Raw genomic sequence first — 105810 nt, 5'->3', positions numbered from 1 at the left:
GGCGCTGTGACGGCACCGGGGCGGGCCCGCGCGTTCTGCGCACGGGCCCGCCCCGGTGTTGTCCGTTCCCGCCCCGTCAGCCGCGCACCACGGTCACCGGGCACGGTGCGTGCTGGGTGACGTGGAGGCTGACCGAGCCGAGCAGGGTGGCCTTGAAGCCGCTGAACCCGCGCGCGCCCACGACCAGCAGGCTCGCGCCCTCGGCCCGGTCCAGCAGGGACTGCGCCGGGTTGCCGATCACCACGACCTTGGTGACCGCGGCGGCACCCGCCGCACCGAGGGCCTCCTCCAGCGCCTCGGTGAGCGAGACGGTGGCCAGGGCCTGCGGATCGAAGTCCTCCGGCAGCCCCGGCATCATGGACGCCCAGCTGGTGGCGGGGTACTCCCAGCTGTTGACGGCCTCGACCGTGTCACCGGTCAGCTCCCCCTGGCGTACGGCCCAGTGCAGTGCCTTGATCGACGACTCGGAGCCGTCGACGCCCACCACGATCCTGCCCATCTCTGCCTCCAGCTCGGTTCGGCTCGCTGCGCGGGTGCGCTGTGCGGGTCCCCGACGGCACACCCTCCCGCACAACTGTAGTTAAATCGGATGAAACCACAGCCCCGGGGTGGTCAGACGGACCGGAGTCCGGCCAGCTGCTGCTCGAACGGGATCACGTCGTCGTCGAGGCCGAGCGTCCTGGACGCTCCGGAGACGGCCCGGCCGCCGGTGACCGCGGTCGCCAGCTCGCCGCCCGCCCGCCGGATCCGGGCCGGCAGGCCGTCGGCGTACTCGTCGCCCGACGACCCCCAGTCCTCCGACGCCGCGTACACCGACGTCGGCAGCGTGACGGCCCGCAGATAGGCGAAGAGCGGACGCATCGCGTGCTCCAGCACCAGCGAGTGCCGGGCGGTGCCGCCGGTCGCGGCGACGACGACGGGCTTCCCGGTCAGCGCGGTGTTCTCGACCAGGTCGAAGAACGACTTGAAGAGCCCGCTGTAGGAGGCGGTGAAGACCGGGCTGACGGCGATCAGCCCGTCCGAGCCCGTCACCGCGCCGATCGCTTCCTCCAGCGTGGCCGAGGGGAATCCGGTGACCAGGTGGTTGGCGATGTCGACGGCCAGGTCGCGCAGCTCGATCAGCCGGACGTCGACCGGGCGGTCCTGCTCGGCCTCCAGCCGCTCCCGGGCGGCCCCGGCCAGCCGCTCGGCCAGCAGCCGGGTCGAGGACGGGCTGCTCAGCCCGGCCGAGACGGCGACGATCCTCAGCGGTTCGGTGGCGAACACGGTGTCAGCTCTCCTTCGCGGGCGGCGACGACGGCCGGGTGCAGGGGCGCGGACTCGGGGACCCCGGCCGGCCGCAGGGCGGCGAACTCCTTGCGCAGCACCGGTACGACCTCCTCGCCGAGGATGTCGAGCTGCTCCAGGACCGTCTTCAGCGGCAGTCCCGCGTGGTCCATCAGGAAGAGCTGGCGCTGGTAGTCGCCGACGGAGTCCCGGAACGACAGGGTCCGCTCGATGACCTCCTGCGGGGAGCCGACGGTCAGCGGCGTCTGCTGGGTGAAGTCCTCCATCGAGGGCCCGTGTCCGTAGACCGGCGCGTTGTCGAAGTACGGGCGGAACTCCCGTACGGCGTCCTGGGAGTTCTTCCGCATGAACACCTGGCCGCCGAGCCCGACGATGGCCTGTTCGGCGGTGCCGTGCCCGTAGTGGGCGTAGCGCTGCCGGTAGAGGCTCACCATCTTCTTCGTGTGCTCGATGGGCCAGAAGATGTTGTTGTGGAAGAAGCCGTCGCCGTAGTACGCGGCCTGCTCGGCGATCTCCGGGGAGCGGATGGATCCGTGCCAGACGAACGGCGGTACGCCGTCCAGCGGGCGTGGGGTCGCGGTGAAGGACTGCAGCGGCGTACGGAACTTCCCCTCCCAGTCGACGACCTCCTCGCGCCACAGCTTGTGCAGCAGGGCGTAGTTCTCGACGGCGAGCGGCATGCCCTGGCGGATGTCCTTGCCGAACCACGGGTAGACCGGTCCGGTGTTGCCGCGGCCCATCATCAGGTCGACGCGGCCGTCGGCGAGGTGCTGGAGCGTGGCGTAGTCCTCGGCGATCTTCACCGGGTCGTTGGTGGTGATCAGGGTGGTCGAGGTGGACAGGATGATGCGTTCGGTGCGGGCGGCGATGTAGCCGAGCGTGGTGGTCGGCGAGGACGGGACGAACGGCGGGTTGTGGTGCTCGCCGGTCGCGAAGACGTCGAGGCCGACCTCCTCGGCCTTCCGTGCGATGGCGACGGTGGCCTTGATCCGCTCGTGCTCGCTCGGTGTCGTACCGGTGGTCGGGTCGGTGGTGACGTCCCCGACGGTGAAGATCCCGAACTGCATGGCGCCCGCCTCCAGAGTATTGGTTGAACGTTGAACTATATGAACACACCCTACAACGGGGCACCCCCCTTCCCTATTCCGCCCGCGGTGCGGTCCCGGCGGCCGGGCCGGCCGGCACCTCGGGAGGTACCGGCCGGCCGCGGAGCGGTGCTGCCTACGGGGTGACGACGGGGAACGAGGTGTCGGCCTCGGCCAGCAGCGAGAACAGCGTGGTGAGCGCCGTCGGATCACCCTCGGTCCCGATGCCGTCGAGACCGCGCCCGGCGAACACGCCGAGCAGCTGGGGCTTGGTGAGGGTGAGGGTGAGGTCCGCCGGGGTGCGGGCCGGTGAGGCGTCGGTGGTGGAGCGCCGGGTCAGCGCCCCGTTGCGCAGGGTGAGGCGGTGGCGGGCGCGCAGATCCGTGACGTCCAGATCGATGACCAGCTCGTGGTCCCAGGCGCGCGGTCCGTCGACCCGTACCGCGATCGAGTCGACGAGCTGCTCGACGGTGAGCGCCATCGCCACCTCGGGGTTCGCGGCGTCCAGCAGAATGGTGCCCGCGCCCTCCTCCAGCTCCTTGGCGCCCATCAGGTAGAAGTTGCGCCAGGTGCCGTTCTCCGCACCGTGTCCGAGCCCGCGGTAGACGGCCGCCAGGTCGGAGCGGGCCCGCCGGTGGCCGTCGTCGGCGAAGACCACATGGTTCAGGAGCGTCGCCGCGAAGCGCGGATCGCCCTGTTCCGCGTACCGGGCCGCCTTGGCCACCACCTCGTCGGCACCGCCCATGCACGCCACGTACCGCTTCGCCGCCTCGACCGGCGGGTGCTCCCAGAGGTGTGCCGGATTGCCGTCGAACCAGCCGAGGTAGCGCTGGTAGATCGCCTTCACGTTGTGGCTGAGCGAACCGTAGTAGCCGCGCGCGTGCCAGGAGTTCTCCAGCGCGGGCGGCAGCTTGATCTCCTCCGCGATCTCGGGCCCCGTCAGCCCGGCGTTGAGCAGCCGAAGCGTCTGGTCGTGCATGTACGCGTACAGATCGCGCTGGGCCGCCAGGAACGACACCACGTTCTCGCCGCCCCAGGTCGGCCAGTGGTGCGAGGCGAAGGCGACGTCCATGGTGTCGCCGAACAGCTCGATCGCCTCGTCCAGGTAGTGCGACCAGATCCGCGCGTCGCGGACGACCGCGCCGCGCAGCGTCAGGATGTTGTGCATGTTGTGCGTGGCGTTCTCGGCCAGGCACAGCGCGCGGCGGTCGGGGAAGAGGAAGTTCATCTCGGCCGGGGCCTCGGTGCCCGGCGTGATCTGGAAGACGATCCGTACCCCGTCGACCGTCTCCTGCTGGCCCGTACGGGTGATGTCGACCGTCGGCGGGATCAGCGTGATCGTCCCGGTGGAGGTGGTCATGCCGAGACCGGCGCTCAGCTGTCCGTCGGGCGCCTTGTCGATCCGGTCGCCGTACATGTACATCGCGCGCCGGGTCATGGCGTTGCCCGCGTACACGTTCTCGCTGACCGCGTGCTCCAGGAAGCCGGCGGGGGCCAGGATCGGTACCCCCTCCTCCTCGCCCTTGGCCAGCACCCCGCGCGAGCCGCCGAAGTGGTCGCCGTGCGAGTGCGTGTAGATCAGCCCGGTGACGCCCCGGTCCCCGCGCTCGCGCCGGTACAGGGCGAGCGCGGCGGCGGCGGTCTCGGCGGAGAGCAGCGGATCGATGACGATGACGCCGGTGTCGCCCTCGACCAGCGTCATGTTCGACAGGTCGAGCCCGCGCACCTGGTAGATGCCCTCGGCCACCTCGTACAGCCCCTGCCGCGAACAGAGCTGTGCCTGCCGCCAGAGGCTGGGGTGCGCGGTGTCCGGGCAGTCGCCGTCCAGAAAGGCGTACGCGTCGTTGTCCCAGACGACGCGTCCGTCCCCGCCCTTCACCACGGCGGGTTCGAGTGCGGCGACGAAGCCGCGGTCGGCGTTCTCGAAGTCGGTCTTGTCATGGAACGGGAGATCGCTCATGACAACTCACTAGAACGCAGCCGGATCGAATGCGCATTTCGTTGTGGGCGACCACGCCCACAAGGCGGATCAGGACGGTCCGGCGGTGCCTTCGGCATGCGGCGCTTCCCCGCCGAGCAGATGCTCCCGGCCCCACGCCCCGAGCGGGGCCAGTGCCGCGTTCAGAGAGGTGCCGAGCGGGGTGAGGCCGTACGTGACGCGGCGTACCGCCCCCTCGAACGCCTCCTCGCGGAAGACGATGTCCGCCGTCTCCAGCTCCCGCAGGTGTGAGGCGAGGACCTTCTCGGTGACGCCGGGGATCGCGCGCCGCAGCTCACCGAACCGGCAGGGCTCGACGTCCAGCGCCCACAGGATGAGCACCTTCCACTTGCCACCCACCACGTCGATCGCCGCGTCGATGCCGCACACGTAGCCGTCTCGCCGGGTCACCCACTGAGTTTAAGGTAACCACCCACAAAATAGTGCGTACTTGATCGCGTTCCGGGCGGATACGAACCTGTTGGACATGGATCACCACAGCACGTCGAAGACCCCCGTCACCCTCCTCGGCCTCGGTGACATGGGCACCGCTCTCGCCCGTGCCTATCTGGCCGCCGGGCACCCGCTGACCGTCTGGAACCGCACACCGGGGAAGGCGGAAGCCCTGGTCCGCGAGGGCGCCCGCACGGCGGACACCGCAGCCGGTGCGGTTTCCGTGGCCACCGGCCCCGTCCTGCTCTGTCTGCTGGACGACGCCTCCGTCGACGAGGTCCTGGCCGGCGCCGAGCTGAACGGCAAGGACCTCGTCAACCTGACCACCGGCACCCCGGCCCGGGCCCGGGAACGGGCGCGCCGGTCCGGTGAGCGCGGGGCCCGCCTCCTGGACGGCGGGATCATGGCCGTTCCCCCGATGATCGGCCGGCCGGAGACCGGCGGATACGTCTTCTACAGCGGCGACCGCGAGCTGTTCGAACGCCACCGCGAGATGCTGGAGGTGCCCGCCGGGGCGATGTTCGTCGGCGGCGACCCCGGCCATGCGGCGCTGTACGACGTCGCGCTGCTCAGCGCGATGACCGGCATGTTCGCGGGCATCGCCCACGCCTTCGCCCTGGTGAACGAGGAGAAGGACCTGGACCGCCCCCGGTTCGCCCGCCTGCTCACCGACTGGCTCGGCGCCATGGCCGGATCCGGCCTGGGAATGGCCGCCCAGCTGGAGAGCGGCGACTACACGGAAGGCGTCGTCTCCAACCTCGCCATGATGACGGCGGGCAACCGCACCCTCCTGGACACGGCGGCGGACCAGTCGGTCGACCCCAGGCTGCTCACCCCCTACATGGAGCTGATGCGGCAGCGGGTGGCCCAGGGGCACGGCGACGAGGGCCTGGCGGGGACGGTCGGGCTGCTCGGGACCGGGTGAGGGGCGCGCCGGCGCTCTGTCGCATCAGCGGTTCCGTGTCCCCCGTGCGGGCGATAGTCAGATGAGGACTTTCGAAGTACTTTCAAAGTCATGAGCACCAAAAGCGCTGCCGTGAACTTCTCCGAGTTGGTGAACAAGAACAAGCAGACCCTCGCCAGACTCGATGAGTCACCACGGCTGCTGTTGCACCGCAGAGACGGCGAGGACCTGGTCCTCACCACCGCGGCTCGGTCCGAACAGGACCGGAGTGTGGTGTCGGCCGCCACGCGGATACTTGCCGCCATGGCCCGCAGAGAGCCCGGCAGTACGGAACTCCTCCTCGACATACTGCCGGACGCGTTCCCCTGGGTCCGGTTTCTTCCCGAGCCCGATGTCCATGCCTTCGCTGTGGAACTGGTCGACACCATGCGCGCCGCCGACTCGATCGGCAACAGTGCTTCCGTCGCCCAGATGCTCACCGCGTGGCAGCACACCGCCGAGGTCCATTCGGACCCGGAACTGCTGGCCGCGCTGACCAGGGACCACGACGCGGACTACGGACAGGTGCCTGATCCGCGGGAGCTGGCGTGACCACGGGGCGTGGTGACAGGGCTGCGCCTCCTGCGCCGGAAGGGCAGTGGGAAGTGCGCTTCGCCGACGCGGCTGCGGCCAAGGGCTGGGAGAGCCTCGGCCGGCAGGCCCGCGGGAACGCCTACCGTGCCTGGATCACCATGCGCACGGTGCGAGACCTGCCGTGGAAGTGCCCAGGCAGCACAGGTTGAAGGGCAGCCTGGCCCACGGAACCCACCGCGGTCAGACGTGCGAGCAGTGGCAGATCGAGGTGACCGGCGGCGGCCGTGTCTGGTACCTCATCGACACTGCCGCCGACACGTGCTGGATCACCTTTGCGAGCACAGGGCACCCGCGGGCCACCGACCGCTGATGAGCGCGGACCGCCGCCCGGCCGCTAAGCTCTCCCCATGACCTCCGTACCGTGCCGGAACTGGTGGCGCTCCTCCTAGGAGCGGCCACCTCTTCTGCGCGGGACCAGGGCCGTTCGACAGGACGGCCCTTTTTCTCTGCCCTTTTCCGGTACGGGTTCCCGGCCCGGCGGGCCGTCCTCCACGCACACACCGACGCGAGGAGAGACCACTCATGACCACGACCGCATACGCAGACGCCGGCCCGGCCGCCACCCTGGAGGACCGGATCCGGCAGGACCCCGCCCGGTTCCGGGTGCTGACCGGCGACCGGCCCACCGGCGCGCTCCATCTCGGGCACTACTTCGGCACGCTCCACAACCGGGTGCGGCTCCAGGACCTCGGGGTGGAGATGTTCGTCCTGATCGCCGACTACCAGGTGCTGACCGACCGGGACGTCGCCGAGCGGCTGACCGCGACGACGGAGGGGCTGCTGCTGGACTATCTGGCCGTCGGCATCGACCCGGAACGCGCGGTGATCTTCAACCACAGCGCCGTGCCCGCGCTCAACCAGCTGATGCTGCCCTTCCTCAGCCTGGTCACCGTCGCCGAGCTGGGGCGCAACCCCACGGTCAAGGACGAGATCGCGCACTCCCGGCAGGCCTCCGTCAGCGGTCTGATGTACACCTATCCGGTCCACCAGGCGGCCGACATCCTGTTCTGCAAGGGCAATCTGGTGCCCGTAGGCCAGGACCAGCTGCCCCACCTCGAAGTGACCCGGACCGTCGCACGGCGCTTCAACGAGCGGTACGGACCGGTCTTCCCGGAACCCGAGGCACTGCTCTCCGCCGCCCCGCTGCTGCTCGGCACGGACGGCACCAAGATGAGCAAGAGCCGCGCCAACTCCATCGCGCTGAGCGCCGGTGCCGACGAGACCGCGCGGCTGGTCAAGGGCGCGAGAACGGATGCCGACCGCCACATCACGTACGACCCCGAGGGGCGGCCCGGGGTGTCCGGTCTCCTGCTGCTGGCCGCCCTCTGTCTCGGCCGCGGCCCGCACGAGGTGGCCGAGGAGATCGGTGGCGGAGGCGCGGCGGCCCTGAAGCGGACCGTGACCGATGCGGTCAACACCCGGCTGGCCCCGATGCGGGCCCGCCGGGCCGAGTACGCCGAGGACCTGGGGTACGTACGGTCGGTGCTGCGGGCCGGCAACGAGCGCGCCAACGCCGTCGCCGACGCGACGCTGGCACAGGTGCGGGAGGTGATGGGGGCGATCGGCTAGCCGTGTCGGGGCTCAGCGGCGGGCCAACGAGCCCTGTCCGCGCAGCAGTTCGGCAAGTCCCCGCCGGGTGGCGGCGATGACCACCCGGTCGGTGGGCTGGAGTACGTAGCCGGGGTGCAGGTTCCAGACGAGGCCGCCGGGCTGGTCCGTGCCGGTGCCGGGTGTCTGCGGGGGAGGCGCCGGCGTGGTCAGGTCCGGGCGGCGGTCGGCGGGCGGGGCGACGTCCAGGGCGAGGACGCGCCAGGCGCCGGAGCGAAACGCCTGCTCCACCGTTTGGCCCTCCAGCTGCGGATGCCCGGCCACCTCGATCGCGGCGAACAGCATCACCTTCCGCTCGACCGGCACCGCGCCCAGGATCTGCCGGCCCATCATGGCGACCGCGAACGAGGGTGCGGCCAGATGGGAGACCGAGCGGGAGCGGGTCAGCGCCTGCGGGTGGGCGGTGCGCAGCGTGCGGTAGACGGCGGTGGCGAACTCGTCGTCGAACAGCCGCAGCGTCACCCGCAGGGTCGGCTTGACCGAGCGGGCGTACAGCGCGGCCTCCAGATTGGTGGTGTCGATGCTGGTCAGGGCGAGCAGCGCGCGGGAGCGCCGGATCTTCGCCGCCTCCAGCACGCCCTCCTGCGTGACGTCCCCGATGACCACCGGTACGTGCAGCCGCCGGGCCACCGGGATGCCGCGGGCGTCCGGGTCGTCCTCCACGCACACCACGGGGATGCCGAGTTCGCGCAGCCGCACGAGGACACGGGTGCCGATCTTGCCGAGGCCCAGCAGCACCACGTGTCCGGACAGGCCGCGCGGCGGGCGGCGCAGCGACGAGGCGGTGCGCAGTGAGCCGAAGGCTTCCAGGACCCCCGCCACCAGCAGGGGAAGCAGCATCAACCCGGCGACGCCCGAGAGGATTTGGATGATCTGACGGGCGGTCGGGTCGCCGATCGCGGGGTCGCCCATCGCGAACAGGTCGAGCAGGGTCAGATACGCGGCGTGCAGCGGCTTGTCCCCGGTGGTGAACGAGGACGCGACCGCCAGGGCGATGACGGCCAGGCCGACTCCCAGCGCGGACCAGCGCAGCCGGCGCGAGAAGAACTGGCTCAGCGGCGCGCTCCGGCCGCCCATCCGGGGCGTGTCGGAGGCCTGGACGCTCTGGCTGACGGCCTCCAGGACGACGGTTCCGCGCCCGGTCGCGGCGGCCACCTCGGCCTGGTCGGGCAGCAGCCGGGGGCCCTCGTCGCCGCTGCTGTCGGAGCCCTCGGTGCCCGCCGGGTCATGGGTGGTGGAGGAGAGCAGGGCCAGTGTGCACAGGCCGGGGTCGGCGAGCCGGCCGCCCTGGGGCGGGGTGCGTTCCGCGGCCCGCAGGAGCAGGCCCTCCGCCTGGATCACCTTGCTGGACCCGGAGAGCGCGGTCGCCGCGAGGGCGGGTGCGGCGGTGTCGGCGTCGGACAGGACCGTGGTGGAGGCGTCCAGCGCGGTCTGGTCGAGGCCCGGCGACGCGACGGCGGCCGCCTGGTCGAGCAGGGTCTCCAGGTGCTGGCCGAGCTTGCGGTTGTAGAGCCGGATCACCAGCCGGAGCCGGGGGTTGATGCGGCGGGCGGTCAGCGCGGCGCGGATGTTGCGCTCGTCGTCGTCGTAGACGAGGGCGAGGGCGGCCGCCGTGTCGACACCGGCTTCCTCGAACGCCTCGTCGGAGGGCTCCGAGGCCTGCAGGATGCGCACCGCCTCCACACCGGCGTTGGTGTCGCTGTCGCCGTTCCCGCCGCCGCCGTTGCGGTTCATCGCCGAGGACATCCGGCCGAACAGCGCGGCCGCCCTGCCGCGCCCGGTCAGCGGCAGCTCCGGCCGTCTCGCGTCAGGTCCGGGCGGCAGGACGAGAGTGACCCGTTCCCCGTAGACGTAGCGCAGTTCGACGGCGAGCCGCTGGGCGAGCGCGTCGTCGCCGCAGACGACCATATGGCCGGAGAACGGGGAGCGTTGGGGCTGCTGCGGAAGAGGAGACACATGTCCCAGCATGCCTTGCTCCCCCTCCGGTCGCTGCTCGCCGCCGCTGTCAGTGGTCCTCGGGTGTCCCGGACAACGGCCGGGCGAGGAGGTGGCGTGGGTCCGCCGCCCGGCTGATCGCCGATTCGACCGCCGCGATCCGGTCCGCGAGGAGGCCGAGCGCGGCCACCGCACGGGTCACCGGGTCGCCGTCCGGGCCGCCGAGCGACTGGGTGCGGACGTACGAGGCGGTGACGGCGGCCCAGCGGGCGGCCTGCTCCGGACCGAGCGTCCCGCGCAGTGCGCCGAGCTTCAGCAGCGCGGCCTCCGCACCCGTGGTGAGCGTCTGGGCCTCGCCCGCGTAGTGGTCATCGACGACGGCGGAGAGCTCGGCGTCGTTCATCACCGGCACGATCCGCTCGGCGATCCGGTTCATGTTGCGGTACGAGCCCTGGAGCCGGAACGGCGGTTCGGTACGCGTCGCGTCGGTCTGCCCGGCCGAGGTGATGTACGCGGCGTTGACCGCGAGTACGGTGTCGCGTGCCGTGAGCAGGTGCCGCAGCACGGCGACGATGCGGTCCACCTCGGCGGGCGCGTAGGGGTGTTCCAGCCGGTCCGTGCCGGAGGCGGGGGCCGTGCCCGCGGCGAGCCGCAGCAGCAGCGTGAGGTCCTCGCGCGAGCGCCCGGCGAGCGGGGCCAGCACCGGGTTGGCGGTCAGCGCGTTCTCCACGAAGCTCAGCGCGAAGACGTCCTCCCGGCCGCTCAGCACCTCGCCGAGATTCCACACGTCGGCCCGGTTGGCGAGCATGTCGGGGATCCGGAACTGCTCCCCGGACTCGGTGTACGGGTTGCCCGCCATGCACACCGCGAACCGCTTGCCCCGCAGGTCGTAGCTGCGCGGCTCGCCGTCCCGCACCCCTTCGACGCGGCGGGTGGCGTCGCAGAGCGGGATGAACTTCTGGAGCAGCTCGGGTGAGGTGTGCTGGATGTCGTCGAGGTAGAGCAGGGTGTTGTTGCCGGCCTCCAGCGCGAAGTTGATCTTCTCGATCTCCTGGCGGGCGGTCGCGCTGCGGGCCTGGGCCGGGTCCAGCGACGTCACGTCGTGGCCCAGGTTGGGCCCGCTGACCTTGACGAGGACCAGGCCGAGCCGGTCGGCGACGTACTCCATGAGCGTCGTCTTGCCGTAGCCGGGCGGCGACACGAGCAGCAGCAGGCCCTGCGAGTCGGTGCGGCGGTCGGCGTCGGCGGTGCCGAGCTGCTTGGCGAGGCTGTCGCCGATCAGCGGCAGGTACACCTCGTCGAGCAGCCGGTTGCGGACGAACGCGGACATCACGCGCGGCCGGTGGTCGTCCAGCCGCAGCCTGCCGCGCTCCGCGTCGGCCAGCGCGGTGCGCTGCCGCTGGTAGGCACGGAAGCCGGGCACGGTGGTCGTGCGGAACTCCTCGGTACGGGAGAGGAATTCATCGATTCGCAGCGTCATCCGGCCCCCGTCGATCCGCGGGTGCACGCCGAGGAGACCGTCCACGGTCGCGGTGAGCGGCGCGTCGCCCCCGTAGCGCGGGACGGCCGGTTCCGGGCAGAGCTCCACGGCGACGGCCTCCGCGAGATCACCCGCGTCCAGCTCCGCGCCGCTCGCGCGGGAGTACGAGGTGAGCCACCCCTCGACGAGCTGGCGGCGGGCCGGCAGGTCGTCCCGGAGGGCGGACAGATCCTCGTCGTACGCCGAAGTGCCCGCCGTACGACGGAACTTGTCCAGGAGGGCGCGAACCGCGGTGCTGGTGACGAACCCCTCGGGCCCGCTCGTCAGCTCCTCGAAGAGATACGAGGCGACGGCGCGTGAGTCCTCGCCGCCGATGGCGCCGGCCCACTCCTCCTGGAGCGCGGCGACGGCCGGGGCGAGCCCGAAGGTGTCGCGGGCGCGGGCCAGCGAGCGGGCCCGGCGCGTCCAGGAGGCCCGGCGGGCGTCGTCCGCCCCGTGCGCCCAGAAGAGCTGGGCGGCGGCCCGGACCGCGGGCGGGCAGCGCAGGAGACCGGCCCCGGCGTGCAGCCGGAGCAGAGCGGTCAGGATCACGGTGGCGTCCTCGTCGTGGACGCCGCGCTGATACCCCTCGTCGTACGCGGCGGCGGCCGACTCCCGTACGAGGGAGGCACGTTCAGCCGGTGCAAGAGCGGCCAGCCGGTCCGCTCCCTGCTCGGCCAGCAGGCGCGCGGCCAGGTGCTCGCCGCGGTAGACGGACGGGGACTCGGACGGCAGCTGCTGGTCCCAGTACGGGCGGGTCTCCCGGAAGGCCGGATCGGTGACCGGCATCCGGTAGTCGGTCCCGGTGACGGCGAACGCGAGCCCGTCCCCCTGCGGGACCAGCGTCAGGTCGAACGGCTGGGTGTTCACCGCGAACCGGTGCCGGCCCAGCCGGATGGTGGCGCCGCCGTCCGCGTACAGCTCGCTGCGGTCGCGCAGCGCACGTCCGGCCTCCTGGCGGGCGGCGAGCAGCCGGCCGTCCAGCTCCTCGGCCCTGACCGTGTCGCCGAGTTCACGCAGCTCATCGGCGGTGCTGCGGACCTTGGCGACCATCGGGTCGGAGGCGAAGTAGGTGTGGACCGCGTCCGTGTCGGGCAGTGCGGCGCTCCGGCGGGAGACCGTGTCCAGCACCCGGCCGGCGGACTGCGCGAGGCGTTCGGTCCGGCGGGCGAGAGCGTCCTGGAGGGTCTGCCTGCGGGCCGAGAAGGCCTCGTACACCTCCGTCCGCCGCTCACCTAGCGCGGTCAGGAAATCGTCGAACTCGGCGAACCGCGCCTCCAGGTTCTCCAGCTGGAGCAGCAGCCGCGCCAGCTGCTCGTCGCAGGCGTCCGGGGTGGAGGCGGCGGCCAGGGCCCCCGTCACCGCCTGGCCCAGCAGCGCGAACTCGGCGGCGAACTCGGCCCGGCCCTCGTGGTCGAGGAGTTCGCGGCGGCGGGCTTCGAGCGTCGCGCGGGCCCGGTTCACCCCGCCGAGCACCTCGGCGATCCGCTCCAGGATCGACGTACGGACCACGCTGTCACCGATGTCGAGCCCGGCGACGACGTCCGTGACGGTGCTCAGCCCGTCCGTCATCCCCGCCAGCCGGTCGCCGAGAGCGGCGGCGTCGGAGACGGTGGCGAGCGCGGCCGCCTCCTCGGTGAGGCGGGCGATGTCGTCGTGGTAGCCGGCGAACGCGTCCTCCCTGGCCAGGAACGCGACCGCGCGGCGGCCGGCCGATGCGAGGTCGTCGGCGGTGGCGGCGGCGAGTTCCGCGATCCGCTCGGTGTCCGCGTACCGCATCTCGCCGAGCGTGGCCAGATGACCGTGTGCGCCGCGGAGTTCGGTGAGCCGGGTGACCCAGTCGGCGGCGGACTGCGGCGCCTCGCCGCGGACCCGGCGCACCAGTGCGGTGATCCGGTCCGCGCTCTCGTCGAGCGCGTCGGCGGCCTGCCGGGTCAGCTCCTGGACGCCGTCGAACTCCGCCAGCACCTGTTGCGCGGTGTCCCGCAGTGCGGTCAACGGCTCGGCCAGGTCGTCGAGTTCACTGTCCACGAGCCAGTGGTAGCGGTCCGTGGCGCGGCCGCAGTCGGCCACCAGCTGCGCGTAGACGGCGCCGGTCGGGGTGGTCTCACCGGCGCTGTGGGCGAGCGCGAGGCAGTCGGAGATGCCCCGCACCAGGTCGGCGTTGCCGATCCGGGCGAGTGGGCCGGTGCCGGCGGGGCGGGAGGCGGCGTAGGTGTCGGAGACGTACGGCGTCTGCCAGCGCTGGAGGGGGTGCACCCGGGCCGGACCGGCGTCCGGTCCCTCCACCGGGTCCCGCAGGAGTACGAGCGTGCCGTCGTCGAGCAGCGCGTGGCCGCGGCCCTGGAGCGGGGTGGCGACCTCCTGGCGGATCACGTTGTACGGGAGCAGCAGGCTGCGGCCGTCGTCCCGGGAGCGGAAGGCGTAGAGCACGTCCTCGCCGTTGGGGGAGCGGACAGCGCCTTCGAAGGCGGGCTCGGTGAGCGGCTGCGCGATGTCGAAGGTCCTGGCGGCGCCGGTGGTCAGGTAGAAGCCGCCGGGGAAGATGATCCCCTGGTCCTCGGGGAGCCGGTGGCAGGCGGGACCGATGCCGTCCAGGCGTTGCACGGTGCCCAGGAGTGCGTTGTGGACGAGGTGCCGGGCGGCCTCCTCCTTGTACGGGCGGATGCGGAGCAGGGTCAGCGGGCCGAGCTCCGCGTACGCGACCTCGGCGTCGGCGAGCGACTGGAGCGGTTCGGTGACCGGCTCCTGGTAGATCCCGTCCGGGGTGTCCGTGTCGTTGACCGTCTTGACGGTGAGAGTGCCGCCGAGGGTGTCGACGAACAGCCGCGCGTCGGCGCGGCCGCCCGTGCCGCCGACGGCGATGTGCGGGTGCCGGCCGGGGATGTGGGACTCGCGTCCGGCGACGGTCCAGGTGAAGTCGTGCGAGGGCGGGAACACATGGTCGCGGTCGCCGCGTGCGTCGAGGAACGCGCCGGGTGATCCGTCCGCGTCGAGCGCCCAGCGCAGGACGCGGATGTCCTCGGCGCTCTCGCCCGTCCGGAAGACGGCCAGGAGCCGGCTGTCGGTACGGCGCAGCCGCAGCAGGCGGGCGTCGCGGTAGTAGCGGTGCAGGCCGTTGAACTCGCGTACGAAGGCGGCGTCGTCGAGGAGGTGCGGTTGCGGGTGTGGGTGCTGTTGCCGGGTGCCGGGGGTGAGGTCGGCGGTGTACAGCGCGAGTACGTCGTCGACGGCCGGTTCGCCGCTCCGGCCGGGGCCTCGCTCGAAGCCGAAGAGCAGGCTGCCGCCGACCGCGACGAGGTCGCGGGGGGTGGAGGGCTGCTCGGTATGGATCCGCTCGCTGCCGAGCAGCCGCAGGCCGGTGGAGCCGAACTCCTCGGTACGGCGGTCGTTGAGGGCCTCGGCCCGGCGGGTGAGCTCCGCGGCCTGGGCGGCGAGCCGCCGGCGCAGCACGTCGTAGGCGCCGGCCTCCACGGGGCCGCCCGGGGGCGGCGGGTTTTCGGTCTCCATGCGGGGCGGCTCCTTACGCTGAACGAACTGTGGCCCACGGCCGACGGGTTGTCCTCAATCGCCGGACGGGCTTGATTGGCCAGCCCGTTTGGCTCGGGTTGCGCGTGGTCCGGGCTGTCCTCAATCGCCGGACGGGCTTGAAGTGGCCGTGCCACCTTGAAGTGGCTGGACGGGAAGCGGAGTTGGTCCGGGCTAACTCCAGCCTGTCCGGCAACCCCCAGCCCGTCCGGCGATTGAGGACGGACCTGGCTCCGGGGACCCGGAGCCCGCGGGGCTACGCCACCGGCGTGCCGTTGCGGGCCGCAGGCGCCGCCCCGTTCAGCGGGGCGTCCGCGAGGCCCAGGGCGCGCGCGTGCTCCAGAAGCTCGCGGACCTGGTCCGCACCCGCACCGCCCCCCGCCGCCCCCATCATCCGCATCAGCAGCGCCGACACCGTCAGATTCTGCACATCACCCGTCGACACCGACCCCAGCACCCGGGTCAGATCGTCCGTGAACGACGACGTGCCGTTCAGCCACGGCCCGGCAAGGGCCTTCGCCGTGTCCGAGTTCTCGACGAAGCCGTCGACGCTCTTGCCCATCGAGATGGACGAGACCAGCCGGTCGAAGAAGACCGACTCCCCGCCGACGATGTCGATGTCGGCGTTCTCCAGCCCCGCGGCCACGATCGTCGCCTGCGCCTCGGCCACCTGCCGCTGCACGTCGAGACCGGCGAGCCGGACCTCCTTCTCCGCCTCAAGACGCAGCCGGTACTCCTCGTGCCCGCGCGACGCGTCGTCCAGCGCCGCCATCGCGGCCGCCTTGTCCGTGAGCCCGGCCGCCTCGGCCTTCAGCTTCTCGCCGATCATCGCAGCGTCGGCGCTCGCCTGGGCCTGCGTACCCTCCGCCGTCGCCAGCGCCTTGAGCCTGGAGCCCTCCGCCTCGGCCCGGAGCCGGGCGGACGTGGCCTCGGCCTCGGCCAGGCCGGTCTTCTCGATGACCTCCGCCGCCGCGTCCCGTACCTGGACGTCCGCCAGACCCGGTGCGGCCGACTCCGCCTGGACTCCCTCGGCCAGCCGCAGCTTCGCGCGGGCGTCCAGGTCCGCGCTCTTCAGCCGGGCCTCGGCGAGCGTCAGCTGCTCGGCCGCCCGGTGCGTGGCCGAGGCCTCGGCGGCCTCCGCGGCCTTGATGTCCTTGACCAGCTGCTCCTGGGCCTCCGCCTCGGCGGCGATGATCACGGACTTACGGGTGCGCTCGGACTCCTCGACCGACCGGAGCGTCTTGATGGACTCCTCCTGCTCGGCGACCGTACGGTCCACCGCGATCCGTTCGCGGATCACGTCGGCGACCTCCCGGCGCTCGGCCTCGACCTCCTTCGTCGCGGCGATCCGGTTCAGCTCGGTCTGCCGCTCGCGCCCGATGACCTCGATCATCCGGTCCTTCTCGATGCGCTCGTTCTCCACGGCGATGACGCGCTCGCGGTTCTTCTGCGCGACGGCGATCTCCCGCGCCTGGTTCTCCCGCTGGATGCCCAGCTGCTCCTCGGTCCTGATGAACGCGCCCTGTGCGCCCAGGCGTTCCTCCTCCTGGACCCGGGCGGTCGCCGCCTCCTCGCGGGCCCGCAGGCTCTCGACCTCGCGGCGCTGCTTGATCTCGGCCTCGGACTGCCGGCGCTCCAGCTCCAGGATGGTCTCCCGGGCGTCGACGTCCTGCCGGGTGATCTCCTTCTGCTCGGTGCGCTGGAACTCGTTGGTCCGCACGTGCTCGATCGCGGTCAGCTCGGTGATCTTCCGAATGCCCTGCGCGTCAAGGATGTTGGCGCCGTCGAGCTGCACCATCGGGGTCTGCTCGAGGAAGTCGATCGCGGCGTCGTCCAGGTGGTAGCCGTTGAGGTCGGTGCCGATGACGCGGATGATCCGGTCCCGGAACTCCTCGCGCTTGGTGTACAGATCGACGAAGTCGAGCTGCTTGCCGACGGTCTTCAGCGCCTCGGAGAACTTCGCGGCGAAGAACTCCTGGATCGCCGTCTTGTCGCTGGCGCGCTCCGTCCCGATGGCCTGGGCGACCTTGATGACGTCCTCGACGGTCTTGTTGACCCGGACGAAGAACGTGATGTGGATGTCGGCGCGGATGTTGTCCTGGCAGATCAGGCCCTCCCGTCCGGTGCGCCGGATCTCGATGGTCTTCACCGAGATGTCCATGGACTCGGCCTTGTGCAGCACCGGCAGGACGACGGCACCGGTGAAGGTCACATCGACCTTCTTGGTCTTGGAGATGATCAGGGCCTTGCCCTGTTCGACCTTGCGGAAGAGCCGGGTGACGATCAGCAGCAGGGCGACGGCGATGAGCAGGACCACGGCGATGAGCAGGCCGAGGCCCAAGGAGATGGCTTCCATGACAGTCCTTGGCGGCTGGTGGTGCGGAGCATGAGAGGTGGCGGGGCGTGCGCGGCTCAGCGCCCCGGCGGGCGGGACGGGCAGCGCGGACCGGCAGCACGGACGGGCCGGGCTGCGCGGTACAGGAGCCGGGTGGTGCTCAGACGGTGTGGCCGGGGGCCGTTCGCCGCTGCGTGGGCAGCGCCTGCGGCGGTCCCGGGTCGAGCGCCTTGTCGTACGGCGAGACCCAGAAGAACTCGCCCGCGTCGTCGTACGCGTACAGCAGGGCCGAACTCCCGGCGGTCAGCTCCGCGTCGTCCGGGCGCAACTGCCGTACCTGGACGATCGCGGTGGACCCGTCTGCGGCGGCGACCTCGGCCTGGCCGAAGTCCGGACCGACCGAGCCGGTACGGACCGTGCAGACCCGGCCCAGGAAGTCCTGGCGGGATGGCGGAGGCTGGTCCGGGAAGTAGCGGCGGAAGTGGTGCACGAGCACCCGCACCACGGCCCAGGAGATCAGCAGCGCGCCGGCGAGGATGCCGGCGGCGAGCGCGGCCCGTGGGATGCCGGTGACGGCGGTGCGGTGCAGCAGGACCGAACCGGTCAGCGAGATGAACCAGGCGACGGTCACCATCAGGGACACCGAGACGGTGACCGGCACACCGCCGACCCCGGCCATGTCGGCGTCGAGGTCCGCGTCGAAGGAGTGGTGGTCCGCCGCGCCGGCCAGGACGAGCAGCCAGAAGCCGATCACGACGACGAGTGCGGCGGCGAAGAGAACGGCCGGGAAGGACAACGTCGCTGTCAGGAACTCCCGCATCGGTCCCACCCCCTGGCGTCCCGCCGACAGCACTGCCGGCGCCTGCGCGCGGTCCGGTGGTGACCTGGGCGCGGGGGGGGCGCCGACCGCGCCCCCGCAGCAGCCGGGCCTTCCCCCGTCCCCCGTAGCACCCCCGTGTTTCCCCCGTGGTCCCCCGGTTGGTGCTGACAGGATCGTGTCATCCGGGGCCGGGACATCGCATTGCCGGATTACGGCAATCTTTCTCCACCCTTGATGCCGGGCACCGGCACCGGACCGTATGCGTTGGGTAAATGTCAGCAACGAAACAGAAGTGGGGGCGTACGCGTGCCGGAGCCGGAGATTCCCGACAGCTTTCTGGAGGGCTATGCCGAGATCCTGGGCGAGGTCGCCGTTACCGGCCGTCGGCTCACCCGGGAGGAGTTGGAGGTGCGCCGCGGCCTCGGCCGGCATGCAGCCGAGGCCGGCCACCAGCTGCGCGCCCTGGTCAGGATGCATCTGGCCGAGACGCGCACCGCTTGGCCGGGCACGGCCCCCGGCGCCACGGCGGCCGCCACCGCCGCGTCCACCGAGTCCGTGCTGTCCGCGGTGGAGCAGGCGGTCGACGCGTTCGCCGAGGGCTTCGAGCGGGCACAGCGGCTGACGGTGCGGCGGGAGGAGGCGGCCCGCCGGGAGTTCATCGACGATCTGCTCTACGGGCGCAGCGATCTGGGCCGGCTCGCCGAGCGCGCCACGCGTTTCGGGCTGCGGCTCTCCCGCGCCCACGCGGTGGCGGTGGCCTCGGGCCCGGAGGCGTACACCGAGACGGATGCCGTGCCGCGCCATGTGGAGTCGGCGCTGCTGGCCCGGTTCAGCGGCCGCAAGATCCTCATCACGACGAAGGACGGCCGGCTGATCTGCATCGCGCCGGGCAGCCAGCCCGACGTCCTGCGGTACTTCGCCAAGCAGGCGCACGCCGCGACGGACGGCGGCCGGGTCGCCGTCGGCCGCGCCCACCGGGGCCCCGGCGGTGTGGTCCAGTCGTACGACGAGGCGCTCGACGCGCTCGATCTGGCCGACCGGATGGATCTGGACGATCCGGTGCTGTACTCGGCCGATCTGCTGGTGTACCCCGTGCTGACCCGGGACCGGCAGGCGATGGCCGATCTGGTGCGCAGCGAGCTGGGCCCGCTCCAGCAGGCGCGGGGCGGGGCGGAGCCGTTGCTCAAGACGCTCTCCGTGTACTTCGACTCGGGATGTGTCGCGGCCGAGACGGCACGCCGGCTGACGCTGAGCGTGCGCGCCCTCACCTACCGGCTGGAGCGGATCCACCAGCTGACCGGCTCCGACCCCTCGGACCCGATGCACCGCTACACCCTCCAGACCGCGGTGATCGGGGCCCGGCTGCTGGACTGGCCGGCGAAAGAGGTCTGAGCCGCACGGACCGCCCGCCCTCCGGCGCACGCTGCGCGCCGCCCGCCCTCACCTCGCCCCCGGACCGCGGCTGCCGGTTCCCGGCAGGACCGGCAGGACCGGCACCGCGACGCTCCCCGCATGCGGCGATGCCGACCTCCGCTTAGCGTGATCACTCGGGGGATTCCGGCGGTGTGCGCAACGAGGGAGATCCGCACCATGGCCCGACATTCGCGTCAGCCACGGGAATCGGCCGGGGACGGGGAGGGGCGCGGCCCGTCCCACCGGTGGTGGGTGCTGGGGGTGATCGGGCTCGCCCAGCTGATGGTGGTGCTCGACGCGACCATCGTGAACATCGCACTGCCCTCCGCCCAGCAGGACCTCGGCTTCAGCGACGGAAACCGCCAGTGGATCGTGACGGCGTACGCCCTCGCCTTCGGTTCGCTGCTGCTGCTCGGCGGCCGGATCGCCGACCTGGTGGGCCGTCGGGTGGTGTTCCTGACCGGTCTGGTCGGCTTCGCGGTCGCCTCGGCGATCGGCGGCGCCGCCCCGAGCTTCGAGATCCTGGTGCTGGCCCGCGCCCTGCAGGGAATGTTCGGCGCGCTGCTGGCTCCGGCCGCGCTCTCCCTGCTCACCACGACGTTCACCGTCCCGAAGGAACGGGCGAAGGCCTTCGGCATCTACGGGGCCATCGCGGGCGCCGGCGGCGCGGTGGGACTGCTGCTGGGCGGGGTGCTCACCGAGTACCTGGACTGGCGCTGGTGCCTGTACGTGAACCTGATCTTCGCCTTCTTCGCCTTCGTCGGCGGCTGGCGGCTGCTCACCGCGGGCCGTCCGGCAGACCGCCCGAAGCTCGACATCCCGGGGACCCTGCTGGTCTCGGCCGGACTCTTCTGCATCGTGTACGGGTTCTCCACCGCCGAGACGCACGCGTGGAGTTCGCCGCAGACCTGGGGGTTCCTGGTGGCGGGCGCGGTGCTCGTGGCGGCGTTCGCCTGGTGGCAGACCAGGGCCGCGCATCCGCTGCTTCCGCTGCGGGTGGTGCTGGACCGGGACCGCGCGGCGTCGTTCCTCGCGATGTTCATCTCCGGCGGCGGCATGTTCGGCGTCTTCCTGTTCCTCACGTACTACCTGCAGAAGAGCCTGCTCTACTCACCGATCTCCACGGGGCTCGCCTTCCTGCCGATGGTCGTTCTCATGATCGTGACCTCCGTGATCACGACCAACGTGCTGGTGCCGCGGTTCGGTGCCAAACCGATCGTGCCGCTCGGCATGGGTATCGCGGCGGTCGCCATGATGTGGCTGACCAGGCTGGACATGGACAGCACCTACTTCGCCCATGTGCTGCCCCCGCTGATCTGCCTGGGGTTCGGGCTCGGCATGGTCTTCGCCACCGCGATGAACCTGGCCACCGCCGGGGTCGGGCCCCGGGACGCCGGAGTGGCCTCAGCGATGGTCAACACCAGCCAGCAGGTGGGCGGTTCCATCGGTACGGCGCTGCTGAACACCCTCGCCACCAGCGCGGCCACGAGCTATCTGGTCGGCCGCCGCCCGACCCCCGGGGTCGTCGCCCGGGCCCAGCTGGAGAGCTACTCGACCGCGTACTGGTGGTCCGCCGGCTTCTTCGCCGTCGGACTGCTGGTCACCGTGATCCTCTACCGGCCGGGCGCGCCGCACCCGCACCCGGTGGAGGAACCCGAACCGGTACGGGCCTGACGGCCGCGTTCAGCGGTCGGCCCCGGTGGCCGGGGCGCCCTCCGTCAGGCGTACGAAGGGGATGGACTCGCCCACCGTCCGGTAGCCGTCCGCGCTGCCGTCCACCGCGAACCCCATGTACGCGCAGAGCCGGCGCGCGACCCTCGGATGGCGGGGCGCGTACCGCATCATCAGCTCGCCGCCCTCCTCGGCGGGCAGCTCGGACGCCGTCACCGCGTGGAAGCGGCGGCCCACCTGCACGGTGGCCTGCGGCGTACGTTTCAGATTGCGGTACCAGTCGGCGGCCGGCCCGAATCCGGACGCCACCGTCCAGCTCCGCCGGCCGTCGACCGTCGCCGACTCGACCACCTCGACGGCGGTCAGGCGCGACTGCCCCGAGGAGCGTCCGGTGTGGACGAGGAGCAGCAGGCGTCCCCGGAACAGCGGGCCGAGCCCGGCCCGGAACATGTGGACGGGCAGCCGGAGAGCGGTACGCCGCCAGCCGGCCGGCGAGGCAGGCCGTCGGGGCCCGGGCGAAGCTGCGGATCGATGTGTCACTGTGCAAATTTTGCACAATCCAAACATCTCCGCCACCATGTGCGCCCCTTTGATCCGCATCCCGGGCCGAGACCTGTGAGATTTCGTCCGGGATTCGAGTAAGGCCGTCAGGCACGGTACAAAGGGGCATGGCCGCGCACGAACAGGCATCTGAGGAACGACCGTCCGCGGAACGACCGTCCGCCCCGGGCAGGGACGACGTCGACGCGGTGACGCGGGCGGTGCTCACGGCGTCGAGACTCCTGGTGGCCGTCTCCGCGCGGTCGCTGGCCGCCGTCGAGGACAGGGTGACACTGCCGCAGTTCCGGCTGCTCGTGGTGCTGGCCACGCACGGGGACGCCAAGCTCGTCTCGCTGGCCGAACGGCTGGGCGTGAACCCGTCGACCGCGATGCGCATGCTGGACCGGCTGATCGTCGCCGGTCTGGCCGAACGGCAGGTCAACCCGGCCAACCGCCGGGAGACGGCGCTGCGGGTGACCCCCGAGGGGCTCCAGCTGGTCGAGGACGTCACGGCCGGCCGTCGCCGGGAGGTCGCCGCGATCGTCGAACGCCTCGCCCCGGAGCAGCGGTCCGCGCTGATCGAGGCGCTGACGGCGTTCACGGCGGCGGGCGGCGAGCCGGCCGTGCCCGGGGGCGGTTCGGACGCGTATCCGCTGGGCTGGGCGCCCGAACTGCCCGCCCCCCACGACATCTGACGGCCGCGGGAGGCGGGGCCGTGTTCAGGGCCTCTCGTGTGGATCATGCCGGGCTCGCGGGCTGATCCGAACGAATGCCCTTAGTTGACGGACCCGAGCTCTTCCTGCGCGGCAGGGGCCTTCGGCGCGGGCACCTCCATGGCGGGAAGCGCGCCGCCGGTGCCGCCGGACGGTCCGTTCTCCTTGCCGCGCCACTTCTGGATCAGTTCGACGGCGGGCTGGGTCCAGCGCGCGGTGAGCGGGCCGACGATGACCAGGATCAGGACGTACGCGGTGGCGATGGGGCCGATGCGGGGCTCGGTCGCCACGGCCAGACCGGCGATGACGATGGAGAACTCGCCGCGGGCGACGAGCGTGCCGCCCGCCCGCCAGCGGCCGCGCGAGCCGATGCCGGCCCGCCGGGCGGCGTACCAGCCGGTGGCGATCTTGGTGAAGACCGTGACGATGGCCAGCAGCGCGGCCGGGAGCAGCACCGGCGGGATCTCCGCGGGATTGGTGGAGAGCCCGAAGAACACGAAGAAGATGGCGGCGAAGAGGTCCCGCAGCGGGGTCAGCAGCTTGCGCGCACCCTCCGCGACCTCTCCGGAGAGTGCGATGCCGACCAGGAACGCGCCGACGGCCGCCGAGACCTGGAGTTGCTGGGCGACCCCGGCGACCAGGACGGTCAGTCCGAGCACGACGAGCAGCAGCAGCTCGGGATTGTCGGAGGACACGGCCCGGCTGATCAGCCGGCCGTGCCGCAGCGCGAGGTAGAGCACGAAGCCGACGGTGCCGAGTGCGATGAGCAGCGCGATGCTGCCGCCGGCCAAGCCCACGCCCGCGAGCATCGCGGTGAGCAGCGGCAGATAGACGGCCATCGACAGGTCCTCGATGACGAGGACCCCGAGGATGACGGGTGTCTCCCTGTTGCCGAGCCGGCCCAGGTCGGCGAGGACCTTGGCGATCACTCCGGACGAGGAGATCCAGGTGACACCGGCCAGGGCCACGGCCCCGACCGGACCCCAGCCGAGCAGCAGTGCCGCGACGGCCCCCGGGGTCGCGTTGAGCACGAAGTCCACGGCGCCGGACGGGTACTGGGTCTTGAGACTGGTGACGAGTTCGGAGGCGCTGTATTCGAGCCCCAGCAGGAGCAGCAGCAGGATGACGCCGATCTCGGCGCCGACGGCGGTGAACTCCTCGCTCGCGCCGAGCGGCAGCAGCCCTCCGTCGCCGAAGGCGAGTCCGGCCAGCAGATAGAGGGGGATCGAGGAGAGGCCTATTCGGCCGGCGAACCGGCCGATGATGCCGAGCCCCAGAATGACGGAGCCGAACTCCACCAGCAGTGCGGTCGTGTCGTGCACGGTCAGCCCTCCGCAATAATCTCGGAGAGCGTGTCCACGCCCTCGCGCGTACCGACGGCGACGAGCGTGTCCCCGATGGCCAGCCGGAAGTCCGGTCCGGGTGACGGATGCGCGCTGTGGGTGCGCAGCACCGCCACGATGGAGGCCCCGGTCCGGGTCCGTGCCCGGGTGTCCCCGAGCAGCCGGCCGCCGTACGGGGAGCGCGCCCCGAGCGGTATGTGCTCGGTGACCAGGTCGATTCCCTCGGTCCTTACGGCGTCGATCGGCGCGGCGTCGATGAGGTGCGCGAGGCCGGTGGCCTCCTGTGGGGTCAGGGGTACGGAGAGTCGGCACGAATCAGGATCGTCCTGGTCGTAGAAGCCGATGAACCGGCGTCCGTCATGGTGCACGACGACGGAGATGTGCTGGCCCGACTCGGTGGTGTAGTCGTACTGCACTCCGACTCCGGGCAGCGTGGTGCGGTGGGTTCCCATGGCTTCCTCCCGAGGAGCGGCGTGTGTGTCGATGTCTCTTGGCGATCTCTTTAGACCCGCATTACCTTATCCGGACTTTCCGCCGCCCCCTCGGGACCGGCCTGAGGGATAAGACACGCCTCTAGGGGCTGTCCCGCCCTTAGGCTCGCGGCGACAGCCGTCGACGGCTGCCCGCACACCGTCAACGGTCGAAAGGGGTCATATATGCCGCGCTTTCGGGAGTTCAGATTCAGGGCGGTCACCTCGCTCCAGCGGCATGTCGTCAATCCGCTCTCGCGGAGGATGCCGGCCCAGATCCTGCTGGAGACGACGGGCCGCACCTCCGGGCGCCCGCGCCGCACCCCGGTCGGCGGCCGCCGCACCGGCCAGGAGTTCTGGCTCGTCTCGGAGTTCGGCGAGAAGTCCCAGTACATCCGCAATATCCGGGCCGACGACCGGGTCCGGGTGCGGATCAAGGGCCGCTGGCACCGGGGCACCGCGCACCCGCTGCCGGACGACGACGCCCACGCCCGGCTCAGGACCCTGCCCGCGTACAACAGCGCGGTGGTGCGGGTGATGGGGACGGACCTGCTGTCGGTGCGGGTGGATCTCACCGACTGAGCGGGGTGCCGGACGCGCGCGTGCCCGCACATGCACGTGCCCGGACGGTACGGAAACCGGCCGGGCACGTGGGGACGTCGCCGCTGCGGCGCCGGACGGTCAGTCCGTGACGTCGATCCTGCCGTTCTGCGCGGCGGCCGGTGCGGCCTCGGTGCCCTGGGCGGGCAGCTCGGACGAACCGGTCTTCGCGTTCGCGCCCTTGAGGTTCTTCAGCAGGGCGCCGAGGTCGACACCCGTCGTGGAGTTGAGGAGCTCCATCCCCTGGGCGACGTTGTCCGCGACGGTGCGCGACAGCTGGCTCGCGCCGTCCGTCGAGATCACGGTCATCTTGTCGATGGCGCTCATCGGCTCGGCCGCCTTGGCGACGACCTGCGGAAGCACCTCGACGAGCATCTGGAGCACGGCCGCGTCGCCGTACTGCGCGAAGGCGTCCGCCTTCTTCTGCATGGCCTCGGCCTCGGCCGAACCCCGCGCGGCGATGGCGGCGCCCTCGGCCTCACCCTCGATCCGTACGGCCTCGGCGAGCGCGGAACGGTGCAGCTTCTCACCCTCACCGGTCAGCCTGGAACGCTCGGCGTCCGCCTCGGCCTCCTTGACCTGGGCGATACGGCGGGCCTCGGCCTCCTGCTCGGCCTGGTAACGGGCGGCGTCGGCGGGCTTGCGGACCTTCGTGTCGAGCTCGCGGTCGGTCAGCGCGGCCTGCCGCTGGGCGACCTTCTCCTGCTCCTGGAGGACCTCCTGCTGGCGGGCGGCGTCGGCGAGCGGACCCGCGGCGTTCGCCTTGGCGGCGGCCGCTTCCGTCTCGGCCTTGATCTCGGCCTGCTTGAGGTAGAAGGTCCGCTCGGCGATGGCGATCTCCTCGGCGGCCTTCAGCCGGGCCTGCTCCGAGGCACGACGGGCGATCGCCTCGGCGATGTCCGCCTCCTGCTTGGCGCGGGCGGCCTCGGGGCGGCCGAGGTCCTCCAGGTAGGAGCCCTCGGTGGTGATGTCCTGGATCTGGAAGGCATCCAGGATCAGACCCTGCCCGGACAGGCTGGCCTCGGCCTCCTCCGCCACCTGGCCGGCGAACGCGGCCCGGTCGCGGATGATGTCCTCGACCGACATCCGGCCCACGATGGCGCGCAGGGCGCCCGAGAGCACTTCCTGCGTGAAGCCGACGATGCCGTCCTGCTGCTGCAGGAAACGCTGGGCGGCTGCCCGGATGGCGTCCTCGCTGCCGCCGACCTTGACGATCGCGACACCTTCGAGGTGGGACTTCACCCCGCGCAGGGTGACGGCCCCGCGCACGGCGATCGGGATGTGCCGGCTGGAGAGGTCAAGGGTGAACTTCTGCTGGACGAACGGCACGACGAAGACCCCGCCGCCGACGACGACCTTCTGGCCGCTGTTGTCGATGCTGGCCTGCCCGGTCACCGGGTCGACGGACTTCTTGCCGCGGCGGCCGGTGATGATGAACGCCTCGCTGGGCCCGGCGACCTTGTAGCGGGTGATGACCACGAGGGCCAGGAGCACGACGAGTACGACGACTCCGATGACTGCGATCAGGACTGGACTCATAAGGGTGTCCCCCTCTGCCTCCCGACGGGGACGGCAGTTCTGTTGCGAGCGGTGATGGGCCGGCCGGCTTGCCGGCTCAGCGTTCGACGGGACGTACCGAGACCGAGGTGGTCGAGAGCGTGGCCTCGACCCAGATCTCGGTGCCGCGTTCGACCGGCGCCGGGCTCTTGGCCGACAGCTTCACGACATGACCTCCCAGCCGCAGCAGGACCTCGCCGTAGCCGCCGGCCGGGATGGCCGTGACCACGGACCCCGCCGAGCCGATGAGATCCGAGTCCTGCGGCGTGGTGCTGGTCTGGTCCCGCATCAGGGCCTGGCTGAACTTCCAGGTCAGCCAGGCCGCGACCAGTCCGGCCAGCACGCCGGCGCCGACGGCCACGACCGTACCTGCACCGGTCGTGCCGAGCACGATGGCGCCGCCGAAACCGAGCATCGAGACGAAGCCGGCGATCACCGGAAGGGAGAGCAACCCGTCGAACAGGCCGTCCAGCACACCCCCGAAGAGGCCTTCGAGTATGCCGTCGAAGATCAGGGACAGTGCGAGCAGCACGACCCCCGCAATGCCGAGACCGAGAAACAAGGTCACGTGGTCACCCCTTCCGGTCTGCGGAATCCCCCGAGCATTTCCGTCGAACTGGCTGGATGGTCCCATACATACCGTCCGGGGACACTGCCGGGTTCCGGCAATGTTCTAGGCGTTCTGGATGCCGGAGAGCCGGCCCGCCAGCGTGTCCAGGGACTGGAAGGTGGCACCGAGCAGCGCCACATGCTTCCAGCGCAGCACCCCTTCGGCGTCGATCAGGAACACCGCGCGACGCACCCCGATGCCGGGCGCGGCGACCCCGAACGCGCGGGCGGTCTCCCGGCCGGGGTCGGCCAGCAGCGGCATGCGCAGGCTGTGGGAGCGGGCGAAGGACTCGTGGCTGTCGACGTCCTGGGGGCTGATCCCCCAGACCTCCGCGTCGAGCCCCTCGAAGGTCTCCATGCCGGAGGAGTACGAGCAGAGCTGCTTGGTGCACACGGCCGTGTTGTCGCCGGGGTAGAAGGCGAGCACGACGGCCCGGCCTCGGGCGGCGGAGAGCGTGTAGTCGCGGCGTTCGAACGCGTCACCGTCCAGCGCGCCTCCCGCGAGGGTGAAGTCCTGGACGGTACTGCCGAGTTGTGGTGACGATCCCATGAAGTGTCCTTTGTCTTCCGGCGCCGCGGCGAGATGCCGCCCGTGCTTCGTACAGCATGCTCGTCAGTGGTTCGCCCATTCGCACCGGAGGTACGCATGACGCAACGACGACCGCCAGGGGCGGCCGTACTCCTGCTGCACGGCGGGCGGGAGACCGGCACCGGAGCGCCGCCGCCGGGGCCGTTCAACCTGCCCGCGGTGCGGATGCGCCCGTTCGCGCGCGCACTGGGGCGTGCGCTGCCCGGGGACGTCCTGGTGCGTGCCGTCCGGTACGGGCACCGCGGCTGGAACGGCACCCGGGCGGACCCGCTGCACGACGCCGTGCGCGCCCTGGACGCGCTGCGGGCCGAGGCGGGGGAGATCCCGGTGGTGCTGCTGGGGCACTCGATGGGCGGCCGCGCCGCGCTGCAGGCCGCCGGGCACTCGCTGGTACGCGCTGTGGTCGGTCTCGCCCCCTGGTGCCCGGACGGCGATCCGGTCGGACAGCTCGCGGACCGGGACGTCGTGCTCGTCCACGGCACGGACGACCGCGTGACCAGCCCGGCGGCCTCCGCCGCGCTCACCGCACGGGCCCGCCGGGCCGGCGCCCGCACCTGCCTGGTCAGCGTGCACGGCGGCGATCACGCGATGCTCCGGCGCGCCCCCTCCTGGCACCGGCTGGGCACCGCACTCGTCGCAGGGCTGCTGGACCGGGCCCCGCTCCCCGGGCCTGTCGCCGACGCCCTGGGGCTGCCGCCGGGGGCCCCTGCGGAGGACGGGACGGTGGATCTGGACGCGCTGCGCCCCGGCGGAGCGGCGAGCGGGGCGGCGCCCGGGGGCAACCGCCGCTGACCGGCCGCGACCGGTCTGCGGATGCGGGGGCGATGCGGGCGGCCGACGATGAAGGGCCGGGCAGTCGGGCGGTCCGCGCCCCGCCCCAGGAGGTTGCTTTGCAGGCCGATGCGTACGCCGACGATCCGCCGCCGTTCGACACCGTGGCGCTCGCTGCCGTGGTCGGCGGCACCACGGCAGCGGTGGGCGTCGTCGACACCGAGCTGCGCTATCTCTATGTGAACCCGGCCCTCGAACGGATCAACGGCATCCCGGCAGCCGAGCACCTGGGCCGTACGGTCGCCGAGGTGCTTCCCGAGATCGACGCCCGCGAGGACCTGATGCTGGCGGTGCTGGCGGACGGCCGGACGCGCGAGATCGCCTCCAGCGGCCAGACCCCCGCCGCGTCCGGTGCCCTGCGGCGCTACTGGCACGGCGCGTACCACCGGCTGGAGGTGGCCGGCCGGGTGGTGGGCGTCGCCGCCGTCCTGATGGAGGTCATGGCCTCCGACGAGGAGCAGCGGCAGCTGGCCCAGGCCCGACGCCATCTGAGCCTCCTGGACGCCGCGAACACCCGTATCGGCACCACCCTCGACATGGACACCACCTGCGCCGAGCTCGTCGACCTCGTCGTCCCCGAGCTCGCCGATCTCGCCACGGTCGAGGTCTTCCCGCGGGACGTCGCCCCGCCGGTGCGCCCCGCACCGCCCGGAGTGGTCCGGCTGCGGCGGGCGGCGGTGACGGCGGTGCCCGGGCTGCGCGGGAAGGCCGCCGGGTTCGGGGTGGCCGGCGACTACATCGACTACCAGGAGGATTCGGCCGTACCGCGCTGTCTGGCCACCAACCTGCCGGTCGTGGAGAACCTCACCGGCGACGAGCAGCTGGGCCGCCTGGCGCCCTCCCCCGAGCGGGTCGCCGCCTACCGGTCGCTCGGGATGCACTCCGCGGTCGTCGTGCCGGTCTCCGTCCGCGGCGCGCCGATCGGCGTCCTCGGCCTGGTCAGGGCGGGCGAGTCGCCGACCTTCACGGACGAGGACGTGATGGTCGCCCGGGAGCTCGCCGGACGCGCCGCCGTCGACCTCGACCACGCGCGCCGCTTCACCCACGAGCACACCATCGCCCTGGAGCTCCAGCGCTCCCTGCTCTCCGAACCGCGCCGGCCGCATCCGCACATCGAGGCCGCCACCCGCTACCTTCCGGCGGACCGCAGCGTGCTGGTCGGCGGCGACTGGTTCGACATCATCCCGCTGTCCGACGGCCGCCACCTCATGGCGATGGGCGACGTCATGGGGCACGGCGTGGAGGCCGCCGTCGCGATGAGCCACTACCGCTCGCTGCTGCGGCTGCTGGCCGACGAGAAGCTGCCACCGCACCACGTCCTGAAACAGCTCGACCGGATGGTGGAGCGGTCCGGCCTGGACCGGGCGGCGACCTGTCTGCTCGCCGTGGTCGACCGGTCCGGCGAGATGTGCCAGGTGGCGAGTGCGGGCCATCTGCCGCCGGTCTTCATCGGCCCCGGCGCGGACGGTACCTGGATCGGCGACGTACCGGCGGGACCGCCGCTCGGCACCGGCTTCGGCGGCTACCGGACGACGCAGGTGCGGTGCGCCCCCGGCACGGTGCTGTTCATGTACACCGACGGACTGGTGGAGCGGCGCGGCGAGGACATCGACGTGTCGGTGGGGCGGCTGCGGGAGCTGACCCTGCCGGCGAGCGGCGATCTGGAGGATCTGCTGGACGAGGTGCTCGACCGCTTCGGTCCGGGCGCCGAGGACGACATCGCGGTCATGACCTCGCGGTCCCGGACCGGCCCGGGCCGCGGGTAGCGGAAGGCGCGGGCGGCTCAGCCCAGTTCGAGGCTGGTGATGCCGAACAGCCCGGCGTGGTCGACGTCCGGGACCGGGCCGGTGTACATACGGGCCGTCTCGAACGACGGCGTGAGCCCGAGCTGTTCGGCGACCCGCACCGCGGCCGGGTTGACGTCCGGCACGTCCACGGCGACCGGGGCGGACGGATCGGTCGCCGCGAGCGCGCTCACCAGGGCGGTGGCCGTCTCCGGCGTGGCCGCGTACAGCGGGCCGATGCGTGCGGACGTACGGCAGGCGCGCAGCACGGCAAGCCCCTCCACCTCTCCCTCACGCAGCGCGACCAGTGCGGTGCGGCCGGGCGTGGTGGTCCAGGCCGCCAGGAAGCCGTCGCGCTCCGCCGGGAAGAACCGGCGGTCGTACGCGGTGATCCGGCCGAAGGGCAGGGTACGGGCATCCACCAGCGTGACCCCGGGCGGCGGCGGGATGTCCAACGGCACCAGGCCCTCGTGGCGCCGGTTCGTCCAGGCCGGACGGAAGCCGGACCTGCGGTAGTTGGCCTGCTGCTCCACCACCCCGTCGAGGCCGGTGTTCCGCCCCTGGAGACGGGCCGTCCCGGTGGCCCAGAGCCGGCTCCCGTAGCCCTGGCCGCGCAGCTCGGGGCGGGTGAGGTAGAAGCCGAGAAAGCCGAAGCCGGAGCCGTAGCGGATCACGGAGACGCAGGAGACGGGCGCCCCGTCGAGCCTGCCGATCAGGAAGCCGCAGGGGTCGGCGGCGAAGAAGGCCTGACCGTCGGTCAGGCCCGGGTTCCAGCCCTCCGCATGGGCCCAGTCCGCCATCATCCTGATGTCGTCCGCGCTTGCTGTGGTGATCTCGAAAGTCGGCACGGAACAACCATGACCCGGACGGGATCGCGGTTCAACGACGCCTCGCCCCGTCACCACCCGGTCCAGAGCAGATGGTTGACGAGCAGGGCGACGACGGCCTGGGCGGCCAGCCAGCCGCGGCGGCGGCCGGGCAGCAGTGCGGCGGCGGGCAGCAGCCAGAGCATGAAGGGCTGCCAGATCCGTTCCGTCTCCGCCTTGCTCATCCCGGACAGATCGGCGGCCAGCAGCGCGAGGGAGGCGGCGAGCACCAGCGGGACCAGCCGCAGGCCGGCCTCCGCCGTCCCCGTCCGCAGCGCGCGGGCCGCCCCGGGCACGGCCACCGCGGTCCGGCGCAGGCCCGCGACCGTCGCCGGTCCGACGGCGATCGCGGTGCAGGCGAGGTTGGCCCAGACCCAGTACCAGTACGGGCGGATCCCGCCCGCCGCCTGGTAGTAGCGCTCCACCAGCAGGTGGTAGGCCTCCCACCAGTTGAAGCCCGCCAGCGTGAAGACGATCGGGGCGGCCAGGGCGCCCAGCACCAGGAACGGCAGCGGCCGGGCGGTCCGGGCGAGCAGGAGGACGGTCAGGAGGAGGAGCGCGATGAGGGCCAGACCGTAACTGAGGTAGCAGGTCAGCCCGTACAGCAGCCCCGAGCCGAGCGCGGCGGCCGCGGGGCTGCGGGCCTTCCCGGTCGCGGCCACGGCGAGGAGGGCGACGGACCAGGCGGCGACGGCGGCGAAGTAGCCGTCCGCCGAGGTGCCCGCCCAGACCGCGACCGGCGCCAGGACGAGGAAGGGCGCCGCACGGCGGGCGGTGCGCTCGTCGGTCAGGGCGCGGACGGCGACCAGCACGGCCAGCGCGGCGGTGCTGCCGGTCACGATGCACCACACCCCGGCCCAGGCCCCGCCGCCGAGACCGGCACGGTCCAGCAGGACGAAGGTGAGGGTGGCCCCGGGCGGGTGCCCGGCCACATGGGCGGGCCAGTTGCCCGGCGGGCCGATCAGGATGTGGTCGTTGAAGCCGCGCAGGGCGGCGCCGATGTCGTCGAAGCGGCCGATGACCCTCAGGTACTCGTGTTTGGTGGTGAGCCGTTCGGCGATGCCCCGGCCCCAGCCGTCGATCAGCGCCAGCGAGAACACCCAGGCGAGCGAGGCGCCCCAGCAGCTCAGCAGCAGGGTGCGCCAGCGCAGCCGTGCGGCGAGGACCGGACCGTACGCGACGACGGCCACGGCGACCGCCGGCGCGGCGGCCGTACCGGGGCCGATGTGCGGATACCAGGAGGCCAGCAGCGGTGGCCAGTGCACGTACAGGACGCGGGCGTAGTCGTCGACGGACCGGCCGACGAGCGCGGCGACGGCGACCAGCAGCACGGCCGCGCCCGCGACGGCCAGGTCGGGGCGGTGGCCGGTGGGGCGGTGGTCACGGTCCGGTTCGGTGCGCTGCTCCGTGCGGTCCTCGGTCTTCACCCAGGCACGGTATGCACGCGGGAGCGGTGGTGACGTGCTCCGGCGGGGCGCGTCACCGAACCGTCAGATTCGGCCGCCGCCCGGGACCCGGCGCGCAACGCAGCCGGATGACGTCAGCGTTTCGTCAGGAGTCGTACCCACCCGGCCGCGGCACCCCGGGCTTAGCGTCGGGGACATGGGCGACAGACGTCGGTACAGACGATTCACGCTTCCCGGCCCCTCCTCCTCCGGACGGGCCGCCGCACTCCTCGGACGGACCCCCGCCGCACCCGGTTTCTGGCGCAGCCCGGTGCGGGGCGTCCGGTTCACCGCCGTGCTCGGACTCGTCCTGCTCGTCGGGCTCACCCTGCTGTTCGTGACGGGTCTGCTGTCGTACGCCGCCTACAACCCGGATCTGAACCCGGTCAACGACAAGACCCCGGACAAGGGGCTGCTCGGCTTCTACCTCTTCGCCTGGCCGACCGGACCGCACTGGCTGTACCGGCTGACGCAGGGGCTCCACGTCACCCTGGGCATCGTGCTCGTCCCCGTGCTGCTGGCGAAGCTCTGGTCGGTGGTGCCGAAGCTCTTCGCGCTGCCGCCGGCCCGGTCGGTGGGGCACGCCCTGGAGCGGCTTTCGCTGCTGCTCCTGGTGGGCGGGGCGCTGTTCGAGTTCATCACCGGGCTGCTCAACATCCAGCTGGACTACCTGTTCCCGGGCTCCTTCTACCCGTTGCACTTCTACGGGGCGTGGGTGTTCTTCGCCGCGTTCCTCGCCCATGCCGGGCTGCGGGTCCCGCAGGCCGTACGGGTGCTGCGGTCGGGCGGGCTGAGCGGGAACGTGCCGGGGGACCCGCTGGCCTCCCCCGACCCGGCCCCGCCGACGCTGTCCCGGCGCGGGGCGCTGGCGGTGGTGGGCGCCGGTTCGGCGGTCCTGCTGGTCACCTCGGCCGGCCGGAGCTTCGACGGGCCGTTGCGGCGCATCGCCCTGCTCACCCCGCACGGCGCCGCCGAACCGGGCCCGGGCCCGGGCGGCTTCCAGATCAACAAGACCGCCGCCGCCGTCGGCATCACCGCGGCCGAGACGGGGGAGGGCTGGTGGCTCACCGTCAGCGGGCCCGCCGGGGACCTGCGGTTCACCCGGGACCAGCTGCTGGCCATGGACCAGCACAGCGCCGCGCTCCCGATCGCGTGTGTGGAGGGCTGGTCCACCTCCGACCAGTGGTGGCGCGGCGTACGGCTGAAGGATCTGGCCGAGCTCGCCGGATACCCCCGCAACCCGCCCGGAGTGCTGGTGGAGTCCGTCCAGCGCAGCGGGCCGTTCCGCCGGGCGGCGCTCCGCGACAACCAGGTGCGCGACTCCCGGTCGCTGCTGGCGTTGCAGGTCAACGGCGAGGATCTGACGCCCGACCACGGATACCCGGCGCGGATCATCGTGCCGGCCGCCCCCGGGGTGCTCAACACCAAATGGGTGGCCCGGCTGACCTTCGGAGAGCTGTGAACAGGCTGAACCCCCGTGACCTCGTGCGGCGTTGGTACGGGGAGGGCCCGCTGCACCTGCTCCTGATGGCCGCCTCCTTCGCGCTGGCCGGCTATGCGGGGGTCCGGCTGCTGGCCGGGGACGCGTGGGGGGTCGTCCTGTGGTTCGTCGGCGCGGCCCTCGTGCACGACCTGGTGCTGGTGCCGGTGTACGCGACGGCGGATCTGCTGCTGCGGCGTTCGCTGGTGCCACGACAGGCGACGGGCCCGCACCCCGGACTGATCAACCACGTCCGGGTGCCGGTCCTCCTCTCCGGTCTGCTCCTGCTGTTGTGGTTCCCGCTGATCACCCGCAGGTCGACGCGTTACGAACCGGCGAGCGGGCTCTCCGTGGACGTGTTCCTGGGGAACTGGCTGCTGATCACGGCCGCGCTGTTCGCGCTGTCGGCACTCTGGCTGGTCGTCCGTACGCTCCGGCTGCGACGCAGGGACACGAAGCAGCGGCCGTCCGCCTCCCACTGATCGGCGGGATGCCAGCCGAGCGGCCGGGCGTGCCGCAGCAGCGCCGGTGTGCCGAGCCGGGCCCAGGGGAAGGGCTCGGCGGGTGCGGACCGGGGGCCGGTGGCGCGCCCGTCGTCCAGCTGGACCCTGACCCGCTCGTCGATGTCCTGCGGGGCCGTCTCGGCGATGAGCAGCCCGCCGGGGGCGAGCACGGCCGCCGTCCGGTGCAGCAGCCTGCGCGGGTCGCCGCCGATGCCGATGTTGCCGTCGACGAGCAGGACGGTGCCCCAGCGGCCCTCGCCCGGAAGGGGGTCGAAGACCGAGCGGTGCAGCGCGGAGCCGCCGAGCCGCAGGGTGCTGGCCACCGCCGCCTCGCTCACGTCGATGCCGAGCGCCCGGTGGCCGCGGGCCGCGAGCGCCGCGACCAGCCGCCCAGGACCGCACCCGATGTCCAGGACGGGCCCTTCGCAGCGGTGCAGCGCCGACTGGTCGGCGGCGTCCGCGCCCGCGCACCAGCGCTCCACGTCCAGCGGCAGCAGCCAGCCGTCCGTACGGCGCAGGAAGAGCGGACCGTGGCCGTTGCGCAGGGCGTCGGCGTACGGGTCGGTGCTCCACGAGCTGCTGTCCGGGTGCGGCCGGCTGAGCGCGTCGGACCGGGGGACCGTGCGGCTCATCGGGTCGCCGCCCGGGTCAGCCCGCGGAGCACGGCGGCGAACCGGCCGTGCGGTGCGAGGGCGGCGACGTCCATGGCGTCGGCCGCCGTGTCCACGTCCCGCAGCCTGCGCAGATCGCTCACCTTCAGCCCGGCGTCGACCAGCCTGCGGCGTTGCACCGCACCGGTCTCCGGTACGGACATCGGCACCCCGCGCAGCAGTTCCGGATCCGGCTCGGCCAGCCCCAGTGCCCAGAAGCCGCCGTCGTCGGCCGGGCCGAACCAGGCGTCGCAGCCGTCCCAGGAACCGGGGGAGAGCGCGGGTGCCAGATCGGCGGCGGTGATCTGCGGGGTGTCCATTCCGATCAGGAGCGTCGGTCCCGTGCAGGCGCCGAACGCGGCGGCGAGCCGTTCGTCGAGACCGCCCGTGCCCTGCGGCACCACCTCGATGCCCGGTGGCAGCCAGGGGCCGGGGGCCCCGTCGAGTACCACCGTCCGCCGCGCGGCCGGCAGTGTGAGGACCGTGCGCAGGGTGTCGGCGAGCGAGGCCTCGGCGAGCAGCGCGGCCTCCTCGGGGGTGAAGTGCGGCGTCAGCCGGGTCTTGACCCGGCCGGGCAGCGGCTCCTTGGCGATGACCAGCAGATGCGTCGGGCCGGCGGTCCCGGCCCCGGTACACGCGGCCGGGCTCATCGGGACGCCCCCGCCGCCACCGGCGGTTCGCCGAGCACGGCCCGCATGTCGTTCACCGCGTTCCAGGTGCCCCGCCAGGTGCCGGTGACCTTCGACTTCCCGGTGCGCGAGAGGTACGGAACGTCGGTCTCGGCGACCCGCAGTCCGGCGTCCGCGGCGCGCACCACCATCTGCAGCGGGTATCCGCTGCGCCGGTCGGTGAGGCCGAGCGCCAGCAGGTCCGCCCGGCGCGCGGCCCGCATGGGCCCGAGGTCGTGCAGCCGGAGCCCGGTACGCCGGCGCAGCAGCCGGGACAGCGCCAGATTGCCCGCACGGGCGTGCAGCGGCCAGGCGCCGACCTGTTCGGGCCGCCGCCTGCCGAGCAGCAGATCGCTCTCACCGTCAGCGATCCGCCGGACGAAGCCGGGGAGCAGCCCGGGGTCGAGGGAGCCGTCGCAGTCGCAGAAGCAGACGAAGTCCGCATCGGCGGCGAGCAGCCCGGCGTGGCAGGCGGAGCCGAAGCCGCGCCGCGGCTCGTGCACCACTGTCGCGCCGAGCGAACGGGCCAGCTCGGCCGAGCCGTCGGTGGAGCCGTTGTCGACGACGATCGCGCGCCAGCCGCGCGGGACGGCGGCGAGCACCCCGGGCAGGGCGGCAGCCTCGTCCAGGCAGGGCAGCACGATGTCGGCGCGGGGGCCGGGGTTATCGGAGGGATCGGTCACGCGGCTCACCCTACGGAGCTGAAAGCGACAATTCGGGCCGCAGATTCTTACGAAACGTGGACGTCGACCGAGTGGCGGTGTCCGGCCGCCCCGGGCGCGGGGAGCGGGTGCCATGGTGGGGCCATGCACCCCGCGAATCCAGACCGTCCGGCGCCCGAGGGACGGGGGTCAGGGGGCGAGGACCCCGGCCCCGGCCGTGTTCTCGTCGTGGACGACGACCCGACCGTCTCCGAGGTGGTCGCCGGCTACCTGACCGGCGCCGGCTACGACGTGGCCCGCGCGGCCGACGGCCCGGCCGCGCTGGAGTGCTTCGCGCGCCGCCGCCCCGACCTGGTGGTCCTGGACCTGATGCTGCCCGGCATGGACGGCTTCGAGGTCTGCCGCCGCATGCGGGAGCACGGCCGGGTGCCCGTCATCATGCTGACGGCGCGCGGCGACGAGGACGACCGCATCCTCGGCCTGGAGACGGGGGCCGACGACTACGTCACCAAGCCGTTCAGCCCCCGCGAGCTCGTCCTGCGCGTCGACTCCGTGCTGCGCCGCGCCCAGGCGCCCGCCGCACCCGCCGGCCGCCCGGCACTGCTCGAAGGCGCGGGCCTCGTCCTCGATCCGGCGGCCCGCAGCGCGACCCGGGACGGCCGGGTGCTGGCCCTCACCCTGCGCGAGTTCGACCTGCTCGCCTTCCTCCTGCGCCACCCGGGCCGGGTCTTCACCCGGGAGGAGCTGATGAGCGAGGTGTGGGGCTGGGACTTCGGCGATCTGTCGACGGTCACGGTCCATGTGCGCCGGCTGCGCGGCAAGGCCGAGTCGGACCCGGCCCGCCCGGAGCTGATCCGCACGGTCTGGGGCGTGGGCTACCGCCTGGACCTGCCGCCCGGCCCGCCGGCGGACGCACTCCCGGGAGAGCCGTCATGAAGGACATACTCCTCATCGCGCTCTTCGCGTTCCTGGGCGCGGCGGCGGCCGGGCTGCTCGGCGCGCTGGTGCTGCGGTTCTTCCGGCACCGCTCGCTCGTCGTCTCGCTGACGGTGGTCGCCGCGGTCGCCGTGACCGCGATGCTCGCCGGGACGCTGGCCGTCGCCTGGGCGATGTTCCTGTCGCCGCACGACCTCTCCGTCGTCACCACCGTCGTCGCCATGGCCGCCGTCGTCTCGCTCGTCACCGCGATGCTGCTCGGGCGCTGGGTCGCGGCGCGCAGCCGCGATCTGACGCTCGCCGCCCGCTCCTTCGGCGACGGCGGCACCTTCGCGGCGCCCGCGGCCCCGGCCACCGCCGAACTCGCCGCCCTCACCCGTGAACTGGCCGCCACCAGTGCCAAGCTGGACAGTTCGCGCGAGCGCGAGCGCGCCCTGGAGACCTCGCGGCGTGAGCTCGTCGCCTGGATCTCGCACGATCTGCGCACCCCGCTCGCCGGACTGCGGGCCATGTCGGAGGCGCTGGAGGACGGCATGGCCGTCGACTCGCGGCGCTATCTGCGGCAGATACGCACCGAGGTGGAGCGGATGAACGACATGGTCGGCGACCTCTTCGAGCTCTCCCGCATCCACGCCGGTTCGCTGACCCTCAGCCCCACCCGGATCTCCGTGTACGACCTGGTGGGCGACGCGCTCGCCGGCGCCGACCCGCTGGCCCGCGAGCACGGTGTCCGCCTGGTCGGCGACCGGATCGAGCCGGTGCCGGTGGAGGTCGACGGCAAGGAGATGAGCCGGGTGCTCGGCAACCTGCTGATCAACGCGATCCGCCGCACCCCCGCCGACGGCACCGTGGCGGTGGCCGCGCACCGCACGGGCGGCGGTGTGGTCCTGTCGGTGACCGACGGCTGCGGCGGCATCCCGGAGGAGGACCTCGCGAGGGTCTTCGACACCGGATGGCGCGGCAGCCACGCCCGGACGCCCCCGGCGGGGGCCGGCCTCGGACTCGCCATCGTGCGCGGGATCGTGGAGGCGCACGAGGGACGGGCCGAGGTCCGCAACGTCACCGGCGGCTGCTGCGTGGAGGTGACGCAGCCGGTGGGGTGACCTCGAAGCAGCAGCCGCCGGGCCGAGCCTCCCGGCTGCGTGGGCGAGGCCTCAGAGCGCCGGGCTCGTGGACATCTCCCGCAGCGGGGCCGCCGCGAACTCCGTCATCCCCTCGTCGAAGCCCACCGCGGGCTTCCAGCCCAGCTCGTCGCGGAGCCGCCGGGAGTCCGCCGTGACATGGCGTACGTCCCCGAGCCGGTACTCGCCGGTGACCTCCGGGTCCGGGCCGCCGTGGGCCGACGCCAGGGCCGCGGCCATCTCGCCGATGGTGTGCGGTTCCCCGCTCCCGGTGTTGTACGCGGTGAAGCTTCCCGGAGCGCGTCCGGCGACCGCCTCCAGTGCCACCGCGTTGGCGGCGGCCACGTCCCGCACATGGACGAAGTCGCGCCGCTGGGCGCCGTCCTCGAAGACCCGCGGCGACTCGCCCCGGGCCAGGGACGAGCGGAAGAAGGAGGCGACCCCGGCGTACGGGGTGTCGCGCGGCATCCCCGGCCCGTACACGTTGTGGTAGCGCAGCGACAGCGCCCGGCCGCCCGTGGCACGCGCCCAGGACGAGGCGAGATGTTCCTGGGCGAGCTTGGTCGTCGCGTACACGTTGCGCGGGTCCACGGGTGCGTCCTCGGTGACGAGCCCCGGGGTCAGCTCCGTACCGCAGGACGGGCAGAGCGGCTCGAAGCGGCCCGCGGCCAGATCGGCCCGTGCCCTCGGCCCCGGGCGGACCGGTCCGTGGCTCCGGCAGTCGTAGCGGCCCTCCCCGTAGACCACCATCGAACCGGCGAGCACCAGGCTCCGCACCCCGGCGTCGGCCGCGGCGGCGAGCAGTACGGCGGTTCCGAGGTCGTTGCAGCCGACGTACAGCGGGGCGTCCGCGAAGTCCTTGCCCAGGCCGACCATCGCCGCCTGGTGGCACACCGCGTCGACACCGCGCAGCGCACCGTCCACGGCCTCCCGGTCGCGCACGTCCGCCACGATCAGCCGGCTGCCGGCCGGGCGGTCCGTCCCTCCGCCGCGCGCCGAACCCCCGCCGTGTGCCGAGGGAAGCAGGGCGTCGAGCACCACCGCCTCGTGCCCGGCCGATGTGAGGGCCCGGACGATCTCCGACCCGATGAACCCGGCTCCGCCGGTGACCAGTACGCGCATGACCGCCACGCTAGGGGGCCCCGGCGGGCGGGCACGGTTGCGCGGACGGCACGTCACGGGACCGTAAGAACCGACCCGTTCGGCGGGACGCTCCTCAGCCGAGGAGGAACGCGCACGCGGTGGCGGCGCCCAGCGCGGTTCCGGCGGTGACCTGGCCGACCGTGTGGTAGCCGAGCGCGACCCGCGACCAGCACACCGCGAGCGTCATCAGGTAGGCGAGCAGCCACCACGGGGAGTGGACCACGGCGAGCAGGGCGACGACGGCCGAGGCGACCGAGGCGTCCACCGAGATCTTCCAGACCGTGTTGACGGCCAGCAGGACGACGGTCATCACCCAGAGGCCGAGCATCGCGGTGAGGATGCCGGAGGGGGCGCCGCCCAGCACCATGACCGCCGAACCGGTCCCGATGGAGCCGAGGATGACCAGGAAGATCGGGGCCCGCTTGGTGCGGTCGACGACATGGCGGTCGCCCCAGGTGCCGCGCCCGCGCTCCCACTCGATGTAGCCGGCCGGGACGATCCCGGCGCACAGGGCGCCGAGCAGCCCCCACAGCAGCCCGGTCCACTCCCCCGCCGCCGCGAACCCGATCGCGAGCATGCCGGCGAGCAGGAGATTACGTGGCTGGAAGACATCGGTCACCGTGCGGGCGGTGGACGTGGTGCGGGAGGTCTCCGGGGTGTCTGTGGTGCTCATGCTGACTGCTCCTTGGCTGCTGCCGCTGAGGATTCCAGGACCTGCCGGGCCCGTTCCGCCGTGACCGTCCGGTACGCGTCGGCGACCCGGACCAGCCAGGCGACCTCACCGTCCTGGTCGGTCGCGTGCCGGTTGCCGACGGCCGCCGCGTCCCCGGGGGCCGTGCCGGCGTCGTGGGCCGCGAGGGCCGCCTTGATCCAGTACGCCTCGGTGAGCGGGCCCGTCCGCTCCGGTGCTGCGGTGGCGGCCGCGGCCATCTCGCCCGCGGCCTCCCGGGCGGCGTCGAGCAGGGTGCCGGGGGCGTAGTGGCGCAGCTTCTCGACCGCGTCGGCGATGTCCGCCGCCCAGCGGTCGATCCGCAGGTCGGCCGGTGTGTCGAACCGGGTCAGTTCGCGGACGAGCGACTCCGGAGGGTCGAAGGGCTGGTCGGGGAAGGCCGCCATCAGCTCGTACCAGAGCGCGTGCAGCCGGACCTGGGCCCGCCAGAGCTTGGCCCGGCGGCGGACGTTGCTCAGGGCGGGGATGGAGGCGCCCACCGCGAAGAAGGCGAAGAGCACCACCTGTGCGGCCTCGGTGATCTCGTCGAAGTTCAGCGCGAAGGCCTCGCTGGGCTGGTCGATCACGCTCACCCAGAGGAACAGCGTGCGGCTGACGGTGTATCCGACCCCGATGAACATCGCGAACGTCATCATGCCGAGGCCGATCCGCAGATGGCGCAGCCCGGCGTTGGCGGTGGCCAGCGCCCACTGGTACGCGCAGACGGCGGAGGCGGCGCCGAGGTAGAGGTAGAACACGCTCATGTAGAGCGTCGCGCCCCACTGCCCGGCGTGGTCGGCGACGAAGCGGTCCGAGGGGGTGGAGCGGTCCACGACGGTGAAGAACAGCACCGTCAGCAGCACCAGCGTGGCGACGGACGCCTTGGCGGCCACCTGCTGGATCAGCCGGGCGAACCGTACGTGCCGCGGGACGTCCCCGGCGTCGGCGTACTGGCCGTAGATGGCGACGATGTAGCTGAGAATGGCCAGGATCGCGATGGTCGCCGTGTAGTGCTTGATCAGCACCGCCAGATCGGTGACGGAGCTGTCGTTGAGCCCGATGCGCACGACGCGGGTCTTGGTCCACAGCGCGGCGGCGAATCCCGCGTAGCAGCCCCACAGGGCCCGGCGGCGTCTGTCCTCCTCGTCGCCCCAGAGGGCGGCCGGCATGCGCCACAGGGCGACGGCTGTCATCAGGCCGGCTATCAGATAGCCGGCGAGGTCGAGCGGAGTCACGGCGGAAGTCCTCGGTGGTGGGGGAAGGGGTGGGGGGAAACGGTTCGGCAGTGTGGACGCAGGCCCCGGCTAGGTGCGGCGGAACAGACCGCGGCGGCGGTGGGCGACCGGACGGGAGAGCGAGTTGGCGAGCCGGCCCACCATGTCATCGCTCGTCACCTCTCTGGCCATCCGGGGGATGAGCGAGGCACCGAATTCGGCCATGCGTTCGTCGTGGGTGTCGTACTGCGCGCGGGCCTGTACGGCGTCCGGACTGCGCAGCGCGTCGGGGCCGACGACCCGGGAGATCAGTGAGGTGTCGAAGACCGGCAGCAGCCGCTGGAGCTGCTCCGCGTCCAGCGAGGTGCCGTGGTCGAACCACTCGTGGCACAGCTCGTGCAGGATGACGTGCTGGGTCTGGTAGGCGGTGGGGCGCCGCCGGTAGAGCACGAAGCTGGTCCCGCCGGCCTTCAGCCGGAGGCCGCAGGCGGCGTTGACGCGGGCCAGCCGGTCGGGCATCGCGTGCAGCACGATGGTGCGGCCGCCGGCCTCCTCCATGTTCGCCACCAGGCCGGCGATCGAGAAGGGGGTGGGCAGCGGGAGCCCGGCGAGCCCGGCCTCGCACTCTTTCCGCAGTCTGCGCAGGGACATGGCGGCCTAACTCCGTGGTCCGCCGTCGGCGGGGCGGTGCAGGTCCTTGTCCTTCGCGTCCTCCAGCAGGGCGAGCGCGAACTGCAGCAGCTCCGGCGGCAGTCCGTCCTCGTCCACGCCCCGGCCGGCCAGTCCGCTGATGTCACCGGTGCGCCGTTTGGCCAGGAACTGCAGACCGGCGACGACGTCGTCGACGACCTCGGACTCCTCCTTGAAGAAGCGCCAGTCCACGCCGAAGCCGAGGCCGAGCGCCTTGAGGATGTCCTCGGACGGCTGGGTGACCTTGCCGGCCAGGATGTTGGAGAAGTAGCTGTGCGAGAGCGAGCCGCCGCGCTCCTTGACCAGGTCCGCGAAGAACCGGCCCGAGATCTTCCGGCCGGGGAAGGTCTTCTCGACCATGTACTCGACCTTCTGCCGCAGCGTCCGCAGCTCCGGCGTGCGCTCTTCGCCGCTGTCCATCCGGCCCCCCACGTGTCCGTCCCCCGCCCGGTGCCTGTCTGTCCGGCGCCGCGCGTGTCCGATTCGGTCAACGGGCTCGTACTGTAACCAACCCGGGCCGTCCTCCCCAGTGCGGGAGCGCGATGGGCCCATCCGAACGGGGACGTAGTGGAACATCCTGCTCCAGTACACAGGAGCAGGGTTGCGCAAACACTCTACGTCACTGTTAACTCGAAAAAACACGGGCAGGGGACCACGAGGGGAGTCTCTTGCCCGTGAGATCAGCGGTGATGTGCACGTGAAGCAGGATCCCGTAACGGGGCAAGCCGTGCATACCCGCGTATATAGGTGTAGCCCTTCACGACGGGGGATGCGTGAAGGGCTACACGTGCATTATGGCCCCAGGTCAGGCAGTCATCAACTGACCGGCCGGTCAGCGTTTTTGACGAACCCGTACCGGGACCCGCCGACGGGCCCGCGGAAAGCGGGGGTCTGCGGGCCGGGAGCGATGGCCCCGGGGCGGCCCGCTCAGATAACTTCCCCCGTCCGGCCAGGGAAATCTGTCGCGGCTATGATAGAGACGATGGCTCGCACAACGAGAGTTTCTCCTACCGTCAACGAAGTCGGCGACACGCGGCAGGTGCACATGCCCCCCGATTCCCCTCCGCACGCCACCGACCGTCTCGACGACGACGACTACCCCGCCTACACCATGGGCCGCGCCGCGGAGATGATCGGCGCCACGCCCGGATTCCTCCGTGCCATCGGCGAGGCCAGGCTGATCACGCCCCTGCGGTCCGAGGGCGGCCACCGCCGTTACTCCCGCTACCAGCTCCGCATCGCGGCCCGCGCACGCGAGCTCGTCGACGGGGGCACCCCCGTCGAGGCCGCCTGCCGGATCGTGATCCTGGAGGACCAGCTCGAAGAGGCGCTCCGGCTCAACGAGGAGCTGCGCAGGCCCACTCCGGACCGGAACGCTCCGTAGGACGCGTCCGGCGACCGCAGCCCCGCACCCGCCCTGAGAGCCGCGCCCTGCCGGACAGGGCAGGCCCTAAGAGCTGCCGTGACTGCCCTGGCTGCCCTGTCCGCCGTTCACCCCGGCCGTGCTGCCCCGTTCGATCAGCCGGGGCAGCGGTACCTGCACGGTGTGCGCCGTGCCGCCGTCGAGCAGTGCGGTCAGTTCCCCCGCCGCGAGCCGTCCGAACGCGACCGTGTCCCTGGACAGCGCGGTCAGCCACGGCGCGGTCAGCCGGCACAGCGCCGAGTCCTCCCACGACACCACCGACACGTCGTCCGGGACCCGCAGCCCCAGCCCCGCCGTGACCGCCACCCCGGCCGCGGCCATCACGTCGTTGTCGTAGACGATCGCGGTCGGCGGGGTGTCCTGCTCCAGGACCCGGCGGGTCACGGCCGCGCCCTCGGTGTCCGAGTAGTCCGTGGTCACCGAGCGGACCTCGGGCAGGCCGCGCCGGTCGGCCTCGATGCGCAGGGACCGGATGCGGCGGTCCGTGTGCGCGAGTGAGGGCAGCCCGGCGATGTGCACGATGCGCCGGTGCCCCAGCTCGTGCAGCCTGCCGACGATGGCCGCCATCGCGCCCGCGTCGTCGGCGCGCACCTGGGAGAGCCCTGGGTGGGGGCCGGTGTCGCTGCCGGGGAGGGCGCCGATGACGACGCCGGGCAGCCCCAGTTCGTCCAGCAGCCGCGCCCGGGGGTCATCGGTGCGCGGGTCGACGACCAGTACTCCGTCGACCCGCCGCTCCGCCCACCAGCGGCGGTAGACGGCGCACTCGGCCGGCACGTCCTCCACCACCTGGAAGAGCAGGCCGAGCCGGCGTTCGGCCAGTACCTCCTGGATGCCGGAGATCAGCTGGAGGAAGAACGAGTCCACGCCCAGATTCGCCGCCGGCCGGGCCACCACCAGACCCACGGTGGCCGATCCCTCGCCCGACAGTGCGCGGGCGGCGGTGCTCGGATGCCAGCCCAACTGCTCGGCGACGCGCCGGATTCGGTCCCGGGTGATCGCCGAAACCCCCGGCCGGTCGTTGAGCGCGAAGGAGACGGCGCTCTCCGACACTCCTGCCCGCTGGGCGATGTCCTTCATGGTCGGCCGTCGTGCGGGTGTGCGTCTGGCCGGTGAAGTGTCCCCGGCCGGCGGCCGCTTCGGTGTCACGCGGTGCCTCTTTCCTGCGTTCCCTGTGGCTCTCACGGGTCGTCGGGTTCGCCTGCCCCCGGGGCATCGTAAGGCTTCCCGGTCCATTGGTCGAGTGAAGCACTCAGACTACTAATGCGCTTGAGCTGGTAGGGCCTAAAGCGCATTAGTCATGGATCTTGAATGTGCTCTGTCATGGCTTTGACCAGGGAGTATGTCGAAAATCTTGGCCCGATTCCTGCGAATGTATTGACTTTCCCCCACGCGCATTGCAGGGTCTGCTGGGCGAACGTATCCGGCCGGTGAACAACCCCGGCCCGAGCGTCCGCACGCCTGGTCCGAGCAAAGGAGCCGTTCACCGTGCGTATCTCTCGCAGAGCAGTCGCCACTGCCGCCGTCCTCGCCACTGTCCTGCCGCTGAGTGCCTGCGGAGGCGGGTCCGGGTCGGGCTCGTCCGACGCCTCGGGCAAGGTGGAAGGCAAGATCACCTTCCAGACCTGGAACCTCCAGGCGAACTTCAAGGACTACTTCAACGGCGTGATCGCGGACTTCGAGAAGAAGTACCCGGGCACGGACGTCAAGTGGGTCGACCGGCCGGGCGAGGGCTACGCGGACAAGATCAGCGCGGACGCGGCGGGCGGCACCCTGCCGGATGTCGTCAACGTCTCGCCCGACCTGGTGGCCCCGCTGGCCAAGGCGGGCATCGCACTGGACCTCGACAAGGCCGCGTCCAAGTACCGCAAGGAGTACCTGCCCGGCGCCTGGCAGAGCCATCAGATACCGGGCACGGAAGGGACGTTCGCCTTCCCCTGGTACCTGAACACCGGGCCGATGTTCTACAACAAGCGCCTCTTCAAGGACGCCGGACTCGACCCGCAGAAGCCGCCGGCCACCTATGACGAGGTCTTCGCGGACGGGCTGAAGCTGGCCGCGAAGAGCAAGGGCGAGGTCGCCACCCTCGCGAACGTGCCCACCATCGAGGACTTCGGCCGCTACGGCGGTCAGCTGATGAACAAGGAAGGCACCGGCTTCGCCTTCAACGACGCCAAGGGCGTGGAACTCCTCAGCCACTACAAGGAGTTGTACGACGCCAAGGCCCTCGACGCACAGGCGCTGACCGCGACCCCCGAGTCGTCGGGCCACAAGTTCCTCACCGAGTCGGTGGCGATGAACCCCGGCAGTGCGCTGGACCTGGCCAACTTCAAGAAGCAGGCCCCGAGTCTCTACAAGAACATCGGGATCACCGACCAGGTCAGCAGCACCGGCAAGGCCAACATGTACGTCATGGGCGTCATGGTGAACGCGCAGACCAAGCAGAAGCCCGCCGCCGTGGCCTTCGCCCACTACGTGACCGACGCGACCCGGCAGATGGAGTTCGCCAAGAAGGTCGCCATCTTCCCGAGCACCGCCGGCTCGCTGGACGACCCGTACTTCACCAAGGAGGACGGCACGGACGAGACCCGGGTGCGGGTCGCCGCCGCCAAGTCCCTGAAGACGGCCGTCAACTACACGCCGGTGCTGTTCAGCGAACAGATGAAGACCGAGCTGCGCAACCAGATCGCCAAGGCCCTGCAGGGAAAGCAGAGCCCCAAGGAAGCACTTGACAACGCTGTCAAGGCCTGTGACCGGCTGCTGCAGCAGAGCTGAGCACTCCAGTGACTACCCCCGCCCCCGCCCCCACCCCCGTCCGCCGGATCAGCCGTCATCTGCCGCTCAGCCCCTGGCTGTTCGCGGCTCCCGGACTGATCGTGGTCGGCGCCTTCATCCTCTACCCGTTCTTCAGCACGCTGGTCAACGCCTTCACCGACCGCCGGACCCTGGTCCCGGGGAAGTTCGTCGGGCTGGACAACTTCCAGGAGCTGCTGCACGACGAGATGTTCTGGACCGGGCTGCGCAACAGCGCGCTCTACGTCCTCGGCGTCGTCCCCGCCCTCGTCATCCTGCCCCTGCTGCTGGCGATGCTCGTCCAGCGGCACATCCCCGGCATCTCCTTCTTCCGCTCCGCCTTCTACACCCCGGTCGTGGCCTCCATCGTCGTCGTCGGCCTGATCTGGGTGTGGATGCTCGACGACCGGGGGCTGATCAACGCGCTCCTGGAGGCGGTGGGCATCGGCAAGGTCGGCTTCCTCAGCGACCAGTGGCTGCTGCTGGGCAGCGCGATGACGGTCACGGTCTGGAAGGGCCTCGGCTACTACATGATCATTTACCTGGCCGCGCTGGCGAACGTGCCGCGCGAGCTGCACGAGGCCGCGTCCGTGGACGGCGCCGGGGTGGTGCGCCGCTTCTTCACCGTCACCGTTCCCGCCATCCGCTCCACCATGGTGCTGGTCGCGGCACTGTCCTCGGTCTCCGCCTTCAAGGTCTTCTCCGAGGTCTATCTGATGGCCGGACCCTCCGGCGGCCCGGCGGGTGAGGACACCACCCTGGTGATGCTCGTCCAGCGGGTGGGCACCGGGCTGACCGGGCGGGTCGGATACGCCTCCGCCATCTCGGTCGTCATCTTCGTCGTCACCGTCGGCCTGATGCTCCTGGTGCTGCGCGCCGACCGCAAGGAGGACGCGTGAGCTTCCTGAAAACCGTCGACGCCGAGGGCCGGCGCGTCCCGGGCCGGCAGCTCGTCCTGCGGTACGTGCTGCTGCTCGCCGTACTGGTGCTGACCGTGGGACCGTTCCTGTGGCAGCTCTCGACCTCGCTGAAGGGTCCGAACGAGGACATCTTCAGCTCGCCGCCGAAGTTCTTCCCCAGCGATCCGACCCTGGACAACTACGGCCGGGTCGCCGACACCATCCCGGTGTGGGACTACGCGTTCAACTCCCTCAAGGTCGCCGCCGCCAACGTGGTCACCAACTGCGTCGGCGCCGCGCTGGCGGGATACGCGCTCGCCCGGCTGCGCTACCGGGGCCGCAGGGCCGCGACGCTGGCCTTCATCCTCGCCATGCTCGTACCGGTGGAGGGCATCATCATCGCCCAGTTCACCACCATGCGTGATCTCGGGCTGAACAACACCCTGCTGGGTGTGCTGCTGCCGGGATCCGTCGGGGCGATGAACGTCCTGCTGATGCGCAACGCCTTCCTGAACCTCCCGCAGGAGGTGGAGGAAGCGGCCTTCGTGGACGGCGCCAACGTCTGGCAGCGCTTCCTGCGGATCGCGCTGCCGGCCGTCAAGGGCACCCTCGCCGTCGTCGCGATCTTCGCCTTCATGGGCTCGTGGGACGACTTCCTCTGGCCGCTGATCGTCCTCAGCGACCCGGAGAACTTCACCCTGACCATCGGGCTGAACTATCTGCACGGCACCTTCGCGAACGACGAACGGCTCGTCGCCGCGGGCACGATCATCGCCGTCCTCCCGCTGATCGTGATGTTCGCCGGTCTGCAGCGCTTCTTCTTCCGGGGCGTCGGCGAAGGCGCCGTCAAGGGCTGACCGTGGCCCGCCGGCCGACCGACGCCGCCACCCGCACCACAGAACCAGGATCCCCGTTCCGTATGAGCACTTCCCCGCTGCGCTTCGGCGCCAACTACACGCCCAGCCAGGGCTGGTTCCACCACTGGCTCGACTTCGACCTCGACGCCGTACGGGCCGACCTGGACTCCATCGCCGGTCTCGGCCTCGACCACATCAGGGTCTTCCCGCTCTGGCCGCTCTTCCAGCCCAACCGCACCCTGATCCGGCCGCGCGCCGTCGAGCAGCTCGTCCAGCTGGCCGACGCCGCCGCCGAACGAGGGCTCGACGTCAGCGTGGACGGGCTCCAGGGCCATCTGTCGAGCTTCGACTTCCTGCCCGCCTGGACCCGGACCTGGCACCGGCGCAACCTCTTCACCGACCCCGATGTGGTCTCGGGCCAGGCCGAGTACCTGCGGACGCTCGCCGCGGCCCTCGCCGACCGGCCGCACTTCATCGGGATGACGCTCGGCAACGAGATCAACCAGTTCTCCGGGGACCCGCACCCCGACCCGGACCGCATCACCCCCGAACAGGCGGGCAGCTGGCTGACCCGGATGCTGGAGGCCTGCGAGGAGGGGGCGCCCGGCAAGCTCCATCTGCACGCCGAGTACGACGCGTCCTGGTACCAGGACGACCACGCCTTCACTCCCGCGCACGCCGCCCGGCTCGGGGCCGCCACCGCCGTGCACTCCTGGGTCTTCAACGGAACCGCCCAGCGGCACGGCCGCACCGGCACCGCCACCGAGCACCACGCCGCCTATCTGATCGAGCTCTCCAAGGCCTGGGCGCTCGACCCGCACCGGCCGGTGTGGCTCCAGGAGGTCGGCGCCCCCGCCCCGCTGATCCCCGCCGAGCACGCCGCCGCGTTCACCGAGGCGACCGTCGCGAACGCGCTGGACTGCGAGGACGTCTGGGGCGTCACCTGGTGGTGCTCGCACGACGTGTCCCGCTCGCTGGCCGACTTCCCCGAACTCGAATACGGGCTGGGCCTGTTGACCAACGACCGGCAGGTCAAGCCGGCCGGCCGGGCCATCGCCCGGATGGTCGAGGAGCAGCGCGGCCGGACCCACCGGCCCGCGCCCAGGACCACGGCCCTCGTCGTCGACACCGGCGACGAGGAGACTTCGCCCCGCCGCTCCACCTGCGGCCCCGGCGGCGACGTCTTCGAGGCCTTCGCCCGGCTCACCGCGGACGGGGTCCGCCCCACGACCGTCCTCGCGAGCGGGGCCGGGGACCCCCGCCACCTTGCCGCACGCGGTATCACCGAGGTAGTCACTCCTGACGAGGTCCGATGACCGCGCCCCGTTCCGCCACCACCGCACACCGCCGGTAGACCCCCGCCCGCACCCACCTGACAACGGAGCCACCCTCATGCACGACGACCGCAGTCTGGTCGAAGCCCGTCTGAAGCGCGTCCTGGACGAGCGCATCCGGCCGGCCGTATACCCGGAATCCGTACCGCTGGACGTCGCCGTCTGGAACGCGCCGGGTGAGCCCGTCCCGGTCGCGGAGGGGCTGGCCGGTGCCACCGAACCGATCGCGGTCGGCGACCGGTGGGGCGCCCCGTGGGGCACCTGCTGGTTCCGGGTCTCCGGGACGGTCCCCGAGGCCTGGGCGGGCCGGACGGTCGAGGCACTGCTCGACCTGGGCTTCGACGAGAACATGCCGGGGTTCCAGTGCGAGGGCCTCGTCTACCGCCCCGACGGCACCCCGGTGAAGGGCCTCAACCCGCGCAACCAGTGGGTGCGTGTCGGGGCCCCTGCCGAGGGCGGCGAGGAGGTGCTGCTGCACATCGAGGCGGCGTCCAACCCGGTCATCCTCGACTACCACCCCTTCCTGCCGACCCAGCTGGGCGACAAGGAGACCGCGGGCAGCGAGCCGCAGTACGTCCTCGCCCGGATGGACCTCGCCGTCTTCGACGAGCACGTCTGGAACCTCGTCCAGGACCTGGAGGTGCTGGGTGAGCTGATGCAGGAGCTGCCGGTCGACGGCGCCCGCCGCTGGGACATCCTGCGTGCGGTCGGCAGGGCGCTCGACGCGGTCGACCTCCAGGACGTCAACGGCACCGCGGCCGCCGCCCGCGAGCAGCTCGCCGGTGTCCTCGCGACGCCCGCGCAGCCGTCCGCGCACCGCATCAGCGCCGTCGGCCACGCGCACATCGACTCCGCCTGGCTGTGGCCGCTGCGCGAGACGGTCCGCAAGGTCGCGCGTACGACGTCCAACATGACGGCTCTCCTGGAGGACGAGCCCGACTTCGTCTTCGCGATGTCCCAGGCCCAGCAGTTCGCCTGGATCAAGGAGCACCGCCCCGAGGTCTACGCCAAGGTCAAGAAGGCCGTGGCGGAAGGGCGGTTCGTGCCGTCCGGCGGGATGTGGGTCGAGTCCGACACGAACATGCCGGGCTCCGAGGCGATGGCCCGGCAGTTCGTGCACGGCAAGCGGTTCTTCCTCGACGAGTTCGGCATCGAGAACGACGAGGCGTGGCTGCCCGACACCTTCGGCTTCGCGGCGGGCCTGCCGCAGATCATCAAGGCCGCCGGTTCCAAGTGGCTCCTCACCCAGAAGATCTCGTGGAGCCAGACCAACAAGTTCCCGCACCACACCTTCCAGTGGGAGGGCATCGACGGGACCCGGATCTTCACGCACTTCCCGCCCGTCGACACCTACAACTGCTCGATGAAGGGCAGTGAGATCGCCCACGCGGCGAAGAACTTCAAGGACAAGGGAGTCGCGCAGCACTCCCTCGCGCCGACCGGCTGGGGCGACGGCGGCGGCGGCACCACCCGCGAGATGATCGCCAAGGCCGCCAGGATGCGCAGTCTGGAGGGCTCCGCGACGGTGACGTGGGAGACGCCCACCGACTTCTTCACCAAGGCGGAGGCGGAGTACCCCAACGCACCCGTGTGGGTCGGCGAGCTCTACCTGGAGCTGCACCGCGCCACCCTGACCAGCCAGGCGAAGACGAAGCAGGGCAACCGCCGCAGCGAGCACCTGCTGCGCGAGGCCGAGCTGTGGGCCGCGACCGCCGCCGTGCGGACCGGGGCCGACTACCCGTACGAGCAGCTGGACCGGATCTGGAAGACGGTGCTGCTGCACCAGTTCCACGACATCCTGCCCGGCTCGTCGATCGCCTGGGTGCACCGCGAGGCGGAGAAGACGTACGCGGCCGTCGCCGAGGAGCTGAACGGCATCGTCGACACCGCACAGCGCGCCCTGGCCGGTGACTCCACGACGGGGGAGACCCTCCTCTTCAACTCCGCCCCGCACGCCCGCGGCGGTGTCCCGGCCGGTGCGGCGGCGCCCGTCACGGACGGCGGGAGCAGCCGGCTCGCACCGCGCGAGGGCGGCGGGTTCGTCCTGGACAACGAGCTGCTCCGGGTGGAGATCGACGCGCGGGGACTGGTCGTCTCGGCGTACGACATCGCCGCCGGCCGCGAGACGGTGGCCCCGGGGCAGTCCGCGAACCTGCTCCAGATCCACCCGGACTTCCCCAACATGTGGGACGCCTGGGACGTCGACGCGTTCTACCGCAACACCGTCACCGACCTGACGGACCTCGACGAGCTCACCCCCGTCGAGGAGGGCGGCGCCGTCTCCGTACGGATCGTCCGCAGCTTCGGCGCATCGAAGGTCACCCAGCTGCTGACGCTGGCACCGGGAGTGAAGCGGCTCGACATCGACACCGAGGCCGACTGGCACGAGACGGAGAAGTTCCTCAAGGCGGCGTTCCCGCTGGACATCCACGCCGAGCGGTACGCCTCCGAGACGCAGTTCGGGCACTTCTACCGGGCCACCCACACCAACACCAGCTGGGAGGCCGCCAAGTTCGAGGCCTGCAACCACCGCTTCGTCCACCTGGAGGAGCCGGGCTGGGGCGTGGCGCTCGTCAACGACTCGACGTACGGGCACGACGTGACCCGCACGGTCCGGGCGTCGGACGCGGGCACGACCACCACGGTGCGGGTCTCGCTGCTGCGCGCCCCGCGGTTCCCGGACCCGGAGACCGACCAGGGTGTGCACCGCTTCCGGCACGCGCTCGCACCGGGTGCCGCGATCGGCGACGCGGTCCGGGAGGGCTTCCGCATCAACCTGCCGGAGCGCCGGATCACGGGTGACCGGGAGGTCGCCCCGCTGGTGGCCGTCGACAACGACGCCGTCGTGGTCAGCGCGGTCAAGCTGGCGGACGACGCGAGCGGCGACCTCGTCGTACGGCTCTACGAGTCGACGGGCGGCCGCGCCCGGGTCCGTCTCACCACCGGCTTCGACGCCGCGGGCCTCGTGGTGACCGATCTGCTGGAGCGACCGCTGGCCGACGCGCCGGTCCCGGAGTCCGGTGACGCCGGGGTCCTGCTGTCGCTGCGCCCGTTCGAGCTGATCACGCTGAGGTTCACGCGCGGCTGAGCTGTCCGCAATCTCCCCTCTGGTCCCGGATCAGGGGGGAGTGCGCAGCGCCGGGGGCCGGAGCACTGCCCCGCGGGACGGCGAATATCTACAGCGACAAGCACAGAATTTTATGCAATGTGCGATGAGGGTTTATGACACGCCGGGTGGAGTGTAATTACGTGCCGCGCCCGGCCGCATTCATTGTGCTACTGTAGATCTCAGTTGCAGTTGTGGTTCCCAAAGACTCCAAGTGCTCTCCTCGGCTAAATGGGCCGGTGGGTGCGCTTTTGTATTTTCCGGTTCATTATCCGGATGGGGTAATCATCGCGGCGACGCGGGACTGGCACAGTGCGAGTCCCCGGGCTCTGCCCCAGAAGGAGATAAAACATGGCTACTGGCACCGTCAAGTGGTTCAACGCGGAAAAGGGCTTCGGCTTCATCGAGCAGGACGGCGGCGGCGCTGACGTCTTCGCCCACTACTCGAACATCGCCGCCAGCGGCTTCCGTGAGCTGCAGGAGGGCCAGAAGGTGAACTTCGACGTCACGCAGGGCCAGAAGGGCCCGCAGGCGGAGAACATCACCCCCGCGTGAACCTGATTGCTCCGGCGCTCATGCGCTGAGATGCTTTCGCGCAGCTGGGGCCCGCACCTTGGGGTGCGGGCCCCAGCTCGTTGCTTTTACGGGCCCAGCCCCGAGCGATGCCGTGCCGGTACCCCCGCCACGAGCTGCCGGGCAGCCGCCCGGACCAAGATCTTCACCGTGCGGCGGACGATCCGCCATGGCTCCCGGACCGGAACACCGGCCCGCCGGAGCCCCGTGACGTGACTGCAGGCCTGCTCCGCCGGCCCACCCGCCCCGTCATTGCGAAGCGCCGGACCCGGCTCGACCGGGTCCGTATCGGCTCAAGACCGGCCGCCGGGCTTCGTTCACGTATGCCAACGGCCCGTTCTTGCGATTCTTGTGCCGCTCGTCGCCGCAATGAATTCCTCGATACGCGCCATATCGAGGAAAGGTTCCGTATGAACCGCGACCGCACATCTCGCTCCAATGACCGTTTTTCCCGCACCTCCCGCAGCGGTGGCTCCGCCCCTTCCGGCGGCTCCCGTTCGGGTGGCGGCTTCCGCTCGCAGGCACCCAGCCGTCAGGGCGGCCAGGGCCGCTTCGGCGCCCCCGCTCAGCGCTCCGGTGGCTTCGGCCGCCGCCCCGCGGCCAAGCAGGGCGAGTTCGCGCTGCCGAAGACCATCACCCCGGGGCTGCCCGCCGTGGAGGCCTTCGCCGATCTGGAGATGCCCGCGGCCCTGCTTTCGGCGCTCGCCACCCAGGGCGTCACCGTGCCGTTCCCGATCCAGGCGGCCACGCTGCCGAACTCGCTGGCCGGCCGTGACGTACTGGGCCGCGGCCGTACCGGATCGGGCAAGACGCTCGCCTTCGGTCTGGCCCTGCTGGCCCGTATCGAGGGACGGCGCGCCGAGGCCCGCCGCCCGCTGGCCCTGGTCCTGGTCCCCACCCGGGAACTGGCCCAGCAGGTCACCGACGCGCTCACCCCGTACGCCCGCTCGCTCAAGCTGCGGATGGCCACGGTCGTCGGCGGTATGTCGATCGGCCGGCAGTCCGCCGCGCTGCGCGGCGGCTCCGAAGTCGTCGTCGCCACGCCGGGCCGGCTGAAGGACCTGATCGAGCGCGGTGACTGCTCCCTGGACCGGGTCTCCATCACCGTCCTGGACGAGGCCGACCAGATGGCCGACATGGGCTTCATGCCGCAGGTCACCGAGCTGCTCGACCAGGTGCAGCCGGAAGGCCAGCGGATGCTGTTCTCGGCCACCCTGGACCGCAACGTCGACCTGCTGGTCCGTCGCTACCTGCACGACCCGGTCGTCCACTCCGTCGACCCGGCCGCCGGTGCCGTCACGACGATGGAGCACCACGTGCTCTACGTCCGGGGCGCCGACAAGTACGCCACCACGACGGAGATCGCCGCCCGCGACGGCCGCGTGATCATGTTCCTGGACACCAAGCACGCCGTGGACAAGCTCACCGACCACCTGCTCAACAGCGGGGTCCGGGCGGCGGCGCTGCACGGCGGGAAGTCCCAGCCGCAGCGCACCCGCACCCTGACCCGGTTCAAGACCGGGCATGTCACGGTGCTCGTCGCCACCAATGTCGCGGCCCGTGGCATCCACGTCGACAACCTCGACCTGGTCGTCAACGTCGACCCGCCGAGCGACCACAAGGACTACCTGCACCGCGGCGGCCGTACCGCCCGCGCCGGGGAGTCCGGCAGTGTCGTCACGCTGGTGCTGCCCAACCAGCGCCGCGAGATGACGCGCCTGATGTCGGATGCCGGGATCACCCCGCAGATCGCCGAGGTCCGCTCCGGCGAGGCCGAGCTGAGCCGGATCACCGGTGCGCAGGCGCCCTCGGGTGTGCCCGTCGTCATCACGTCGCCGGTGTCGGAGCGCCCCAAGGGCGGCTCCTCCTCCCGCGGCCGGCGCAGCCGTCCGGCCCAGGCACGGCGCACCTCGTCGTCGGCGTCGTCCTCTTCTTCCACTTCGTCCTCCCAGCCGCGGGGCGGCGGTGCTCAGCGCCGGTCCCCCGGCGCTCGTGCCGCCTGACCGCCATCCGCGTCCCCGTCCGGTTCCGCTCCCCGACCCCGTTGAGGCACTATGCGCTGCGTCATCGCCCGCTTTCCGTTCGACCTGTTCAAGCACGAGGTAGAGGAATCGATGAAGGGCATCAAGCCCGAACCCGTCACCGGGGAATCGGTGATCATCAGCCGTCGTGTCTATCCGGTCAAGCAGGTGGGTGAAGTGATCACCCGGCAGGACCGTCGCGACTTCTCGGCCGCCGAGGTGACCAGGGCGCTCGGGCGTCTCGGCTTCACCTGCCGGTCCGTTCCGGCACCCTCCGCTCCGGTCGTGCTCAGCCCCATGGAGCAGGCATCGGCCGCGCTGGGGACGCCCGGACAGGACGTCTGAACCACCGCACATCACACCGGGGCCGGTCAGCTCCAGAGGGTCCCGGCGAGCGTGACGCCGACGAAGACCGCGCCGAGACCCGTCACCACGCTCGCGACCACATTGGCCGCCGCGTAGAACCGCGCGCCGTCCTCGGCCAGCCGCAGCGTCTCGTAGCTGAAGGTCGAGTACGTGGTCAGCGCCCCGCACAGTCCGGTGCCGAGCAGCAGCTGGACGTGCGAGGACGCGGCGCCGGCCGTGACCGCGCCGGTCAGCAGCCCCAGCACCAGGCAGCCGGTCACGTTCACCGTGAACGTCCCCCACGGGAAGACGGTGTCGTGCCTGGACTGCACCGCCCGGTCGGTCAGATACCGCAGCGGGGCGCCGACCGCCGCACCGACGATCACCAGCAGCCAGTTCACCGCCGCTCCCCCGCCCCGCCGAACCTCACGAGCTCGCAGGCGTCCAGGACGACCGGGCCGTCGCCGACGAGGTCCTCGATCAGCGGCAGGAACGCGCGCACCTTCTCCTCGGTGTCCACGACCACCACGGCCACCGGCAGGTCCTCGCTCAGCGAGAGCAGCCGCTGGGTGTGGATCATCGACGAGGCGCCGAACCCCTCGATCCCGCGGAACACACTGGCGCCCGCAAGACCGGCCGCGTGCGCCCGGTGCACGATCTCTGCGTACACGGGCCTGTGGTGCGCGAGGTCGGACTCCCCGACCAGCACGGTCAGCCGCAGGGCACGCTCGGTCACCGGTGTCGTCATGACTGCCTCCACGCCAGTACGCGGCGTGTCAGCCACACCGCACTCCACACCGCCGCGAGGGCCGCGAGCAGTGTCAATCCCAGATAGGCCAGACCGCCGGGGGTCCGGCCCCCGTCGACGAGGCGCTCGATGTCCACGGCGTAGGTGGAGAAGGTGGTGAACCCGCCCAGCACGCCCGTGCCGAAGAACGGCCGCACCAGCCGGTGGGCCGTCCACACCTCGCTGATGATCACCATGAACACACCGATCACCGCGCAGCCGACGACGTTCACCACGAGGGTCGTCCACGGGAACCCGCCCGCCGCCGTGGGCCACAGGAGCGAGGCCCCGTAGCGGGCGCTCGCGCCCACGGCGCCGCCCAGGGCGACCACCGCGACGACCGCGGTCTGTGGGTTCGGGGGTTTCGATGACACACGTCTCCTACCTGCCGGGCGCCCGCCGGACGCGGGCGCGCTCGTACGCAAGTAGGGACCGTTGGCGGCGCGATCCGGCCGCGGTTCGGGTACGGCGGGCCCCACCGCCGCGCAGCGGCCGTCACCGGCGCCGCTCCGCTCAGAATATCGCCCGCGCCGTGCAGGTGCGTGCCGGAGTCCGGCCGGTGTGACGCTACCCGTACGGTGAGGGGATGGCCGTGGAGAAGACGCCCCCGAAGATCGTGGTGGTCGTGCCCACCTATGACGAGCGGACGAACCTGCCGGTCCTCGTCGGCCTGCTGATGGACCTGGGCCTGCCCGGTCTGCACGTGCTCGTGGTGGACGACAACTCGCCCGACGGCACGGGGCAGGTGGCGGACGGACTCGCGGTGGAGACCGGGGGCGTGGTGGGGGTGCTCCACCGGACCGCCAAGGACGGACTGGGCCGGGCCTATGTGGCGGGGATGACGCGCGCGCTCGCCGAGGGCGCCGATGTGGTGATCCAGATGGACGCGGACCTCTCGCACCCGGTGTCCGCGGTCCCGGTCATGGTCGACACGCTGTCGGCCGGCGGCGCGGACGTGGTGATCGGATCGCGCTACGTCGAGGGCGGCTCGCTCGCGACGGAGTGGCCCTGGCACCGCAAGGCGCTGTCCGCGTGGGCGAACTTCTACGTCAACGCGATCCTGCGGCTGCGGGTGAAGGACGCCACCGCCGGATTCAAGGCGTGGCGGGCCTCGGCGCTGGAGGCGATCGACGTCCCCTCGGTACGCAGCAACGGCTACTCGTTCCAGGTGGAGATGAACCACCGCGCGGTCCGGCGCGGGCTGCGGATCACCGAGGTGCCGATCCGGTTCGAGGAGCGGGTCAGCGGTGAGTCGAAGCTCGGGCTGCGGGTGCAGATCGAGTCCGCGCTCGCCCCGTGGAAGCTGCTCCTGCGGCGGAACAGCGACTGACCTGGCACGTTCACCCGATCAGCCACCGTATCTGCGCACCGGGCGGGGAGGCCGCAGGGTGGTTCCATGTGGCCCCGTCGACTCGCGCTGGGCGCCGCGGTCCTCCCGCTGACCCTGTTGATACCGCGGGACGCCCCGGCGCGCTTCGCGCTCCCCATATCCGCCCCCGCCCACGAGCAGTCCCGTGCCGTGCCGCGCGGGGTGCCGCAGCCGGCGATCGTCAGCCGGGCGGCCTGGCGGGCCGACGAGCACATGGTCAGGGAGCCGGCGGTGTACACGGGCCCGGTGCGGGCGGTCTTCATCCACCACACCGGGGAGTCCAACGACTACGACTGCGGGGACGTGCCGCGCATGCTGCGGGCGGTGGAGGAGTCCCACATCAAGGGCAACGGCTGGGACGACATCGGCTACAACTTCCTCGTCGACCGGTGCGGAACGATCTACGAGGGCCGGGCGGGCGGCATCGGGCGTTCGGTCCGGGGCGCGCACACCACGGGCTTCAACGCCGACAGCGTGGGCATAGCGGTGCTGGGCAACTACGACCGCGGGGCCACGGTGCCGCCGGCCCTCGTACGGGCCCTGGCGAAGGTGGCGGCGTGGAAGCTGCGGCCGGGCGCGGATCCGCGCGGCACGGTGCGGCTGGTCTCCACGAACGACGCGAGCAGGTTCCCCAAGGGCACGGCCGCCGTCCTGCACGTCATAGCGGGCCACCGCGACGCCTATCAGACCGACTGCCCGGGCGAGGCGCTGTACGACGAGCTGCCCGCGATCCGGGCCGCGACGGCGGCCCTGCGCAAGGGGCGCTGAACCTCCCGACGATGTTGCACCAGTACGTAATCTCTTTCTGTCCGGCTCGTCATGGTTCAGGGTTCCGGCATGCCTGCCACGACCCGCTTCCCGTGACCCTGAGCGAAGGCGTGCCGCGCCGGCACCGCCGCCCCGACGGCAGCCGGCGCGACACGGTCCGCTTCTCGTTGCTCGCCGACGAATGGCCCGAGGCCAAGGCCCGGCTCGGCGCCCGGCGCTGACGAACGTACGGGGGCAGGCCCCCGGTCCGTTGTCCACCGGCCGGTGGACAACGGGTTCCACCGGCCGGGGCTGCCGGGCGGATGCCCTCACGGACCAGCATTTACGGCATGAGACTACGACCCGTACGCATGGCCCGCTGGAGTGCGCGGCACCCGTGGAAAGCGATCGTCGGCTGGTTCCTCTTCGTCCTGCTGTGCCTCGGCGCGGGCATCACCGCCGGCAACAACCCGGCCACGACCGAGGACTTCTGGGTCGGCGAGGCCGGCCACGCCGAGTCGATGGCCACCGACGGCGGTCTCCAGCGCCGGCCCACCGAACACGTCCTGGTCCGGTCCGCATCCGGCTCCCTGGACATGCCGCGGGCCACTGCGGCGGCCCGTGATCTCACCACCCGGATGAGCGCGCTCCCCGAGGTGGCGGAGGTGGCGGCGCCGGTCCGCTCGAAGGACGGCACGGCCCTGCGCGTGAGCGTGGTCATGAAGGGTGCCGAACTGGACGCCAAGAGCAACGTCGTCCCGCTCCTCGACACCACGGCGAAGGTGGCCGCCGGCCATCCGGACCTGATCGTGGAGGAGTCCGGTTCACCCGCCATCTCCAAGGGAGTCAACGACCAGCGCGGCGAGGACCTCTCCCTCTCCGAGCGCCTCACCCTGCCGGTCACGCTCGTCATCCTGCTGATCGTCTTCGGCTCGGTCGTGATGGCAGGGGTGCCGCTGCTGCTGGCGCTCTCCTCGATCGCGGCGACGATGGGCCTGGCCATGCTGGCCTCGCACCTGATGCCCGACCCCGGCGTCGGCACCAACATGATCCTGCTCATCGGACTCGCGGTCGGCGTCGACTACACGCTCTTCTACCTCAAGCGCGAACGTGAGGAACGGGCCCGGGCGAAGGGCGGGCTCGGCCCCGAGGCGCTGGTGGAGCTCGCTGCGGCGACCGCCGGCCGCGCCATCGTGGTCTCCGGACTCGCGGTCATCGTCTCCACCGCCACCCTCTACCTCGCCACGGACGTCATCTTCTCCTCGCTGGCGACCGGCACCATCCTGGTCGTCGCCGTGGCCGTGATCAGCTCGCTCACCGTGCTGCCCGCCCTGCTGGTCAAGCTCGGCCACCGCGCCGAACGCCGCGCCGCCAGGAAGGCCGCCCGGCGGGCGAAGCGCGGAGCGACCACCCCGGCCAAGCCCGCGAAGCCCGAGAACGGCCGGGTGTTCGGCGCCCTGATGCGCCCCGCGCAGCGCCACCCGGGAATCACCCTGTGCGTGTCCGTACTGGTCATGCTCGCCGTGGCCGCACCCGCGCTGGGCCTCAAGCTCATCGACCCGGGCAGGGACACCTTCTCCCGCGGCATCCCGGCCATGCAGGTCTACGACCGGCTGACCGGTGAGTTTCCCGAACTCCTCGTCAGGCACGAGGTCGTGGCCCGCTCCGCCCCCGGCCGGGCACCCGAGGTCAGGCAGGCGCTGACGGAGCTCGGGCAACGGGCCCAGGAGGACCGGCTCTTCGCCCACGACGCCGAGCCCGTACTGCGGACCTCCGACGACGGCCGGATCAGCGTGCTGGAACTGGGCGTGCCCCACCCGGCGCCCTCCGACCCGGCGATCGCGTCACTTGACCACCTCCGCAACCAGTACATCCCTTCCACCGTCGGCACGTTGGCGGGAGTGGACACGGCCGTCAGCGGTGATGTGGCGCGCGGTCAGGACTACGTGCACCACGAGCGCGGCAAACTGCCGCTCGTCATCGGATTCCTGCTGCTGCTCACGTTCGTGACGACGGCGGTGGCCTTCCGCTCAGCGGTCGTCGGCCTGATCGGCGTCGTGCTGAACCTGCTCTCGGCCGCTGCCGCGCTCGGCGCACTCGTGCTGGTCTTCCAGGGCACCTGGGCACAGAGCCTGCTGGACTTCGACTCGCTCGGTGCCATCGCGTCCAGGGTGCCGCTCTTCCTCTTCGTGATCCTCTTCGGGCTGTCGATGGACTACCAGGTCTTCGTGGTCAGCCGGATCAAGGAGGCCATGGAGCACGGGATGACGGCCCGCGAGGCGGTACTCGACGGCATCGCCCGGTCCGCGAAGGTGGTCACGAGCGCGGCGCTGGTCATGGTCACGGTGTTCGCCGCCTTCGTCTTCCTGCACCTCACCGAGATGAAGCAGATGGGCTTCTGCCTGGCGGTGGCGGTGCTGCTGGACGCCGTCGTCATCCGGATGATGATCCTGCCCTCCGTGCTGCTGCTCCTCGGCGAGCGCGCCTGGCGGCCGCTGCGCCCCGCACGGCGTACGGAGAACGGCGCACCGGCCGCACCTTCCGTCCCGCACGTAATCTGACGGCATGCTTCGACGTCCGCAGCGCGGCGATCCGGTCTGGATCTGGGTGCTCCACGGCTGGGAGGCCCTGTCCTGGGCACTGATCGCCCTGGTCACCCTGATCACCATGTTCGGCGGCACGCCCCTGGGGCGGAAGCTCGGACTGCTCGCGCTGATGGCCGTGCTCGCCCTCTGCTACGCGCTGGTGCGCAGACACCCCGACAACCGGGTGCTGAGCGCGTACGGCTATCTCTGTGTGCTCGTCGTGGTGCTGGGCGGGGTCTCGTATCTCGGGGACGGCTTCGGGGTGTTCTACACCGTGACGCTCACCCAGTTCATCGTCTTCGCCGACAGCCCCAGGGGCGCCGTCCTCTTCACCGGTCTCGGAGCCCTGGCCATCACCGTCGGCGGCAGTCTGCGGGAGGGCGGCCGGGCGGATGTGTTCCTCACCAACACGATCTCCTCCCTGGCCGTCTGGGCCGTCGCCGTCGTGATGGCGGTCCTGACGCCCAGGGCGCTGGCCCAGCGCGATGAACGGGCCGCCCTGCGCGCCGAGTTGAAGAGCACTCAGCTGGAACTGGCGGAGGTCTACCAACGGCAGGGGGCCGCGGAGGAACGCGAGCGCCTCGCCCGGGAGATCCACGACACCCTCGCCCAGGGCTTCGCCTCCATCATCGTGCTGGCGGAGGCGGCCAGGTCCCAGCTGGCCGTGGACACCGAACGGAGCGCCCAGCAGCTCCGGTCCATCGAGCAGACGGCCCGGGAGAACCTCGCCGAGGCCCGGGTGCTGGTGGGCGCCGCGCCCAGCAGCGGGGTGGCGTCCGGCTCGGTCGCGGCGACGCTCCGCCGCACCCTGGACCGCTTCACCGAGGACACCGGTCTCACGGTGACGGCGGAGCTGACGGACATCGAGTGCGACCAGCCCACCCGGATCGCGCTGCTGCGGTGCACCCAGGAGTCGCTGGCCAACGTCCGTAAGCACGCCGCCGCCTCCACCGTCGGCGTCGTGCTCGCCCGGCAGCCCGGGGCCGTGGAGCTGGAGGTGACCGACGACGGCCGCGGCTTCGTCGTCGAGGACTCCCACGGCTTCGGACTGGACGGCATGCGCCGGCGCCTCGCGGAGTTCGGCGGCGGTCTCACCGTCACCAGCTCGCTCGGGGACGGCACCCGCGTCCTCGCCACGATCCCGCTGAACGACAGGTCCCAGGTGTGACATGAGATCCGATCCCGCGGCAGAAGCCGCCCCGCTGCGCATCATCCTGGCCGACGACCACACGGTGATGCGCGCCGGCCTGGTCGCTCTGCTGGGCTCCGAGCCCACCGTCGACATCGTCGGGGAGGCGGGCGACGGCCGGGAGGCCGTCCGGCTCGTCGAGCGGCTCCGCCCGGACGTGGCCCTGCTCGACCTGCGCATGCCGGTCCTGGACGGGGTGGGCGCGACCACGGAGATCGTGGCGGGCCACTCGGACACCCGCGTGCTGATCCTGACCACGTACGACACCGACGCGGACATCGAGCGCGGCGTGGAGGCGGGCGCCACCGGCTACCTGCTCAAGGACGCCACACGTGAGCAGCTCGTCGACGCCATCCACGCGGCCTCCCGGGGCGAGACGGTACTGGCCCCCCGGGTCGCCCAGCGGCTGGTGGCCAAGATGCGCCGGCCGGTGCCCGTCGCCCTGACCGCCCGGGAGACAGAGGTGCTGGACGCGGTCGCCGACGGCCTGTCCAACGGGGAGATCGGCCGCCGGCTGTTCATCGGCGAGGCCACGGTGAAGACCCACCTGCTGCGGATCTTCGCCAAGCTCGACGTCAACGACCGCACGCGTGCGGTGGTCGTCGCGATGAACAGCGGCCTGCTGAAACGGCGTTAGGGCCTACGGCTGGTCCGGACCGCCCGGACCGGCGACGGCGGTGTCGATCCTCACGGTGCGTGCTTCCTGTCCTTCGGGAGCTGGGCCGGCCGGACCGCCGGCTGCACGGAGCCATGGCCCAGGGCGCCGTGATCGTAGGCGCTCTCCGCGTGCAGCGTCTGGTCGAGGCCCGTCAGCTCCTCCTCCGCGGAGGCCCGCAGACCCATCAGCCGGTCGATCGCCGTGCCGATCCCGTACGTCATGAGGAACGTGTACGCGGCCACCGCGAGGACGGCGACGGCCTGCCGGCCGAGCTGCGCCGCCCCGCCCCCGTAGAACAGCCCCTCCGCGCCGCCGGTCATCGTGGCGGTCGCGAACAGGCCGATGAGCAGGGTGCCGACGATGCCGCCGACGAAGTGGACGCCGACCACGTCCAGCGAGTCGTCGTAGGCGAAGCGGAACTTCCACCCGACCGCGTACGAGCAGACGACGCCGGCCGTGAGCCCGACCGCGGCGCCGCCCACGATGCCGACCGTGCCGCAGGCGGGGGTGATCGCCACCAGTCCGGCGACGGCGCCCGAGGCCGCACCGAAGGTGGTGGGGTGGCCGTCGCGCTTCTGTTCCACGAAGAGCCAGCCGAGCAGGCCGGTGCAGCCCGCGACGAGCGTGTTGAGGACCGAGGCCGCCGCCAGGCCGTTGGCGCCGAGGGCGGAGCCGCCGTTGAAGCCGAGCCAGCCGAACCAGAGCAGTCCGGCGCCGAGCATGACCATGGGCAGGTTGTGCGGACGCATCGCGTCCTTCTTGAACCCGATGCGCGGACCCACCACCAGGGCGAGCGCCAGACCCGACGCCCCGGACGCGATCTCCACCACCAGGCCGCCGGCGAAGTCCAGCGCGCCCAGCGAGTCCTTGATCCAGCCGCCCGGCCCCCACACCCAGTGGGCGACGGGAGCGTATACGAGCAGGGTCCACACCGGTACGAACACCAGCCAGGCCGCGAACCTCGTACGGTCCGCGATCGCCCCGCTGATCAGTGCCGCCGTGACGATCGCGAAGGTCAGCTGGAACGTGGTGAACAACAGCGTGGGGACGCTGCCGGTGAGGGTGCCGGGGCCGACACCCGCCATGCCGAGGTGGCCGAGGCCGCCGAGGAGGCCGCCGAACACGTCGTCGCCGAAGGCCAGCGAGTAGCCCGCGAGCAGCCAGACGACGGTGACCAGCGCGATCGAGACGAAGCTCATCATCAGCATGTTGAGGACGCTCTTCGTGCGGACCATGCCGCCGTAGAACAGGGCCAGCCCCGGAGTCATCAGCAGGACGAGGGCGGTGGCGGCCAGCAGCCAGGCGGTGTCGCCTGTGTCGAGGCCTTCCGCGGCCACGGTCACGGGGGTCACGGGGGAGTCCTCCTCGGGCGGCGTACGGTCGGACGAATGAGAGCGTGACCGGCGCGTGTTTCGTCATGAGGACCCGGGTGTTTCCGCGATATTTCATTGCCCGGACGTTGCCGAAGCCTCACCGCGCGGCCCGTGCCCGCGCACACCGCTCACCGCGCGGGCGGGAGCCCGCGCACACCGCTGCGCCCGGCGCGAGCCCGTTACCTCAGCAGCGGCCGGCGGCGCGGGAGAGACCGTAGGCCGAGTCGAGCCGGTAGGTGCCGCCCCTCGGCACGGTGAGCTCCGTCCACTCGCCGTCCTGCCGCAGGCACCCGACGGCGCCTGCCCGGCCGACCTGGCGCGCCCGCAGCCAGGGTGAGTACGCGAGCCGTACGGTCACCGAGCCCGCCTTCGGGACCCGGACCACCAGATCGGCCTCGTCGCTGCTCAGGACCTCGGCCGGGGCCGGCACGAGAGGCACCGCGTCGCGCACCCGGTAGACGGTCCAGCCGTCGTCCTGCCAGACCCGCCGCAGCCAGGGAAGTCCCCTCCGCACCAGCGCGGCCTCGGCCTCGGCGGGGCCGTCCGGCTTGCCGTGGTGCAGAACGACGTAACCCACCGCCCAACGGTCCAGCCAGGCACGGTAGGTGGCCGGGGACAGTGTCCCGTCGTAGAAGAGCCGCCCCCGCTCCACGTCGAGTTGGCGGTTCCAGCCGCGTGCCATGTTCACATGGCGGGCCAGGACGGTCGCCTCCCGGTGGTTGCGGGCGGGGACGACCTCCACACGGGTGCGTCCGGCGCCGCGGCGGTGCAGTTCGCGGACCACGCCGTCGGTGTGGGCGGCCCAGGACGGCACACGGTCGGAGACCGTCAGATCGTCCATCGTCTTGTCGGCCAGCCAGTTGGCGGAGAGCCCGAGCGCCACGGCGATCACGGTGATGCGCACCCACGACCTGTCCCGGACGAGCGCCAGGAGCGCTGCGAGCAGTACGGGGACGGCGACGAGACCGAGGAGCCGCTCGACGTTCGTGCCGATCGGGGAGGCGACGAGGAAGGTGAGGAGGACGCCGACGGCGTACACCACCGCTCCGTAACGGGTGACGCGCCATTCGCGTCCCGGCGGCGCCGCGGCGGCCAGCGCGGCACAGACGACGAGCGGCATCCACAGCCGGCCGCTGTGCATGGGCTGTTCGCCGCCGCCGGGGAAGAGCAGGGCGATGGCTCCCACCACGACGAAGAACGGCACGATCAGCACGGCCCCCTTCCGCCACTGCCGGTCCAGGAGGTAGGCCGCCCCCGCCACGACGAGGAACAGCCCGGCGACCGGGCTGGCCATCGTCGCCAGCGCCCCCGCCGCCACGGGGACCACGGTGCGGCGGACGTACAGGCAGGCGACCAGCCCGATCGTGACGCCGAGGGCGAAGGTCGTACGCCCCGAGGCGACGTTGCACCACAGCGTGATCGAGGCGAGTACCGACGGAAGGACCGGATGCCGTGTACCGGTGCGGACGAAGAGCAGGGCCATGAGCCACGACCCGGCGATCCCGGCGGCCACGGATACCGTCCGGACCCCGAGGAAGGCCATCAGGTAGGAGGAGAAGACGCTGTAACCGGCGGTGTGGATCCCGCCGTACCAGGAGAGGTTGTACGCGGATTCCGGATGGCGTGCGGTAAAGCCCGACCAGGCGAGCTGCGCGGCCAGGTCGCCGCCGCCGGTGGCCAGGACGGCCGCCCAGACGACGTACAGCGGAACCACTACGGCGACAGCGGTGAGCGGCACTGCCTGCCGCCGCCACCAGGGCCGGCCGCCCGGCTCCCCGTCCCGGCTCCCGTACTGTCGGCCGGCCGCGCCGACCCCACCCGCTCGCAGTTCCCCGATGACACCCACCTCGCAAACCCTAAGGGCTGTCCCGTGACCCCTGGCGGGACAGCCCTTAGGACGTGCTGCGGTCCCACGCGGTTCGGTTTTTCCGAACCGTGAATCCGGGTGGCTGCTCCATCGCCCGTGTGACCTGCTGATTCCTAACGTGGAGGAATGCGGGAGAACAGCACGGACAGAGGTTCAGCGGACAGAGGTCCAGGGGATGGCCTGGCGCTGCGGATGCGCGGGGTCGCCCGACGGCACGGCCGGGGGCGGTACGCGGTGGACGCGCTCCGCGGCATCGACGTCGAGCTGCCGCGCGGCAGCTTCACGGCGGTGATGGGGCCCTCCGGTTCCGGCAAGAGCACGATGCTCCAGTGCGCCGCCGGTCTGGACCGGCCCACGGCCGGCAGTGTGCGGCTGGGCGGGCAGGAGATCGCGGGGATGGGGGAGCGGCGGCTGACCCGGCTGCGGCGGACCCGGGTGGGGTTCGTCTTCCAGTCGTTCAACCTGCTGCCGGCCCTGACCGCAGAGCAGAACGTCATGCTCCCGCTGCGGCTGGCCGGGGGCCGGCGGGACCGGGAGCGGGCGCGACGGATGCTGGGCAGGGTGGGCCTCGCCGAGCGGGCGCGCAGCCGGCCGGGCGAGCTGTCCGGCGGCCAGCAGCAGCGCGTCGCCATCGCCCGGGCGCTCGTCACCGCGCCCGAGATGGTGTGTGCGGACGAGCCGACCGGGGCGCTGGACCCGGCCTCGGCCGACGAGGTGCTCGGTCTGTTGCGCAGTGCGGTCTCGGAGTTGGGCGCCACGTTGCTGATGGTCACGCACGATCCGCTGGCCGCGGCGTGGGCGGACCGGGTGCTGTTCCTGAAGGACGGCCTGCTGGTGGACGAGCTGAGGCCGAACGGGGTGGTGGGAGGGGCCGGTTCGGGGGCCGGGCCCGGTTTCGGTTCCGGTTCCGGTTTTGGTTCGGGGGCCGAGGAGATTGCCGCGCGGATGCGGGCGCTCGGGGGAGCGGGCCCGGCGCTCGCCGAGGCGGTGGCCGAATGATCGGCGGACTCGCCCGGGCCTCCGTGCGCGCCCGGCCCGCCGCCTTCGGCGGTGTGTTCGCGGTGCTCGTGCTGGCGGCGACGGTCGTGACCGCGTCCGTCGCCATGCTCCGGACGGCCTCGGGTGCGCCGTCCTCGGCGGATACCGAGGACCTGGCGACGATGGGCGCCGGATTCACGATCGTCACCGTGTACCTGTCCATCTTCGTGATCGGCCAGGTGATGGCGCTGGCCGTCTCCCAACACGCGCGGGAGAACGCGTTGTTGCGGGCCGTCGGAGTGCTTCCGTGGCAGCTGCGCCGCATGGTCGCGGTGGAGGCGCTGCTGACGGCGCTGCCCGCGCTGCCGGTCGGATACGTGCTCGGGCGGCTGCTGGCCCGGGTGTGGTTCGACGGGATGGCCGCACACGACCTGGTCCCGGCCGGTGTGCGGCTGACGGTGGGGTGGCTGCCGTTGGCCGCGGCGGCGGGAGTGCTCGTGGTGACGAGCCAGCTCGGCGGGCTGCTGGCCGCGCACCGGCCGGCGAGGTCGCGCCCGGCCGCGGCGCTCGGGGACGCGGCCGTACCCCGCCGCGGGATGACACCCGTGCGGGTGCTGGCCGCGCTGGTGGCGCTGGCGGGTGCGGTGACGCTCACCCTGGTGGCCTCGCACGCCCCGCCCGAGGACGCGGCGGAGCTTCTGCCGCTGGTGCTCCTCGCCCATCTGGTGGTGGTCGCGCTGGCGGGCCCGGCGATCGGGCGCCTGGTGACGGCCCTGACGGCGGTCGTGCTGCGGGTGCTGGGCGACGGCGCCGTGGGCGAGCTGGCGATGGTCAACAACCGTGCGAGGTCCCGCCGGCTGTCGTCCGCCATCACACCGGTGGCGCTGGTGGTCGCGTTCTCGCTGGTGAAGTTCGCGGCCCTGGCGACAGCGGCGGTCCCGTCGTGGATCGACATCTTCGGCACGGCTCTGTACGCGAGCTTCGCGGGACTCGTCGCGGCCGACACGATGGTGATGCTGACGGCGGAACGGCGGCGCGAGCTCGCTCTGCTGCGGGCGGTCGGCGCGGCGGCGGGCCAGGTCGTGCGGATGGTGCTGCTCGAAGGGGCCGTCATCGCCGCGGCGGGTTTCGGCGCGGGCGCGGCGGTCGCCTGCGCGGTGACGCTCCCGCTGGGGGCGTCCGCGGGAGCACCGCTGTCGGGCCTCCCGGCGTCGGCGTGGTGGGGTACGGGGGCGGGCGTCGTGCTGCTGGTCCTGGTTTCCTCGACGCTTCCGCTGACCCGCCATCTGGCCCGACGGCCCAGCACGGTACTGGCGTGACGCGGGCGCCCGCCCTCCCGCGCCGTGGGCCGCACCGGCACACCGGCCCCGGGCGGCACCGTCCTCCCGCGCGTCTGTCCGGTCCTCCTGCAAGGATGCGAACCCGTATGACTGTCACCGAAGCCGGACCGCCGCCGCGCCGGGCCCCCGACACGGGGCGCACCCGTGGACGCGTGGCGCGTGTGCTCGACGCGTTCGGCGTTCCCGCCTCCCGTACGGCCCGACGGGCACTCGCCCACGCGGTGCTCGGGCTGGTCCCCGGGCTGCTCGGGCTGCTGCTCGTGCCGCTGCTCGCGTACGGCGCCCTCCTGAGCATCACCCGGCTCGGCCCGCCCCTGCTCTCCCTCTTCCTCATGGCCAACCGCGGGCTCACCGCTGTGCACCGCGCGCTGCTGCGTACGCTGCTCGGTGAGGACGTTCCGGCGGCCCCGCCCGGAACGCGCAGGCCCGTCGCCGACCCGAACGCGTGGCGCGCCGCCGCCTTCTCGGTCGCTGCCGGGCCCGTGGCCGCGGTCGCGTTCGTCGTCCAGCTGCCGCTCCGGCTGTACGCACTCGCCGCGATCGGCTATCCCCTCTGGTTCCGGTCGGTGCACGCCGACGGGCACCGCGGCCTCGGTCTCCCGGGGAGCATTCCGCTCGACACCCTGTCCCGGGCGCTGGCCGTCGCCGGAGCGGGCGTCCTGCTGCTGGCCCTGGCCGGCCTGGCCGGGCGGCAACTGGCGCGGCTCTTCGTCCTGATGGGCCGGGCGCTGCTCGGTCCCGGCCGGCTCACCGGCCGGATCCGCGATCTGGAGGAGACCCGCGCCGTCGCGGTACGGGACTCCGCCGCCACGCTCCGCCGTATCGAACGCGATCTGCACGACGGCGCGCAGGCCCGGCTGGTCGCCGTCGCCATGTCCCTCACCCGGGCACGTGACGCGCTCGCGCCGGAGCGTACGGACCCGGCGAAGGCCCGTGAGCTGGTCGAGCACTCGCTCTCCAACGCCCGCACGGCCATGGCCGAACTGCGCGACCTGGTGCGCGGATTCCACCCGCCCGCGCTCGACGACGGCCTGGACACCGCGCTCGCCTCGCTCGGTTCGGACATCGAGTCCGCCACTACGTGTGTCCGCGTCCGCACGGATCTGCCGGACCGGATGCCCGACGCCGTCGAGACCATCGCCTACTTCTGCGTCGCGGAACTGCTCAGCAACGCCACCCGTCACGCCTCGCCCGCCACAGTGGACGTCACCGCCGAACTGGACGCAGGCGTACTGCTCCTGACGGTGCGGGACGACGGCATCGGGGGCGCCCGCATCAGGCCGGGCGGCTCCGGCGGCTCCGGGCTGCACGGTCTCGCCGAGCGCGTACGTACCATCGACGGAACCATGTCCCTCGACAGTCCGGCAGGCGGCCCGACCACCGCCGTGATCCGGCTGCCCGTACCGGAAGAGCCGGAAGGCACCGCATGCGCATCGTGATCGCCGAGGACTCCGCGATCGTCCGGGAGGGGCTCGTCCAGCTCCTCACCGAGCGCGAACTGGACGTGGTGGCGGCCGTCGGGCGGGCCGACGCGCTGATCGCCGCCGTCGGGGAACACCGTCCGGACGCCGTCGTCGCCGACATCCGGATGCCGCCCGGCCACCGGGACGAGGGGCTGCGCGCGGCCGTCGAGCTCCGCCGCCGCCACCCCGGGCTCGGGGTGCTGCTGTTCTCCCAGTACATCGAGACCCGCTACATCGATGTCCTCCTCGCGGACGGCCCCGCCGGAATCGGCTACCTGCTCAAGGACCGGGTGGTGGACGTGGACGACTTCGTGAGCGCCCTGCACCGCGTGGCCACCGGCGGGACCGCGCTCGACCCGGACGTCGTCAGCCGGCTGCTCGCCGCGCGCGGCGCCCACGAAGGCCTCGGCTCACTCAGCGCGCGCGAACGCCAGGTCCTGGAGCACATGGCGGCGGGCCTGACGAACGCGGCGGTCGCCCACCGGATGGAGATCTCCCAGCGGGCCGTCGAGAAGCACGTGGCCTCGATCTTCGACAAGCTCGGCCTGGAACGCGGCGAGAACGAACACCGCCGGGTGCTGGCCGTCCTGCGCTACCTCGGTCACTGAGGAGGCACGGAACGGCCGGCACCCGGTCACGTCGGGCCCGGCCGGAGGAAGCCGGCTGGTCAGTGCAGCGTCTTCAGCATCTCCGCGCCGAACGGTGTGATGTCCCCGGTGCGGCCGTCCAGGGTCTTCGCGGCCCACTCGGGGTCGGCGATCAGCGCGCGGCCGACGGCGACCATGTCGAACTCGTCGCGCTCCATCCGGTCCAGCAGCCGGTCGATGCCGGTGACCGCGGAGCTGCGGCCCTGGAAGGCGCCGCCGAACTCACCGTCCAGACCGACCGATCCGACGGTGACCGTCGGCCTGCCGCTGATCTTCTTCACCCAGCCGGCGAGGTTCAGGTCGGAGCCCTCGAACTCGGGCAGCCAGTAGCGGCGGGTGGACGCGTGGAACACGTCGACACCGGCCTCCGCCAGCGGTGTGAGCAGGGTGTCCAGCTCCTGGGGCGTCTGTGCGAGCTTCGCCTCGTAGGCGTCCATCTTCCACTGGGACATACGGAAGAAGAGCGGGAACGCGTCGGACACGGCCGCGCGGCAGGCGGCCACGATCTCCGCCGCGAACCGGGTCCGCGCGGCGATGTCGCCGCCGTAGGCGTCGGTGCGGCGGTTGCTGCCGGACCACAGGAACTGGTCGATCAAGTAGCCGTGCGCACCGTGCAGTTCGGCGCCGTCGAAGCCGAGACGCTCGGCGGCGGCCGCCGCGTCGGCGAACGCGGCGATGACGTCGTCGAGGTCCTTCTGCGTCATGGCGCGCCCCTTGGGCTCGCCCGCCAGGGAGATCCCCGAAGGCCCGACCGGCTCCGCGTCCGCCACCGGCGGGGCGCCCTCGGTGCGGGTGACACCCACGTGCCACAGCTGCGGGATGACCGCGCCGCCCGCCCGGTGCACGGAGTCGGCGACGCCCGCCCAGCCCGCGAGGGCGTCCTCGCCGTGGAACCGCGGGATCCGGTCGCTGGTGCCGGCGGACTCGTGGTCGACGTAGGTGCCCTCGGTGATGATGAGGCCCACACCGCCGGCGGCCCGCCGCTCGTAGTAGTCCGCCACGTCCTGGCCCGGCACCCCGCCCGGGGAGAACTGCCGGGTCATCGGAGCCATGGCGATCCGGTTGCGCGAGGTGAGCCCGCGCACCGAGAACGGGTGCGAGAGGGTGTCTGTCGCACGGCCGGTGGTCACGTCTGTCACTTCATGTCCTCTTCATAGGCTCGGGGCGTCCACCGATCGCCAACATCGGGGCGCGGCCGCAGCATCCCCGCACCGGCCCCGGTGTGGTCAAGGTCTCCTGCGGGGACGGCGGCGGACCGTGCCCACCGCACGAAGGTCATGTTGCCCAGCGTTAAGCCGCGTTGACGCACGGTCAACGGTATGGCGAGGCCATGACAGCATCCCGGGATTGCTTGTCCGGGCCGAATACACCGGGCCATTGTCGGCTGTGGCGCACGGACCCCGTGAGTCACCCCCACCCGGCGTGTGGACCCCTCGCGCGCCACCGTTCGAGGAGGACCTCCCGATGGCAGCAATGCGCAACACCAGGCGGCGGATCGCCGCACTGGTCACGACCGTGGCACTCGCAGCCGGAGCAGGCGCGGCCTTACCCGCCCAGGCGGCCCCCGCGGAAGGCAGAATCCTGCACGCGGGAGCGGCCGGGGCGGTGCCCGGCAGCTATATCGTCACGCTGAAGCAGTCGGCCGGCCTCAAGGCGTCCGCGGCCGCCGGCAAGCAGCTCATATCCGGCTACGGCGGCCGCATCGAGCGCACCTACTCGTCCGCGCTGAACGGCTACGCCGCGCAGCTCAGCAGCACCGAGGCCAAGCGGCTCGCCGCCGACCCGGCCGTCGCCTCGGTCGAGCAGGACCAGAAGGTCCACGCGACCGCCACCCAGAGCAACGCCCCCTGGGGCCTGGACCGGATCGACCAGGCGGACCTGCCGCTGAGCGGTACGTACACCTATCCGGACTCGGCGGGCAGCGGCACCACCGTCTACGTCCTGGACACCGGTGTGCGCATCACCCACCAGGAGATCAGCGGCCGGGCCTCGTACGGCTACGACTTCGTCGACAACGACACCACCGCCCAGGACGGGTACGGCCACGGCACCCACGTCGCCACGACCGTCGCGGGGAGCACCCACGGGGTGGCGAAGAAGGCGAAGATCGTCGCCGTGCGGGTCCTCGGCAACGACGGCTCCGGCACCACGGCCGGGGTCATCGCCGGGGTCGACTGGATCACCGCCCACCATGTCGCCTCGTCCGTGGCGAACGTGTCGCTCGGCGGCGGTGCCAGCACCACGCTGGACGACGCGGTGAGCAAGTCGATCGCGTCCGGGGTCACGTACTCCATCGCGGCGGGTAATTCGGGGGCGCCCGCATCCGGTTACTCCCCCGCCCGGGTGGCCACCGCGATCACCGTCGGTGCCACGACCAGGACCGACGCCCGCGCGAGCTACTCGAACTACGGCCCCACGGTGGACATCTTCGCGCCGGGCTCCGGCATCACGGCCGGCTGGAACAGCTCGGACACCGCCACCTACACCGGCGACGGGACGTCCTTCGCCGCACCGCATGTCTCCGGCGCAGCGGCGGTCTACCTGACGAACCACCCCGGCGCCTCCCCGGCGGCCGTGGCCTCGGCACTCGTGAACGGCGCGACGTCGGGCGCCCTGACGGGCATCGGAACCGGATCCCCGGACAAGCTGCTCAAGCTCGTCCCGTAAGGGCTCGACGGGCTGGTCCCGCAACGGCCTGACGGCCGGGGGCGCGTACGGGGCGATCCCCCGCTCGCGCCCCCGTGCACAACCTCGCGCACACCCTGTATACGTCGCCCCGCCGGAGCCGCACCTGGCCTGAAAGGCCAGTTCAGCGGCTTGATCCGGCGGGGCTTCGCCGTGCACGTCCTGCCGGGCGCATCCCGACATGTCCGGACTGTTTGCTACAGCGGTATGTCGGTGTCATGGCGAGATCAACCGAGGTCTGGTGGCGCGGCGGACGGGCGGATCAGACTGACGCCCGCACATCTGTGCTCACGGCCCGTCCCCCCAGAAAGCTCCGCGGCACATGCAGACGTCCCCCAGACCCGGCGACCCCGATGCGCACCGCTCGCCTGCGGTGAGGAGGTGCCGCGCATGGTGCGCTATGTGATGCGCAAGGCGACGGGCTGGTTGCTGATGATCGTCGTCGCGACCAACGCCACGTACTTCCTTGCCAGTTGGTTCCTGGATCCGCGGTCGAACTTCAAGGAGCTGCGGCCCGTCCGCAGCGAGGCGCAGATCGACCGGGCCCTCGCGCCCTACAACCTGGATCCGCAGGTACCGGTGGTCGAGCGGTGGTGGCACTGGTTCACCTCCGTCGTCGTCCACTTCGACTGGGGGAGGTCCCCCACCGGGGTCTCCGTCAACGGAGAGATCGGCTACCGCTCGCTCGTCAGCGCGGAGTTGGTCATCATCGCGACGATCCTCTCCGTCGTGATCGGCGTATCGCTGGGTGTGTACACGGCGTCGAGGCAGTACGGCTGGTCCGACCGGGTGTCGCAGGCCGTCTCCATCGCGGTGTTCAACATCCCGACGTCCGTCGCCGCGCTCGCCGTCGTCTTCGTCGCCATCTGGCTCAACCAGCACGCCGGGCTGCGTTTCCTCTACGTCGCGGGGGAGAACTCACCGAACGTCGAAGGACTGCTCCCGACGATCGGTGACCGGTTCCTGCACCTGATCCTGCCGACCCTGACCCTGACCCTGATGGGCTATGTCGGCTACCACCTGACCCAGCGCTCGCTGCTGCTCGACACGATCAACGCCGACTTCGTACGCACCGCACGGGCCACCGGACTCACCCGGACCAAGGCGATCCGCAGGCACGCCCTGCGCACCGCGCTCATCCCGACGGCGACGTCCGTCGCGTTCAGCGTCCCGGCCGTCTTCACCGGGGCCATCATCACCGAGACGATCTTCGGCTGGAATGGCATGGGCCGCTACTTCATCCAGACCATCAGCAAGAACGACGTGCACGGCACGGTCGCGACAGCCGCCTTCGCCGCTGCCCTGACCGCGATCGGCGCGATCCTCGCGGACATCGCCACGGTCCTCCTCGACCCGAGAGTGAGAGTGAGCTGACGTGGCCACGGACGTGACGACCGGCCCCTCGACGCCGGCAGCACCGGACGAGATGCCGAAGGCGGCGCCCGCCGCCGGAGGGAAGCGGCGCAACCTCGGCCTCGGCCGGCTCTACCTGCGCCGCTTCCTGCGCAACCGGCTCGCCGTCGTCGGGGTGGTGATCTTCGTGGCACTGGTGCTGTTCAGCGCGTTCGGCGGGCTGGTCACCCCGTACACGTACTCCGACGCCGACTTCGCGTCACTCACCCAACCCCCGAGCGGCACCCACTGGTTCGGCACCAACCAGGGCGGCAACGACATCTACGCCTCGGCCGTACACGGACTGCAGCGGTCGCTGGCCATCGCGGTCAGCGTCTCCGTCCTGACCATCGTCGTCGCCGCGGTCATCGGCTCCAGCGCCGCGTACTTCGGCGGCCGGGTGGAGAAGGCGACGCTCGCCGTCATCCACTTCCTGCTGATCGTCCCCTCCTTCCTCATCCTCGCCCTGGTCTCCAACCGTCTCGCCGGCGACTGGCGGGTCCTGATCGTCGTGCTGACGGTGTTCGGCTGGATGTCCACGGCCCGGGTGATCTGGTCCGTCTCGACGTCACTGCGCGAACGCGACTACGTGACGGCCGCCGAGTTCATGGGCGTGCGACCGCTGCGCATCATCCTGCGCCACATCATTCCCAACCTCGGCTCGCTGCTGATCGTCAACCTGACGCTCGGCGTCGTCGCGACCGTACTCAGCGAAACCGCCCTGTCCTTCCTCGGGTTCGGCGTCCAGACCCCGGACGTCTCCCTCGGCACGATGCTCGCGGACGGCGCGAGCACCATCACCAGCGCACCCTGGCTCTTCGCCTTCCCCGCGGGGCTGGTCGTCCTGCTCACCGTGTCGATGACCTTCGTCGGCGACGGACTGCGCGACGCCCTCGACCCGATGTCCGTGACCGGTGCGGCAGGAGGCCGACGATGACGCGCGCGACGACCCTGCCCGGCACCGAGCCGTCCGACGCCGCCACGGCCCCCGTGCTCTCCGTGCGGGACCTGCGGATCTCCTTCCCCTCGGAGGCAGGGACCGTCGAGGCGGTGCGGGGCGTCGGCTTCGACCTGCTGCCGGGCCGGACCCTCGGCATCGTCGGCGAGTCCGGTTCGGGCAAGTCGGCCACCGCCATGGGCATCATGGGGCTGCTGCCGCCCTCCGCCGAGCTGCGCGGCCAGGTGCTGCTCGGCGGCCGGGACCTGATCGGCCTCGGTGACAAGGCGCTCTCCGAGGTGCGGGGCAGCGGTATCGGCATGGTCTTCCAGGATCCGCTGTCCGCGCTCACCCCGATCTTCTCCGTGGGCCGGCAGCTCTCCGACGCCCTGCGGATCCACCAGGACCTGACGAAGAGGGCCGCCTGGGACCAGGCCGTCGAACTGCTGGACCTCGTCGGAATCCCCGACCCGGCCAACCGGGCCCGGTCCTTCCCGCACGAGTTCTCCGGCGGCATGCGCCAGCGCGTCGTCATCGCCCTGGCCATCGCCAACAAGCCGTCCGTACTCGTCGCGGACGAGCCCACCACCGCCCTCGACGTCACCGTGCAGGCGCAGATCCTCGACGTCCTGCGGCTGGCGCAGGAGGAGACCGGGGCGGGCCTCGTCCTCATCACCCACGACCTCGGGGTCGTCGCAGGTCACGCGGACGACGTCGCTGTCATGTACGCGGGCCGGTTCGTGGAGCGGGCGGGCGTCGACGAACTCTTCCGCCGGCCGGCCATGCCGTACACCGCGCGGCTGCTCGCCGCCGTGCCGACCGTGGACAGCGGGGTCCACCGCCCCCTGGTCCCGATCGGCGGGGAACCGCCCGCCCTCGTCGGCCTCCCGTCCGGCTGTCCGTTCGCGGGCCGCTGCGCCGTCGCCCTCGACGCCTGCCGCACGGACGAGCCCGAACTGCGCGAGATCACCGGCCACGGAAACGTGGCGTGCCTGCGCGCCGAGGAGATGGCGGACGGATCGCTGGACCCGGCGGGAACCGTGGAGGCCGCCGAGGCCGGTGTGGCGCCTGTGGCACCCGTGGCGTCTGTGGCCGGCGACGTGGTGCTCCGTGTCGAGGACCTGGTCAAGACGTTCCCGGTCACCAAGGGCGCCGTCCTCAAGCGCCGGGTCGGCACGCTGCACGCCGTCAGCGGGGTGAGCTTCGAGCTGCGTGCCGGTCAGACGCTGGGTCTGGTGGGCGAGTCCGGCAGCGGCAAGACGACGACACTGCTGGAGATTCTCCGGCTCCGGCAGCCGGAGGGCGGCCGGGTCGAGATCGCCGGGACCGACGTCGGCGGGGCCGGATCCGCCGCCCGCGTGCGGGAGTTGCGCCGGGACGTACAGATCGTCATGCAGGACCCGCTGGGAGCCCTGGACCCGCGGCTGCCCGTCTACCAGCTGCTCGCCGAACCGCTCCAGGCCATCGGGCGGGACCGCGCGTCGATCCGCTCCCGCATCGGTGAACTGCTGGGACTGGTCGGTCTGGATGCCGCGGTGAGCGACCGGTTCCCGGCCGCGCTCTCCGGCGGCCAGCGCCAGCGGGTCGGCATCGCCCGCGCCCTGGCGACCGAGCCGAAGCTGCTCGTCCTGGACGAGCCGCTCTCCGCGCTCGACGTGTCGGTGCAGGCCGGGGTGATCAACCTGCTGGCCCGGCTCAAGCGCGAACTCGCCCTGGCCTACCTGGTGGTGGCGCACGACCTGGCCGTGGTCCGGTACATCTCGGACCGGGTCGCGGTGATGTACCTGGGTCACATCGTGGAGACCGGGGACACCGAGACGCTCTTCTCCGACCCCCGGCACCCCTACACCCGGGCGCTGCTGTCGGCGATTCCGGTCCCCGACCCGCAGCGTGAACGCAGCCGGGAACGCGTGGTGCTGGAGGGCGAGCAGCCGAGCGCCGTCCGGGTGCCCGCGGGCTGTGTCTTCGTCGACCGCTGTCCGCTCTATCGCCTCGCCGACGAGGACATCCGCCGGCGCTGTCGTACGCAACGTCCCGCGCCGACCGAGGTGGCGGGGGACCCCGGCCACCAGTACGCCTGTCACGCCGTCTGAGGCCGGACCGCCCCCCCGGCCCGCCTCCCCGGCCGGCCGCCCAGCTCCCCACCGGGCTTCCACGCCCGGTCCACCGAACCAGAAGGAACCCTTTCGCCATGCGCGCAAGACTGGCCCTGCCCATAGCCCTCGTCGCCGCTGTCTCCATCGCCGCCACCGCGTGCCAGTCCTCCTCCGGGAGCGACGATGCCGGCGGGGCGGAGAAGAACGCACCCAAGGCCGCCTCGGCCGCGGTCGACTACAACCCGCAGCCGTACGAGAACATCAAGGACGGCGGCACCTACACGACAGCCGGGACCTTCGACGACCAGGGCAACCCGTTCAACGTCAACGCGACGCTGACCGCGTCCCGGGTCTGGGGCTGGTACAACGCCGCCGCGATCACGTACTCGCCCACCGGCGAGGTGCAGTACAACCCCGACTACTACAGCGATGTGAAGGTCGCGGTCGAGGGCGGCAACCAGAAGGTCACCTTGACGATCAACCCGAAGGCGTCCTTCAACGACGGCACCCCGGTCGACTGGAAGGCGATCCAGGCCACCTGGAAGGCCAACAACGGCTCCGACAAGGAGTTCGCCGCGTCGTCCACGGACGGCTACGACCAGATCACCTCGGTCGAGCAGGGCAAGAACGCCAAGCAGGCCGTCATCACCTTCAAGGGCGTCAACGCCTCCTGGTCGACCCTGTTCACCACCTTCCTGCACCCCAAGGCCGCCACGGTCGCCAACTTCAACAAGGCGTACGTGAAGAAGGCCCACCCCGAGTGGGGCGCGGGCCCGTACACGGTCGGCACGTGGGACACGCACTCCGGCAACATCACCTTCGTCCGCAACCCGAAGTGGTGGGGGAAGAAGGGCAAGCTGGACAAGCGCGTCTACGTCAATCTGGAGTCGACCGCGGGGGTCAACGCCTTCAAGAACGGGCAGCTCGACTACACCTCCGCCGTCGACGCGGAGAGCCTGAAGCAGGTCAAGGGGCTCAAGGGCACGGAGATCCGCAGTGGCGGCAGCCCCTTCGAGTACTCGCTCTCCTTCAACACGAAGTCCTCGGTCCTCTCGGACAAGGCCGTCCGCAAGGCCATCGAGCAGAGCATCGACCGCAAGCAGATCGCGAAGATCCAGTTCCAGGGGCTCGACTACAAGGAGCCGCTGCCCGGTTCGGCCGTGCTGTACAGCTTCCAGAAGGGCTACGAGGACAACCTCTCGGCGGTACTGAAGTACGCGCCGGACGAGGCGGGCAAGGCGCTCGACGCGGCGGGCTGGAAGCCCGGTTCGGACGGTGTCCGCGTCAAGAACGGCAAGAAGCTCGAGGTCGGCTACACACTCCTCGGCGACGACCCGCTGGAAAAGGCCCTCGCCGGCGCCTTCGTCGCGATGCTGAAGCCGGTGGGCGTCCACCTCGTCATCAAGAAGGGCGACGACGCGGACTTCTCCAAGGTCCTCAGCGACCGGAGCTTCGACCTCTTCCTCTCGGGCAACCGTTCCATGGACCCGTTCGGTACCCGCTACCTGTGCGACTTCTACTGCTCGGACCGGGACTCCAACATCACCGGCGCGGGAACCAAGGCGCTGGACAAGGAGATCCGCGCCACCACCGAGATCGCCGACCTCGACGAGCAGGCCGCGGCGGTCAACAAGGTCGAGAAGAAGGCGTTCCAGCAGTACGCCTTCCTGCCGCTGTTCAGCGGCCCCTCCACGTACGGCGTGAAGAAGGGTCTCGCCAACGTCGGCGCGACGATCTTCTACACCCCGCTCCCGGAGACCGTCGGCTGGCAGAAGTGACACCCACCCCGGTACGCGGAGAGGGCGTACCGGGGAGCCGCGGTCCGGGGGCGCCGTTCTGTGGCCAGGCTCAGAAGTCGCAGGGATCGTGCCCCTGGATCCGACGCCACGTCATCGCGCCTTCTTTGCGTATTAGTCACAAATTCATCACTTACGGAGGATTCCCCTCCACGTATCAGACCCGGTCGATACGGTCATGCCTCCATGAACCACCCATGGGGGATGCATGAGTTGGAACGACCAACCACAGCCGCAGTGGGGGCAACCCCCGTCGAAGCCCTCGGCACCGCCAGGAGCAGGGCCACGCTGGGCGCGAAAGCGGGTCGTCATTCCGTCGGCGATCGGCCTGTTCCTCATCGGAGTCGTCGTCGGCAGTGCAGGAAGCAGTGGCACTGAGGGCGTCGGTACTGCGGGGCCCGTGCCCACCGAGACGGTGACGGTCATGTCGCAGCCCAAGTCGGCGGGCGCATCCGACGACAAGCCCGCTGAGCCGGAGAAGAAGGCGAAGCCAAGTGTGGAGGAGGCGGGCAAGGAAGTGCCCGTACCGAATTTCGTGGGCATGGGACTGCAGTCGGCGCAGGATGCTGCGCAGGCCAAGGGGTTCTACGGCCTGTCGTCGCACGACAGCCTGGGCCGGGAGCGAATGCAGGTGTGGGACCGCAACTGGAAGGTCTGCTCGCAGAACGTCAAAGCGGGCGGAACGGTCCTCCTTGAGACGAAGCTGGACTTCGGTTCGGTGAAGCTCGACGAGGACTGCCCGGTCAAGGAGGAGAGGCCCCTGGCAACGTCGGACGCCAAGATGCCGAACCTCGCCGGGAGGTCAGTGAAGGCCGCCCGAGCCGCCTTCGATTCGGGTACTTCGCTCACTGTGAGGGATGCTGCGGAAGGCCGCATGGTCCTGGTGGAGAGCAACTGGAAGGTGTGCACGCAGACACCCGGCGCGGGAGCGAAGACGGAAGGGAAGCCGGTCGAGCTCACTGCGGTGAAGTTCGAGGAGGACTGCCCCTAGCCGGCTCGACCAAGCCACGTCGGGGCTCGTGGCGTGCGCTCCGAAGGGGCCCACTTGGCCAAATGGGTCCACTTGGCCAAGTGGGCCGGCTTGCCTGACGCGTGGCTGAGCTGGCCGGCGGGTCCAAGTGCTGTGGCAAGTACGGCAGCGAGCACCGCGGCAGTCGCCCCCGGTTGCTTCCGACGCGGCGTTGGGGCCGTGATCCCAGCGGCTCGCGACCACCTCCGTGCCGCCCCGGGTTTGCCGTTTATCGATATGCTCGGCTAGCATATCGATATTCGATAAGGAGGTGGTTGTGGTGGACACGCGACTGACAAGGTTCCTGGCGAGGGCTGCCCACTGGCTGACCGTGCTCAGCGGGGTCGCCTTCGTCGGCAAGGCGGCTTCGAGGCTGCTCGACGACGGCGACGTCTGTGTGGAGACGGGCTTCTGGGCCAACGCGACACTGGGAAATGAACTGCCGGTCGTGCGGGGCGTGCAGGGCTCCGGCACCCTCACGCGCCTCTGTCAGGAACACCCCTCCGGGATGCAGCGCCTGGGCGACATAGGGGCCCAACTCCCGTGGTACCTCTTCGCTTTCGTGGCTCTGCTGCTCTTCTCGCGGCTGTTGGGCAATGTCGTGGAGCAGGGCCCGTTCGTCGCGGCCACCGCGCAGCGGCTGCGCACGCTCGGCTGGTTCGTCGCGGTGGGGGCACCGCTGACCGCTCTCGCGTCGGGCTGGTCGCAGTCCGCGCTCGTGGGGAGCATGGCGCCGGTGGCAGGGTCCGGGCCGATACTCGACTGGCCGTGGCCGCTCCTGCTCACCGGCCTCACCGCGGTGATCATGGGGCAGGCCATGCGGGAAGGCGCCCGCATGAGAGAGGACCTCGAAGGGACCATCTGATGGCCGAAGAGGAACAGCACACCATCGAGATCCACCTGACCCGGCTCCTCAACGAGCGCGGAATGACCCTCACCGAACTCGCCGCGCAGGTGGGCATCACCATCGCGAACCTGTCCGTGCTGAAGAACGGCCGCGCCAAGGCCATCCGCTTCTCCACGCTGTCCCGGATCTGTGATGTCCTCCACTGCCAGCCCGGCGATCTGATGACCCACGCCTCCGCTCCCGCCCCCGGCGGCGCGGAGGCCGGCACGGACGGGGAGCGGGACCGCCCCCGTCGAGGGCGGTGACGGTGAACAGGAGGGGTCAGCGGTAGTACTTCTCGACCACGGCCCGTACCTCGTCGAGAAGCGCGGGGCCGGTCTGCGGCACCGGAAGCCGGCCGCTGCCCGGCCTGATGTCCAGGAGCTGCTCGCCGGACAGGGCGAACACGACCCGCCGCAGCCCCGCCTGCTGGATGACCGCCGCGCACATCGCGCACGGTTCGCAGCTTGTGTACATCGTGGTCTCCGCCGCGGTGGCGGCGTCCAGCTCCCGCGCGGCCCATCTCGCCAGCTTCAGCTCCGGGTGCGCGGTGATGTCCCTGTCGGTGAGGGTCGTGTTGTGCTCCTCCGCCAGGACCGTTCCGTCCGGTCCCGACAGCAGTGAGCCGAACGGCGGGTCGCCGCCGTCGCGTGCCTCGGCCGCGAGCGCGATGGCCCGTCGGAGAAGGGCGTGGTCGTCGGGTGTGGTCATGACTGCTCCGGTCCGGTGCGTGGCGGGTAGAAGTGCGCGGCCACGGTGGCGAGTGCCTGCCAGGCCTTCTGCGGGTGGCGCGTTTCTCCGGGGTCGCCGTTGTAGGGGTCCAGGACGACGGACTCGGCTCCCAGCAGCCGGAGTTGGTCCAGGTCGTCCATGATCTGGTCGATGGTGCCCTTACCGGCCGGCCGTTGGGCTCCGCCGACCGGCTCGTCAGTGACATGGAGAGCGATCCGTGGCGCCAGAGCGGGCATGGGCAGCTGCTGCTCGTCCGCGTACTCCTGGAGTCTGACCGCGGCGTCGCGCAACCACGGCACGGTGCAGCGCAGCGGATGCCATGCGTCACCGAGCCGTACGGCCCGGCGCAGTCCGGCATCGCTGTTGCCGCCGACCCACACCGGGATGCTCCGGTCTCCGTACGAGGCGGTGTCCGCCCAGGCCGTCCGCACGTCCCGCAGGTGGTCCTCGGTCAGGCGTCCACGCTTTTCGAACGGGATCCCCAGGGCGGCGAACTCCTGCCGTGCCCAGCCGATGCCCACCCCGAGGACCAGCCGGCCTCCGCTCAGTTCATCGAGATTGGCCGCCATGCGTGCGGTGAGCAGCGGGTGCCGGTAGGGGGCGATGAGAACCGTCGTGCCGAGCCGGACCCGGGTGGTGAGGCCGGCCAGCCAGGACAAGGTGGTGAAGGGTTCGAAGAAGGGGGCCGGATACCGCTCGGCGACGTCGGACGTGATGGCGATGTGGTCCGAGACCATGAGCAGGTCGAAGCCCAGGCCCTCGACGGTCTGGGCCCAGCTTCGAAGGGCCCCGGGGTCGGTACCGGGGCCGAAATTGAGGACGTTGACTCCGATCTTCATGAAGCTCAGCCTAGCCACGGCGACCGGCCGTCCAGAAGTGATTCGCGCCTGTTCAGGGGCGTTCCGGCCGTGGATCCGCCGGTAATCTGGCCCGATGACCGAGAGCCTTGATGCGACGGACTGGGCGATCCTGGGCGAGCTCCAACGGGACGGCCGGATCGCGTTCACGGAGTTGGCACGGCGGGTGAACCTCAGCGCCTCGGCGACGAAGGAACGGGTGCGGCGGCTGGAGGCGGCCGAGGTGATCACGGGATACCGGGCGGAGGTGGACCTTGAGCGGACCGGGTACGGGGTCATGGCGGTGGTCCGCCTGAAGTACCCGGGCCCGGGCACCCGGCACGGACCGCTGCGCCGGCTGATCGAGGAGCGGCCCGAGGTCCTGGAGTGCCTGCGCACCACGGGCGACGACTGCTACGTCCTGAAGGTGGCGACCACGTCGATGGTGCACCTGGAGGAGATCGTCGACGAACTGGCCCTGTTCGGCAGTACGACCACCAACCTCGTGCTCAGCCGCACGCAGGGGTTCCGCGGCCCGCGGGAGCCTCGGGCGGGCACCGCCGGGTAGACGTTGGCGGCGCCGTGGGATCCGTACGGGCGGTCAGGGTGGCCAGGTAGTTGTCCAGGAGCTCGACCTGCCGTTGGGGCGGGAACGCCGCCGGGTCGAACAGGGCCTGGACCACCAGGCCGAGAACGAAGGACTGGGCGCCCGCGGCGATGTGAGCGGGGTCCCCGGAGGGAAGCTCGCCGAGTTCCTGGGCCGCGGCCGCCCGCTCGCCCAGCCTGTCGCGGCTTTCCGCGTACTTACGTGCGTAGCCGGCGCCCAGGCCGGGGTCGGAGAGCGCGGTGTCCCAGGAGGAGACCCAGATCCGGTTGGCGTCGGTGGCCTCGGGGGTCAGCGGCAGGACGTCCAGCAGCGCGTCCCTGAAGGCGGCCAGGCCCTGGCCGGTGTGGCGGCGCGGGCGGGCGGCGGTCCGTCGGTCGAGCAGGTCGAGCGCATGCTCCACCAGGGCGTGTTTGGTGGGGAAGTAGTGGGTGAGCAGGCCGGTGGTCGCACCCAGCTCGGCGGCGACGGCGCGCAGGGTCAGGCCGGCGAAGCCGCGGGTGGCCATGACCTGCCAGACCGCTTCGGAGACGTCTCGTCGGCGGGCCTCATGATCTCCCTTGGTGCGTGGCATGCTGCCACGGTACATTGTCATAACACTTGTTATGTGAATTGGGAGGCCCTCATGTTCTCGCTGTCGCTGAGCGACGGTGCTCACCTCGCGCCGCTGGAGGTCTGGCAGGCCGAAGAGTTCGCGGATCACCTGGACCGGGCCCGCGAGCACATTCGCCCCTGGGTCGGGCCCGCGTTCGTCACCGACGACGTGGACGGGGCGCGGGCCACGCTCCAGCGGTATGCCGAACGTCTGGCCGGTGACGGTGCCAGGCTCTACGGCGTCCGGCAGGGTGGCACGCTGGTCGGCGGCGTGATGTTCACCGCCTTCGACGCCGGGGCCGGCTCGTGCGAGATCGGCTGCTGGCTGGAGCCGTCCGCCGAGGGCCACGGTCTGGTCACGCAGGCCTGCGGCGCGCTGCTGGACTGGGCGTTCACCTCCCGGGCGATGCACCGGGCCGAATGGCACTGCCGGGCCGACAACGAGCGCAGCTCGGCGGTGGCCGAGCGGCTCGGTATGACGCTCGAAGGGGTGCGACGCGAGGCATGGCCGTACCGGGGTGTGCGCTACGACAAGCAGGTCTGGGCGATCCTTGCCCGCGAATGGCGCCCCCGGGGGGAGTGACCTCCGTCGAGAGTCCGCCGGCCCGGGAACGTCGCGGAACTCCCCCGTTTGTCGCCGGCCCCCTGCAGGTTTGTCCGCGATCGGTAACCGGGGGATCTCGCGGGGGTGTTCGTGTGTCTTCATGGGTGCACGGCATCGGCGGAGACAAAAAAAGGGGCGGGCGACATGGCACGGCACAAGGGAAGGGCATGGCACAGCCGGCTTCTCGCCGCGGCGCTCGGGGTGACCGCGTTGGCCGCCGCCACCTCGGTGTGGACCGCGCAGGCCGGCGCCGTCGGAGGAGGGGCCAAGCCGGGTGTCTCGGCGCCGGACGCCCAGCACCAGGGCCGGGCGGCCAAGGTGGCGGAGGAAATCGTGCACGCCTCGGACCGCGGCGCCAAGGGCGTCAACATCACCATCGACGACGGACCGGACCCGACCTGGACGCCGCAGGTGCTGCAACTGCTGAAGGACAGCGGTGTGAAGGCCACGTTCTGCATGGTCGGCACCCAGGCCCAGGCGTACCCGGACCTGGTCAAGGCGGTCGTGGCGGGCGGGCACCGGCTGTGCAACCACACGGTCTCGCACGACACCGGCATGGACAAGAAGTCCGAGGCCTACCAGTCCCAGCAGATCCTGGATGCCGAGCGCATGATCACCAAGGCGTCCGGAGGTGTCCGGCCGCAGTACTACCGGGCCCCGGGCGGCGCCTTCACCCCGTACAGCAGGCACCTCGCCGCGTCCCGGGGGATGCGGCCGCTGGGCTGGAACGTCGACACCAAGGACTTCGAGCATCCCGGTGCGGACGCCATCGTCGCCACCGTCAAGAGCGAGATCTCCAACGGGCCGACCGTCCTCTTCCACGACGCCGGCGGGGATCGCTCCCAGACCCTGGCCGCTCTGCGCGAGGTGCTGCCCTGGCTGAGGCAGCAGGGCTACTCCTTCGGCTTCCCCGTGCGGTGACCCGACCGTCCGTCCGCCCGTACTGACGTCACGACCGGGGCCGTTCAGCCGTTCAGCCCGGTGTCTCCTGCGGATCAGCCACCCGCTTCGCCTTCGTCTCCGCAGTCTCCGCCCGCGCGCGGTACTCGTCGAGAGCCCCCGCTGCGATCAGCAACAGCACCGCCGCCAGGCCGAATGTGACGGTCAGACCGTTCAGCAAGCCGTAGGGGCCGTCGGCCCGGACGACGCGACCGTCGTCCAGCCGGCACTCGAAGCCCAGCGGGAGGTAGGACGGTTCGTGCCCGGCGATTCGGTCGAGGGGGCGGCAGGGAACGGCGGGGGAGGAGTCCGCACCGTGCTCCGCCGCGGCCGCGTCCCACTGCACCGAGCCGAGGCCGATCGAGTACACGATGACGGCTGCGACAGCGGCCATGCCCGCGCTCCAACGCAACAGGTCCTTGCCCCAGTTCGGCCGCCGCCCGGGGAGGACGACCGATATCAGCTTCACCGCGACCGCGATGGCCCAGAGCGGTGCGGCGAGCAGGGCGGCGTACATCAGCAGGACGAGCATGGGACAGCCGCCTTTCGGGCTCCCGGCTCGGTCGACGAGCCGGTCGTCCTGTGGCAGGCGCCACGAGGTTCCGGTCGGTTCCGCGGGCTCAGGTGGTGGCCAGCAGCACGTCCTCTCCGCTCGACGGGCGGAGGCCGTCCGTACGACCCGCGAAGTAGCGCGCGGCGAGCACGGCACCCGGCAGGTGCTGGGCGTCGGCGAAGCCCGCTTCGCGGGCCAGGGCCAGCATCTTCTGCGGGGTGTAGAAGCTGAGGAACGGCGTGCCGGAGGCTCGTGCGCCTTCCTTGCTTGCCCGGAGGCCGGCGCGATCCGCCTCGTCGAGCAGTTCGGCCGGCAGGAGGAACGTCATGGCGAGCGTCGAGCCGGGGGCGAGGGTGGTGATCTGGCGCAGGGTGGCGACGACGGCTTCTTCGGTGAGGTACATGGTGACGCCGGTGGAGACGATGACCGACGGCCGGCCGGGATCGAAGCCGTTGGCCGCCAGCTGCTCCCACCAGTGCGTGTTCGCCTCGAAGTCGACGGGCACCAGGTGCAGCCACTCCGGGATGCCGTAGCCGAGTTCGGCCAGGCGGCGGCGCTTCCAGGCCTGCGGCCCGGGCTGGTCGACTTCGAAGATCTGCAGCCGGGAGGCGATCTCCGGCTTGCGCTGGGCGAAGGTGTCCAGGCCGGCGCCCAGCACGATGTACTGGGTGACGCCGCGGTCGGCCTGTTCGGTGATCAGGTCCTCGATGAAACGGGCGCGGGCCACCATGGCGGCCCGGAAACCGCTGGTGGTGCGCGGGTCCATGTCGGGGCGTTCGCGCCAGTCGTCGCCCGGGGCTGCCAGCTTCAGGCCGATCTCGTCCTCGATCACATGCGGGGGCGGGTCGATCCGGACGTGCATCGCCCGCCAGAGGGCGGTCCGCACCGCGGTGCTGTCCGGCGTCTCGGTCTGCTCGTCTGCCATGGTGTTTCCCCTCTCTGCCGCGGTCAGTCGGTCGCGGGAGCCTGGAGGCTCCACAGGCGCCCGTCGGGGTCGCGGACCGTCATCTCCTTGGTTCCGTAGTGGGTGTCCTCGAACGGTGTGACCACCTCGACGGCCGGGTCGGGGTGGAACGAGTCCGCGTCGGGCACCTTCAGCACGATCCCCGTCCGCGGCTCCTGGTCCTCGGGGACTTCGGCGATGAACACGTAGGGACTGTCGCCGTTGCGGAGCTGACCGGAGTTGTGGTCGGTCGCGAACTCCAGCTCGTAGCCGAGTGACTGGAAGAACTTCGCCGCCCTGCCCCAGTTGCGGGTCGTGAGGAACACGGCCTCGATTCCCTCGGTCGCCATGTCAGGTCTCCTTCTCGGTCGATTGCGGTCCGGGCCCTTGGGGGTCGTCGAGGTAGCCGCGCAACGCGTCGGCGACCAGCGCCGACAGCGACATGCCCGACTCGATCGACCGGTACTTGAGCTGCTTGATCAGCCCTATCGGCAGGTACACGTTGAACTGTTTGACCTCTTCATCGCCCACAAGGCGATGCTAGCACCCTAGCAAGCTAGGTTGTCATGTGCCGATATGGAGCGCACTCCGGGCCGGATGTGCCATCGCCCTCCGCGCAAGGAGCGTGGAGGGCGGCGGGTGGCGGACTGCCGGGCGAGGGGGGCCGGTTCAGTGGCCGACGCGCGCTTCGGCGGCGGCGAGCAGGGCGTGGGCGGTGAAGCCGGGGTCGCTCGGGCCGGGGATCTGTTGCGGTGCGGCGCGGAGCAGGTCGTGCCGGCGCCCGTAGTGATCCGCCTGGCACGGGCTGGTGCCGCCGCCCTCCTCCAGGGCCCGTACGAGTCCGCATGGTCGAGTCGAACGGGGGCGTGGCCGAGGCGACCCCGGGGCCGGCTGCCTGGGGCTTCGGGTTCCGGGCCGGGGGCGGAGCGGGAGGCGCGGCGCCTCACGTCCCCCGATGGTTCAGGGTGCGCACGAACTGCTCTGCGAGCTGCTCGGTGTCGATGGCCTGTGCGCTGCGCCCGGACAGGATGTGGAAGAAGGGTGGGCCGATCAGGAGCGCGGTCGCCTGTTCGAGCGAGAGGGCGGTGCCGCTCGATGTCCGCGCCGCCTCCACGACCTCCGCTGCGCTCTCCCCGAGGATGTCGCGGGAGGCGAGCAGCGCGGCGACGTCCGCGTCGTGCTGCGCTTCCCCCATGAGGGCGCGGTAGGCCGCTCCCGCGTCCGAGCGGGACAGGAAGGTGACGAGGGCGTCGAGATACGCCTTGAGGTCCTTGCCGGGTTCGCCGCCGGTGGGCACGGACAGTTCGCGCCGGGCGTCGATGGTGCTGGCCTCGTAGAGCACTTCCGCCTTGTTCGACCACCAGCGGTACACGGTCTGGCGGCCCACACCCGCGCGCTCGGCGATGCCCTTCATGGTCAGGGCCGCATACCCGACTTCGACCAGCAGGTCGTCGACCGCGTGCAGCACCGCGACGCGTGCGCTCTCGCTGCGAGGCCGCCCGCGGCCACTTCCGTCCACCATGCATTCACTGTATACGAGGCACCGTGTCTCGTATGTGTTACCTTTGCGGTGCACGGTGACTCGTAAATGGGTGTCCGGCCATCCCTTGCCCTGTCACGGGAAGGGCCTGCCGGGCGGTGTCCGGCTGTGTTCCGTGTTCGGCAATCCAAGGAGGAACCGGAGAGCAATGGCTGCCATACCTGAGGGCGCTCAGCGCCCGGCGCAGCGGTCCGGCCCGGTGCTCGACCGTGTGGGCGTGTGCACTGCCCTCGTCGTCGTCGGCGCCCGCCGCGCCGACCGGGCCGCCCCGCGGCGGCAGAGGCCCCCCGTGCCGACCGGCTCGGCGCCGGTGCCGTGATCCCGGTGCCGTGACCAGGGAACTCCCACCCAACTCGGTTAGCCGCATGCCCTTTTCGGGGCGAAGGAGGACACAGTCATGCGTGCATTTGTCACTGGAGCGACCGGCTGGATCGGATCAGCCGTTGTCGACGAACTCATCTCGGCGGGCCACCAGGTCATCGGCCTGGCCCGGTCCGAACGGGCCGAGCAGGTTCTCGTGGCCAAGGGCGTCGGCGTCGTCCGCGGTGACCTGGACGACCTCGACTCGCTGCGGCGAGGCGCGGCCCGGGCGGACGCGGTCATCCACATGGCCAATAAGCACGACTGGAGCAACCCCGCCGAGTCCGACCGCTCCGAACGCGCCGCAGTACGGACCCTCGGCGACGCCCTGGCCGGAACTGACCGGCCCTTCGTGGTCGCCGCTCCTCTCTCCGGGCTCGTCGATGGCCGGCCCGCCACTGAGGACGACGTCTCTCCGGCCGTCGGCCCCGACTCCAACCGGGGCGGCAGCGAGAACCTTGCCCTGGACTACGTGGCCCAGGGCGTCAGGACCGTGATCACCCGGTTCGCCCCGAGCGTGCACGGCCGCGGCGACTGGGGATTCGTCAACTTCCTGACCGCGGCTGCCCGCAAGCAGGGACTCTCCGGCTATGTCGGCGACGGCTCCACGGCCTGGTCGGCGGTGCACCGCGGCGATGCAGCCCGCCTCGTCCGCCTCGGTACGGAGCAGGCACCCGCGGGGACGCGCCTGCACGCCGTCGCCGAGGAGGCCGTCACCACCAGGGCGATCGCCGAGGCGATCGGCGACAGCCTCGGCCTGCCGGTCGGCTCCGTCGCACCACAGGACGCCGGAGCCCATTTCGGCTTCGTCGGCTCCTTCTTCGCCTCCACCATGACCGCGTCCAACGACGTGACCAGGAAGCTCCTCTCATGGGAGCCGACCGGGCCGTCCCTGCTCGCCGACATCGCCGCCGGTGCCTACACGGCCTGACGGGACGCGCCACCACCTCAAGCACTCACCACCCCAAGTACCCACCACCCCAAGTACCCACCACCCCAAGTACCCACCACCCCCAGTACCCACCACCTCAAGTACCCACCACTCCAAGGAGCCAGAACCGTGTCCACGCACCGCAACACCCTCGCGGAACCACGTGTCTCCGCCGCCCTGACCCGCATGTTCGAAGCCGCCGCCCGTGACGACGAGACCTCAGCACGCCTGCGGAGCACCCAGCCCTACGACCGGGAGTCGCTGTCGGCGCAGGAATTCGCCGACGCGGTACAGGAGATCTACATGCCGATCTCCGCCGACGGCGGCAAACTCCTCTACAACCTCGTCCGCGCCGCCAGGCCGACCGGTGTGGTCGAGTTCGGCACCTCGTACGGCATCTCGACCCTGCACCTGGCCGCCGCCGTTCGCGACAACGGCACGGGCCGGGTCATCACCACGGAGATGAACCGGACCAAGGCGGCGGCCGCCCGGGACACCTTCGCCGCCACCGGCCTCGACGAGGTGATCACCGTGCTCGAGGGGAACGCCCTGCAGACGCTCGCCGCACTGCGGGAGCCGGTCGACTTCCTGTTCCTGGACGGGTGGAAGGACCTCTGCCTTCCTGTCCTGCAGTTGCTCGAACCGCACATCGCCCCCGGCACCCTCGTCGTCGCCGACGATGTGGTCCTCCCCGACCTCGGCCCCTACCTGGACTACGTCCGCGACACCGCCAACGGCTACCACAGCGTCACATTCCCCGTTGACGACGGCCTCGAAATCAGCTGCCGCCTCTGATCGGGGCCCTCCGGGCTGTTCGGTCCGTGTGGTTCCTACGCGGTCTGCTTCCGGAGGATCCGGGAGGTGACCAGCACCCCGGCGGCGACAGCGGCCAGGAGGGTGCCGAGGATCGCGGTGACGATCGCGGTGGTGTTCAGGTGCAGGCCCACATCGGCGGAAGTGGCCTGGGAGAGGCCCGAGGCCATTGCGGCCAGCGGAGGCAGTGTGACCAGGACTCCCAGGGCGGCGCCGATGACGACCAGGAGCGCGGTTTCGGCGGCCGCCAGGCGGACGAGCTGGCGGACGGTGCCGCCGGCGGCCTTCATCACCGCGTAGTCGCGGCGGCGGCCGTGGGCGGCCATCGCCATGCTGTTGACGACCGCGATCACGCTGTAGCCGACCGAGATCACGATGAGCATGGTGGCCAGGCTGTCGGTGAGCCTGGCGTCGGTGTTGTAGTCGTCCAGGGCGTACCGCAGGGCGTCGTGGGTGGCGATGCCGGGCACGGTGGCGGTGGCCTCGGTGCCGGCCGGGACGAAGATGTCGTCGGTCAGGGCCGCCGGGTCGTGGGAACGGACCAGAGCGCGGGCGACGACGAAGTCGCCGCGGGCCGGGTCGTCGGGCAGCACCGCGCTGATCCTCAGGGTGACGGTGGTGCCGTCGTTGAACCGGACCGGGACCCGCCGGCCCTTCTTGAGGCCCAGGTCCGTGGCGGTGCGGGTGCCGATGACGGCCTCTCCCGGCTTGTCCCACCTGGCATCCCGGCTGCCCAGGACGTCCATGACGACGGGGCTTTCGGCCTTGCCGACGAAGGCGCGGGTGGGCAGGGCGGCCTTGCCGACCGGGTTGGCGGCGACGACCTCGTCGGTGTTCCCGGGCGTGCCGTCCGGGGTGACGATCGTCTGTCCGGCGGCCTTGAGGGCCTCACCGGCCGGGTAGGCGACGCGCATCGTCTCGACCGCTCCGCTGAGCAGGACCGCGAAGCCGACCGCGGCGATGACGGGGGCGACCAGGGAAGCGGCCCGGCGGGAGTCGGCGGTGAGCTCGGAGCGGATCAGGACCGGTGCGGCGGTGCCGCGCTTCAGGAACGGGGCGGTCAGCAGCCGGCCGGCCGGGCCCACCAGGACCGGGGACAGCAGAGCGGCGGCGACGATGAGGGTCATGGTGGCGAACAGCGCCATCCCGATCCGGCTGTCGGCGCCGGTGGTCGCGGTGGCGAGGGCGAGGACCACGCCCAGGCCCAGGACGGCCAGTCCGGTGATCCACCGGCCGCGCCCCATACCGGCGTTGGCCGAGCGGCTGTCCAGGAGCGCCTCGATCGGGGCGACCCGGGTGGCCTTGCGCCCTGCCGACCAGGCGCCGGTCACGCCGGCCCCGATGCCGAGCGCGGATGCGACCAGCAACGGCCAGGCGGCCACGGTCACCCGCATGTCCGGCGGGGTGACGTCCAGGCCGTCGAGGATGTTGCGCAGCAGGGGTGCGCCGGCCAGGCCGGCCAGGCAGCCGGCGACCGAGCCGAGGAGCCCGACGACGGCGGCCTCACCGAGGATCATGCGGCGGATCTGGGCGGGAGAGGCGCCGATGGTGCGCAGCAGGCCGATCTCACGGCGGCGCATCCCGGTGGAGAGGACCAGCATCGAGGCGACGACGAAGACGGTGGTGAACAGGCCGAGTGCCGCCATGGCGCTGATCAGCTGGACGCCGAGGAAGCGCTTGTGCTCGATGTGCTCCGGCTGGAGCTCGGAGCGGTCGTCTCCGGCCGCGATCGTGCCCTTGCCGTCGATGACCTTCTTCGCGGCCGACGCGATGGCGGAGGCGGAGGCGCCCTTCTCCGGGACCAGGCCGATGGCGGGGACTCCGGGCTGCCGGGCGGCGGCGAATGCCTCGCTGAAGTAGTAGCCGGGACCGTCGACCGTACCGACGACGGTGAACTGCTTCCGGCCCTCAGTGATGTTGACGGTCAGCCGGCTGCCGACCGGTACGCCCAGAGCGCGGTCGACCACGACCTCGCTGCTGCCCGCAGGGGCCTTTCCGGCGACCAGCCGGTAGGGGGCCATCAGAGCGCTGTTCCAGCCGTGGCCGGACTCCAGCGCGCCTTCGTCGGTGACGGGCCTGTTGTTCCGGATGGCCTGGGCGTAGAAGGAACGGTCCAGGACCGTGGTGGCCACTCCGGGCACCGCGTCGAGCCGATCCTTGAGCGGGGCCGCCTCGGCCGGGCTCCACGGGATGCGGTCCTTGGCGCTGCCGTCCTGGTCCGGAGCCTGCTGCGGGAGGGCCAGGGCGGCGGTGCCCGCGTAGCGGGGCTGGAGGATGGGGCGGGAGGAGTCGTAGATGATCAGTGTGGTGGTGACCAGGGCGACGCCGACCAGGACGGCGAGGAAGGCGCCGAGGAATCCGGACCAGCGTTCGCGTACGTTCGCGAGAATCAGCATCACGCCTCCATCCGGGCCATGTGGGCAGCGATTGCCCCGGCGTTGTCGGTGCCGGCACGGTTCAGCCCGATCCGGTCCGCGATCCGGCCGTCCTTCAGGAACACGACGACGTCGGCGACGGCCGCGGCCACCGGGTCGTGGGTGACCATCAGCGTGGTCTGTCCCTCCCGGTCGACCAGCATGCGCATCATCCGGAGCACTTCCTGCGAGGTGACCGTGTCCAGGGCGCCGGTGGGCTCGTCGGCGAAGAGGACGTCGGGGCGGGTGACCAGGGCGCGGGCCAGGGCGACGCGCTGCTGCTGGCCGCCTGAGAGCTGGCTTGGCCGGTGTCCGGCCCGCTCGGCCAGGCCCACCGAGGCCAGTGCGCCGGCCACCTGCTGCCGGCCGGCCCTGCGGCCGGCGAAGCGGGAGGGCAGTTCCACGTTCTGTGCCGCGGTCAGCGACTCGACCAGGTTGAAGGCCTGGAAGACGAACCCGATGCGGTCGCGACGCAGCTCGGTGCGCTGCGCCTCGTTCAGCCGGCCGATGTCCGACCCGGCGATGATGATCTGCCCTTCGCTGGGCTGCTCCAGGCCCGCCGCGCACTGCAGCAGTGTCGACTTGCCCGAACCCGACGGGCCCATGATCGCGGTGAACGTGCCGCGCGGGAATCGGAGGCTGACCCCGTCCAGGGCTGTCACCGCGTGATCGCCGTTGCCGTGGACCTTGCGCAGGCCGTGCAGTTCGACCGCGTCGTCCTGAACTGGAGTGTTCCTCGTTGTCGTCATGCACTGACCTCACCGCACCGGAGGGGACGGAGCACTGGCCCCTCCTCTACTCCTGGGGTAGTGCTGCCTCTACTCCGGTGGTCCGCATGACCGGGCTACGGTGCTGGGTATGCGTCCCGCAACGGCCTGGCAGGCGATGGCCCAGCGCCCCGCCGGCTTCCTGACCTCCAGCTGGCCGTGGCGCTCCCTGGCCTACCTGGCCGGCGGCGTGATCGTCGGCGCCATAGCCGTCCTCGTCTTCACCGCCGGCCTGGCGACGGGAATCGTGCTCCTGGTCGTCCTGCTCGGCATCGCACCCCTGGTGGGCCTGGTCCTGGGCTCCACGGTGGTGGCATCGGTGGAACGACGGCGGCTGCGGCTGGTCGACCTGGACCCCGTCCCCGACCCGCACCGCACCCCCGAGGCCCCCGGCTTCAAGGCCTGGGTGGCGACCCGACTCAAGGAACAGGCGACCTGGCGTGAGCTGACGTTCACCCTGATCTCGGCCGCCGCACTGTGGTGGCTGGACCTGCTGGTCCTCGGCTTCTCCTTCGGGGTGCCCGCGGTCACGATCTCCTCGGTGGACGGCGACACCTGGCCCTGGGCCGTCTTCGGCTCCGTCGTGCTGCTCGCCTCCCCGTACACCCTCACTTCCTGGGCGGGCGCGCGCGCCGCGATGGCCCGCACCTTCCTGGCCCCGCGCGACCAGGAGCTCGGCGAGGAACTGCGCGAGGTACGCGCCACGCAGTCCCGCCTCCTGGACTCCTTCGACGCCGAACGGATCCGGATCGAACGCGACCTGCACGACGGCGCCCAACAACGCCTGGTCTCCCTGGGGATGACCCTGGGGATGCTCCGCCTCGACACTCCCGAGGACTCGCCGCAGTCCGAGCTGCTGACCCAGGCCGAAACGCAACTCATGACGGCTCAGCAGGAGTTGCGGGCCCTGATCCGGGGTCTGAACCCGCCGGTGCTGGCCGATCACGGGCTGGTCGCGGCGATCGAGGACTACGCGGGCCGATTCCCGATCCCGGTCACCGTCGACCTGCGGCTGCCCCGACGGCTGCCGAGGAAGATCGAGACGACCATGTACTTCCTCATCAACGAGGCGCTCACGAACATCGCCAAGCACAGCGGTGCCGGCACCGCGGCCGTGCATGGTCGTTATCATTCCGACTTGTTGATCCTCGACATCACCGACGACGGCCACGGCGGTGTGGACACGGAGGCCGGCAGCGGCGTGACCGGGCTGGCCGACCGGGTCGCGGCGCTGGAGGGCCGGATGCGGGTGTCGAGCCCGGCCGGTGGGCCCACCCTGCTGCATGTGGAGGTACCTTGCCGCTTCGCCTGATCGTGGCCGAAGACGCCGTCCTGCTGCGCGAGGGCCTCATCGGCCTGCTCCAGCGGGTCGGACACGAGGTGGTGGCCGCGGTCGGTGACGCCGACGCCCTGGTCGCGGCAGTCCGCGCCGACCGCCCGGACCTGATCGTCACCGACGTGCGGATGCCGCCGACGATGAGCGACGACGGTCTCAAGGCGGCCGTGCGGCTCCGGGAGGAATTCCCGGGGCTGCCGGTACTCGTGCTCAGTCAGTACGTGGAACGGTCCTACGCGCTCGGCCTGCTGGACTCCGGCGGCGGGGCGGCGGTGGGGTATCTGCTGAAGGAACGGGTGGCCGCGGTGGCCGATTTCACCGCCGCGATCGACCGTATCGCCGCCGGCGGGACCGTCGTCGACCCCGAGGTGATCCAGCAGCTCGTACGGTTGCGCCAGGATCCCCTGGAACGGCTCAGCCCCCGTGAACGCGAAGTCCTCGCGCTGATCGCGCAGGGACGCACCAACGCCGGGCTCGCGGCAGAGCTGTACATCAGCGAAGCCGCAGTGAACAAGCACGTCGGCAACATCTTCGCCAAGCTCGACCTGCCCGTCGGAGCCGAGGGGAACCGGCGGGTGCTGGCCGCCCTGGCCTACCTACGGGCGTGACACAGTCCCCTGTGACGGGCTCCCGGCGGTGTCCGCCAGGGCGGCCGGCGACGTCTGTTCCGTGGTGATCAACCGGACGAGCAGGGCGCTCAGTTGCTCTCGTTCGGCCGGGGTCAGCGGGGCGAGCAGAGCGTCGTTGGCCCGGTCGCCCAGCTCTTCCAGCCGGTGCAGCAGCGCCCGGCCGTCCGGGGTGAGCGCGAGCGCGTTCTTGCGGGCATCGCGGGGATCCCGGGTGCGGCTGATCAGCTTTCTGGCCTGGAGCTCGTTGAGCACCGTGACCATGTCCTTGGGGTCGATCCGGACGGTGCGTGACAACTCGGCCTGTGCGATGGGACCGAGTTCGGCGATGCCGCACAGTACGGCGTGGTGCGGCATCCGCACACCCTCCTCGGCCAACTGCTCGCTGACCAGACGGTGTCCGAGAGCCGCGGCACGGCCGAGCAGCCAGCTCGGCAGGGTCTGCAGGCGGCTGAGCGGCGCGGAGGTTGCGTCCATCGGCCCAGCCTAGCCGAATTCATTGGCCTCCCCAACGAAGCTCATCTATCGTTGGGTTACCCAACGGATTTCGGGAGAGGGAGGCGCCCATGCGCAAGGTCAGGTTCCGGCCGCAGGACATCGCAGAGCCGTTCAGGATCGACGAGGCGGTCGCACCGGTCCCGGGCCCCGGGCAGCTGCTGGTGGACACCGAGGTCGTGGGCGTGAGCCTGGGCCTGGTCAGAATGTTGCGCGCAGGTGCGGCGGGGGCGGCCGGTCCCGGGGGCGAGATGGTGGGGCGGGTCGCTGCCCTGGGGGCAGGCGTGGAGGGTTTCCGGGTCGGAGACCGGGTGGGCGGGGTGGTGTTCGAGGACGTCTACGCCGAGTCGGTGCTCGCTGTCCCGGCGATGGTCACCGCGGTCCCGCCCCGGGTGACCGCGGCCGAGGCGCTGGCGCTGGTGCGCGGCGGCCTGGTGGCGCTGAGCGCACTGCGTGCCGGACGCTTCGCCCGGGGCGAGTCGGTCCTGGTCACCGCGGCGGCCGGCGGTTCCGGGCACCTGGCCGTGCAGCTGGCCGGGGCGCTGGGCGCGGGCCGCGTGGTCGCGGCGGTCGGGTCGGCGGACAAGGCCGATTTCGTCCGTGGGTGCGGTGCCGACGAGGTGGTGACCTATGCGCAGGACTCCTGGGGCGAGCCGGTGGACGTGGTCCTCGACGGAGTCGGCGGCGATCTGGTGCAGCGGGGCGTGGATGCCCTTCGGCCCCACGGCAGGCTCGTGGCGTTCAGCGCGGGCGGCGGCACTGTGGACACCGCCGGCCTGCTCGGCGGCCTCAAGTCGGTCATCGGGTTCTCCATCGGACTGATCAGCCGCCGGCAGCCCGAACTGATCGAGCAGCGCAGGGCCGAGCTGTGGGACCTGCACGGAGCCGGCCGCCTGCGCCCGGCACATGAGGCCCTGCCGCTCGACCGGATCGCCGAGGCGGTCGGGCTGATCGAATCCCGCAGCAACCTCGGCCGGGTCCTGCTGCACACCAACTGACCGCCGCCGGTCGCCCATGTGCCCATGTGTGGCCGGACGGGTCCGGGGCGGCCGCATCGGCCGGTGCGCTCCTCGGTCGCTCCGCAGACGGCGTGGAGAAGTTCAAGCACCGTGGTGAACGGGCCGGTCATGCATTGCCCACACTGGTGGACGCCGGATGCTGTCAGCGCCAAGCGCCAGGACGCGCGCTGAATCCTGTCTGTCCATGAGGAGGGAAGGCCGTATGCCGCACACGACGACGCCTGACGGGGTCCGCATCGCCTATCAGGTCCAGGGCGAGGGGGCCCCACTGATCCTGCTGGCAGGCCAGGCGAACAACCACCACTGGTGGGACGGGGTACGCGACGACTTCCACGCGGCCCGCAGCACCATCACCCTCGATTACCGCGGTACCGGGGAGAGCGACAAGCCCGACCGGCCCTACGGCACCGAGCTCTTCGCCCAGGACGTGATCGCGGTGCTCGACGACCTCGGTGTCGACCGGGCCGACGTCTACGGCACGTCCATGGGCGGACGCGTGGCCCAGCAGCTCGCGGCCCGCCATCCGCACCGGGTGCGCGCGCTGGTTCTCGGCTGCACGTCGCCCGGTGGACCGCACGGCATCGAACGCGACAACGACGTACGGAGGTCGCTGGCCCAGTCCCAACCGGGCGCGGCGCGGCAGGCCCTTCTTGAGCTGATGTACACCCCGGCCTGGCTGGCGGCCCATCCCGGCCCCTATCGGACACTCGGCGACCCGGACATGCCCGCCCACGCCAGGCGACGCCACCTGGCGGCCAGTAACCAGCACGACAGCTGGCAGCTCCTGCCCGGCGTTCGCGCACGCACTCTGGTGGTGCACGGCAGCGACGACCTGCTCAACCCCGCCGCCAATGCCCCCCTGCTCGCGAACCGCATCCCCGGCGCCCGGCTGCACATGATCCCCGGAGCGCGCCATGCCTATTTCGAGGAGTTCCGCACCGTGGCGGGCCCGCTCGTCCTGGACTTCCTCACCGCGACGCCGCAGCGGTGAGGACGGGCCGGGCCGCACGGCCCGGGCGGGGCGGCCGGCCGGCCGTGTGCTCTCCGGCTGCCGTGAACCCGACGGACCGTGTGTGGGGGGTCTGGGCAAGTCCGCGCGAAGTTCGGTGAAAAAGATCACCGTCAAGTGAGGGATGGGTACACTCCGTCACCGTAGCGGGGTGGTCGGCTGTGGGGCGAGGGGTGGGGGCCGTGCTGGTGACGCCGGAGGCCGGGGACAGGATCGCCGGCCGATATCTCTTGCAGGAGCCCATAGGCAGAGGCGGGATGGGCGTCGTCTGGCTGGCCTGGGACGAGCGGCTGGAGCGACGGGTCGCGGTCAAGTGCGCACGCCTGGAGGACGATCGGGCTGCGCGACGGCTCATGAGCGAGGCGCGCAACGCGGGCCGGCTGCACCACCCGAACATCGTGGGCGTCTTCGACTTCGTCGACGAGGGTGCCACCTGCTGGATCATCATGGAGTACGTCCCCTCCCGCAGTCTGGCGCAGATCGTGACCGAGAGCGGGACGCTGACGCCCGAGGAGGCCGGGTCGATCGGCTGCCAGATCGCGGCCGCGTTGGCGAAGTCGCACAACGAGGGTGTGGTGCACGGCGATGTGACGCCGGAGAACATCCTCGTGACCGACGAAGGCATCGCGCGACTGACCGATTTCGGAATCTCGCGGGCCCTGTGGAGCGACGTCACGCACAGCACGACGGGCAGCGTGCACGGCAAACCCCGGTATCTGGCCCCGGAGGTGGCCAAGGGGCAGCCCGCGGGCGAGAAGTCCGACGTGTTCTCCCTGGGGGCCTCCCTGTTCGCTGCGGTCGAGGGCCAGTCGCCGTACGGGGAGGCCGAACACCTCATGGCGTATCTGGCCCGGGCCGTCGAGGGGCACATCGAGCCCATGCACCGGGCCGGCCCGCTGCACGGGCCGCTCACCGCGCTGCTGGAGGTGGCGCCCGGGAGCCGGCCGGACGCCCCCAGAGCGCAGAAGCTGCTGACGCGCGCCGCACCGCCGCCCCCGCACATACAGGAACAGTTGCACGACGGCCGCGTGCGGGACTTCGCGTCCCGCACACTCCGTCTGTCACGACTCCCGCGCCACGCACGGGACTTCACGCCCTTCATGCTTCAACCGCCACGGCCCGTACGCCGACGCCGGCACCCCTTGGCGGTCACGGCGGTGGCGCTGGCCGCGGCGGGTGCGATCACGGCCGGGCTCTTCGTCTTCGGCCCGTGGGCTTCGAAGAACGAGGGCGACAAGGGCGGCCGTACCGGTGTGGCCGACGCGAAACCGTCGGCCACGGCGCAGGCCGGCGCCATCGGCGACGAGCGTACGGCGGACCCGTGCGGGCTGATCGGCGCGGCCTCGTTGAGCCGCTTCGGCGACACGGTGCTGGACCCCGACTACGGGGAGGTCGACCGGTGCGACGTCCTGCTGCGCAACAGCAGCGGTGACGACATCGCGGACGTCGAGGTCAATCTCGACTCGGACCGGGACGCTTTCGACGAAGTCATGTCCACCCGTGTGGTGGGCAGCGTCACGGTCGTGACGCTCAAGCGTGACGGGGAAGCCTGTGACCGGGCCGTCCTGACCCCCGACGGCAAGCAGGTCCGCGTCAGAGGCAAGCAGCTCAACGAGGTGGCGCCCGACCCGTGCCGGATGGCCGACGCCGCAGCCGACCACGTGGTCGGCGTGCTGGCCGACGGCCCGGTGCCCCGGCGTACGTCGTCGCAGGCGGCGAACTCCCTTGCCCGGCTCGACACGTGCACGCTGCTCGACGCCGCCGAGCTCGCGGGGCTTCCCGGTGTCGAGGTGGACAACCGGGACCGCGGCTTCGGTTCCTGGGACTGCGACTGGTCGAGCGACGACGGCAGCCGCGCGGTGGAGATCCAGATCAGCCGGGACGACGCGCTGGACGCCGACGACGGAACGCCGGTGAACGTCGCCGGCACGAAAAGCTACGTCGTCGCGGATGAGGCCGAGGACGACAGCTGCACCGTACGGACTCCGCACCGCACCTACACGGACCCGGTCGGCGACCGCACCACCGAACTCTTCCAGCTGACCGTGTACGCCCCGCAGCCGTCCAAGCAACTGTGCGACGCCGCCGCGGAGTTCGCCGCCGTCGTCGTACGGAACATCGCGACGCGACTGCCGGGGAGGTGACGTGACCGACCGCGGCCTCCGGGCCGACAGGATGTGCGCGGTGGTTGTCCCGCCCTGTCGATGCGGGCGGTCCAGCCCGGCCGGCCCCGGTGCCGGATCCCGTGCCGGCCTGCCGGCCCGCGAGCCTGCCGGGTGAGGGCCCGGCAGGCTCATGGATGTGTGCCCCGGTCCGCGAGGTGTTCGCGGACCGGAGCCACGGGTCAGTACACCCGGGCCACGGCTCCTACTTGAGGAGGAGCTGGTCGTAGACGCCATAGGCCATGGCGTGCTGGCCCCAGCTGTTCGGGTGCGCCGGTGCGAGCTTCGTCTCGATGGGCTCGATCCACCGGTCTGCTTCGCCCTGGCACATGTCATGGCCGATGGTCATCGTGTACGTGTCGGCGTACTCCACGCCGGCGCTCCTGGCCCGGTCGGCGAGGGCCTGGTTGAGCTTCTTGTCCACATCGCGGAGGTAGGACACGTCGCCGTCCGCGAACGGGACGCCGGGCCGGCAGACCTTGCCGTCGTCCGGCACGAGCGACGGATAACCGACGACCACGACCCGGGCCTTGGGTGCGAGTGCGCGGATGTACGCCAGGCTGACGGTGAGTTTCGACGCCGTGGAGTTGATGCGCGTGTCGATGGCATCGCTTCCGGACTCGTTGTAGTGCTTCTTGCAGGGGCTGCCGGTCGGGTCGCTGAAGCTGCCGACGACGCAGTTGGTGATGATGTCGGTGAACCCGATGTCATTGCCGCCGATGGTCAGGGTGACCAGATCGGTGTCGGCCGACAGGGCGCTGAGCTGGGCAGGGTTGGTGCCCTGCGCCTTGGCCATCTCCGCCGTGGTGGCACCGCTGCAGGTGACGTTCTTGAAGGACTTCGCCTTCACCGCTGCGGCGATCACCGAAGGGTAGCTCTGTCCGGTGCGATCGCAATCGGCGTCGATGACGGGGCTGCCACCCGCACCGGAGGCGTACGAGTCGCCGAGAGCCACGTAGTTGTCGTAGGTCGGCTGAGCCGCGTCGTCAGCGGCCGCGACCGGGGCCATGAAGCCACCGATGAGACCGGCGGCTGTGCCCAGAGCTGCCAGGGCCAGTGACGCGGTGCGGGCGGCACTACGGGAAGTGCGTGCGAGTTGAGTCATTCTGCCTTCATCGAAAGGGAGTTGTCGTACTGCGACACCCGCTATGAAGGCATTCGGATGTCCCGGGTTCCCCGGCGGAGACAGGGATTCCGCTCTGGCTCCATCTGTCTCGACCAGTGGACAACAGGCTGTGGGCTACGGGTAGTTGGTGCGTCGGGTGCGGATGGCACCGACGGCGACGTCCGGCTCGGCTCGGACGGGGCCCGCGAGTGGGGCGCGCTTTCGGTGTCCGGCAGCACGACGTCACTTCGGCTGTCCCCCGGAGGAGCTACGCGCGAGTGAGAACCGTGCGGTGACGACCTGTGGGCGCCGAATCCGTAGCGTCTTCCTTGTCGCCGACGCACTCCGGCAGAGGACCTGAAAGGGCTTCGAGCAGGACCCGGAAAGGTCCCGAAGCACAGAAGCCCTCCGGGCGGAACGTGTCTCCCGCGAGGCGCGGTGTCCGGCGCACGCACCTCATGCCCGACCTGTTCGTTCCCTTGCCTGTCATTTGTCTTCCCGGAGGCCCTCATGAAGCGCACGCTCAAGACAACCGCCATGGCTGCCACGTTCTGTGCCGTGGCCGGAGTGGGCGCCGTCGGCTACGGGGAGGCCGCCGCCCAGGCAGAGACCCGGGGAGCGACGCAGACCGTGGCGGACACCAGGGTGCCGCCCACGACCACCGCTCGGCACGGTCACGGTGACTCGTTCACGGGTACCAAGAAGATCCGCGTCAACGGCTACTCGGTCAACGTCTCCTGCTCCGGCCGCTCGGCGGCCCGTAAGCCGGTCGTCGTCCTGATGGCCGGCGGGGGCGACGGGCTGGACGTCATGGCCGGCCTGCAGAAGTCCTTGAGCAAGACGTCCAGGGTCTGCGCGTACGACCGGCTCGGCGAAGGCAAGAGCGACCGGCCGAACGGCATCCAGACCATGAAGGACAGCGGCAGGATCCTGACGGGTGTGCTCGACCGGATCACCGGGGACCGCCCGGTCGTGCTGGCCGGCCACTCGATGGGCGGCTACATTGCCGCCCGGTACGCACCCGACCACCGGGACCGGGTCAAGGGCCTGGTCCTGATGGACGCCACGATCCCCGCGCTGACAGCCGGGATCTCGAAGGCGGTGCCGGAATCCGCCACCGGCGCGGCGGCCGAGATGCGGGACGGAGCCATCGCTGTGAACGAGGGCCAGAACCCTGAGCAGTTCCTCATCACCGACGTGAGGGCCCGCTCCGCCGGGAACATCCCGGTGCAGATCATCAAGCACGAGTCCCAGTACGCCGAGGTCCCCGACTACGGGCCCGCCCTGGAGCAGATGTGGACCGATGGTCAGCGCGAGTGGCGTGCGCTCTCGTGCCGCAGCACTCTCAGCACCGCGCCGGGCACCGGCCACTACATCTACGTCGACCGCCCCGACATCGCCCTGAACGCCGTCCGGCGCGTCACCGCCCAGGCCACGGCCCGCTGGTAGCCACCGGCGAACCGTCCCGCACGGGGCCCACGCGAAGGACCGGATCACCGATCCGGTCCTTCGCGTTTCGGCTGCTTCGCCCGACGGCGCCCGGGCGTTGAACAGCCTCAGGGCGGGCCGCCGTCTCGCAGGTGGGGTCTTCTGGAGCGTCAGGATGTCGCCCCGGCCAACCACATTGCAGCCCTCGTCGTGCCGGCCCCGCAAAGGGGTACATAGCGCGATCATGCGGGACGTGGTGTCAGTCGACGTGACGGCATTCATCATACTGGCCCTGGTATTCGTCGAGACAGGGAGCTCTCCCCCCATGCACAACGAGGAATCGGTTCCGCCGGACACCGGTGACAAGGGGTCGGTCGCCGGGCGGTACCGACTGTTGTCAGTGCTCGGCCAAGGCGGCATGGGGACCGTGTGGCGTGCCTACGACGAAGTGCTGCACCGCGAGGTGGCGGTCAAGGAGGTACGTGCAGCCGCCCAGTTGCCGGCGGAGCACCGGGCGCGTCTGCACACCCGGCTGGAGCGGGAGGCGTGGGCGGCGGCACGGATCGACTGTGCCGAGGTGGTGACCGTTCATGACGTGGTCACCTTCGACGGCCGGCCGTGGATCGTCATGGAGCTCGTCCGCGGGAAGTCGCTGGCCGACGTCATCTCGGCCGCGGGCGCGCTGCCACCGAAGGAAGCCGCACGGATCGGCGGCAGGGTGCTTGCCGCACTTCGTGCCGCACACGCGGCAGGAGTGCTGCACCGCGACGTGAAGCCCGCCAACGTCCTGCTCAGCGACGACGGCCGGGTGCTACTGACCGACTTCGGAATCGCCACCATCGAGGGTGACACGGCACTGACGATGACCGGCGAGGTTGTCGGCTCCCCTGAGTACCTGGCGCCGGAGAGGGCGCTGGGCCGGACGCCGGACGCCACGTCCGACCTGTGGTCGCTGGGCGCGCTTCTCTACGCTGCCGTCCAGGGCCGCTCACCGTTCCGGCAGTCGACGGCGCTGGCCACGCTGCGCGCTGTCGTGGACGAGGAACTGACGCCCCCGGACAAGGCGGGAGCGCTCACGCCGGTCATCGAGGGCCTGATGCGCAAAGACCCGCACGACCGGATGCCGGCCGAGCTGGCCGCACAGGAACTGCTCTCGGTCGAACGGGAGCTGGTGGATCAGCAACAGCAGGCGCAGCCGGCCGGGGGGCGGGCGCAGGCGCAGCCGGTCGGGGAGCAGGAGCAGGCGCAGGAGCAGCCGGTCGCGGGGCGGGCGGAGGGGCGGCAGCGGCCTGCCACCGGGACCACTGGGGTGGTCTTGACCGGGCAGGACAGCGGCAGGCCGCAGAAGGCGTCGGACGCCGGTGGCTCACGCGGTCGCCGGACGAAGGTGCTGGCGGCCGTTGCGGGCGTGTTGGCGGTGGCCCTGATCACCTTGCCGTTTCTGAACCACGGCGAGGGATCGACGGACGGCGAGGGCAAGACCGCGGCTGTCGGATCGACGACGCCGGAGGCTCGGAGGAGCCCGGCCGGCGCGTCAGGAGCACGGGAATCCGCCTCGCCGAAGCCCGAGAAGACCGCCGGCAGGCCCAAGAGCCCCACGCCCTCCGGGACTCTCCCGAGCGCGGGGACCACGACGCAGGCCTCACCGACGGCGCCGGCCACCACCCGGGCCAAGGTCCCGGGGCACGTCGTGAGTGATGCCCCTGCCAAGGACTCCGCGCCGCTCGTCGTCAAGCCGGTCGCGAAGCTGCACGCCGCCACGTCCTGGAGGGCCGGCCGAGTGCAGCTGGGCATGCAGGCGGATGGCAACCTCGTGCTCTACGACCGGCAGGCGAAGCGGGTGATGTGGGCCTCCGGCACCTCCGGCAAGAACAACATGGCGGCATTCCAGAACGACGGCAACCTCGTCGTATACACCGCGGACGGCCGGGCGATATGGGCCTCGGACCCCGCGGGCTTCGCGAACGCCACCCTGGTCATCCAGCCCGAGGGCAACGCCGTCATCATGGCCGGCGGGAAGCAGGTCTGGGCCACGCACACGCACATCTGACGCCGACAGCAGGCGTGCCCGGGGGCCCGCCTCCGGGGCCGGCGGGAGACCCGCGCTCTTCCGGGCACTGACGCGGCGGCGCGGACGTCAGGCCCGGGCGCGCTCCCGGCAAGGTCACCGGGGCGGCGAACGAGGGATGCGCCCCCGTCTCTTCAGGACGGCCCGCGCACCCCGCGTGGACAGCCCGTGTCGGCACCGTCCCTACTCCGCAGCAGCCGCCGGTTCCGTACCCCGGCAGAGGATGATGCAGGTGGTGGCCGCGTGCGCGATCAACTTGCCCGCTTCGTCCAGAACCCTGCCCTCGGCGGTACTCCGCCATGGGGTGCGCCGTCCACACCACCCTGCCGTCAGGCGCCGGAGTCCTGGCGCGTGTCGAGGGAGATGACGACGCGGCCGCGATACACCGAGCCGCGGGGGGGTGCCCCTATGGGTTTGGTCAAGCTGATCGGGCGGGTTGGGGCTCGTAGAAGGTGCCGTCGCGGAGCATCGCAAAGAGGACATCGGCT

96 protein-coding genes and 1 pseudogene are annotated in these 105810 nt (G+C 71.5%); 53 read left to right on the top strand and 44 right to left on the bottom strand.

Annotated features, from left to right (window positions below):
• Nucleotides 1–76: 76 nt before the first annotated feature.
• From ACFVW8_RS05010 to ACFVW8_RS04990, 5 genes are all read right to left on the bottom strand, one after another.
• Nucleotides 77–499, bottom strand: coding sequence for a universal stress protein (locus ACFVW8_RS05010; protein WP_389686185.1), 423 nt, complete (start codon nt 497–499; stop codon nt 77–79).
• 113 nt (nt 500–612) lie between these two features.
• Nucleotides 613–1266: an FMN reductase gene (locus tag ACFVW8_RS05005; RefSeq protein ID WP_389686184.1), complete on the bottom strand. Its 654-nt coding sequence runs from the start codon at nt 1264–1266 to the stop codon at nt 613–615.
• Nucleotides 1245–2354 (bottom strand): LLM class flavin-dependent oxidoreductase, encoded by a 1110-nt coding sequence (locus tag ACFVW8_RS05000; RefSeq protein WP_389686183.1) that lies wholly within the window; start codon nt 2352–2354, stop codon nt 1245–1247. Before ACFVW8_RS05000 ends, ACFVW8_RS05005 begins: the two co-directional genes overlap by 22 nt.
• A 154-nt stretch (nt 2355–2508) precedes the next feature.
• Nucleotides 2509–4332 (bottom strand): alkyl/aryl-sulfatase, encoded by a 1824-nt coding sequence (locus ACFVW8_RS04995; protein ID WP_389686182.1) that lies wholly within the window; start codon nt 4330–4332, stop codon nt 2509–2511.
• A 69-nt stretch (nt 4333–4401) separates the two neighbouring features.
• Nucleotides 4402–4761, bottom strand: a complete 360-nt coding sequence (locus tag ACFVW8_RS04990; RefSeq protein WP_389686181.1) for a winged helix-turn-helix transcriptional regulator — start codon at nt 4759–4761, stop codon at nt 4402–4404.
• A 76-nt stretch (nt 4762–4837) separates the two neighbouring features.
• Here ACFVW8_RS04990 and ACFVW8_RS04985 point away from each other — a divergent pair, with 76 nt between their 5' ends.
• The 4 genes from ACFVW8_RS04985 (at nt 4838) to trpS (ending at nt 7909) form a co-directional block, all read left to right on the top strand.
• A complete protein-coding gene (locus ACFVW8_RS04985; protein WP_389686180.1) occupies nt 4838–5728 on the top strand; it encodes an NAD(P)-dependent oxidoreductase in 891 nt (296 codons plus the stop codon).
• A 90-nt stretch (nt 5729–5818) separates the two neighbouring features.
• A complete protein-coding gene (locus ACFVW8_RS04980) occupies nt 5819–6298 on the top strand; it encodes a hypothetical protein (protein WP_389686179.1) in 480 nt (159 codons plus the stop codon).
• A 53-nt stretch (nt 6299–6351) separates the two neighbouring features.
• On the top strand, nt 6352–6489 hold the full coding sequence (locus ACFVW8_RS04975) for a hypothetical protein (protein ID WP_389686178.1): 138 nt from the start codon (nt 6352–6354) through the stop codon (nt 6487–6489).
• A 373-nt stretch (nt 6490–6862) separates the two neighbouring features.
• The gene (gene trpS / locus ACFVW8_RS04970; RefSeq protein WP_389686177.1) at nt 6863–7909 is read left to right on the top strand and encodes a tryptophan--tRNA ligase; all 1047 of its coding nucleotides are present in this window, start codon (nt 6863–6865) and stop codon (nt 7907–7909) included.
• Between the two features lie 12 nt (nt 7910–7921).
• Here trpS and ACFVW8_RS04965 read toward each other — a convergent pair whose 3' ends face one another.
• The 4 genes from ACFVW8_RS04965 to ACFVW8_RS04950 form a co-directional block, all read right to left on the bottom strand.
• On the bottom strand, nt 7922–9916 hold the full coding sequence (locus ACFVW8_RS04965) for an NAD-binding protein (protein WP_389686176.1): 1995 nt from the start codon (nt 9914–9916) through the stop codon (nt 7922–7924).
• Nucleotides 9917–9953: 37 nt separating this feature from the next.
• A complete protein-coding gene (locus ACFVW8_RS04960) occupies nt 9954–14912 on the bottom strand; it encodes a DNA repair ATPase (RefSeq protein WP_389686175.1) in 4959 nt (1652 codons plus the stop codon).
• 274 nt (nt 14913–15186) lie between these two features.
• On the bottom strand, nt 15187–17286 hold the full coding sequence (locus tag ACFVW8_RS04955) for a flotillin family protein (protein WP_389686174.1): 2100 nt from the start codon (nt 17284–17286) through the stop codon (nt 15187–15189).
• Between the two features lie 139 nt (nt 17287–17425).
• A complete protein-coding gene (locus ACFVW8_RS04950; protein ID WP_389686173.1) occupies nt 17426–18085 on the bottom strand; it encodes a hypothetical protein in 660 nt (219 codons plus the stop codon).
• Between the two features lie 306 nt (nt 18086–18391).
• Here ACFVW8_RS04950 and ACFVW8_RS04945 point away from each other — a divergent pair, with 306 nt between their 5' ends.
• Nucleotides 18392–19477, top strand: coding sequence for a PucR family transcriptional regulator (locus ACFVW8_RS04945; RefSeq protein ID WP_389686172.1), 1086 nt, complete (start codon nt 18392–18394; stop codon nt 19475–19477).
• 198 nt (nt 19478–19675) lie between these two features.
• Nucleotides 19676–21172, top strand: coding sequence for an MFS transporter (locus ACFVW8_RS04940; protein ID WP_389686171.1), 1497 nt, complete (start codon nt 19676–19678; stop codon nt 21170–21172).
• A gap of 9 nt (nt 21173–21181) precedes the next feature.
• On the opposite strand, the gene ACFVW8_RS04935 is transcribed toward ACFVW8_RS04940, so the two are convergent.
• Nucleotides 21182–21709: a nitroreductase family deazaflavin-dependent oxidoreductase gene (locus tag ACFVW8_RS04935; RefSeq protein ID WP_389686170.1), complete on the bottom strand. Its 528-nt coding sequence runs from the start codon at nt 21707–21709 to the stop codon at nt 21182–21184.
• Between the two features lie 128 nt (nt 21710–21837).
• Between ACFVW8_RS04935 and ACFVW8_RS04930 the strand changes: the two genes are divergently transcribed.
• Nucleotides 21838–22404 carry a MarR family winged helix-turn-helix transcriptional regulator gene (locus tag ACFVW8_RS04930; RefSeq protein ID WP_389686169.1) on the top strand — a complete coding sequence of 189 codons (567 nt, stop codon included), beginning with the start codon at nt 21838–21840 and terminating at the stop codon, nt 22402–22404.
• A gap of 80 nt (nt 22405–22484) precedes the next feature.
• Here ACFVW8_RS04930 and ACFVW8_RS04925 read toward each other — a convergent pair whose 3' ends face one another.
• Nucleotides 22485–23744: a cation:proton antiporter gene (locus tag ACFVW8_RS04925; RefSeq protein WP_389686168.1), complete on the bottom strand. Its 1260-nt coding sequence runs from the start codon at nt 23742–23744 to the stop codon at nt 22485–22487.
• A gap of 2 nt (nt 23745–23746) precedes the next feature.
• The gene (locus ACFVW8_RS04920; RefSeq protein WP_389686167.1) at nt 23747–24217 is read right to left on the bottom strand and encodes a cation:proton antiporter regulatory subunit; all 471 of its coding nucleotides are present in this window, start codon (nt 24215–24217) and stop codon (nt 23747–23749) included.
• 204 nt (nt 24218–24421) lie between these two features.
• Here ACFVW8_RS04920 and ACFVW8_RS04915 point away from each other — a divergent pair, with 204 nt between their 5' ends.
• The gene (locus ACFVW8_RS04915) at nt 24422–24817 is read left to right on the top strand and encodes a nitroreductase/quinone reductase family protein (RefSeq protein WP_389686166.1); all 396 of its coding nucleotides are present in this window, start codon (nt 24422–24424) and stop codon (nt 24815–24817) included.
• Nucleotides 24818–24916: 99 nt separating this feature from the next.
• On the opposite strand, the gene ACFVW8_RS04910 is transcribed toward ACFVW8_RS04915, so the two are convergent.
• The 3 genes from ACFVW8_RS04910 to ACFVW8_RS04900 all read right to left on the bottom strand — a co-directional run bounded on the left by ACFVW8_RS04910 (nt 24917) and on the right by ACFVW8_RS04900 (nt 27551).
• Nucleotides 24917–26374: a flotillin family protein gene (locus tag ACFVW8_RS04910; protein ID WP_389686165.1), complete on the bottom strand. Its 1458-nt coding sequence runs from the start codon at nt 26372–26374 to the stop codon at nt 24917–24919.
• 76 nt (nt 26375–26450) lie between these two features.
• The gene (locus ACFVW8_RS04905; protein WP_389686164.1) at nt 26451–26960 is read right to left on the bottom strand and encodes a hypothetical protein; all 510 of its coding nucleotides are present in this window, start codon (nt 26958–26960) and stop codon (nt 26451–26453) included.
• 105 nt (nt 26961–27065) lie between these two features.
• On the bottom strand, nt 27066–27551 hold the full coding sequence (locus ACFVW8_RS04900) for a peroxiredoxin (protein WP_389686163.1): 486 nt from the start codon (nt 27549–27551) through the stop codon (nt 27066–27068).
• A gap of 96 nt (nt 27552–27647) precedes the next feature.
• On the opposite strand from ACFVW8_RS04900, the gene ACFVW8_RS04895 reads away from it, so the two are divergent.
• Both ACFVW8_RS04895 and ACFVW8_RS04890 read left to right on the top strand, forming a co-directional pair.
• The gene (locus tag ACFVW8_RS04895; RefSeq protein ID WP_389686162.1) at nt 27648–28382 is read left to right on the top strand and encodes an alpha/beta hydrolase; all 735 of its coding nucleotides are present in this window, start codon (nt 27648–27650) and stop codon (nt 28380–28382) included.
• Between the two features lie 98 nt (nt 28383–28480).
• Nucleotides 28481–30187, top strand: coding sequence for a SpoIIE family protein phosphatase (locus ACFVW8_RS04890; protein ID WP_389686161.1), 1707 nt, complete (start codon nt 28481–28483; stop codon nt 30185–30187).
• Between the two features lie 17 nt (nt 30188–30204).
• Here the strand turns inward: ACFVW8_RS04890 and ACFVW8_RS04885 are convergent, their stop codons facing one another.
• Nucleotides 30205–31053 carry a GNAT family N-acetyltransferase gene (locus ACFVW8_RS04885; RefSeq protein WP_389686160.1) on the bottom strand — a complete coding sequence of 283 codons (849 nt, stop codon included), beginning with the start codon at nt 31051–31053 and terminating at the stop codon, nt 30205–30207.
• 50 nt (nt 31054–31103) lie between these two features.
• The gene (locus ACFVW8_RS04880) at nt 31104–32498 is read right to left on the bottom strand and encodes a hypothetical protein (RefSeq protein WP_389686159.1); all 1395 of its coding nucleotides are present in this window, start codon (nt 32496–32498) and stop codon (nt 31104–31106) included.
• A 175-nt stretch (nt 32499–32673) separates the two neighbouring features.
• On the opposite strand from ACFVW8_RS04880, the gene ACFVW8_RS04875 reads away from it, so the two are divergent.
• On the top strand, nt 32674–33978 hold the full coding sequence (locus ACFVW8_RS04875; protein ID WP_389686158.1) for a molybdopterin-dependent oxidoreductase: 1305 nt from the start codon (nt 32674–32676) through the stop codon (nt 33976–33978).
• A 343-nt stretch (nt 33979–34321) separates the two neighbouring features.
• On the opposite strand, the gene ACFVW8_RS04870 is transcribed toward ACFVW8_RS04875, so the two are convergent.
• From ACFVW8_RS04870 to ACFVW8_RS04860, 3 genes are read right to left on the bottom strand one after another with little or no spacing between them, the layout of a single operon-like run.
• The gene (locus tag ACFVW8_RS04870) at nt 34322–35131 is read right to left on the bottom strand and encodes a class I SAM-dependent methyltransferase (RefSeq protein ID WP_389686157.1); all 810 of its coding nucleotides are present in this window, start codon (nt 35129–35131) and stop codon (nt 34322–34324) included.
• Nucleotides 35128–35799, bottom strand: a complete 672-nt coding sequence (locus tag ACFVW8_RS04865) for a DUF2064 domain-containing protein (protein WP_389686156.1) — start codon at nt 35797–35799, stop codon at nt 35128–35130. The genes ACFVW8_RS04870 and ACFVW8_RS04865 overlap by 4 nt, the downstream gene beginning before the upstream one ends.
• Nucleotides 35796–36509 (bottom strand): glycosyltransferase family 2 protein, encoded by a 714-nt coding sequence (locus ACFVW8_RS04860; protein ID WP_389686155.1) that lies wholly within the window; start codon nt 36507–36509, stop codon nt 35796–35798. Before ACFVW8_RS04860 ends, ACFVW8_RS04865 begins: the two co-directional genes overlap by 4 nt.
• Before the next feature lie 114 nt (nt 36510–36623).
• Here ACFVW8_RS04860 and ACFVW8_RS04855 point away from each other — a divergent pair, with 114 nt between their 5' ends.
• Both ACFVW8_RS04855 and ACFVW8_RS04850 read left to right on the top strand, forming a co-directional pair.
• Nucleotides 36624–37415 (top strand): response regulator transcription factor, encoded by a 792-nt coding sequence (locus tag ACFVW8_RS04855; RefSeq protein WP_389686154.1) that lies wholly within the window; start codon nt 36624–36626, stop codon nt 37413–37415.
• A complete protein-coding gene (locus tag ACFVW8_RS04850) occupies nt 37412–38518 on the top strand; it encodes a sensor histidine kinase (RefSeq protein ID WP_389686153.1) in 1107 nt (368 codons plus the stop codon). Before ACFVW8_RS04855 ends, ACFVW8_RS04850 begins: the two co-directional genes overlap by 4 nt.
• A gap of 51 nt (nt 38519–38569) precedes the next feature.
• Here the strand turns inward: ACFVW8_RS04850 and ACFVW8_RS04845 are convergent, their stop codons facing one another.
• The 5 genes from ACFVW8_RS04845 to ACFVW8_RS04825 form a co-directional block, all read right to left on the bottom strand.
• Nucleotides 38570–39658, bottom strand: coding sequence for an NAD-dependent epimerase/dehydratase family protein (locus ACFVW8_RS04845; RefSeq protein ID WP_389686152.1), 1089 nt, complete (start codon nt 39656–39658; stop codon nt 38570–38572).
• Between the two features lie 94 nt (nt 39659–39752).
• The gene (locus ACFVW8_RS04840) at nt 39753–40352 is read right to left on the bottom strand and encodes a hypothetical protein (protein WP_389686151.1); all 600 of its coding nucleotides are present in this window, start codon (nt 40350–40352) and stop codon (nt 39753–39755) included.
• Entirely contained in the window at nt 40349–41623 is a 1275-nt protein-coding gene (locus ACFVW8_RS04835; RefSeq protein WP_389686150.1) for an MAB_1171c family putative transporter, read from the bottom strand. Before ACFVW8_RS04835 ends, ACFVW8_RS04840 begins: the two co-directional genes overlap by 4 nt.
• A 69-nt stretch (nt 41624–41692) precedes the next feature.
• Nucleotides 41693–42253, bottom strand: coding sequence for a toxin (locus tag ACFVW8_RS04830; protein ID WP_389686149.1), 561 nt, complete (start codon nt 42251–42253; stop codon nt 41693–41695).
• Nucleotides 42254–42259: 6 nt separating this feature from the next.
• Nucleotides 42260–42712, bottom strand: a complete 453-nt coding sequence (locus tag ACFVW8_RS04825; protein ID WP_389686148.1) for a hypothetical protein — start codon at nt 42710–42712, stop codon at nt 42260–42262.
• Between the two features lie 625 nt (nt 42713–43337).
• Between ACFVW8_RS04825 and ACFVW8_RS04820 the strand changes: the two genes are divergently transcribed.
• On the top strand, nt 43338–43676 hold the full coding sequence (locus ACFVW8_RS04820; RefSeq protein WP_389686147.1) for a MerR family transcriptional regulator: 339 nt from the start codon (nt 43338–43340) through the stop codon (nt 43674–43676).
• 66 nt (nt 43677–43742) lie between these two features.
• Here ACFVW8_RS04820 and ACFVW8_RS04815 read toward each other — a convergent pair whose 3' ends face one another.
• The gene (locus ACFVW8_RS04815) at nt 43743–44792 is read right to left on the bottom strand and encodes a LacI family DNA-binding transcriptional regulator (protein WP_389686146.1); all 1050 of its coding nucleotides are present in this window, start codon (nt 44790–44792) and stop codon (nt 43743–43745) included.
• A 408-nt stretch (nt 44793–45200) separates the two neighbouring features.
• On the opposite strand from ACFVW8_RS04815, the gene ACFVW8_RS04810 reads away from it, so the two are divergent.
• From ACFVW8_RS04810 to ACFVW8_RS04775, 8 genes are all read left to right on the top strand, one after another.
• Nucleotides 45201–46487: an ABC transporter substrate-binding protein gene (locus ACFVW8_RS04810; protein ID WP_389686145.1), complete on the top strand. Its 1287-nt coding sequence runs from the start codon at nt 45201–45203 to the stop codon at nt 46485–46487.
• An 8-nt stretch (nt 46488–46495) separates the two neighbouring features.
• Nucleotides 46496–47404: a carbohydrate ABC transporter permease gene (locus ACFVW8_RS04805; protein WP_389686144.1), complete on the top strand. Its 909-nt coding sequence runs from the start codon at nt 46496–46498 to the stop codon at nt 47402–47404.
• A complete protein-coding gene (locus tag ACFVW8_RS04800) occupies nt 47401–48261 on the top strand; it encodes a carbohydrate ABC transporter permease (protein ID WP_389686143.1) in 861 nt (286 codons plus the stop codon). Before ACFVW8_RS04805 ends, ACFVW8_RS04800 begins: the two co-directional genes overlap by 4 nt.
• 62 nt (nt 48262–48323) lie before the next feature.
• Entirely contained in the window at nt 48324–49577 is a 1254-nt protein-coding gene (locus ACFVW8_RS04795; RefSeq protein WP_389686142.1) for a glycosyl hydrolase, read from the top strand.
• A 76-nt stretch (nt 49578–49653) separates the two neighbouring features.
• A complete protein-coding gene (locus ACFVW8_RS04790; RefSeq protein ID WP_389686141.1) occupies nt 49654–52683 on the top strand; it encodes an alpha-mannosidase in 3030 nt (1009 codons plus the stop codon).
• 369 nt (nt 52684–53052) lie between these two features.
• Nucleotides 53053–53256: a cold-shock protein gene (locus tag ACFVW8_RS04785; protein WP_015609674.1), complete on the top strand. Its 204-nt coding sequence runs from the start codon at nt 53053–53055 to the stop codon at nt 53254–53256.
• 428 nt (nt 53257–53684) lie between these two features.
• Complete coding sequence (locus tag ACFVW8_RS04780) at nt 53685–55277, top strand: DEAD/DEAH box helicase (protein ID WP_389686140.1); 1593 nt, start codon at nt 53685–53687, stop codon at nt 55275–55277.
• A gap of 51 nt (nt 55278–55328) precedes the next feature.
• Nucleotides 55329–55640: an SCO5918 family protein gene (locus tag ACFVW8_RS04775; protein WP_389686139.1), complete on the top strand. Its 312-nt coding sequence runs from the start codon at nt 55329–55331 to the stop codon at nt 55638–55640.
• A 26-nt stretch (nt 55641–55666) separates the two neighbouring features.
• Here the strand turns inward: ACFVW8_RS04775 and crcB (ACFVW8_RS04770) are convergent, their stop codons facing one another.
• The 3 genes from crcB (ACFVW8_RS04770) to crcB (ACFVW8_RS04760) are packed head-to-tail and all read right to left on the bottom strand — an operon-like array spanning nt 55667 to nt 56801.
• Nucleotides 55667–56041: a fluoride efflux transporter CrcB gene (gene crcB / locus ACFVW8_RS04770; protein ID WP_389686138.1), complete on the bottom strand. Its 375-nt coding sequence runs from the start codon at nt 56039–56041 to the stop codon at nt 55667–55669.
• A complete protein-coding gene (locus ACFVW8_RS04765) occupies nt 56038–56388 on the bottom strand; it encodes a DUF190 domain-containing protein (RefSeq protein ID WP_389686137.1) in 351 nt (116 codons plus the stop codon). The genes crcB (ACFVW8_RS04770) and ACFVW8_RS04765 overlap by 4 nt, the downstream gene beginning before the upstream one ends.
• Entirely contained in the window at nt 56385–56801 is a 417-nt protein-coding gene (gene crcB, locus ACFVW8_RS04760; protein WP_389686136.1) for a fluoride efflux transporter CrcB, read from the bottom strand. Before crcB (ACFVW8_RS04760) ends, ACFVW8_RS04765 begins: the two co-directional genes overlap by 4 nt.
• A gap of 212 nt (nt 56802–57013) precedes the next feature.
• Here crcB (ACFVW8_RS04760) and ACFVW8_RS04755 point away from each other — a divergent pair, with 212 nt between their 5' ends.
• From ACFVW8_RS04755 to ACFVW8_RS04730, 6 genes and pseudogenes are all read left to right on the top strand, one after another.
• Nucleotides 57014–57757: a polyprenol monophosphomannose synthase gene (locus tag ACFVW8_RS04755; protein WP_389686135.1), complete on the top strand. Its 744-nt coding sequence runs from the start codon at nt 57014–57016 to the stop codon at nt 57755–57757.
• Nucleotides 57758–57823: 66 nt separating this feature from the next.
• Nucleotides 57824–58564 (top strand): peptidoglycan recognition protein, encoded by a 741-nt coding sequence (locus tag ACFVW8_RS04750; protein WP_389686134.1) that lies wholly within the window; start codon nt 57824–57826, stop codon nt 58562–58564.
• A gap of 104 nt (nt 58565–58668) precedes the next feature.
• Nucleotides 58669–58785: pseudogene (locus tag ACFVW8_RS04745) on the top strand (GNAT family N-acetyltransferase); the annotation flags it as partial.
• A gap of 108 nt (nt 58786–58893) precedes the next feature.
• Nucleotides 58894–61104, top strand: coding sequence for an MMPL family transporter (locus ACFVW8_RS04740; RefSeq protein ID WP_389686133.1), 2211 nt, complete (start codon nt 58894–58896; stop codon nt 61102–61104).
• Nucleotides 61105–61108: 4 nt separating this feature from the next.
• Nucleotides 61109–62296, top strand: a complete 1188-nt coding sequence (locus ACFVW8_RS04735) for a sensor histidine kinase (protein WP_389686132.1) — start codon at nt 61109–61111, stop codon at nt 62294–62296.
• 1 nt (nt 62297) lies between these two features.
• Nucleotides 62298–62954, top strand: coding sequence for a response regulator (locus ACFVW8_RS04730; RefSeq protein WP_389686131.1), 657 nt, complete (start codon nt 62298–62300; stop codon nt 62952–62954).
• Nucleotides 62955–63004: 50 nt separating this feature from the next.
• Here the strand turns inward: ACFVW8_RS04730 and ACFVW8_RS04725 are convergent, their stop codons facing one another.
• Complete coding sequence (locus ACFVW8_RS04725) at nt 63005–64327, bottom strand: ammonium transporter (protein WP_389686130.1); 1323 nt, start codon at nt 64325–64327, stop codon at nt 63005–63007.
• Between the two features lie 205 nt (nt 64328–64532).
• On the bottom strand, nt 64533–66086 hold the full coding sequence (locus ACFVW8_RS04720; RefSeq protein WP_389686188.1) for a hypothetical protein: 1554 nt from the start codon (nt 66084–66086) through the stop codon (nt 64533–64535).
• A 255-nt stretch (nt 66087–66341) separates the two neighbouring features.
• Between ACFVW8_RS04720 and ACFVW8_RS04715 the strand changes: the two genes are divergently transcribed.
• The 4 genes from ACFVW8_RS04715 to ACFVW8_RS04700 all read left to right on the top strand — a co-directional run bounded on the left by ACFVW8_RS04715 (nt 66342) and on the right by ACFVW8_RS04700 (nt 70604).
• Nucleotides 66342–67214 carry an ABC transporter ATP-binding protein gene (locus tag ACFVW8_RS04715; RefSeq protein WP_389686129.1) on the top strand — a complete coding sequence of 291 codons (873 nt, stop codon included), beginning with the start codon at nt 66342–66344 and terminating at the stop codon, nt 67212–67214.
• Nucleotides 67211–68512: an FtsX-like permease family protein gene (locus tag ACFVW8_RS04710; protein WP_389686128.1), complete on the top strand. Its 1302-nt coding sequence runs from the start codon at nt 67211–67213 to the stop codon at nt 68510–68512. Before ACFVW8_RS04715 ends, ACFVW8_RS04710 begins: the two co-directional genes overlap by 4 nt.
• A 107-nt stretch (nt 68513–68619) precedes the next feature.
• Nucleotides 68620–69972 (top strand): sensor domain-containing protein, encoded by a 1353-nt coding sequence (locus ACFVW8_RS04705; protein WP_389686127.1) that lies wholly within the window; start codon nt 68620–68622, stop codon nt 69970–69972.
• Nucleotides 69960–70604, top strand: coding sequence for a response regulator transcription factor (locus ACFVW8_RS04700; RefSeq protein ID WP_389686126.1), 645 nt, complete (start codon nt 69960–69962; stop codon nt 70602–70604). Before ACFVW8_RS04705 ends, ACFVW8_RS04700 begins: the two co-directional genes overlap by 13 nt.
• A 59-nt stretch (nt 70605–70663) precedes the next feature.
• Here ACFVW8_RS04700 and ACFVW8_RS04695 read toward each other — a convergent pair whose 3' ends face one another.
• On the bottom strand, nt 70664–71782 hold the full coding sequence (locus tag ACFVW8_RS04695; protein WP_389686125.1) for an NADH:flavin oxidoreductase: 1119 nt from the start codon (nt 71780–71782) through the stop codon (nt 70664–70666).
• A 325-nt stretch (nt 71783–72107) separates the two neighbouring features.
• Between ACFVW8_RS04695 and ACFVW8_RS04690 the strand changes: the two genes are divergently transcribed.
• The 8 genes from ACFVW8_RS04690 to ACFVW8_RS04655 all read left to right on the top strand — a co-directional run bounded on the left by ACFVW8_RS04690 (nt 72108) and on the right by ACFVW8_RS04655 (nt 81710).
• Nucleotides 72108–73310, top strand: coding sequence for a S8 family peptidase (locus ACFVW8_RS04690; RefSeq protein ID WP_389686124.1), 1203 nt, complete (start codon nt 72108–72110; stop codon nt 73308–73310).
• Nucleotides 73311–73718: 408 nt separating this feature from the next.
• A complete protein-coding gene (locus ACFVW8_RS04685; RefSeq protein WP_389686123.1) occupies nt 73719–74702 on the top strand; it encodes an ABC transporter permease in 984 nt (327 codons plus the stop codon).
• A 52-nt stretch (nt 74703–74754) separates the two neighbouring features.
• The gene (locus tag ACFVW8_RS04680; protein WP_389686187.1) at nt 74755–75657 is read left to right on the top strand and encodes an ABC transporter permease; all 903 of its coding nucleotides are present in this window, start codon (nt 74755–74757) and stop codon (nt 75655–75657) included.
• Nucleotides 75654–77750, top strand: coding sequence for a dipeptide ABC transporter ATP-binding protein (locus tag ACFVW8_RS04675; RefSeq protein ID WP_389686122.1), 2097 nt, complete (start codon nt 75654–75656; stop codon nt 77748–77750). The genes ACFVW8_RS04680 and ACFVW8_RS04675 overlap by 4 nt, the downstream gene beginning before the upstream one ends.
• A gap of 98 nt (nt 77751–77848) precedes the next feature.
• A complete protein-coding gene (locus ACFVW8_RS04670; protein ID WP_389686121.1) occupies nt 77849–79531 on the top strand; it encodes an ABC transporter family substrate-binding protein in 1683 nt (560 codons plus the stop codon).
• A 418-nt stretch (nt 79532–79949) separates the two neighbouring features.
• On the top strand, nt 79950–80540 hold the full coding sequence (locus ACFVW8_RS04665; protein WP_389686120.1) for a hypothetical protein: 591 nt from the start codon (nt 79950–79952) through the stop codon (nt 80538–80540).
• 298 nt (nt 80541–80838) lie between these two features.
• Nucleotides 80839–81423, top strand: coding sequence for a DUF2975 domain-containing protein (locus ACFVW8_RS04660; protein ID WP_389686119.1), 585 nt, complete (start codon nt 80839–80841; stop codon nt 81421–81423).
• Nucleotides 81423–81710: a helix-turn-helix domain-containing protein gene (locus ACFVW8_RS04655; RefSeq protein WP_389686118.1), complete on the top strand. Its 288-nt coding sequence runs from the start codon at nt 81423–81425 to the stop codon at nt 81708–81710. Before ACFVW8_RS04660 ends, ACFVW8_RS04655 begins: the two co-directional genes overlap by 1 nt.
• 16 nt (nt 81711–81726) lie before the next feature.
• Here the strand turns inward: ACFVW8_RS04655 and ACFVW8_RS04650 are convergent, their stop codons facing one another.
• Nucleotides 81727–82155 (bottom strand): nucleoside deaminase, encoded by a 429-nt coding sequence (locus ACFVW8_RS04650; RefSeq protein WP_389686117.1) that lies wholly within the window; start codon nt 82153–82155, stop codon nt 81727–81729.
• Entirely contained in the window at nt 82152–83015 is an 864-nt protein-coding gene (locus ACFVW8_RS04645) for a TIGR03619 family F420-dependent LLM class oxidoreductase (RefSeq protein ID WP_389686116.1), read from the bottom strand. Before ACFVW8_RS04645 ends, ACFVW8_RS04650 begins: the two co-directional genes overlap by 4 nt.
• A gap of 94 nt (nt 83016–83109) precedes the next feature.
• Here ACFVW8_RS04645 and ACFVW8_RS04640 point away from each other — a divergent pair, with 94 nt between their 5' ends.
• A complete protein-coding gene (locus ACFVW8_RS04640; protein ID WP_389686115.1) occupies nt 83110–83580 on the top strand; it encodes an Lrp/AsnC family transcriptional regulator in 471 nt (156 codons plus the stop codon).
• Here the strand turns inward: ACFVW8_RS04640 and ACFVW8_RS04635 are convergent.
• Nucleotides 83522–84190, bottom strand: a complete 669-nt coding sequence (locus ACFVW8_RS04635; protein ID WP_389686114.1) for a TetR/AcrR family transcriptional regulator — start codon at nt 84188–84190, stop codon at nt 83522–83524. The genes ACFVW8_RS04640 and ACFVW8_RS04635 overlap by 59 nt on opposite strands.
• A gap of 51 nt (nt 84191–84241) precedes the next feature.
• On the opposite strand from ACFVW8_RS04635, the gene ACFVW8_RS04630 reads away from it, so the two are divergent.
• Both ACFVW8_RS04630 and ACFVW8_RS04625 read left to right on the top strand, forming a co-directional pair.
• Nucleotides 84242–84793 (top strand): GNAT family N-acetyltransferase, encoded by a 552-nt coding sequence (locus ACFVW8_RS04630; protein WP_389686186.1) that lies wholly within the window; start codon nt 84242–84244, stop codon nt 84791–84793.
• 165 nt (nt 84794–84958) lie between these two features.
• Nucleotides 84959–85735 (top strand): polysaccharide deacetylase family protein, encoded by a 777-nt coding sequence (locus ACFVW8_RS04625; protein WP_389686113.1) that lies wholly within the window; start codon nt 84959–84961, stop codon nt 85733–85735.
• Nucleotides 85736–85787: 52 nt separating this feature from the next.
• On the opposite strand, the gene ACFVW8_RS04620 is transcribed toward ACFVW8_RS04625, so the two are convergent.
• From ACFVW8_RS04620 to ACFVW8_RS04600, 5 genes are all read right to left on the bottom strand, one after another.
• On the bottom strand, nt 85788–86285 hold the full coding sequence (locus tag ACFVW8_RS04620) for a hypothetical protein (RefSeq protein ID WP_389686112.1): 498 nt from the start codon (nt 86283–86285) through the stop codon (nt 85788–85790).
• Between the two features lie 88 nt (nt 86286–86373).
• Nucleotides 86374–87231, bottom strand: coding sequence for a class I SAM-dependent methyltransferase (locus ACFVW8_RS04615; RefSeq protein WP_389686111.1), 858 nt, complete (start codon nt 87229–87231; stop codon nt 86374–86376).
• Between the two features lie 23 nt (nt 87232–87254).
• Complete coding sequence (locus tag ACFVW8_RS04610; protein WP_389686110.1) at nt 87255–87599, bottom strand: VOC family protein; 345 nt, start codon at nt 87597–87599, stop codon at nt 87255–87257.
• Between the two features lies 1 nt (nt 87600).
• Entirely contained in the window at nt 87601–87780 is a 180-nt protein-coding gene (locus ACFVW8_RS04605) for a CopG family transcriptional regulator (protein WP_389686109.1), read from the bottom strand.
• A 412-nt stretch (nt 87781–88192) separates the two neighbouring features.
• Nucleotides 88193–88771, bottom strand: coding sequence for a TetR/AcrR family transcriptional regulator (locus ACFVW8_RS04600; RefSeq protein ID WP_389686108.1), 579 nt, complete (start codon nt 88769–88771; stop codon nt 88193–88195).
• Between the two features lie 166 nt (nt 88772–88937).
• Here ACFVW8_RS04600 and ACFVW8_RS04595 point away from each other — a divergent pair, with 166 nt between their 5' ends.
• The 3 genes from ACFVW8_RS04595 to ACFVW8_RS04585 all read left to right on the top strand — a co-directional run bounded on the left by ACFVW8_RS04595 (nt 88938) and on the right by ACFVW8_RS04585 (nt 90875).
• Nucleotides 88938–89108, top strand: coding sequence for a hypothetical protein (locus ACFVW8_RS04595; RefSeq protein WP_389686107.1), 171 nt, complete (start codon nt 88938–88940; stop codon nt 89106–89108).
• 78 nt (nt 89109–89186) lie between these two features.
• Nucleotides 89187–90080: an SDR family oxidoreductase gene (locus ACFVW8_RS04590; protein WP_389686106.1), complete on the top strand. Its 894-nt coding sequence runs from the start codon at nt 89187–89189 to the stop codon at nt 90078–90080.
• Between the two features lie 129 nt (nt 90081–90209).
• The gene (locus ACFVW8_RS04585) at nt 90210–90875 is read left to right on the top strand and encodes an O-methyltransferase (protein WP_389686105.1); all 666 of its coding nucleotides are present in this window, start codon (nt 90210–90212) and stop codon (nt 90873–90875) included.
• Nucleotides 90876–90910: 35 nt separating this feature from the next.
• Here the strand turns inward: ACFVW8_RS04585 and ACFVW8_RS04580 are convergent, their stop codons facing one another.
• Complete coding sequence (locus ACFVW8_RS04580) at nt 90911–93289, bottom strand: FtsX-like permease family protein (RefSeq protein WP_389686104.1); 2379 nt, start codon at nt 93287–93289, stop codon at nt 90911–90913.
• Nucleotides 93289–94056, bottom strand: a complete 768-nt coding sequence (locus tag ACFVW8_RS04575) for an ABC transporter ATP-binding protein (RefSeq protein WP_389686103.1) — start codon at nt 94054–94056, stop codon at nt 93289–93291. The genes ACFVW8_RS04580 and ACFVW8_RS04575 overlap by 1 nt, the downstream gene beginning before the upstream one ends.
• Before the next feature lie 109 nt (nt 94057–94165).
• Between ACFVW8_RS04575 and ACFVW8_RS04570 the strand changes: the two genes are divergently transcribed.
• Both ACFVW8_RS04570 and ACFVW8_RS04565 read left to right on the top strand, forming a co-directional pair.
• Nucleotides 94166–95386, top strand: a complete 1221-nt coding sequence (locus ACFVW8_RS04570; protein WP_389686102.1) for a sensor histidine kinase — start codon at nt 94166–94168, stop codon at nt 95384–95386.
• Nucleotides 95371–96018: a response regulator gene (locus tag ACFVW8_RS04565; RefSeq protein WP_389686101.1), complete on the top strand. Its 648-nt coding sequence runs from the start codon at nt 95371–95373 to the stop codon at nt 96016–96018. Before ACFVW8_RS04570 ends, ACFVW8_RS04565 begins: the two co-directional genes overlap by 16 nt.
• On the opposite strand, the gene ACFVW8_RS04560 is transcribed toward ACFVW8_RS04565, so the two are convergent.
• Nucleotides 96007–96513 carry a MarR family winged helix-turn-helix transcriptional regulator gene (locus ACFVW8_RS04560; RefSeq protein ID WP_389686100.1) on the bottom strand — a complete coding sequence of 169 codons (507 nt, stop codon included), beginning with the start codon at nt 96511–96513 and terminating at the stop codon, nt 96007–96009. The two genes, ACFVW8_RS04565 and ACFVW8_RS04560, sit on opposite strands and share 12 nt — an antisense overlap.
• Before the next feature lie 89 nt (nt 96514–96602).
• Here ACFVW8_RS04560 and ACFVW8_RS04555 point away from each other — a divergent pair, with 89 nt between their 5' ends.
• The 3 genes from ACFVW8_RS04555 to ACFVW8_RS04545 all read left to right on the top strand — a co-directional run bounded on the left by ACFVW8_RS04555 (nt 96603) and on the right by ACFVW8_RS04545 (nt 100703).
• Nucleotides 96603–97529: a zinc-binding alcohol dehydrogenase family protein gene (locus tag ACFVW8_RS04555; protein WP_389686099.1), complete on the top strand. Its 927-nt coding sequence runs from the start codon at nt 96603–96605 to the stop codon at nt 97527–97529.
• Nucleotides 97530–97752: 223 nt separating this feature from the next.
• A complete protein-coding gene (locus ACFVW8_RS04550; RefSeq protein WP_389686098.1) occupies nt 97753–98541 on the top strand; it encodes an alpha/beta fold hydrolase in 789 nt (262 codons plus the stop codon).
• Between the two features lie 179 nt (nt 98542–98720).
• Nucleotides 98721–100703, top strand: a complete 1983-nt coding sequence (locus ACFVW8_RS04545; protein WP_389686097.1) for a serine/threonine-protein kinase — start codon at nt 98721–98723, stop codon at nt 100701–100703.
• A gap of 223 nt (nt 100704–100926) precedes the next feature.
• Here ACFVW8_RS04545 and ACFVW8_RS04540 read toward each other — a convergent pair whose 3' ends face one another.
• Nucleotides 100927–101826 carry an SGNH/GDSL hydrolase family protein gene (locus tag ACFVW8_RS04540; protein ID WP_389686096.1) on the bottom strand — a complete coding sequence of 300 codons (900 nt, stop codon included), beginning with the start codon at nt 101824–101826 and terminating at the stop codon, nt 100927–100929.
• Nucleotides 101827–102336: 510 nt separating this feature from the next.
• On the opposite strand from ACFVW8_RS04540, the gene ACFVW8_RS04535 reads away from it, so the two are divergent.
• Both ACFVW8_RS04535 and ACFVW8_RS04530 read left to right on the top strand, forming a co-directional pair.
• Nucleotides 102337–103275 carry an alpha/beta fold hydrolase gene (locus tag ACFVW8_RS04535; RefSeq protein WP_389686095.1) on the top strand — a complete coding sequence of 313 codons (939 nt, stop codon included), beginning with the start codon at nt 102337–102339 and terminating at the stop codon, nt 103273–103275.
• Between the two features lie 304 nt (nt 103276–103579).
• Entirely contained in the window at nt 103580–105304 is a 1725-nt protein-coding gene (locus ACFVW8_RS04530; RefSeq protein ID WP_389686094.1) for a protein kinase, read from the top strand.
• The last annotated feature ends 506 nt before the right edge of the window (nt 105305–105810 follow it).

The organism is Streptomyces sp. NPDC058221 (assembly GCF_042882365.1).
GTDB lineage: Bacteria > Actinomycetota > Actinomycetes > Streptomycetales > Streptomycetaceae > Streptomyces.
The sequence above is the reverse complement of the archived record's forward strand: the minus strand, read 5'-3'. Positions and strand labels throughout refer to the sequence as shown.

Coding starts and splice junctions, on each gene's coding strand:
- ACFVW8_RS04590 (WP_389686106.1), top strand. CDS start 89,187: ATGCGTGCATTTGTCACTGGAGCGACCGGCTGGATCGGATCAGCCGTT.
- ACFVW8_RS04910 (WP_389686165.1), bottom strand. CDS start 26,374: ATGAGTCCAGTCCTGATCGCAGTCATCGGAGTCGTCGTACTCGTCGTG.
- ACFVW8_RS04615 (WP_389686111.1), bottom strand. CDS start 87,231: ATGGCAGACGAGCAGACCGAGACGCCGGACAGCACCGCGGTGCGGACC.
- ACFVW8_RS04655 (WP_389686118.1), top strand. CDS start 81,423: ATGGCCGAAGAGGAACAGCACACCATCGAGATCCACCTGACCCGGCTC.
- ACFVW8_RS04570 (WP_389686102.1), top strand. CDS start 94,166: ATGCGTCCCGCAACGGCCTGGCAGGCGATGGCCCAGCGCCCCGCCGGC.
- ACFVW8_RS04550 (WP_389686098.1), top strand. CDS start 97,753: ATGCCGCACACGACGACGCCTGACGGGGTCCGCATCGCCTATCAGGTC.
- ACFVW8_RS04560 (WP_389686100.1), bottom strand. CDS start 96,513: ATGGACGCAACCTCCGCGCCGCTCAGCCGCCTGCAGACCCTGCCGAGC.
- ACFVW8_RS04965 (WP_389686176.1), bottom strand. CDS start 9,916: ATGCTGGGACATGTGTCTCCTCTTCCGCAGCAGCCCCAACGCTCCCCG.
- ACFVW8_RS04730 (WP_389686131.1), top strand. CDS start 62,298: ATGAGATCCGATCCCGCGGCAGAAGCCGCCCCGCTGCGCATCATCCTG.
- ACFVW8_RS04875 (WP_389686158.1), top strand. CDS start 32,674: ATGGGCGACAGACGTCGGTACAGACGATTCACGCTTCCCGGCCCCTCC.
- ACFVW8_RS04825 (WP_389686148.1), bottom strand. CDS start 42,712: ATGGACAGCGGCGAAGAGCGCACGCCGGAGCTGCGGACGCTGCGGCAG.
- ACFVW8_RS04710 (WP_389686128.1), top strand. CDS start 67,211: ATGATCGGCGGACTCGCCCGGGCCTCCGTGCGCGCCCGGCCCGCCGCC.
- ACFVW8_RS04610 (WP_389686110.1), bottom strand. CDS start 87,599: ATGGCGACCGAGGGAATCGAGGCCGTGTTCCTCACGACCCGCAACTGG.
- ACFVW8_RS04830 (WP_389686149.1), bottom strand. CDS start 42,253: ATGTCCCTGCGCAGACTGCGGAAAGAGTGCGAGGCCGGGCTCGCCGGG.
- ACFVW8_RS04920 (WP_389686167.1), bottom strand. CDS start 24,217: ATGGGAACCCACCGCACCACGCTGCCCGGAGTCGGAGTGCAGTACGAC.
- ACFVW8_RS04815 (WP_389686146.1), bottom strand. CDS start 44,792: ATGAAGGACATCGCCCAGCGGGCAGGAGTGTCGGAGAGCGCCGTCTCC.
- ACFVW8_RS04690 (WP_389686124.1), top strand. CDS start 72,108: ATGGCAGCAATGCGCAACACCAGGCGGCGGATCGCCGCACTGGTCACG.
- ACFVW8_RS04850 (WP_389686153.1), top strand. CDS start 37,412: ATGAAGGACATACTCCTCATCGCGCTCTTCGCGTTCCTGGGCGCGGCG.
- ACFVW8_RS04645 (WP_389686116.1), bottom strand. CDS start 83,015: ATGAAGATCGGAGTCAACGTCCTCAATTTCGGCCCCGGTACCGACCCC.
- ACFVW8_RS04675 (WP_389686122.1), top strand. CDS start 75,654: ATGACGCGCGCGACGACCCTGCCCGGCACCGAGCCGTCCGACGCCGCC.
- ACFVW8_RS04700 (WP_389686126.1), top strand. CDS start 69,960: ATGCGCATCGTGATCGCCGAGGACTCCGCGATCGTCCGGGAGGGGCTC.
- ACFVW8_RS04765 (WP_389686137.1), bottom strand. CDS start 56,388: ATGACGACACCGGTGACCGAGCGTGCCCTGCGGCTGACCGTGCTGGTC.
- ACFVW8_RS04845 (WP_389686152.1), bottom strand. CDS start 39,658: ATGCGCGTACTGGTCACCGGCGGAGCCGGGTTCATCGGGTCGGAGATC.
- ACFVW8_RS04735 (WP_389686132.1), top strand. CDS start 61,109: ATGCTTCGACGTCCGCAGCGCGGCGATCCGGTCTGGATCTGGGTGCTC.
- ACFVW8_RS04620 (WP_389686112.1), bottom strand. CDS start 86,285: ATGCTCGTCCTGCTGATGTACGCCGCCCTGCTCGCCGCACCGCTCTGG.
- ACFVW8_RS04750 (WP_389686134.1), top strand. CDS start 57,824: ATGTGGCCCCGTCGACTCGCGCTGGGCGCCGCGGTCCTCCCGCTGACC.
- ACFVW8_RS04575 (WP_389686103.1), bottom strand. CDS start 94,056: ATGACGACAACGAGGAACACTCCAGTTCAGGACGACGCGGTCGAACTG.
- ACFVW8_RS04900 (WP_389686163.1), bottom strand. CDS start 27,551: ATGGGATCGTCACCACAACTCGGCAGTACCGTCCAGGACTTCACCCTC.
- ACFVW8_RS04785 (WP_015609674.1), top strand. CDS start 53,053: ATGGCTACTGGCACCGTCAAGTGGTTCAACGCGGAAAAGGGCTTCGGC.
- ACFVW8_RS04630 (WP_389686186.1), top strand. CDS start 84,242: ATGTTCTCGCTGTCGCTGAGCGACGGTGCTCACCTCGCGCCGCTGGAG.
- ACFVW8_RS04705 (WP_389686127.1), top strand. CDS start 68,620: ATGACTGTCACCGAAGCCGGACCGCCGCCGCGCCGGGCCCCCGACACG.
- ACFVW8_RS04555 (WP_389686099.1), top strand. CDS start 96,603: ATGCGCAAGGTCAGGTTCCGGCCGCAGGACATCGCAGAGCCGTTCAGG.
- ACFVW8_RS04840 (WP_389686151.1), bottom strand. CDS start 40,352: ATGAGCACCACAGACACCCCGGAGACCTCCCGCACCACGTCCACCGCC.
- ACFVW8_RS04595 (WP_389686107.1), top strand. CDS start 88,938: ATGGCTGCCATACCTGAGGGCGCTCAGCGCCCGGCGCAGCGGTCCGGC.
- ACFVW8_RS04530 (WP_389686094.1), top strand. CDS start 103,580: ATGCACAACGAGGAATCGGTTCCGCCGGACACCGGTGACAAGGGGTCG.
- ACFVW8_RS04960 (WP_389686175.1), bottom strand. CDS start 14,912: ATGGAGACCGAAAACCCGCCGCCCCCGGGCGGCCCCGTGGAGGCCGGC.
- ACFVW8_RS04980 (WP_389686179.1), top strand. CDS start 5,819: ATGAGCACCAAAAGCGCTGCCGTGAACTTCTCCGAGTTGGTGAACAAG.
- ACFVW8_RS04775 (WP_389686139.1), top strand. CDS start 55,329: ATGCGCTGCGTCATCGCCCGCTTTCCGTTCGACCTGTTCAAGCACGAG.
- ACFVW8_RS04580 (WP_389686104.1), bottom strand. CDS start 93,289: ATGCTGATTCTCGCGAACGTACGCGAACGCTGGTCCGGATTCCTCGGC.
- ACFVW8_RS04755 (WP_389686135.1), top strand. CDS start 57,014: ATGGCCGTGGAGAAGACGCCCCCGAAGATCGTGGTGGTCGTGCCCACC.
- ACFVW8_RS05010 (WP_389686185.1), bottom strand. CDS start 499: ATGGGCAGGATCGTGGTGGGCGTCGACGGCTCCGAGTCGTCGATCAAG.
- ACFVW8_RS04855 (WP_389686154.1), top strand. CDS start 36,624: ATGCACCCCGCGAATCCAGACCGTCCGGCGCCCGAGGGACGGGGGTCA.
- ACFVW8_RS04940 (WP_389686171.1), top strand. CDS start 19,676: ATGGCCCGACATTCGCGTCAGCCACGGGAATCGGCCGGGGACGGGGAG.
- ACFVW8_RS04680 (WP_389686187.1), top strand. CDS start 74,755: ATGCCGAAGGCGGCGCCCGCCGCCGGAGGGAAGCGGCGCAACCTCGGC.
- ACFVW8_RS04865 (WP_389686156.1), bottom strand. CDS start 35,799: ATGAGCCCGGCCGCGTGTACCGGGGCCGGGACCGCCGGCCCGACGCAT.
- ACFVW8_RS04540 (WP_389686096.1), bottom strand. CDS start 101,826: ATGACTCAACTCGCACGCACTTCCCGTAGTGCCGCCCGCACCGCGTCA.
- ACFVW8_RS04740 (WP_389686133.1), top strand. CDS start 58,894: ATGAGACTACGACCCGTACGCATGGCCCGCTGGAGTGCGCGGCACCCG.
- ACFVW8_RS04895 (WP_389686162.1), top strand. CDS start 27,648: ATGACGCAACGACGACCGCCAGGGGCGGCCGTACTCCTGCTGCACGGC.
- ACFVW8_RS04625 (WP_389686113.1), top strand. CDS start 84,959: ATGGCACGGCACAAGGGAAGGGCATGGCACAGCCGGCTTCTCGCCGCG.
- ACFVW8_RS04640 (WP_389686115.1), top strand. CDS start 83,110: ATGACCGAGAGCCTTGATGCGACGGACTGGGCGATCCTGGGCGAGCTC.
- ACFVW8_RS04650 (WP_389686117.1), bottom strand. CDS start 82,155: ATGACCACACCCGACGACCACGCCCTTCTCCGACGGGCCATCGCGCTC.
- ACFVW8_RS04670 (WP_389686121.1), top strand. CDS start 77,849: ATGCGCGCAAGACTGGCCCTGCCCATAGCCCTCGTCGCCGCTGTCTCC.
- ACFVW8_RS04870 (WP_389686157.1), bottom strand. CDS start 35,131: ATGAGCCGCACGGTCCCCCGGTCCGACGCGCTCAGCCGGCCGCACCCG.
- ACFVW8_RS04790 (WP_389686141.1), top strand. CDS start 49,654: ATGCACGACGACCGCAGTCTGGTCGAAGCCCGTCTGAAGCGCGTCCTG.
- trpS (WP_389686177.1), top strand. CDS start 6,863: ATGACCACGACCGCATACGCAGACGCCGGCCCGGCCGCCACCCTGGAG.
- ACFVW8_RS04635 (WP_389686114.1), bottom strand. CDS start 84,190: ATGCCACGCACCAAGGGAGATCATGAGGCCCGCCGACGAGACGTCTCC.
- ACFVW8_RS05000 (WP_389686183.1), bottom strand. CDS start 2,354: ATGCAGTTCGGGATCTTCACCGTCGGGGACGTCACCACCGACCCGACC.
- ACFVW8_RS04955 (WP_389686174.1), bottom strand. CDS start 17,286: ATGGAAGCCATCTCCTTGGGCCTCGGCCTGCTCATCGCCGTGGTCCTG.
- ACFVW8_RS04930 (WP_389686169.1), top strand. CDS start 21,838: ATGGCCGCGCACGAACAGGCATCTGAGGAACGACCGTCCGCGGAACGA.
- ACFVW8_RS04795 (WP_389686142.1), top strand. CDS start 48,324: ATGAGCACTTCCCCGCTGCGCTTCGGCGCCAACTACACGCCCAGCCAG.
- ACFVW8_RS04985 (WP_389686180.1), top strand. CDS start 4,838: ATGGATCACCACAGCACGTCGAAGACCCCCGTCACCCTCCTCGGCCTC.
- ACFVW8_RS04820 (WP_389686147.1), top strand. CDS start 43,338: ATGCCCCCCGATTCCCCTCCGCACGCCACCGACCGTCTCGACGACGAC.
- ACFVW8_RS04995 (WP_389686182.1), bottom strand. CDS start 4,332: ATGAGCGATCTCCCGTTCCATGACAAGACCGACTTCGAGAACGCCGAC.
- ACFVW8_RS04600 (WP_389686108.1), bottom strand. CDS start 88,771: ATGGTGGACGGAAGTGGCCGCGGGCGGCCTCGCAGCGAGAGCGCACGC.
- ACFVW8_RS04915 (WP_389686166.1), top strand. CDS start 24,422: ATGCCGCGCTTTCGGGAGTTCAGATTCAGGGCGGTCACCTCGCTCCAG.
- ACFVW8_RS04685 (WP_389686123.1), top strand. CDS start 73,719: ATGGTGCGCTATGTGATGCGCAAGGCGACGGGCTGGTTGCTGATGATC.
- ACFVW8_RS04950 (WP_389686173.1), bottom strand. CDS start 18,085: ATGCGGGAGTTCCTGACAGCGACGTTGTCCTTCCCGGCCGTTCTCTTC.
- ACFVW8_RS04780 (WP_389686140.1), top strand. CDS start 53,685: ATGAACCGCGACCGCACATCTCGCTCCAATGACCGTTTTTCCCGCACC.
- ACFVW8_RS04715 (WP_389686129.1), top strand. CDS start 66,342: ATGCGGGAGAACAGCACGGACAGAGGTTCAGCGGACAGAGGTCCAGGG.
- ACFVW8_RS04535 (WP_389686095.1), top strand. CDS start 102,337: ATGAAGCGCACGCTCAAGACAACCGCCATGGCTGCCACGTTCTGTGCC.